Source organism: Herbaspirillum robiniae, assembly GCF_002213415.1.
GTDB classification, from domain to species: Bacteria; Pseudomonadota; Gammaproteobacteria; order Burkholderiales; family Burkholderiaceae_D; genus Herbaspirillum; species Herbaspirillum robiniae.
The window spans coordinates 1-115,343 of record NZ_NJGU01000002.1; the positions used below are offsets into that span (position 1 = coordinate 1).

Annotated in this window: 95 protein-coding genes (1 of these 95 running past the window's edge); 37 read left to right on the top strand and 58 right to left on the bottom strand. The window is 65.4% G+C overall.

From position 1 onward, the window contains the following. The coding region (locus CEJ42_RS05055) for a TOBE domain-containing protein (protein WP_129587672.1) at positions 1–267 on the top strand (267 nt) is incomplete at its 5' end. Between the two features lie 26 nt (positions 268–293). On the opposite strand, the gene CEJ42_RS05060 is transcribed toward CEJ42_RS05055, so the two are convergent. The 15 genes from CEJ42_RS05060 to CEJ42_RS05130 all read right to left on the bottom strand — a co-directional run bounded on the left by CEJ42_RS05060 (position 294) and on the right by CEJ42_RS05130 (position 16,167). Next, positions 294–521 carry a hypothetical protein gene (locus tag CEJ42_RS05060; protein WP_088750237.1) on the bottom strand — a complete coding sequence of 76 codons (228 nt, stop codon included), beginning with the start codon at positions 519–521 and terminating at the stop codon, positions 294–296. After that, a complete protein-coding gene (locus tag CEJ42_RS05065; RefSeq protein ID WP_079215730.1) occupies positions 521–751 on the bottom strand; it encodes a hypothetical protein in 231 nt (76 codons plus the stop codon). The genes CEJ42_RS05060 and CEJ42_RS05065 overlap by 1 nt, the downstream gene beginning before the upstream one ends. Positions 752–914: 163 nt before the next feature. After that, entirely contained in the window at positions 915–2,309 is a 1,395-nt protein-coding gene (locus tag CEJ42_RS05070; protein ID WP_079215731.1) for a TAXI family TRAP transporter solute-binding subunit, read from the bottom strand. Positions 2,310–2,412: 103 nt separating this feature from the next. Further along, complete coding sequence (cynS, locus tag CEJ42_RS05075; RefSeq protein WP_079215732.1) at positions 2,413–2,856, bottom strand: cyanase; 444 nt, start codon at positions 2,854–2,856, stop codon at positions 2,413–2,415. Positions 2,857–2,895: 39 nt separating this feature from the next. After that, positions 2,896–3,792, bottom strand: coding sequence for an ABC transporter ATP-binding protein (locus CEJ42_RS05080; RefSeq protein WP_088750238.1), 897 nt, complete (start codon positions 3,790–3,792; stop codon positions 2,896–2,898). Between the two features lie 13 nt (positions 3,793–3,805). Then, positions 3,806–4,657: a nitrate ABC transporter permease gene (gene ntrB / locus CEJ42_RS05085; RefSeq protein ID WP_079215734.1), complete on the bottom strand. Its 852-nt coding sequence runs from the start codon at positions 4,655–4,657 to the stop codon at positions 3,806–3,808. Next, complete coding sequence (locus CEJ42_RS05090) at positions 4,654–6,051, bottom strand: CmpA/NrtA family ABC transporter substrate-binding protein (RefSeq protein ID WP_088750239.1); 1,398 nt, start codon at positions 6,049–6,051, stop codon at positions 4,654–4,656. Before CEJ42_RS05090 ends, ntrB begins: the two co-directional genes overlap by 4 nt. A 532-nt stretch (positions 6,052–6,583) precedes the next feature. Continuing rightward, entirely contained in the window at positions 6,584–7,246 is a 663-nt protein-coding gene (locus CEJ42_RS05095; protein ID WP_079215736.1) for a response regulator, read from the bottom strand. Positions 7,247–7,288: 42 nt separating this feature from the next. Then, positions 7,289–8,479 carry a sensor histidine kinase gene (locus CEJ42_RS05100; protein WP_088750240.1) on the bottom strand — a complete coding sequence of 397 codons (1,191 nt, stop codon included), beginning with the start codon at positions 8,477–8,479 and terminating at the stop codon, positions 7,289–7,291. Positions 8,480–8,742: 263 nt separating this feature from the next. Beyond that, positions 8,743–9,504, bottom strand: a complete 762-nt coding sequence (locus tag CEJ42_RS05105) for an SDR family NAD(P)-dependent oxidoreductase (protein WP_079215738.1) — start codon at positions 9,502–9,504, stop codon at positions 8,743–8,745. 195 nt (positions 9,505–9,699) lie between these two features. Beyond that, entirely contained in the window at positions 9,700–10,419 is a 720-nt protein-coding gene (locus CEJ42_RS05110; protein WP_079215739.1) for a FadR/GntR family transcriptional regulator, read from the bottom strand. Positions 10,420–10,751: 332 nt separating this feature from the next. After that, the gene (locus CEJ42_RS05115; protein ID WP_079215740.1) at positions 10,752–12,062 is read right to left on the bottom strand and encodes an MFS transporter; all 1,311 of its coding nucleotides are present in this window, start codon (positions 12,060–12,062) and stop codon (positions 10,752–10,754) included. A 138-nt stretch (positions 12,063–12,200) separates the two neighbouring features. Continuing rightward, positions 12,201–13,619 carry a pyruvate kinase gene (pyk, locus tag CEJ42_RS05120; RefSeq protein ID WP_088750241.1) on the bottom strand — a complete coding sequence of 473 codons (1,419 nt, stop codon included), beginning with the start codon at positions 13,617–13,619 and terminating at the stop codon, positions 12,201–12,203. Further along, positions 13,603–14,952 carry a glycerate kinase type-2 family protein gene (locus CEJ42_RS05125; protein WP_088750242.1) on the bottom strand — a complete coding sequence of 450 codons (1,350 nt, stop codon included), beginning with the start codon at positions 14,950–14,952 and terminating at the stop codon, positions 13,603–13,605. The genes pyk and CEJ42_RS05125 overlap by 17 nt, the downstream gene beginning before the upstream one ends. A 123-nt stretch (positions 14,953–15,075) precedes the next feature. Then, positions 15,076–16,167: a tartrate dehydrogenase gene (locus CEJ42_RS05130; RefSeq protein WP_079215743.1), complete on the bottom strand. Its 1,092-nt coding sequence runs from the start codon at positions 16,165–16,167 to the stop codon at positions 15,076–15,078. Between the two features lie 109 nt (positions 16,168–16,276). On the opposite strand from CEJ42_RS05130, the gene CEJ42_RS05135 reads away from it, so the two are divergent. The 4 genes from CEJ42_RS05135 to oxlT all read left to right on the top strand — a co-directional run bounded on the left by CEJ42_RS05135 (position 16,277) and on the right by oxlT (position 20,875). Next, a complete protein-coding gene (locus CEJ42_RS05135) occupies positions 16,277–17,200 on the top strand; it encodes a LysR family transcriptional regulator (protein WP_088750243.1) in 924 nt (307 codons plus the stop codon). A gap of 138 nt (positions 17,201–17,338) precedes the next feature. Further along, a complete protein-coding gene (gene ampC, locus CEJ42_RS05140) occupies positions 17,339–18,508 on the top strand; it encodes a class C beta-lactamase (RefSeq protein ID WP_088750244.1) in 1,170 nt (389 codons plus the stop codon). Between the two features lie 84 nt (positions 18,509–18,592). Then, the gene (locus CEJ42_RS05145) at positions 18,593–19,363 is read left to right on the top strand and encodes a GntR family transcriptional regulator (protein WP_088750245.1); all 771 of its coding nucleotides are present in this window, start codon (positions 18,593–18,595) and stop codon (positions 19,361–19,363) included. A gap of 237 nt (positions 19,364–19,600) precedes the next feature. Beyond that, a complete protein-coding gene (gene oxlT, locus CEJ42_RS05150; RefSeq protein ID WP_079215747.1) occupies positions 19,601–20,875 on the top strand; it encodes an oxalate/formate MFS antiporter in 1,275 nt (424 codons plus the stop codon). 354 nt (positions 20,876–21,229) lie between these two features. On the opposite strand, the gene CEJ42_RS05155 is transcribed toward oxlT, so the two are convergent. Beyond that, complete coding sequence (locus CEJ42_RS05155; RefSeq protein WP_088750246.1) at positions 21,230–22,183, bottom strand: aldo/keto reductase; 954 nt, start codon at positions 22,181–22,183, stop codon at positions 21,230–21,232. A 225-nt stretch (positions 22,184–22,408) separates the two neighbouring features. On the opposite strand from CEJ42_RS05155, the gene CEJ42_RS05160 reads away from it, so the two are divergent. Beyond that, positions 22,409–24,082 carry a Na+/H+ antiporter gene (locus CEJ42_RS05160; RefSeq protein WP_079215749.1) on the top strand — a complete coding sequence of 558 codons (1,674 nt, stop codon included), beginning with the start codon at positions 22,409–22,411 and terminating at the stop codon, positions 24,080–24,082. Positions 24,083–24,172: 90 nt separating this feature from the next. Here CEJ42_RS05160 and CEJ42_RS05165 read toward each other — a convergent pair whose 3' ends face one another. The 6 genes from CEJ42_RS05165 to CEJ42_RS05190 form a co-directional block, all read right to left on the bottom strand. Beyond that, entirely contained in the window at positions 24,173–24,442 is a 270-nt protein-coding gene (locus tag CEJ42_RS05165; protein ID WP_079215750.1) for a hypothetical protein, read from the bottom strand. A gap of 233 nt (positions 24,443–24,675) precedes the next feature. After that, positions 24,676–25,467 carry a type 2 periplasmic-binding domain-containing protein gene (locus CEJ42_RS05170; RefSeq protein WP_207760388.1) on the bottom strand — a complete coding sequence of 264 codons (792 nt, stop codon included), beginning with the start codon at positions 25,465–25,467 and terminating at the stop codon, positions 24,676–24,678. 7 nt (positions 25,468–25,474) lie between these two features. Further along, positions 25,475–26,248 carry an ABC transporter permease gene (locus CEJ42_RS05175; protein WP_079215751.1) on the bottom strand — a complete coding sequence of 258 codons (774 nt, stop codon included), beginning with the start codon at positions 26,246–26,248 and terminating at the stop codon, positions 25,475–25,477. 220 nt (positions 26,249–26,468) lie between these two features. After that, positions 26,469–27,464 (bottom strand): ABC transporter substrate-binding protein, encoded by a 996-nt coding sequence (locus tag CEJ42_RS05180; protein ID WP_079215752.1) that lies wholly within the window; start codon positions 27,462–27,464, stop codon positions 26,469–26,471. Then, positions 27,461–28,234 carry an ABC transporter ATP-binding protein gene (locus tag CEJ42_RS05185; RefSeq protein ID WP_079215753.1) on the bottom strand — a complete coding sequence of 258 codons (774 nt, stop codon included), beginning with the start codon at positions 28,232–28,234 and terminating at the stop codon, positions 27,461–27,463. Before CEJ42_RS05185 ends, CEJ42_RS05180 begins: the two co-directional genes overlap by 4 nt. Positions 28,235–28,495: 261 nt before the next feature. Further along, a complete protein-coding gene (locus CEJ42_RS05190; protein ID WP_088750310.1) occupies positions 28,496–29,377 on the bottom strand; it encodes an NAD-dependent epimerase/dehydratase family protein in 882 nt (293 codons plus the stop codon). A 41-nt stretch (positions 29,378–29,418) separates the two neighbouring features. On the opposite strand from CEJ42_RS05190, the gene CEJ42_RS05195 reads away from it, so the two are divergent. The 3 genes from CEJ42_RS05195 (at position 29,419) to CEJ42_RS05205 (ending at position 32,644) form a co-directional block, all read left to right on the top strand. Then, positions 29,419–30,462 (top strand): CDP-6-deoxy-delta-3,4-glucoseen reductase, encoded by a 1,044-nt coding sequence (locus CEJ42_RS05195; protein ID WP_088750247.1) that lies wholly within the window; start codon positions 29,419–29,421, stop codon positions 30,460–30,462. A gap of 391 nt (positions 30,463–30,853) precedes the next feature. Beyond that, the gene (locus tag CEJ42_RS05200; protein ID WP_088750248.1) at positions 30,854–32,056 is read left to right on the top strand and encodes an acetylornithine transaminase; all 1,203 of its coding nucleotides are present in this window, start codon (positions 30,854–30,856) and stop codon (positions 32,054–32,056) included. Between the two features lie 3 nt (positions 32,057–32,059). Further along, a complete protein-coding gene (locus CEJ42_RS05205) occupies positions 32,060–32,644 on the top strand; it encodes a C40 family peptidase (RefSeq protein WP_079215756.1) in 585 nt (194 codons plus the stop codon). On the opposite strand, the gene CEJ42_RS05210 is transcribed toward CEJ42_RS05205, so the two are convergent. From CEJ42_RS05210 to CEJ42_RS05235, 6 genes are all read right to left on the bottom strand, one after another. After that, positions 32,641–33,027 (bottom strand): GFA family protein, encoded by a 387-nt coding sequence (locus CEJ42_RS05210; RefSeq protein WP_088750249.1) that lies wholly within the window; start codon positions 33,025–33,027, stop codon positions 32,641–32,643. The two genes, CEJ42_RS05205 and CEJ42_RS05210, sit on opposite strands and share 4 nt — an antisense overlap. Before the next feature lie 37 nt (positions 33,028–33,064). Next, complete coding sequence (locus CEJ42_RS05215) at positions 33,065–33,922, bottom strand: FadR/GntR family transcriptional regulator (protein ID WP_088750250.1); 858 nt, start codon at positions 33,920–33,922, stop codon at positions 33,065–33,067. Positions 33,923–34,082: 160 nt separating this feature from the next. Further along, a complete protein-coding gene (locus CEJ42_RS05220) occupies positions 34,083–35,144 on the bottom strand; it encodes an Ldh family oxidoreductase (RefSeq protein ID WP_088750251.1) in 1,062 nt (353 codons plus the stop codon). A 45-nt stretch (positions 35,145–35,189) separates the two neighbouring features. Then, positions 35,190–36,689 (bottom strand): tripartite tricarboxylate transporter permease, encoded by a 1,500-nt coding sequence (locus tag CEJ42_RS05225; RefSeq protein ID WP_088750252.1) that lies wholly within the window; start codon positions 36,687–36,689, stop codon positions 35,190–35,192. A gap of 10 nt (positions 36,690–36,699) precedes the next feature. Beyond that, the gene (locus CEJ42_RS05230; protein ID WP_088750253.1) at positions 36,700–37,224 is read right to left on the bottom strand and encodes a tripartite tricarboxylate transporter TctB family protein; all 525 of its coding nucleotides are present in this window, start codon (positions 37,222–37,224) and stop codon (positions 36,700–36,702) included. An 88-nt stretch (positions 37,225–37,312) separates the two neighbouring features. Further along, positions 37,313–38,296 carry a tripartite tricarboxylate transporter substrate binding protein gene (locus CEJ42_RS05235; protein ID WP_088750254.1) on the bottom strand — a complete coding sequence of 328 codons (984 nt, stop codon included), beginning with the start codon at positions 38,294–38,296 and terminating at the stop codon, positions 37,313–37,315. 629 nt (positions 38,297–38,925) lie between these two features. Here CEJ42_RS05235 and CEJ42_RS05240 point away from each other — a divergent pair. The 9 genes from CEJ42_RS05240 (at position 38,926) to CEJ42_RS05280 (ending at position 49,017) form a co-directional block, all read left to right on the top strand. After that, positions 38,926–39,111 carry a hypothetical protein gene (locus tag CEJ42_RS05240; protein ID WP_079215763.1) on the top strand — a complete coding sequence of 62 codons (186 nt, stop codon included), beginning with the start codon at positions 38,926–38,928 and terminating at the stop codon, positions 39,109–39,111. A gap of 158 nt (positions 39,112–39,269) precedes the next feature. Further along, entirely contained in the window at positions 39,270–41,000 is a 1,731-nt protein-coding gene (locus CEJ42_RS05245) for an IlvD/Edd family dehydratase (protein ID WP_079215764.1), read from the top strand. Between the two features lie 355 nt (positions 41,001–41,355). Further along, entirely contained in the window at positions 41,356–42,324 is a 969-nt protein-coding gene (locus CEJ42_RS05250; protein WP_088750255.1) for a C-terminal binding protein, read from the top strand. A 261-nt stretch (positions 42,325–42,585) separates the two neighbouring features. Next, entirely contained in the window at positions 42,586–43,671 is a 1,086-nt protein-coding gene (locus CEJ42_RS05255) for an ABC transporter ATP-binding protein (RefSeq protein ID WP_088750256.1), read from the top strand. Positions 43,672–43,909: 238 nt separating this feature from the next. Continuing rightward, on the top strand, positions 43,910–45,241 hold the full coding sequence (locus tag CEJ42_RS05260; RefSeq protein ID WP_079215767.1) for an ABC transporter substrate-binding protein: 1,332 nt from the start codon (positions 43,910–43,912) through the stop codon (positions 45,239–45,241). A gap of 188 nt (positions 45,242–45,429) precedes the next feature. Further along, positions 45,430–46,329, top strand: coding sequence for a carbohydrate ABC transporter permease (locus tag CEJ42_RS05265; protein WP_088750257.1), 900 nt, complete (start codon positions 45,430–45,432; stop codon positions 46,327–46,329). Next, positions 46,329–47,210 carry a carbohydrate ABC transporter permease gene (locus tag CEJ42_RS05270; protein ID WP_088750258.1) on the top strand — a complete coding sequence of 294 codons (882 nt, stop codon included), beginning with the start codon at positions 46,329–46,331 and terminating at the stop codon, positions 47,208–47,210. The genes CEJ42_RS05265 and CEJ42_RS05270 overlap by 1 nt, the downstream gene beginning before the upstream one ends. 217 nt (positions 47,211–47,427) lie before the next feature. Further along, the gene (locus tag CEJ42_RS05275) at positions 47,428–48,000 is read left to right on the top strand and encodes a TetR/AcrR family transcriptional regulator (RefSeq protein ID WP_088750259.1); all 573 of its coding nucleotides are present in this window, start codon (positions 47,428–47,430) and stop codon (positions 47,998–48,000) included. A gap of 138 nt (positions 48,001–48,138) precedes the next feature. Continuing rightward, positions 48,139–49,017, top strand: coding sequence for an NAD(P)H-binding protein (locus tag CEJ42_RS05280; RefSeq protein ID WP_088750260.1), 879 nt, complete (start codon positions 48,139–48,141; stop codon positions 49,015–49,017). Positions 49,018–49,127: 110 nt separating this feature from the next. On the opposite strand, the gene CEJ42_RS05285 is transcribed toward CEJ42_RS05280, so the two are convergent. The 4 genes from CEJ42_RS05285 to CEJ42_RS05300 form a co-directional block, all read right to left on the bottom strand. Then, positions 49,128–50,447, bottom strand: a complete 1,320-nt coding sequence (locus CEJ42_RS05285) for a c-type cytochrome (protein ID WP_165774388.1) — start codon at positions 50,445–50,447, stop codon at positions 49,128–49,130. 13 nt (positions 50,448–50,460) lie between these two features. Then, positions 50,461–52,242 (bottom strand): GMC family oxidoreductase, encoded by a 1,782-nt coding sequence (locus CEJ42_RS05290; protein ID WP_088750262.1) that lies wholly within the window; start codon positions 52,240–52,242, stop codon positions 50,461–50,463. Positions 52,243–52,244: 2 nt separating this feature from the next. Continuing rightward, positions 52,245–52,967, bottom strand: coding sequence for a gluconate 2-dehydrogenase subunit 3 family protein (locus CEJ42_RS05295; protein ID WP_079215774.1), 723 nt, complete (start codon positions 52,965–52,967; stop codon positions 52,245–52,247). A gap of 280 nt (positions 52,968–53,247) precedes the next feature. Beyond that, positions 53,248–54,015: a dienelactone hydrolase family protein gene (locus tag CEJ42_RS05300; RefSeq protein WP_088750263.1), complete on the bottom strand. Its 768-nt coding sequence runs from the start codon at positions 54,013–54,015 to the stop codon at positions 53,248–53,250. 298 nt (positions 54,016–54,313) lie between these two features. Here CEJ42_RS05300 and CEJ42_RS05305 point away from each other — a divergent pair, with 298 nt between their 5' ends. From CEJ42_RS05305 to CEJ42_RS05315, 3 genes are all read left to right on the top strand, one after another. Then, positions 54,314–55,465 (top strand): YjgN family protein, encoded by a 1,152-nt coding sequence (locus tag CEJ42_RS05305; protein ID WP_088750264.1) that lies wholly within the window; start codon positions 54,314–54,316, stop codon positions 55,463–55,465. 4 nt (positions 55,466–55,469) lie between these two features. Then, complete coding sequence (locus CEJ42_RS05310) at positions 55,470–56,462, top strand: M48 family metallopeptidase (protein ID WP_088750265.1); 993 nt, start codon at positions 55,470–55,472, stop codon at positions 56,460–56,462. 106 nt (positions 56,463–56,568) lie between these two features. Next, entirely contained in the window at positions 56,569–56,904 is a 336-nt protein-coding gene (locus CEJ42_RS05315; RefSeq protein ID WP_088750266.1) for a hypothetical protein, read from the top strand. Positions 56,905–56,912: 8 nt separating this feature from the next. Here the strand turns inward: CEJ42_RS05315 and CEJ42_RS05320 are convergent, their stop codons facing one another. The 4 genes from CEJ42_RS05320 to CEJ42_RS05335 all read right to left on the bottom strand — a co-directional run bounded on the left by CEJ42_RS05320 (position 56,913) and on the right by CEJ42_RS05335 (position 61,564). Next, positions 56,913–58,307, bottom strand: a complete 1,395-nt coding sequence (locus CEJ42_RS05320) for an MmgE/PrpD family protein (RefSeq protein ID WP_243397788.1) — start codon at positions 58,305–58,307, stop codon at positions 56,913–56,915. 108 nt (positions 58,308–58,415) lie between these two features. Further along, entirely contained in the window at positions 58,416–59,207 is a 792-nt protein-coding gene (locus CEJ42_RS05325) for a transporter substrate-binding domain-containing protein (protein WP_079215780.1), read from the bottom strand. A 178-nt stretch (positions 59,208–59,385) separates the two neighbouring features. Further along, positions 59,386–60,336, bottom strand: a complete 951-nt coding sequence (locus CEJ42_RS05330) for a MurR/RpiR family transcriptional regulator (RefSeq protein WP_079215781.1) — start codon at positions 60,334–60,336, stop codon at positions 59,386–59,388. Between the two features lie 307 nt (positions 60,337–60,643). Beyond that, positions 60,644–61,564, bottom strand: coding sequence for a LysR family transcriptional regulator (locus CEJ42_RS05335; RefSeq protein WP_079215782.1), 921 nt, complete (start codon positions 61,562–61,564; stop codon positions 60,644–60,646). Positions 61,565–61,729: 165 nt separating this feature from the next. Here CEJ42_RS05335 and CEJ42_RS05340 point away from each other — a divergent pair, with 165 nt between their 5' ends. Both CEJ42_RS05340 and CEJ42_RS05345 read left to right on the top strand, forming a co-directional pair. Then, complete coding sequence (locus CEJ42_RS05340) at positions 61,730–62,692, top strand: agmatinase (RefSeq protein ID WP_088750268.1); 963 nt, start codon at positions 61,730–61,732, stop codon at positions 62,690–62,692. 31 nt (positions 62,693–62,723) lie between these two features. Next, positions 62,724–63,137, top strand: a complete 414-nt coding sequence (locus CEJ42_RS05345) for a RidA family protein (RefSeq protein ID WP_079215784.1) — start codon at positions 62,724–62,726, stop codon at positions 63,135–63,137. 301 nt (positions 63,138–63,438) lie between these two features. Here the strand turns inward: CEJ42_RS05345 and CEJ42_RS24945 are convergent, their stop codons facing one another. Together CEJ42_RS24945 and CEJ42_RS05350 are read right to left on the bottom strand one after the other, a co-directional pair. After that, entirely contained in the window at positions 63,439–63,585 is a 147-nt protein-coding gene (locus CEJ42_RS24945; protein ID WP_165774389.1) for a hypothetical protein, read from the bottom strand. A gap of 199 nt (positions 63,586–63,784) precedes the next feature. After that, entirely contained in the window at positions 63,785–64,645 is an 861-nt protein-coding gene (locus tag CEJ42_RS05350) for a LysR family transcriptional regulator (RefSeq protein WP_088750269.1), read from the bottom strand. Between the two features lie 115 nt (positions 64,646–64,760). Here CEJ42_RS05350 and bla point away from each other — a divergent pair, with 115 nt between their 5' ends. Continuing rightward, positions 64,761–65,660: a class A beta-lactamase gene (gene bla / locus CEJ42_RS05355; protein ID WP_088750270.1), complete on the top strand. Its 900-nt coding sequence runs from the start codon at positions 64,761–64,763 to the stop codon at positions 65,658–65,660. 119 nt (positions 65,661–65,779) lie between these two features. Beyond that, positions 65,780–66,403 (top strand): LysE family translocator, encoded by a 624-nt coding sequence (locus tag CEJ42_RS05360; RefSeq protein ID WP_079219160.1) that lies wholly within the window; start codon positions 65,780–65,782, stop codon positions 66,401–66,403. 40 nt (positions 66,404–66,443) lie between these two features. Here CEJ42_RS05360 and CEJ42_RS05365 read toward each other — a convergent pair whose 3' ends face one another. Further along, entirely contained in the window at positions 66,444–67,190 is a 747-nt protein-coding gene (locus tag CEJ42_RS05365) for a 2-keto-4-pentenoate hydratase (protein WP_088750312.1), read from the bottom strand. 407 nt (positions 67,191–67,597) lie between these two features. On the opposite strand from CEJ42_RS05365, the gene CEJ42_RS05370 reads away from it, so the two are divergent. Beyond that, complete coding sequence (locus tag CEJ42_RS05370; RefSeq protein WP_129587673.1) at positions 67,598–68,122, top strand: hypothetical protein; 525 nt, start codon at positions 67,598–67,600, stop codon at positions 68,120–68,122. A gap of 188 nt (positions 68,123–68,310) precedes the next feature. On the opposite strand, the gene CEJ42_RS05375 is transcribed toward CEJ42_RS05370, so the two are convergent. The 15 genes from CEJ42_RS05375 to CEJ42_RS05445 form a co-directional block, all read right to left on the bottom strand. Continuing rightward, on the bottom strand, positions 68,311–68,676 hold the full coding sequence (locus CEJ42_RS05375; RefSeq protein ID WP_088750272.1) for a TolC family protein: 366 nt from the start codon (positions 68,674–68,676) through the stop codon (positions 68,311–68,313). A 154-nt stretch (positions 68,677–68,830) separates the two neighbouring features. Further along, positions 68,831–69,274: a YbaB/EbfC family DNA-binding protein gene (locus CEJ42_RS05380; protein ID WP_129587675.1), complete on the bottom strand. Its 444-nt coding sequence runs from the start codon at positions 69,272–69,274 to the stop codon at positions 68,831–68,833. Between the two features lie 63 nt (positions 69,275–69,337). Further along, positions 69,338–69,991 (bottom strand): trypsin-like peptidase domain-containing protein, encoded by a 654-nt coding sequence (locus tag CEJ42_RS05385; RefSeq protein WP_165774390.1) that lies wholly within the window; start codon positions 69,989–69,991, stop codon positions 69,338–69,340. A gap of 193 nt (positions 69,992–70,184) precedes the next feature. After that, the gene (locus CEJ42_RS05390; protein WP_088750275.1) at positions 70,185–70,736 is read right to left on the bottom strand and encodes a YbjN domain-containing protein; all 552 of its coding nucleotides are present in this window, start codon (positions 70,734–70,736) and stop codon (positions 70,185–70,187) included. A gap of 60 nt (positions 70,737–70,796) precedes the next feature. Next, positions 70,797–71,738, bottom strand: coding sequence for a peptidylprolyl isomerase (locus tag CEJ42_RS05395; protein ID WP_088750276.1), 942 nt, complete (start codon positions 71,736–71,738; stop codon positions 70,797–70,799). Between the two features lie 88 nt (positions 71,739–71,826). Continuing rightward, positions 71,827–72,549: a hypothetical protein gene (locus CEJ42_RS05400; protein WP_207760389.1), complete on the bottom strand. Its 723-nt coding sequence runs from the start codon at positions 72,547–72,549 to the stop codon at positions 71,827–71,829. Positions 72,550–72,558: 9 nt separating this feature from the next. Continuing rightward, complete coding sequence (locus CEJ42_RS05405) at positions 72,559–74,184, bottom strand: putative porin (RefSeq protein WP_243397789.1); 1,626 nt, start codon at positions 74,182–74,184, stop codon at positions 72,559–72,561. Between the two features lie 227 nt (positions 74,185–74,411). After that, complete coding sequence (locus CEJ42_RS05410) at positions 74,412–75,113, bottom strand: energy transducer TonB family protein (RefSeq protein WP_207760390.1); 702 nt, start codon at positions 75,111–75,113, stop codon at positions 74,412–74,414. A gap of 7 nt (positions 75,114–75,120) precedes the next feature. After that, on the bottom strand, positions 75,121–75,540 hold the full coding sequence (locus CEJ42_RS05415) for an ExbD/TolR family protein (protein ID WP_088750278.1): 420 nt from the start codon (positions 75,538–75,540) through the stop codon (positions 75,121–75,123). 16 nt (positions 75,541–75,556) lie between these two features. Continuing rightward, a complete protein-coding gene (locus CEJ42_RS05420; RefSeq protein WP_088750279.1) occupies positions 75,557–77,326 on the bottom strand; it encodes a DUF2341 domain-containing protein in 1,770 nt (589 codons plus the stop codon). Between the two features lie 51 nt (positions 77,327–77,377). Then, the gene (locus CEJ42_RS05425) at positions 77,378–78,970 is read right to left on the bottom strand and encodes a ShlB/FhaC/HecB family hemolysin secretion/activation protein (RefSeq protein ID WP_243397790.1); all 1,593 of its coding nucleotides are present in this window, start codon (positions 78,968–78,970) and stop codon (positions 77,378–77,380) included. 503 nt (positions 78,971–79,473) lie between these two features. Beyond that, positions 79,474–91,899 (bottom strand): filamentous haemagglutinin family protein, encoded by a 12,426-nt coding sequence (locus tag CEJ42_RS05430; protein WP_088750281.1) that lies wholly within the window; start codon positions 91,897–91,899, stop codon positions 79,474–79,476. Between the two features lie 140 nt (positions 91,900–92,039). Continuing rightward, a complete protein-coding gene (locus CEJ42_RS05435) occupies positions 92,040–93,002 on the bottom strand; it encodes a FecR family protein (RefSeq protein WP_243397791.1) in 963 nt (320 codons plus the stop codon). Continuing rightward, positions 92,995–93,576 (bottom strand): RNA polymerase sigma factor, encoded by a 582-nt coding sequence (locus CEJ42_RS05440; protein ID WP_088750283.1) that lies wholly within the window; start codon positions 93,574–93,576, stop codon positions 92,995–92,997. The genes CEJ42_RS05435 and CEJ42_RS05440 overlap by 8 nt, the downstream gene beginning before the upstream one ends. A gap of 1 nt (position 93,577) precedes the next feature. Then, positions 93,578–94,303 carry a secretin and TonB N-terminal domain-containing protein gene (locus CEJ42_RS05445; protein WP_129587676.1) on the bottom strand — a complete coding sequence of 242 codons (726 nt, stop codon included), beginning with the start codon at positions 94,301–94,303 and terminating at the stop codon, positions 93,578–93,580. 216 nt (positions 94,304–94,519) lie between these two features. Between CEJ42_RS05445 and CEJ42_RS05450 the strand changes: the two genes are divergently transcribed. The 3 genes from CEJ42_RS05450 to CEJ42_RS05460 all read left to right on the top strand — a co-directional run bounded on the left by CEJ42_RS05450 (position 94,520) and on the right by CEJ42_RS05460 (position 96,721). Then, entirely contained in the window at positions 94,520–94,921 is a 402-nt protein-coding gene (locus CEJ42_RS05450; protein ID WP_129587677.1) for a hypothetical protein, read from the top strand. 275 nt (positions 94,922–95,196) lie between these two features. Next, positions 95,197–95,676 (top strand): MerR family transcriptional regulator, encoded by a 480-nt coding sequence (locus CEJ42_RS05455; RefSeq protein WP_088750286.1) that lies wholly within the window; start codon positions 95,197–95,199, stop codon positions 95,674–95,676. 13 nt (positions 95,677–95,689) lie between these two features. Next, positions 95,690–96,721, top strand: coding sequence for an aldo/keto reductase (locus CEJ42_RS05460; protein ID WP_088750287.1), 1,032 nt, complete (start codon positions 95,690–95,692; stop codon positions 96,719–96,721). A gap of 99 nt (positions 96,722–96,820) precedes the next feature. Here the strand turns inward: CEJ42_RS05460 and lpdA are convergent, their stop codons facing one another. The 4 genes from lpdA to gshA all read right to left on the bottom strand — a co-directional run bounded on the left by lpdA (position 96,821) and on the right by gshA (position 105,338). Next, a complete protein-coding gene (lpdA, locus tag CEJ42_RS05465) occupies positions 96,821–98,611 on the bottom strand; it encodes a dihydrolipoyl dehydrogenase (RefSeq protein ID WP_088750288.1) in 1,791 nt (596 codons plus the stop codon). An 80-nt stretch (positions 98,612–98,691) separates the two neighbouring features. Further along, a complete protein-coding gene (gene aceF / locus CEJ42_RS05470; RefSeq protein WP_088750289.1) occupies positions 98,692–100,317 on the bottom strand; it encodes a dihydrolipoyllysine-residue acetyltransferase in 1,626 nt (541 codons plus the stop codon). A 198-nt stretch (positions 100,318–100,515) separates the two neighbouring features. Beyond that, the gene (gene aceE / locus CEJ42_RS05475; protein ID WP_079215793.1) at positions 100,516–103,212 is read right to left on the bottom strand and encodes a pyruvate dehydrogenase (acetyl-transferring), homodimeric type; all 2,697 of its coding nucleotides are present in this window, start codon (positions 103,210–103,212) and stop codon (positions 100,516–100,518) included. A 530-nt stretch (positions 103,213–103,742) separates the two neighbouring features. Next, the gene (gene gshA, locus CEJ42_RS05480) at positions 103,743–105,338 is read right to left on the bottom strand and encodes a glutamate--cysteine ligase (RefSeq protein ID WP_088750290.1); all 1,596 of its coding nucleotides are present in this window, start codon (positions 105,336–105,338) and stop codon (positions 103,743–103,745) included. A gap of 298 nt (positions 105,339–105,636) precedes the next feature. On the opposite strand from gshA, the gene folD reads away from it, so the two are divergent. The 8 genes from folD to CEJ42_RS05520 form a co-directional block, all read left to right on the top strand. After that, a complete protein-coding gene (folD, locus tag CEJ42_RS05485; RefSeq protein WP_079215795.1) occupies positions 105,637–106,482 on the top strand; it encodes a bifunctional methylenetetrahydrofolate dehydrogenase/methenyltetrahydrofolate cyclohydrolase FolD in 846 nt (281 codons plus the stop codon). 52 nt (positions 106,483–106,534) lie between these two features. Next, a complete protein-coding gene (locus CEJ42_RS05490) occupies positions 106,535–108,607 on the top strand; it encodes a M3 family metallopeptidase (RefSeq protein WP_088750291.1) in 2,073 nt (690 codons plus the stop codon). Between the two features lie 376 nt (positions 108,608–108,983). Beyond that, on the top strand, positions 108,984–109,403 hold the full coding sequence (locus CEJ42_RS05495) for a DNA polymerase III subunit chi (RefSeq protein WP_079215797.1): 420 nt from the start codon (positions 108,984–108,986) through the stop codon (positions 109,401–109,403). A gap of 22 nt (positions 109,404–109,425) precedes the next feature. Further along, positions 109,426–109,911, top strand: coding sequence for a hypothetical protein (locus CEJ42_RS05500; protein ID WP_088750292.1), 486 nt, complete (start codon positions 109,426–109,428; stop codon positions 109,909–109,911). Between the two features lie 194 nt (positions 109,912–110,105). Next, entirely contained in the window at positions 110,106–111,416 is a 1,311-nt protein-coding gene (locus CEJ42_RS05505) for a D-amino acid dehydrogenase (protein WP_088750293.1), read from the top strand. Between the two features lie 367 nt (positions 111,417–111,783). Then, a complete protein-coding gene (gene lpxO, locus CEJ42_RS05510; protein WP_079215800.1) occupies positions 111,784–112,683 on the top strand; it encodes a lipid A hydroxylase LpxO in 900 nt (299 codons plus the stop codon). A gap of 447 nt (positions 112,684–113,130) precedes the next feature. Then, positions 113,131–114,201 carry a GGDEF domain-containing protein gene (locus tag CEJ42_RS05515; protein WP_175354573.1) on the top strand — a complete coding sequence of 357 codons (1,071 nt, stop codon included), beginning with the start codon at positions 113,131–113,133 and terminating at the stop codon, positions 114,199–114,201. Positions 114,202–114,553: 352 nt separating this feature from the next. Continuing rightward, on the top strand, positions 114,554–115,343 hold the 5' portion of the coding sequence (locus CEJ42_RS05520; RefSeq protein WP_420840744.1) for an asparaginase. It continues 248 nt past the right edge of the window; 790 of the gene's 1,038 nt are visible here — the first part of the coding sequence; its start codon is at positions 114,554–114,556; its stop codon lies beyond the right edge, outside the window.

Genomic DNA, 115,343 nt, shown 5'->3' on the forward strand with positions numbered 1-115,343 from the left:
AACACTCAGCCGGATACCGCCGTGGATGTGCTGCTGCGCGCCGACGACGTGGTGCACGACGACGCCTCGCCATTCAAGGCCAAGGTCTTGCGCAAATCCTTTCGCGGCGCGGAGTTCCTCTACACGCTGGAGCTGGAAAACGGCCAGCAGCTTCTGTCGCTGGTGCCGTCACATCACGATCACGCCATCGGCGAGCTGATAGGCATACGGCTGGATGTGACGCATCTGGTCACCTTCCCCGCCTCGCCTGTCACGACCGGTAGCTGAGCAAGACCGCCTGGCCGACAGGTGCATCAATCGCCGCCGCGGCCGGCGACTGAGCCGGCGGGCATCTGTTCAACAGCGCAGGACTCGCCACGCGACTCGGAAACCGCACGCCCGCGCAGGGCATCCAGCACCTTGGCGCATACCTCGGGAATGCTCCGGCCGTCGTTGTGCGACATTCTTGAACCGGTGAAGGGCACGACGCCGGCCGCGCGGCCGCCCTCGTCCACCACCAGCCAGTCGAGTGCGCGACGCATCAGGCGCGGGCCTTCGACAAGACCAGCAGCCAACGGCGGAACAGCAGGATTTCAACGTGGCCCGGCTCGATGCCGGCGCTGCATTCGATCAGGGGATTGACGCGGTAGCGGCGCACGTAGGAGTCGCGGCAGATGAAGATTTCGCGGCGCCCCATGCGGATGCTCAGGGAAGACGGGCTGGAAGAAGCAACGGCGAAGCGGGCGTCGGACGCAAGATCAAAGTGTGTCATGGCAGTGATTCCTCTTCTTGTCAGTAAGAGGCTTCACTGTAGCATGAATACTGTACAAATACACAGTATTTTTCATACAGTAGTTTCGACGCGACGGCCCACTATACAACAAACCCGCCGCCGCGCGCCTTGCGAGCAGAGAAAGCCGCGCCGGCCGTGGCGCTCAGGCCACGGCGTGGTGCTCCAGGCGGGCCCGCACGAAGCCGATGTGCTCGCGCAACACATAAAACTGGTCGGCAAAGGCCAGCGGCATCTTCATGCGGTTGACCGCCGCCTCGATCTCGTCCAGCCGCTTGAGGATCTCGGCCTGGTCTTCCGGCGTCTCGCGCGAGATGCCGCGTTCCAGCGCGATCAGTTCGCCGTACATGCGGTAGATGCGCGAGCGGATGCGCCAGCCATACAGCATCGGCACCAGCCGGATGCCGGGAATGAGCAGCAGGATCACCGGCAGCAGGATCACCACCGCCCGGTCCACCAGGCTGGCCAGCCAGAACGGCAAGGTGCGGTAGAAGAAGGTCTTGCCCGACTTGTAGTAGCGCTGGGCGTCGTCGCTGACGCGGTACTCGTGCTCCAGCGGCGCGGGGAATTCACCCGCCTTCTGCATCACGTTGGCCTTGCCGTGGACCTCGTGCGCCGCCTCGATCAGCAGGTCGGACAAGGCCGGATGCAGGTCTTCGCGCGCCACCAGTTCGGCCGTCGGCGCGATCAGTTGCGTGTCGCGCGCCGGCAGGTTGCGCGCCAGGTCGAACACGCCCATGGGCATCTTCAGGATGTTCAGGTAACGGTAGCGCCGCACATAGGCGTCGGCCTGCGAGAAGTCCAGCAGCCGGATGCCAGGCGCGCGCAAGAGCTTGCCCATGGTCGCCAGCGAGACCGAATCGCCCATCAGGAAGGCGGCGTCGATCTTGCCCGACGTCAGCGCCTGCGCGGCCTCGTCGCCGCCGATGTTGAGCAGCTCGGTGCCGCCGCCCTGCTCCACGCCGTTGGCCTTCAGCAGCGTAGCCGCCAGCACGCTGGAGCCGCTGCCGTCGCCGCCGATGGCGATGCGCTTGCCCGCCAGCTCGGACAGCTGGCGCAGCGCCGGCGCCGGTCGGCCGTCCTCGCGCGGCGGCGGGCTGCGGTAGTAGACCGACACCGGCACATACGAGATGCTGCCCAGCGACACCAGCGACGACAGCGCGTCCGCATTCACCGCGCCGGCCAGTCCCCCCTGCACGAAGCCCACGTCGACCTCCTGCGAGGAATCGGCCAGGCGCTTCAGGTTGTCCAGCGAGCCGCCGGTTTCCACCAGTTTGAGCTTGATGCCGTCGCGCGCCAGGATGTCGCGGTAGCGCTCGGCCACGCGCCAGAAGTTGCTGTCCTTGGGGCCGGCGGCAATCGTGATGTCCGACGGCGGCGCCGGCCGGATCAGCCAGATCACCAGCCAGGCGCCGATCAGGATCAGCAGGATGAAAGGACCGAAACTGACGGCCAGGTCGCGCCAGGAAATGGCGACGAAGCGTGCGCGGATGCGCGTGGCCGAGGGCTTGTAGGCGGAAAGTTTTTTGTCTTTGAGCATGCGCCCTATTCTAGAGCGTGTTCCGACCTATTTCATCCCCCGCGCAGCCGCAAGGTCCTGACGAAACAAACCGGAACACGCCGCAATGAGCGGCCACCCGCCCTCAATAGGTCTTGTAAGGCAGGAACTTGCCCGACAGCATCACATTGACGCGGTCGCCGTTCGGATCGGCCTGGCGCTGGATGTCCATCTTGAAGTCGATCGCGCTCATGATGCCGTCGCCGAACTCTTCGTGGATCAGTTCCTTGATGGTGCTGCCGTAGACGCTGACGATCTCGTACCAGCGGTAGATCAGCGGGTCGGTGGGCACCGGCGTGGGCAGCGAACCCTTGTAGGGCACGATCTGCAGCCACAGCGTCTCCTCGTCGGTCAGCGCGAACAGCTCCTGGGCCGCCGCGGCCTGCTTGGCGGTCAGCGTCATCTGGCCGAGCATGGCGGCGGTCGTCCACTCCTTGCTCTGGCCGATGCGCTCGGCGATCTGGGCCCAGCTCAGTTTGTTCCTGACCTTGGCGGTGACGATCTTCTGGGTGACTTGGTTGCGGTCCATGTTGCGATCTCCTTCAATGGGATGTGATGTGGATGAAATTCAGGCTGCCGCCTGTGAAAAACCGGAATCCGGCGCACTGGCCTGCTGCGCCTCGTTGTCGAGGCCCGGCCTGACCACGCGCGTGACGGGCGCCGCGCCGCCGGCCGCCTGCGCCGCCTGGATCTGCCTGGAGCGGTGCACCAGGAAGTCGACCAGGTGGTTGCGGATGCGGTAGAACTGTGGGTCGTGGTGCATCGATTCGCGCGTGCGCGTCTTGGGCATGGTGTTGACCACCACTTCGGCGATGCTGGCGTGCGGGCCGTTGGACATCAGGAAGATCTTGTCGGCCAGCAGGATCGCCTCGTCGACGTCGTGCGTGATCATGAACACGGTCTGGCGCGTGGCGGCGCAGATCTTCAGCAGCTCGTCCTGCACCACGCCGCGCGTCAGGGCGTCGAGCGCGCCGAAGGGCTCGTCCATCAGCAGCATCTTGGGTTCGATCGAAAACGCCCGTGCGATGCCCACGCGCTGCTTCATGCCGCCCGAGAGCTCGGAGGGTTTCTTGTGCTCCGCGCCCTTCAGTCCCACCATCTCGATGAAGCGGCGCGCATGTTCCTCGGCCTTGGCGCGCGGCCACTCCGGCCAGCGCGAGCGCACCGCGAACACCACGTTGCCCAGCACCGAGAACCACGGCATCAGCGCATGGCTCTGGAACACCACCCCGCGGTCCAGGCTGGGGCCCCTGATCTCGCGCTGGTCCATGATCACCACGCCGCCGCTGGCCGCCTCCAGCCCCGCCAATACATTGAGGATGGTGGTCTTGCCGCAGCCGGAGTGGCCGATCACGCAGACGAACTCGCCGCGTTCGATGCCGAAGGAGACCTGCTCGAACACCGGCGGGCCGCCGGCCGCATAGCGTTTGGAAAGGCCTTCGACGCTCAGGAAATTCTTGTCCATGTATCTGCGCCTTTCATTCCACGTAAGTGACCATCTTTTGCAGGCGCGCGAAGACCAGGTCGAGCACCATGCCGGTGGCGCCGATGACCAGGATCGCGAAGATCACGCTGGTCAGCGACAGGTTGTTCCATTCGTTCCAGACGAAGTAGCCGATACCGGTGCCGCCCACCAGCATCTCGGCCGCCACGATCACCAGCCAGGCGATGCCCATGGAGATGCGCATGCCGGTCAGGATGGTGGGCGCGGCCGCCGGCAGGATCACCATGAAGGCGCGGCGCAAGGGCCTGACCTCCAGCGTCTTGGCCACGTTGAGCCAGTCGCGCCGCACCGAGGCCACGCCGAAGGCGGTGTTCATCAGCATCGGCCACACCGAGCAGATGAAGATCACGAACACGCCCGACACCGAGGAATCCTTGATCGTGTACAAGGCCAGCGGCATCCACGCCAGCGGCGAGATCGGCTTCAGAATCTGGATGAAGGGATTCAGGGCGCGCTGCATCAGCGGCGACATCCCCAGCAAAAACCCCAAAGGGATCGCCACCAGCGCCGCGATCGCGAACCCCAGCCCGACCCGGCCCAGCGAATAGCCGAGCTGGATGCCGATGCCCTTGTCGTTGGGACCGTTGTCGTAGAAAGGATTGGACAACTCCTTGCGGATGGTCTCGCCCATCTGCGCCAGCCCCGGGAAGCCGTCGTTCCTGGCGGCCCCGCCGCTCTTGCCCATCAGCCTGGCGTACTCGTCCTGCGCCGCATTGGCCGCGCTCTCCTTGGGCAGCGTGGCCAGGTGCCACACCATCAGCAGGCACCCCAGCAGCAGCAGCGAGATCAGCGCCGCGCGCCAGCCGGTCTGCTTGGCCGCCGTCATGCCGTCCTCTTGATGGCGAAGCTGTTGACGTAGGCCTCGGCCTTGGCCGGGTCGAATTCGCGGCCCATGATGGTGTGCTTGCGGTAGGCGCCTTCCGGCACCGGCTGGCCCAGTTCCTTCATGTATTTCTTGGCGTCGGTCAGCAGCAGCACCTTCTCGGCGATGGCCTTGTAGTCGACGTCACCCTTGATGTAACCCCAGCGCTTCATCTGCGTCAGGATCCACACGCCCATCGAATCCCAGGGCACCGGATCGAAGTCGGCGCGGCCCGGCACGTTCTTCACGTTGCCCAGGCCGTCGGCGAAGCGGCCGGTCAGCACCTGCTCCACCACCGTCTCCGGCTGGTTCAGGTAGGCCGCCGGCGAGATCACCTTGGCCACCAGCGAGCGGTTGGCCGGATCGCGCGCCATCGCGGCGGCGGTCAGCACCGAGCGGAACAGCGCGGCGAAGGTATTGGGGTTCTGCTTGACGAACTCTTCCGAGGTGCCGAAGGCGCAGCATGGATGGCCGTCCCAGATTTCCTTGGAGAGGATGTGGATGAAGCCGACCTCGTCATACACCGCGCGCTGGTTGAACGGATCGGGGCCGAGGAAGCCGTCGATGTTGCCGGCGCGCAGGTTGGCCACCATCTCCGGCGGCGGCGTGACGCGGATCTGCACGTCGCGGTCGGGATCGAGGCCGTTCTCTGCCAGGTAGTAACGCAGCAGGAAGTTGTGCATCGAATACTCGAACGGCACGGCGAACTTGAAGCCCTTCCATTGTTTGGGGTCGCGCTTGTCCTTGTGCTTGGTGTGCAGCGTGATGGCCTGGCCGTTGATGTTCTGGATCGTGGCCACGCGCATCTGCACCGCGTTGCTGCCCACGCCCATGGACATGGCAATGGGCATCGGCGAAAGGAAGTGCGAGGCGTCGTGCTCCTTGTTGATCATCTTGTCGCGGATCAGCGCCCAGCCGGCGGTCTTGTTCAACGACACGTTCAGCCCCTGCTTGCGATAGAAGCCCAGCGGATCGGCCATGATCAGCGGCGCCGCGCAGGTGATGGCGATGAAGCCGATCTTCAGGTCCTTCTTCTCCAGCGCGCCATTCTTCTCCTGCGCCATCGCCTGCAGCGCGCCCAGCGGCAGCACGCTGGCAATCGCCGCGCGCGCGGTGTTCTTGCCGACCGCGCGCAGGAAGTCGCGGCGCTCTGCCATGCGCGGGAACAGCGCGCGCATCAGCGACTCTTCCACCACATCTTCGGTCAGCGCTTCGACATCCTGCGCCCGCCTTGCGCGCGCCGCCTCCTGCTCGTCATCGTGCTGCCGCTGGCTGCCGTGGCGGCCGCAGGAGCAGCCGCTCCCGGCGCGCTCGGCGTCGTAGGTGTGAAAGATGTTCTGTTCTGGTGCTTTCGGCATGATTCCCCCGTTTGGTGAGTTTGAGGTGGCTTGCTGCGATGCCGTCAAACGTGTGCAAGGGATTTGCCAGCGAGGGAAATGGCGTCATCGTGTGACGACGCTTTGTAGTGGTTCAACTACAAAGGAAAGCAGAACCGGGGTCACGCTTGCCGCAGAGAGGCTGTCGTCCTGACGAACGTCAGGATCCAGTGGCGTTATCTGTCGCCTGAACCACCACCAACGCCACTGGATCCCGGCCTGCGCCGGGATGACGGAGAGGATGTTGCCGCTGTCCGGCGCATCATGCCGCGCGGCGTGGAACCTGCCACATAGAGGCTGTCATCCTGACGAACGTCAGGATCCAGCGGCGTCATCCGCCGCCTGAACCACCGCCAACGCCGCTGGATCCCGGCCTGCGCCGGGATGACGGAGGGGGTGTTGCCGCTGTCCGGCGCATCATGCCGCGCGGCGTGGAACCTGCCACACAGAGGCTGTCATCCTGACGAACGTCAGGATCCAGCGGCGTCATCCTCCGCCCCCCCACCGCCAGCGCTTAAACCGGCATCAGCTGATGCCGCACCGCATACATCGCAATGCCCACGTCGTTGGAGGCCCCGGTCTTTTCCAGGATGCGGCCGCGGTAGGTGCTCACCGTATTGGGGCTCAGCTCCAGCTGGTCGGCGATCTCCTTGACGCTGCGCCCGGCCGCGATCAGCTGGAACACCTGGTATTCGCGATGCGACAGGCTCTCGTGCGGCGAGCGCTCATGCGAGGACGAGCGCGCGCTCAGCTCGGAGGCCAGCGTCTCGGCCATCTGCGGGCTGACGTAGACGCCGCCGCCGGCGGCCTTGCGGATCGCCGCCACCAGTTGCTCGGTGTCGGCGCTCTTGTTCAGGTAGCCGGCCGCGCCCAGCTTGTAGCAGCGCGCCGCGTACTGCTTCTCGGGATAGGTGGACAGCATCAGCACCGGCAGGCGCGGCATCTCCTGCTTGATCTGGCGCAGCACGTCCAGGCCGTCCTGCTGCGGGATGGCGATGTCCAGCAGCACCAGGTCGATCGCCTCCACCCGCGCCTTGTGCATCACCTCCGGCCCGCTGGCGCATTCGGCGGCGACCTCGATGTCGGGCGTGTCGGCCAGGATCTGCTTCAGTCCTTCGCGCACGATGCGGTGGTCGTCGCACAGCAGGATGCGGATGGAATCGGTGGTGGCGTTCATCGTGGTCGTCTCGTCTGGCTGTTCTCTATTGTGTATCCGGCATCAGTTGCGGCTGGACAAGGGCAGGCGCAGGCACACCAGCGTGCCCGGCCCGCCCCGCGCGCCATCATCTGGTGCAAAACGCGCACCAGCGATGACCAGCGCGCCACCGAAGTGCAGCGCGCGCTCGCGCATGCCCATCACGCCATAGGACGTCGACGCCTCCAGCGCATCGCGCGCGGCGCCCACGCCGTTGTCTTCCACCTCCATGGCCAGCTCCGCCGGCGTCAGGCGCACGGCGATGCGCACCTGCGTGGCCTGTGCGTGGCGCGCCACGTTGGACAGCATTTCCTGGAAGATGCGAAAGGCCGCCGTGGCCTTGGCGCCGTCCGGCACGAAGGCCTCCGGCGCGATGTCGAACTCCACTTCGCAGGGCAACTCGGTGGCCTCGGAGAACTCCTGCACCTGCCACTCCAGCGCCGCGATCAGGCCCTGGTGGTCGAGGATGCTCGGGCGCAGGTCGGTGATGATGCGCCCGACGTTGTCCACCGCCGTCTCGATCAGGCGGTTCATCGCCTCGCACTTGCGCGCCACCGGCTCGCGGTCGTCCACGCGCTTGGCCATCCAGTTCACATCGAGCTTCAGCGCCACCAGCAGGCTGCCCAGCTCGTCGTGGATCTCGCGCGCGATGCGGGTGCGCTCATCCTCGCGCACCGAATGCGCGTGCGCCGACAACTGCCGCACTTGCCTGAGCGCCGCCGACAGCTCGCGCGTGCGCTCGGCCACGCGCAGCTCCAGCTCCGCCTTGGCGCGCTGCAACTGTTCCTCGGCCAGCCGCCGCTTGGAAATGTCGCTGAACGTGATCACCGCGCCGCGCACCTGGCCGCCGTCGACGATCTGGTAAGAGGAATATTCCACCGGAAAGGAAGTGCCGTCGGCGCGCCAGAACACCTCCTGGTCGACCCGGCACGACTCGCCCTTGCGAAAGGCCATCAGGATCGGACACGCCTCCTCCGGATAGTGCCCGCCGTGCTCGTGGCTGTGGTGCGCCAGGTCGTGCATGTTCTTGCCCAGCACCTGCTCCACCCGATAGCCCAGCATGTCGGCCCCGGCGCGATTGATGAAGGTGCAGCGGCCGTCGAGGTCGATGCCGTAGATGCCTTCGCCGGTGGAGTCGAGAAGAAGGGTGAGCTTGTCCCTCAGCAAGTCGGAATCGCTGCCTGTGCTGTGGACATCTGAAATGAGCGGCATCATGCGCCGTTTTGCAGCAAGGGGCGTGCCATCCGGCGCCACATTGTGCGAACAAGAAAAAAGCCGCCAGATGGCCAATTCCGTTCAGTCAAGCATGACAACTTGACCCGTCATCCTGACGAAAGTCAGGATCCAGCGGCTTTCGTCGCGCATAGATGGCCGCTGAACGACGCCGGGCCCTGACTTTCGTCAGGGTGACGCAGACAATGTTGGCTTCACTGAACGGCATTGCGCCAGATGGCGGCTTTTCCCGGCGAGGCCAGAATTCAAGGCATGTACTGTCCGCCATTGACCTCAATGATCTGCCCCGTCACATACCCCGACATCTGCTCCGACGCCAGGTAGAGGAAGGCCCCGCTGCATTCGTCCGGGTCGCCGATGCGGCCCATGGGGATGGTCTTGCGGAAGGCTTCCAGCTGTTCGGGGGTGGTGAAGCGTTCCTGGAACGGGGTCATGATCACGCCCGGGGCGACGGCGTTGACGCGGATCTTGTCGGCCAGCAGCTCCTTGGCCATGCCGCGTGTGATGGTACTGACGAAGCCCTTGGAGGCCGCATAGATCAGCGCGCCGGGGCCGCCGCCGTGGCGCGCCGCGACCGAGGTGACGTTGATGATGTTGCCGCCGCCCTGGCCGCGCATGACGGGGATCACCGCGCGCGTGAAGGCGACCACCGAGCGGGCGTTGATGTTGACGATGTCGTCGAACAGCTCGTCGGTGACCTTTTCCAGCGGTTCGCGCTTGACCAGGCTGCCGGCGTTGTTGATCAGCACGTCGATGCGACCGAGCTGCTCGACCGCGGAGGCGACCGCCTTGTTGATGGCGTTGCTGTCGCGCACGTCGGCGCCGATGGTGATGGCCTTGCTGCCGGTTTCGCGCACGTCGGCGGCGACCAGTTCGGCTTCTTTGGCCGAGCTGTTGTAGTGGACCACGACGTGGGCGCCGCGGGCGCCGAAGGCGCGGGCTGCGGCGGCGCCGATACCGGTGCTCGCGCCGCTGATGAAGACGACTTTTCCTGCCAGATCCAGCATGGTGTTCTCCTGTGAAGATGAAACGCTTATCGGTCGTTCATGCTCCGGCTTGCTGGTAGGCGGCCCTGCGCCCTGCCGGTATCGCTTGTTCTGATTCGGGTGTTGCGGGCATCGCGGCATCCGCCGCGAAGGTGCTGCCGCGCCGCCGTTGTGGAGAGCCGCGCGGGGCGGCAACGACGGCGCTTCGATTGCAAATCAGTCGTGCACCGACTCGTCCTTCCTGGGTGCGGCGCCGCGGTAGGCGTCGCGCACGTGGATCAGGTGGTTGCGCATGGCGTCGGAGGCCTTCTGCGGATCGCGCGCTTTGAGGGCGTCGAGGATCTCGCGGTGGTCCTGCAGGCTGCGCTCCAGCGTGGCCGGAATGCGCGAGGTGATGGTGCGGCTCTTCTTGCCCAGCATGTAGAGGCTGCCGGCGATGCTTTGCAGGAAGGGGTTGTTGCAGGCCTCGATGATGGCCTCGTGGAATTCGACGTCGGCGGCGGCGAAGGCGGCCGGGTCCGACAGCAGGCGCGCCTCGTCCTCGACGTTGGCGACCAGCCGGTTCAGCTCGGCGTCGTCGATGTGCGTGGCGGCCAGCGCGGCCACGCCGGTCTCGATGATCAGGCGCGCGTCGAACAGCGCCTCCAGCGTGCCGGCGTTGAGGTCGATGATCATCTCCAGCGGCTCCAGCAGCTCGCGCGTTTCCAGCGAACTGACGAAGGTGCCCTCGCCCTGGCGGATGCGCAGCAGGCCCAGCAGCGCCAGGCCGCGGATGGCCTCGCGCACGGCCGGACGGCCCACGCCCAGCATGGCCGCGAGCTCGCGCTCGGGCGGCAGCTGCTGGTCCGGTTTCAGCAGGCCGCTGCGGATCATGGTCAGCAAGCGCTGGGCGACTTGCTCGGAAATGGACTTCTGGACGATGGGATCAAAAGACATGCTGTCGGGATGAGTGCCTAAGGGTCGGATGAATCATTGCCATGCAGGCAACGTCTTGCTGGCCGCCGGCTGCGCCGGGAAAGGTAAGACCAATGGCTGTGGAGGATAGGTACCCGGGGCGCAAGTGTCAAGCTGCGGGAATGGCCGCCGGCGCTGCTGCGATGCGGGATAGCGCCCAAAAGACAAACGGACCCGCAGGTCCGTTTGCCAGGCTCATCCATGGCGATGCCGATGCCCGATGTCAGAACAGCAGGCGGCGATGCGCCCGCGCCACGCGAGCGGCATAGGCGCGCAGGCGCAGCAGCAGCATGCCAAGCCGCACCGGGGCCCGCTCACGCGCCATGGCTGGGCTTGGCGACGCCCGCATGCTGGCGTGTCTGGCGGCTCAGCATCAGCGTCACCACCGCCGACAGCGCCAGCGTGGCCGCCACCACATACAGTCCGGCGGTATAGCTGCCGGTGCTGTTCTTCAACCAGCCGATGGCGAACGGGCCGACGAAGCCGCCCAGGTTGCCCAGCGAGTTGATCATCGCGATGCCGGCTGCGGCCCCCGCGCCGGAGAGGAAGGTGCTGGGCATGGCCCACAGCGGCGCCTTGGCCGAGCTGATGCCCACGTTCACCACCACCAGCGACAAGACCACGAACAGCGCGGTCGTCGCATTGCCCGCCAGCAGGAAGCCCACGCAGGCCAGCACGCAGGGAATCACCACGTGCCAGGTGCGCTCGCCGCTGCGGTCGGAATGACGCGCCCACAGCACCATGGCCACCACCGCCACCACGCTGGGCACGCCGGTCAGCAGGCCGGTCTGGAACGGCGTGAAGCCGAACTCGCGGATCATCAGCGGCGCCCACAGGCCCAGCGTGTAGAGGCCGGCCGAGGTGCCGAAATAGATCAGCGCCAGCGCCAGCACGCGCAGGTCCTTCAGCGCGCTCCATGCGCTGGCGGTGTGGCCGTGGCCGCCCTTCTTGGCATCGGCCTCCGACTTCAGCCGCGCCACCAGCCATGCGCGCTCGTCGTCGGCCAGCCAGTGCGCCTGCTCGGGCTTGTCGGTCAGGAACTTCAGCACCACGAAACCGAGCACCACCGCCGGCGCGGCCTCGATGATGTAGAGCATCTGCCAGTCGGCCAGGCCGAACATCGGCGGCAGCTGCATGATCGCGCCCGACAGCGGCGAACCCAGCGCCACCGAGATGGGCGCCGCGGCCATGAACCAGGCCGCGGCCACCGCGCGCTGCTTGGCCGGGAACCACAGCGAGAGATACAGGATGATGCCGGGGAAGAAGCCGGCCTCGGCCACGCCCAGCAGGAAGCGCAGCACATAGAAGCTGTTGGGCCCGGTGGCGAAGGCAGAGATTGCCGAGATCAGGCCCCAGGTCACCATCACGCGGGCGATCCAGATGCGCGCGCCGACCTTGTGCAGGATGAGGTTGGACGGCACCTCAAACAGGAAGTAGCCGATGAAGAACAGCCCGCCGCCCAGGCCGAAGGCGGTCGGCGACAGGCCCAGGTCCTTGTTCATCGTGATGGCGGCAAAGCCCACGTTGACGCGGTCGAGGAAGCTGATGAAGTACAGCAGCATCACGAACGGAATGATGCGCCACATGAGTTTGCGGGATACGCGTGCTTCGATATCGGTGTTCATTGTCTCCTCCTTGGAGAGGTTGGGTCCGGTTGCAAAAATGCGGAGAGGCGTCTTGCCTGCCGGCGGCATGGCTGCTTGCCGGCGGCGGTTCTTTTTTTGTTCTTCCGGTACTGCGGGAATAAGGGTCGTCCAGCCTCCTCAGGCGATCTGCGCCAGTTGCAGCAGGTTGGTGGTGCCCGGCGTGCCGAAGGGCATGCCGGCGGAAATCACGATGGTCTGGCCGCTGCTGCCAAAGCCTTCTTCGCTGACGGTGCGGCAGGCCAGCGCGCCGACCTCGCCCGCATCCAGAACCTCATGGCACAGCACCGGGTGCACGCCCCAGGCCAGCGCCAGCCGGCGCGCAATGGCGCGGCTGGGCGTCATGCCCAGGATGGGCAGGCCGGGCCGCTCGCGCGCCATGCGCAGCGCGGAGTGGCCGGAGGTGGTGTAGGCCACGGTCGCGGCGGCGTCCAGCAGGCCGGCGACGTGCCGCATGGCGTAGCCGATGGCGTCGGAAAACTCCGCGCGCGGCGCCGAGTGCGAGGCGGCAATCGCATCGCGGTAATAGGGATCGTGCTCGGTGCGGCCGATGATCAGGTCCATGGTGCGCACCGCCTCCACCGGCCAGGCGCCGCTGGCCGACTCGGCCGACAGCATCACGGCGTCGGCGCCGTCGTAGATGGCGGTGGCAACGTCGGAGGCCTCGGCGCGCGTGGGCACGGGCGAGGTCACCATGGACTCCAGCATCTGGGTGGCCACGATGACCGGCTTGCCGGCGCGGCGGCAGGCGCGCACGATGCGCTTCTGCAAGGCCGGCACCTGTTCGGCCGGCAGCTCCACGCCCAAGTCGCCGCGCGCCACCATGACGGCGTCGGCCTCGGCCACGATCTCGGCCAGCAGGTGGATCGCGGCCGGCTTCTCCAGCTTGGCCACGATGGCCGCGCGGCTGCCGGCGATGGCGCGCACCTCGCGGATATCTTCCGGGCGCTGCACGAAGGACAGCGCCACCCAATCCACGCCCAGCTCCAGCCCGAAGGCCAGGTCGCGCCTGTCCTTGGCGGTCATGGCCGAGACCGGCAGCACCACGTCGGGCACATTCACGCCCTTGCGCTCGGACAGCAAGCCGCCGACCTCGACCACGGTGTCGGCGAAGTCCGGTCCGCAGCGCAGCACCTTCAGGCGGATGCGGCCATCGTCCAGCAGCAGGCAGGCGCCGGGCTGCAGCGCGGCGAAGATTTCCGGATGCGGCAGCGCCACGCGGGCGGAGGTGCCGGGCGTTGCCGCGTCCAGGTCGAGGCGAAAAGGCGCGCCCTCCTCCAGCCGCACCGGTCCGGCGACGAAGGTGGCGATGCGCAGCTTGGGACCTTGCAGGTCGAGCAGCACGCCGATGGGACGCCGGGTCTCGGCCTCGATCTCGCGGATCAACTGCAGGCGGCGGCGATGGTCCTCATGGCTGCCGTGGCTGAAGTTGAGGCGAAACACATCCACGCCGGCGGCGAACAGCGCGGCGATGGTGGCGCGTTCGCTGCTGGCGGGACCCAGCGTGGCGACGATCTTGGCGTTACGGTGTCGGCGCATGCGACGCTCCCTGTTGTTGTGATGGGTGCAAGGGCGCGCCGACGTAGACGGCGCGAAAATCATTGACGTTGGTCAGCGTCGGCCCGGTCACCACCGAGTCGCCCAGCACCTGGAAGAAGCCATGGGCGTCGTTGTTCTCCAGGCAGGTCTGCGGCGGCCGGCCGGCGTGGCGGGCGCGCTCGAGCGTGTCGGGCCGCAGCAGCGCGCCGGCGATCTCTTCCCGGCCGTCGACGCCGTCGGTGTCGCCGGCCAGCGCGTGCACGCGCGCTTGGCCGTTGAGGGCGATGCCCATCGAGAGCAGGAACTCGACATTGCGCCCGCCGCGTCCGCTGCCGCGCACGGTGACGGTGGTCTCGCCGCCCGACAGCAGCACGCAGGGCGCGGCGAAGGGCTGGCCGCCGCGCGCCACCTGGCGTGCCAGCGCGGCCATCACCTTACCGACTTCGCGCGCCTCGCCTTCGATGGCGTCCGACAGGATGTGAGCCGCCACGCCATGCTGCGCGGCAAAGGCGGCGGCGGCCTCCAGCGCCATCTGCGGCGTGGCGATGAGATGCGTCTGCACGCCCGCCAGCCGCGCATCGTCCGCCTTGGGCGACTCGGCGCTGCCGTCGGCCAGCATGGCGCGCGCCTGCGGCGGCAGCGCGATGCCATAGCGCGCGACGATGGCCAGCGCGTCGGCGCAGGTGGTGGGATCGGCGACCGTGGGGCCGGAGGCGATGTCGTGCAGGCCGTCGGCCGGCACATCCGAAATCAGCAGGTTCAGCACGCGCGCCGGATGGCAGGCCGCGGCCAGCCGCCCGCCCTTGATGGCGGAAAGATGGCGGCGCACGCAGTTCATTTCGGAAATGGACGCGCCGCTGTCGAGCAGCGCCTGGTTGATGCGCTGCTTGTCGGCCAGCGTGAGCCCGGCCATCGGCAACGGCAGCAGCGCCGAGCCGCCGCCTGAGATCAGGCACACCACCAGGTCGTCCGGCGTGAGGCCGCCGACCAGTTGCAGCATGCGTGTGGCGGCCAGGAGTCCGTTCTGGTCAGGCACCGGATGCGCGGCCTCGACGATCTCGATGCGGCGGCAAGGCACGGCATAGCCGTAGCGCGTGACCACCAGGCCCTCCAGCGGACCCGGCCAGTGCTCCTCGAAGGTGCGCGCCATCGCGGCCGAGGCCTTGCCGGCGCCGATCACGATCAGCCGGCCGCGCGGCGGCGCAGGCAGGAATTGGGGAATGCGCAAGGCCGGCTGGGCGATCGCGATGGCGGCGTCGAACATGCCTGTGAGCAGGCGATCGATGCGCTCGCGCTCGCTCACGGCGGCAGGCTGCGCGCGGTGAACAGGCATGAGGTCTCCGACGGGTCACGCCGCGCAAGGCGGCGTCCCGGTTTCTTGTTGGAACAGGCGAATGGATTCCCGCCGCAGGGCGGGAACTGCGGCGGCCGGTGGAAGGCGGCCGCCGGGTCAGGCTCAGGCGGCTTTCTGCACCTGCGCGGCCTTGGTGACGAAGGCGCAGACGGCCTCGGTCACCTGCGCGGTGGTCGCCTTGCCGCCGAGGTCGCCGGTGTGCAGAGCAGGATCGGCGGTGACGGCTTCGACCGCGCGCATGACCTGCGCGGCGGCTTCATGTTCGCCCAGGTGCTCCAGCATCATCACCACCGACCAGAAGGTGCCGACCGGGTTGGCCAGGCCTTTGCCCATGATGTCGAAGGCCGAGCCGTGGATGGGTTCGAACATCGACGGATAACGACGCTCGGGATCGATATTGCCGGTGGGCGCGATGCCCAGGCTGCCGGCCAGCGCGGCGGCCAGGTCGGACAGGATGTCGGCGTGCAGGTTGGTGGCGACGATGGTGTCCAGCGTGGCGGGACGGTTGACCATGCGCGCGGTGGCGGCGTCGACCAGCTCCTTGTCCCATTTCACGTCCGGGAACTCCTTGGCGACCTGCAGCGCGATCTCGTCCCACATCACCATCGCGTGGCGCTGGGCGTTGCTCTTGGTGATCACGGTCAACAGCTTGCGCGGACGCGACTGCGCCAGCTTGAAAGCGAAGCGCATGATGCGCTCGACGCCGGCGCGGGTCATCATCGAGACGTCGGTCGCCGCCTCGATCGGATGGCCCTGGTGCACACGGCCGCCGACGCCGGCGTATTCGCCCTCGGAGTTCTCGCGCACGATGACCCAGTTCAGGTCTTCCTGCTTGCAGCGCTTGAGCGGCGCGTCGATGCCGGGCAGGATGCGCGTCGGACGCACGTTGGCGTACTGGTCGAAGCCCTGGCAGATCTTCAGGCGCAGGCCCCACAGCGTGATGTGGTCGGGAATGTGCGGATCGCCGGCCGAGCCGAACAGGATGGCGTCCTTGCCGCGCAGCGCGTCCAGGCCGTCGGCCGGCATCATGGCGCCGGTCTTGCGGTAGTAGTCGCCGCCCCAGTCGAAGTCTTCGAACTCGAAGGCGAACTTGCTGGTGGTGGCGGCCAGCGCCTCAAGCAGCTTGCGGCCGGCTGGAACCACTTCCTTGCCGATGCCGTCGCCCGGGATGGTTGCGATGCGGTATGTCTTCATGTCTCCGGCCTTTCAAAAGATGTTTTGGTGCTGGCACTTTACCGGCGTTCTTTTGCAATAACCGGTGCTAAACTCAAAGCATCATTAACTTTAAATTAAAGATAAAGCCATGCAGGACACCGTCCTTCCCGCCGACCTGCGCTTCTTCTCGGTGCTGGCCATGGCCGGCAGCCTGTCGGCGGCGGCGCGCGAGATGGGCCTGACCACGGCGGCCGTCAGCAAGCACCTGGCGCAGATGGAAAGCCGCGCCGGCGTGCCGCTGGTGAACCGCACCACGCGGCGCATGACCTTGACGCCCGAGGGCGAGCTCTACCTCGAGCATGCGCGCCGCATCCTGGACGAGATCGATGAACTGTCGGAGCTCCTGGGCAGCTCCAAGCGGCGTCCGGAAGGCTTGCTGCGGGTCAACGCCACGCTGGGATTCGGGCGCAGCCATGTGGCGCCGGTGATCTCGAAGTTCGTGCGCGAGCATCCGCAGGTCTCGGTGCAGCTGCAGTTGTCGGTGATGCCGCCGCCGCTGACCGACGACAGCTTCGACGTCTGCATCCGCTTCGGCGAACCGCCCGACACGCGGGTGGTGGCGCGCCGCCTGGCCGCCAATTCGCGCCTGCTGTGCGCCACGCCCGGCTACCTGAAAAAACGCGGCACGCCCGTCACCCCGCACGACTTGGCCAAACACAACTGCGTGGGCATCCGCCAGGGCGACGAGGCCTACGGCGTCTGGCGGCTGTCCTCCGGCTCGGGCGCGGCGCGCAAGACCGAGACCGTGAAGATCCGCGGCAACCTCACCACCAACGACGGCGAGATCGCCGTGAAGTGGGCGCTGGATGGGCACGGCATCCTGATGCGCGCCGAATGGGACGTGCGCCCCTACCTCGAAGACGGCCGCCTGGTGCAGGTGCTGGCGGGATGGCAGACGCCCAACGCCGACATCTTCGCGGTGTATTCGCAGCGGCACCAGATGTCCAACCGCATCCGCAGCTTTGTCGACTTCATTGCGCGGGAGCTGGCCGACATCTCCCCCGACGCTTGAAGACTTCCCGGCGCCAGACCGGGCTTGCGCAGCCTGGCCGGGGCAAGAATTTCTGAGGGCTGGGTGCAGTTTTTTGCTATTGCGAAAACATTGCCAGATCACAATAATCGCCGCTCCCCCACTCCAAGGAAGCCATCGATGAAACTCCTCGCCGCCGCTCTCGCCACTGCCCTGTTCAGCCTCCAGGGCGCCGGCGCGGCCCGCGCAGCCGATCTGTCACCGGCGCCGGTACAGGTCAGGCAGGCCGCCGACCGCGCCGCCGCGCAACTGATGGACAAGTACCAGATCCCCGGCATGGCGCTGGGCATTGTCAGCGGCGGCCGGAGCTACGCGTTCCAGTACGGCGCCGCTTCGCTGGAACCGCGCAAGCCGGTGACCGCGGACACGCTCTTCGAACTGGGGTCGATCAGCAAGACCTTCACCGCCACGCTGACCGCCTACGCCGAGCTCGAAGGCCATCTCTCGCTGCAGGACAAGGTGTCGCAACACCTGCCGGCGTTGAAGGGCAGCGCCTTCGGCGAGGTCCCGCTGCTTCATCTCGGCACCCACACGCCCGGCGGCCTGCCGCTGCAGCTGCCCGACGACATCCATGACGAGGCGCAGCTGATGCGCTACCTGCAGCACTGGAAACCGTCCTGCGCCACCGGCGCCTGCCGCACCTATGCCAACCCCGGCATCGGCACGCTCGGCCTGATCACGGCCAGGAGCATGGGCGGCGACTTCACGCAGCTGATGCAGGAGCGGCTGCTGCCGGCGCTGGGCCTGCACCACACCTACCTGCGCGTGCCGCAGCAGAACATGCCCGACTACGCCATGGGCTACGACAAGAACGGCAATCCGATCCGTTTGAAAGGCGGCCTGCTGGCGCCGGAAGCCTACGGCGTGCGCTCGACCGTGGGCGACATGCTGGCGTTCATGCGCGCCAATCTCGCGCCGGAGACGCTGCCGGGCAAGATCGGCCGCGCCGTCGCCGCCACCCACACCGGCTACTTCCAGGCGGCCACCTTCACGCAGGACCTGATCTGGGAACAGTACCCCTACCCGACGCCGCTGCAGGCGCTGCTGGAGGGCAACTCCCCGCGCGTGATCGCGCAGGCCGTCCCGGCCACCGCCATCGTGCCGCCGACCGCGCCGCGCGCCGACGTCTGGATCAACAAGACCGGCTCGACCAACGGTTTCGGCGCCTACATCGCCTACATCCCGTCGCGGAAAATCGGCGTGGTGATGCTGGCCAACCGCAATTTCCCCAACGATGCGCGGGTCAGCGCCGCCTACGACATCATCAAGGCGCTGGACGACGCTCCCTGAGCGACTTTGCGCACGCGCCATGCAAACCCGCCTGGCGCGGGTTTCTCCATTGCCCCGGCGCTTGCGCTAACATGGACGCCATCCATGAAGCCAAGCGCGAAATCCCCCGCCATCGACCTGCGCCCCGCCGGCAAGCTGACCGACACGGTCTACAGCAGCCTGCGCGAGGACATCTACGCTTTTCGCCTCCTGCCGGGCGACCGCTTCGCCGAGAACGACGTGGCCGAGCGCCTGCAGGTCTCGCGCACGCCGGTACGCGAGGCGCTGATGCGGCTGCAGAGCGAAGGCCTGGTGCGCGGCTATTTCCGCAACGGCTGGGAAGTGGTGCCGATCGACCTGGCGCGCTTCGCCTCGCTCTATGAACTGCGCGAGATGATCGAGATGCACGCGATCGCCAAGCTGTGCTCGCCGCGCGTGGCCGACGCCGCGCGCAAGTCGCTGGTGAAGGAGCAGGGCCGGATCTGGCAGGTCAGGCCCGGCAAGCGCCTGGCCGACGGGCTGGAAGTGGCGGCGCTGGACGAGCGCTTCCACAGCGCGCTGGTAGGCGCGGCCGGCAACGCCGAAACCGACGCCGTCTATCGCCAGGTCACCGACCAGCTGCGCATCATGCGCCGGCTCGACTTCGCCTACGGCGACTGCATCGCCGACACCTACATCGAACACGCCGCCATCCTCGATGCGGTCGGGCAATGCGACGCCCGCGCGGCCGGCGCGCTGATCGCCCGCCACATCGAAGACAGCCACACCGTGGTCGAGCGCATCACCATCGAGCGCCTGGAGCAGGTGCGCGCCGCCGCGGTGCAGGCCGACATGGTGCAGCCGCCGGCACAGGCGCGGCGCAAACGCTTCGGCTGAGTTCCCGGCTCTGGTGCAGCCTGCACCGTCATCCCGCTTTTCCCCGCTGGCGCTGCGCCGCCACGCCCCTGCCTGATCGCGCTTTCTCCCGCCGCCGGCCAATGGCACGGAACCTGCTTTGCTTTGGGTAAATTTATGTATGCATAAATTTTGACGACCGGCCCGGCGCCGTCGTCCCAGGCGTTGCAATCCGAATCCCCAAGCGATGTCCAGCATCCAAACCAGGAGAAACGCATCATGACCACCCTCACCCAAACCGCCCCTGCCAGCGCGCAAGGCCTCTTGCGCAACCGCTGGTTCCAGCTCTTCATCGGCCTCGTCTGCATGATGGCCATTTCCAGTCCGCAGTACGTCTGGACGCTGTTTACCAAACCGTTGACCGCCAAGCTCGGCGTGCCGCTGTCGGAACTGCAGATCACCTTCTCGATGCTGATCGTGCTGCAGACCTTCTTCTCGCCCTTCCAGGGCAGCCTGATCGAGCGCTTCGGCGCGCGCCGGCTGATCGCCATCGGCACCTTCATGTCCGGCCTGTCGTGGATCCTGGCCGCGCAGGTCTCCAGCATCGGCATGTTCTACCTGGCCTACGGCCTGGTGGGCGGCCTGGGCACCGGCATCGTGTATGTCGGCGTGGTGGGCCAGATGGTGCGCTGGTTCCCCGACCGCCGCGGCTTTGCGGTGGGCATGGTGGCGGCCGGCTACGGCATGGGTGCGATCTTGACCACCTTCCCGATCTCCAGCTCGCTGGCCTCGGCCGGGCTGGAAACCACGCTGTGGCAGTTCGGCCTGGTGTTCGCGGTGATCGGCGTGATCGCCTCGCAGGCGCTGCGCTCGCCCGACGCCGCGCAGACCGCGGCCATGCCCGCGTCCGCCATCGCCGCCGGCACGCATGACCTAGCGCCGCGCCAGATGCTGCGCACGCCGCTGTTCTGGCTGATGTTCGTGATGATGACCATGATGTCGACCTCGGGCCTGATGGTGACCTCGCAGATGGCCACCTTCGCGCGCGACTTCGGCGTGGCCAACGTGATGGTGTTCGGCCTGGCGGCGCTGCCGCTGGCGCTGACCATCGACCGCCTGACCAACGGCCTGACCCGCCCCTTCTTCGGCTGGGTCTCGGACCGCTGGGGCCGCGAGAACACCATGTTCGTCGCCTTCGCGCTGGAAGGCGTGGCCATGGCGCTGTGGCTGGCCACACGCGACAACGCGGTGCTGTTCGTGCTGCTCTCGGGCGTGGTGTTCTTCGGCTGGGGCGAGATCTTCTCGCTGTTCCCCTCCACCCTGACCGACACCTTCGGCACCCGCAACGCCACCGCCAACTACGGCTGGCTGTACATCTCGCAAGGCATCGGCTCGATCTTCGGCGGCCCGCTGGCGGCGATGATGCACGAGAAGACCGGCAGCTGGCATCCGGTGTTCGGCACCGCCATCACGCTGGACATCCTGGCGGCGTGCCTGGCGCTGATGGTGCTGAAGCCCTGGCGCTCGCGCTACCTGGCGCGCGTGGCCAAGTAAGCGCGTCGACGCTGCAACGAAAAATGCCGGCATGTGCCGGCATTTTTCATTTCATCTCCATCGGTCAATCCGTGTCCCATCATCCCGCGCGGGCAGGGATCCAGCGTCTTTGGTCGTATATCGATGGCCGCTGAACGACGCTGGATCCTGACTTTCGTCAGGATGACGGAGAAGCGGGAAGAGCCAGGCGGGCTTGCAAACGTCGTCAGCGATCAAGGGAAAAACCTGCGACCGACAACGCCCGCCCCACCGCCGTCATCCCGGCGCAGGCCGGGATCCAGTGGCGTTCGCGGCGCATCAGCGAGCGCTGAACGATGCCGGCTCCCGACCTTCGTCAGGACGAGACAAGCGGCATCAGTACGCGCTGGCCTGGTCCAGCAAGGCGATATCCTCGGCCGACAAGGTCAGCTGCGTCGCCTTCACCAGCGCGTCGAGCTGCTGCAGCGAGGTCGCGCTGGCGATCGGCGCCGTCACGCTGGGTCGCGCGATCAGCCATGCCAGCGCTACCGAGGCCTGCGTGCTGTCCACGCGCTGCGCGACCGCGTCCAGCGCGGCGAGAATCTTCAGCCCGCGCTCGTTCAGGTAGCCCTTCACGCGACCGCCGCGCGCGGCGCTCTTGCCGAGGTCGGCGTCTGTGCGGTACTTGCCGCTCAAAAAACCGCTGGCCAGCGAATAGAAGCCGATCACGCCGACGCCGTGCTTGAGGCAATACGGCTCCAGTTCCTTCTCGAACGAAGCGCGCTCGATCAGGCTGTATTCCGGCTGCAGCGTCTGGTACAGCGGCAGGCCCAGCTTCTCGCCGGCTTCGCGCGCTTCGGCCAGGCGCTTTGCGTCGTAGTTGGAGGCGCCGATGATGCGCACCTTGCCTTGCTTGACCAGCGTGCCGTAGGCGTCCAGCGTCTCTTCGAAGGGCGTGGACTTGTCGTCGTCGTGCGACTGGTAGAGATCGATGTAATCGGTCTGCAGGCGGCGCAGCGAATCCTCCACCGCGCGCAGGATGTAGTCCTTCTTCAGGCCGACGCGGCCCTCGCCCATGTCCTTGCCGACTTTGGTGGCGATCACCACCTTGTCGCGCCGGCCGCCCTGGGCCAGCCACTTGCCGATGATGGTCTCGGACTCGCCGCCCTGGTTGCCGGGCACCCAGCGCGAGTAAACGTCGGCGGTGTCGATCAGGTTCAGGCCGGACTCGACGAACTTGTCGAGGATGGAAAAGGAGGTCTTCTCGTCGATGCTCCAGCCGAAGACGTTGCCACCGAAGGCCAGCGGGGCCACGGCGATGTCGGATTTGCCAAGCTTGCGTTGCTGCATGGAATGCTCCTTGTTATTGGCCCGCGCCGGGAGAAAACGAGGGAGGATGAAACGGCGATGCCCCGGACGCGGGCGATGGGCGGAAAGCGGATCGCCCATTTTATTCCTCGACTGCAATATCTGCTGGCGCCCCGCGTCTTCTATACTTGCAACTTGGCTCGCCGCCGCCGGTCACAACCGGTCGCACATCAACAAGAACACCAAGAAAGACCTCATCCCGCAACAATGGAAATCGTTTTTACCGTCCTGATCCTGCTGCTCGCCGTTGCCGTCTCCGGCGTGGTGGCGCGACTGATGCCCTTCAAGCTGCCCCTGCCGCTGTTCCAGATCGCGCTGGGCGCGGTGCTGGCGCTGCCCCTGTTCGGACTGAAGATCAGTTTCGATCCCGAGCTGTTCCTGCTGCTGTTCATCCCGCCGCTGCTGTTTACCGACGGCTGGCGCATGCCCAAGCGCGAGTTCTTCCGGCTGGCGCGGCCTATCCTGGCGCTGGCGCTCGGCCTGGTGCTGTTTACGGTGGTCGGCGTGGGCTACTTCATCCACTGGATGATCCCGGTGATCTCGCTGCCATCCGCCTTCGCGCTGGCCGCGGTGCTCTCGCCCACCGACGCGGTGGCGGTGTCGTCCATCATCGGCAAGGGCCGCCTGCCGGCCTCGATGCAGCACGTGCTGGAGGGCGAGGCGCTGATGAACGACGCCTCCGGCCTGGTGGCGTTCAAGTTCGCCATCGCCGCCGTGGTGACCGGCACCTTCTCGCTGGTGGACGCCAGCCTGTCCTTCGTGCTGATCGCATTGGGCGGCATCGCGGTGGGCCTGATCGTGGCCTGGGGCTTCGGACTGGTCCGCCGCAAGATCATCGAATGGGCCGGCGACGAGCCCGGCATCCAGGTGGTGCTGCTGATCCTGATCCCCTTCACGGCCTACATCTTCGCCGAACATTTCGGCCTGTCCGGCATCCTGGCCGCGGTCGCCGCGGGCATGCTGATGCCCTACATCGAAACCGCCGGCGGCGAATCGGCCGCCACCCGCATGCAGGGCCGCAGCATCATGACCATGATGGAGTTCATCTTCAACGGCATGTCCTTCCTGCTGCTGGGACTGCAGTTACCCGGCATCGTGAGCCTGGCGCATGTGGATGCGAAGATGGCCGGCAACGTGCCGGTCTGGCACCTGTTCGTCTACATCCTCGCCATCACGGTGGCGCTGATCGTGCTGCGCTTCGTCTGGGTCTGGATCAACCTGCGCATGCGCCGCTTCGCCTCGGCGCTGCGCGGCCAGAGCGGGCGCAACCGCAAGTTCGACCTGCGCCTGATCAGCATCACGGCGCTCTCGGGCGTGCGCGGCGCCATCACGCTGGCCGGCGTCATGTCGATCCCGCTGGTGCTGCGGGAGCACACGCCCTTCCCGGCGCGCGACCTGCTGATCTTCCTGGCCACCGGGGTGATCGTCTGCTCGCTGCTGTTCGGCAGTTTCCTGTTGCCGTGGATGCTGAAGAACCTGCAGCTGGACGCCGAAGTGAAGCGCCGCCGCGCCGAAGAAATGAATGCGCGCATGCGCCTGTCGGAGGCCGCCGTGCGCAGTATCGAAACCGTCCAGGAACGCATGGGCGCCGGTCTCGACGAGGCCGACCTGGCGCTGCTGACCGAAGTCAGCGGCAGCCTGCTGGCGACCTACCGCATGCGGATGAATGCCGAGAGCGACTCCGAGGAGACCCAGCGCGCCGCCAACCGCTTCAAGCAGTTCGAGCGCGAGCTGCGGCTGGAGGCGATCCGCGCCGAACGGCTGGAGGTGCACTACTTGCGCGCCGAGCAGCGCATCAACGACGAGACCTTCCTGATGCTGATCAACCAGATCGACATGGCCGAGACCTGGCTGCTGGGTTCGCTCAACGCCTCCGACTGAGCGCAAGAGGCGCGGTGAAAAACAAAAGCCCGCACGGCAATGCCGTGCGGGCTTTCTTGATTCTGCGGCGGGAAATGTCAGTTCAGCGGATCAGGCCAGCGAATTGACCGTGGTGCCGATGATTTCGCCGTTGGCGTTGCGCGAAACCTGCTCGCGGCGGTTGCGATCCTCGCGCGCGGTTTCGGCGCGCTTTTCATCGGCCTGGATTTCTTCCAGGCGACGCTGTTCGGCCTGCTGCGCCATGCGCGCCTCGTCTGCCTTGCGGACCGCATCCGGATCGGTGGCCAGACCCGAGGAATTGGTGTTGCCGTTCGGGTTGGGGATGACGGCACTGACGGCGGCGGCGAGATCGATGGGCATGATGTGCTCCTGCGGATATTCGGTTTGTGTCCAGGTACTTTGCAATGCTGCAGGACGCAATGTTACGCCTATTGCCGCGCTATGCCACTCGGGAAATTCATTAGGAGGCAAAAAAACCTCAGCGCGCGCAGCGCCTGTTATACGGCTGGCAAGACCGGGCCCGGCAAACGATGTCGGCACGGCAACAAAGCAGGCGGAAAGTGGCCCCAGGCGAGACGCAGCGGATCAGAAGATCAATGGCAATCCGGCACGTTCTGGTCGAGGTAGACCTCGAAGGCGACGTTGTTGACCCACTTCTTTTTCACGCCGGCCCAGTACGATTCGTTCCAGCGAGAGGCCGCCTGCCTGATCGCGGCGAGGTCGGCGGCGTCTGCGCCGCGCACTCTCAGCACCAGGTTGCGCCGCTCGGTGGGCGGCAGCTGCGCGGAAAACTTTTTCCACTCGGGCAGCTTCAGCAATTCCTTCATCATGGTGTCGTCATGCACGGCGGCGTCGCATTCGCCGATGCGCACGGCCAGCAGCGAGTCGGCCGGCGCGCGCATCACCTTTTCGACGGCGCCGTAGCGCGCGGCCAGCGTGCCGACATAGGGCGAGCCTTGCGAGACGCAAACGGTGCGCCCTTTCAGGTCGTCCCATTTCCTGATGGCGGTGTCGCTGCGCATGATGGCCATGCCGCCGGCGCTGTAGCCGGTGGCGATGACGGCGGTGTCGGCGGCGGGCGCGTCGCCTTCCGGCGCCAGCGTCAGCGCAAGGTCGGGCCGCGCATTCTTCAGTGCCTGCAGCGCGCCGCCGGGGGCGTTCTTCTGGTAGTCGGACTTGAGCTTGAGCTGCGCGGCCAGGTCGTCGGCCAGCACGGTGTCGGGGCTTTCGGGGGTGCGGAATTTCATGCCGCCCTTGTATGGCGGCGGCACGTAGTCCACCCCCACGCGCAGGCTGCCGCCTTGCCTGGCCGCATCGAGCACGCCCGCCTGCGCACCCGCGGCGAGCAGGCAGATCAACGGCAGCAGGAACAGGCGCGCGGTCATGGCGGGATCAGACGTATTGGTAGCGCAGCAGGCGGTGCTTCAGGTTTTCCAGGATCACCTGGTCGATCAGCGCGGCCAGGATGGCGATGGTCAGGATGTTGGCCATCACGCCCACCATGTCGGCGGTCTCGCCCGAGTAGGCCAGCGTGCGGCCCAGGCCCTTGCCGAAGCCGACCAGCATCTCGGCCGAGATCAGCGCGCGCCAGGCATTGCCGAAGGCCAGCTGGGCGCCGGTGATCAGCTCCGGCATCACTGCCGGCAGGTACACGCGACGCAGCATGCCCAGGCGCGATGCGCCCATCACGCGCGCGGCCGACACATGCACCTGCTGCACGCTCTCGGTGGCGTTCATCACCGACAGCGCCGCCGGGAAGAAGGCGGCGATCGCCACCACCACGATCATCGGCAGGTTGCCGAAGCCCATCAGGATCAGGAACAGCGGCACCCAGGCGATCGACGGAATCGACTGCAGGATCACGATGGCCGACTTCAGCACTTCGCGGAAGAAGAACAGCACCGCCCCGATCAGCCCGAAGCCGATGCCGAACAACAGCGCCGAACCGTAACCCAGGCCCAGGCGATACAGGCTGCCGAACAACGCCAGGCGGAAGTTGTTGGACTGCACCTCCTCGAACAGGCGCGCCACCACCGAAGGCACGCCCGGCATCAGGAAGGACGGCAGCGACCACGCCGCGATCTGCCACATCAGGAGAATGAACGCGATCGCCAGTGCCATGGCGAGCTTCTTACGGTAACCGGTAACGCGACGCTGGGAGCTCATAACGTGTGACGCTTAAAAATGACGATGGCCGGAACACCCCGGCCGATAAAAACTGAAAGATACGCAGCGAGCAAAGCGATGCTACGAAAAGTGCTTAACTTACTCTGTGCTGTAAGTGGGAAGCGTAGCGAGCAGCCCGAGGTCGTTTCGAGAAGCGCAGCCGTACGGCGGTACGGCGAGCATCACAGAAGCGAGATCGGGTTGCGCAGTAGCTTCCCGCTTACAGTTTTCGAGCGGTTTGCCAGGAGAGATCGGTGATCGAATTGACGTCAAACGGCTTGCCGTCGCGCGTCTTCAATGCGCCCTGGTCTTGCAGGATGTTGGAGATTTCCTGCATGCGGTCCTGGTCCTTCTTGCTGATCTTCGGGGTGAAGGTCTGGCTCTTGATGGCGTCGCGGATCACGTCCTCGCGCAGCACTTCGCCGTGCTTCAGGGTCTTCAGCGTCGGCTCGGCGATGAAGTAGCCGGCGATCAGCTTGGAGGCCTCGGCGGGCTTCTTCTGCAGCAGGGTGATGGCGTCGCGCTGGGCGTCCAGCGACTTCCAGACGGCGTCGCGCTTCTTCTTCAGCGTGTCGCCGGAGGTGATCACCACCATGCAGGGGAAGGGCCAGACTTCGCCGATTTCATAGATCTGCTTGACCGGCGCGATCAGCTGCGCAATGCGCGCCTGCGGCTCGAACAGGAAGGCGGCGTCGACGCGCTTGCCCACCAGCGACTGCACCGCCACCTGCGGCGACACGCCCATCACGTTGACGTCGTCCGGCTTGACGCCGGCGTCCTTCAGGACCACGCCCTTCAGGACCGTGTCGGCGGTGCTGCCTTCGGCCTGCGAGGCCAGGGTCTTGCCCTTGAGGTCGGCGACCTTGTTGATGCCGGAGTCTTCACGCGCCACCAGCGCGTGGTAGCCCAGCTGCGCGCCGCCCACCACCTTCAGGTCGGCGCCCTTGGATGCCCAGGCCACGGCGTTGGAGAAGCCGAACACGCCGCTGTCGAGCTGGCCGCCGACGATGGCCTTGACCAGGTCGGTGCCGGACTTGAACTCGATGAGTTCCACATCCAGGCCGTACTTCTTGTACAGGCCGGCTTCGTAGGCGGCCATGGCTTGCGCGTCGTCCATCACGCGCAGGTAGCCGATCTTGAATTTTTCCAGCGCCATGGCGTTGTTGGCGAAGGCCAGCGCGGCCAATGCGGGAACCAGGATGCGTGCGAGCTTCATACTCCAACCCCTTCTAATGTCTTTGAAAATTCGTCCTGCTCGGCGTGGATGCCGAGCAGGCAAAGGATTTCGCGGCGAATGGCGGCGAATTCGGACAGGTCGTGCGTCTTTTCGTGATGCACCAGATTGAATTCCTTCAATACCTTGGCCGGGCGCGGGCTGAACACGAAGATGCGGTCGGCCAGGAACAGCGCCTCGTCGACATCGTGCGTCACCAGCAGCACCGTCGGCCCCTGCTGGCGGATCAGGTCGCGCAGCGCGTCCTGCAGCGTCATGCGGGTCAGCGCGTCGAGCGCGCCGAAGGGCTCGTCCAGCAGCAGCGCCTTTGGCTGCGAGATGAAGGCGCGGGCCAGCGCGGCGCGCTGGCGCATACCGCCCGAGACCTGGTGCGGATAGTAGTTTTCGAAGCCCTTGAGCTTGACGTTTTCCAGCCAGACGCGCGCCTGTTCGGTCGCCGTCTTCTTGTCGATCTTCTGGAATTCCAGCGCCAGCGCCACGTTCTGCTCCAGCGTCAGCCACGGGTAGAGGGCGTTTTCCTGGAACATCAGGGTACGTTCCGGATGCGGGCCGCGGATCGGCTGGCCGTCGCCGGTGACCGCGCCGGCGCTGGCCTTTTCCAGGCCGGCCGCCATGTGCAGCAGGGTCGACTTGCCGCAGCCGGAGGGGCCGACCAGCGCGACCAGCTCGCCCGAGTCGATCTCGCGGGTGAATTCCTCGATCACATGCAGGTCGCCGAAGTGCTTGGCGACGTTGTTGAAAGATAGCTTCATGTCGTCGGCAGCCGCTGTTGGAGCGGCCGCTCGTTGTGGAATCGGGTGGTGGAAAAGGGGAAGGCTGGCGGTGGCCTGGGCCGGAGTGGATGCGGTCGCGGCGTGGCGCCGTCTGGTCTGCATCGCGGGCTGAAATCCCCCATTAATTTCAGTGTGGCACTGTACTGTTGCCCGCAAGGCAAGACAACTACTTTAAATTCTTATGCTTATTCGAAATCCGAATAAGGAAGCGATGGAAATTGCATAAAGACCAAAGATGCATCAAAGCAATTTTCCGTTCATCTCCGCCAGCAAGGCATGCACGTCCGGATAGCGCAGTCTCAGCCCCAGCTCCTGCTTCAGGCGCCGGTTGTCGAGCCGGCGCGACTCCGACATGAAGGACAGCAGCGCCGGCGAGACGACCCGTTCCAGCTCGGCGCGCGGCAGGCGCGGCGGCCGGGACAGCCCGAGTGCGTCGGCGGCGGCGTCGAAGTAGTCGGCCATCTTCAGCTCGGTGTCGTCCACCGCGTGGTAGATCCGGTTCGGCGCGCCCAGCCGCAAGGCCGCTGCCGCCGCGCGCGCCAAGTCGTCGGCGTGGATGTGGTTGGTGTAGACGTCGTCGGCCGCGGCCAGGGCCGGCGTGCCCTTCTTCAGGCGTTCGGCCGGCAGGCGCCCGGCGGCGTAGATGCCCGGCACGCGCAGGATGGACAGGCGCGAGCCGCTGCGCCGGGCCCAGCCCCGCAGCACGCTTTCGGCGTCCACCCGGCGCACCGCGCGGGCGTTCTGGGGATGCACCTTGCGCGTCTCGTCGAAGCGCGCGCCGCCGCAGTCGCCGTAGACGCCGGTGGTGCTGATATAAACCAGGCGCGCGCCCTCGGGTAAAATGGCGGCCAAATTGCGGGTACGGCGGTCTTTGACGCCGTCAGCCTGCGGCGGCGCCAGGTGCACGATGGTCGGCGCCAGGCGCGCCAGGCGGCCCAGGGTATGCGGGCGGTCGAGGTCGGCGACGACGGGAACGGCGCCGGCGGCGCGCAGTTCGGCGCAGCGTTGCGGGTTGCTGGTGACGGCCAGCACGCGGTAGCGCGGCAGCAGCAGCGGCAATATGCGCAGCCCGACATCGCCGCAACCCAGGATCAGTACTCGCGGCAGGCCCAGTTTTTTCACGGTGTTCAATCCTTATCAGTCCAGAACAGAAGCAGAATTGTATGAGTTTCCAAGTCACAGTCCAGCCTAGCGGTCGCCAGTTCACCTGCGATGAAGGCGAAACCATCCTCACCGCCGCCATCCGCGCGGGCGTCGGCCTGCCCTACGGCTGCAAGAACGGCGCATGCAGCTCCTGCAAGGGCAAGCTGGTCGCCGGCCAGGTTGAACACGGCCCGCACCAGGAGCGCGCGCTGTCGGCGCACGACGAGCAGCTGGGCTTCTCGCTGTTTTGCTGCGCCAAGCCGCAATCCGACGTCACCATCGAAGCGCGTGAAGTGGCCGGCGTGGGCGAATTCCCGGTGCGCAAGATGCCGGTGCGCGTGGCCGGCCTGCAAAAGGCGGCCGACGACGTCATGATCCTGTCGCTGCAACTGCCCGCCAACGAGCGCCTGCAATACAAGGCCGGCCAGTATCTCGAGTTCATGCTGCGCGACGGCAAGCGCCGCGCCTACAGCATGGCCATCGCCCCGCACAAGGATGAGCCGATGAGCCTGCACATCCGCCATCTGCCGGGCGGCCTGTTCACCGACCAGGTCTTCACCACGCTCAAGGAGCGCAACATCCTGCGCGTCGAAGGCCCGCTGGGCACCTTCTTCCTGCGCGAGGATTCCGAAAAACCCATCGTGCTGCTGGCGTCGGGCACCGGCTTCGCGCCGATCAAGGCCATCGTCGAACAGCTGGAGCACGCCGGCTCCAAGCGCGCGGTCACGCTGTACTGGGGCGGCCGCCGTCCGCAGGACCTGTACATGAACGCGCTGTGCGAAGAGTGGGCGCGCACCCTGCCCGCCTTCACCTACGTGCCGGTGGTGTCCAACGCCGCGCCGGAAGACAACTGGAGCGGGCGCACCGGCTTCGTCCACCGCGCCGTGATGGAAGACTTCCCCGACCTCTCCGGCCACCAGGTCTACGCCTGCGGCGCGCCGATCGTGGTGGAGTCGGCCCAGCGCGAGTTCAGCGCCCAGTGCAAGCTGCCGGAAGACGAGTTCTACGCCGACTCGTTCACCTCGGAAGCCGACCTCGCCGGCGCGACGCCGGCCGCCAGCTGAGGCCTGTCGCGGCCCCTGGCTGCGCGCGCGTGTCACGCCGCCGTCATCCAGCTTTGCGATGATGGCGGCAAACCCTTGCCGGGCAAGGCGGCGCGCAAAATGCAACGATCGCGAAATTCGGGCAAAATGGCGGACAATTCTTTTTGACGCTGTGCGCAAAACGTCCTAATATTGACCGCATGATCGCCAACGCCACATTTTTACGACGTCGCAGCCAACCTCCGGAAGGTTTGCTGCTGTGCGCGTGAAGTGAAACGAACCGCGAAGCCACAGGCAAACCCTGTGGCTTTTTTTTATCCGCCATTTGGGCTTGTCGTGCGTCTTCTTCCGTTCTTTCGTGACCGGTCTGCCCGCACCATCCCAATCAACCATTCCTTGCAGGAGCCTATCGATGGAATTCAAAGAGTTCGACAGCAACAAGCTGATGTACGTCACCAACCGCCCCGACCTGGTCTTCACCGAAGGCGACGGCATGTGGCTGACCGACCATAACGGCAAGCGCTATCTCGACTACCTGCAGGGCTGGGCGGTCAACGCGCTGGGCCATGCGCCGCAATGCATCGCCGACGCCCTGACCGAGCAAGGCAAGAAACTGATCAACCCGTCGCCGGCGTTCTTCAACGCGCCCTCGATCGAGCTGGCCAACCTGCTGACCGAGAATTCGGCCTTCGACCGCGTGTTCTTCGCCAACAGCGGCGCCGAAGCCAACGAAGGCGCCATCAAGCTGGCGCGCAAGTGGGGCAAGAAGAACCCGGCCACCAACGGCGACGCCCGTTTCGAGATCATCACCTTCAAGCACAGCTTCCACGGCCGCACCATCGCCACCATGTCGGCATCCGGCAAGGACGGCTGGGACACCATGTTCGCGCCGCAGGTGCCGGGCTTCCCCAAGGCCACGCTCAACGACCTGGCCAGCGTCGAGGCGCTGATCACCAAGCACACCGTGGCGGTGATGCTGGAGCCGGTGCAGGGCGAAGGCGGCGTGATCCCGGCCACCAAGGAGTTCATGCAAGGCCTGCGCCGCCTGACCAAGCAGGCCAACATCCTGCTCATCGTCGATGAAGTGCAAAGCGGCATGGGCCGTACCGGCGAACTGTTCGGCTACCAGCTCTCGGGCATCGAGCCGGACATCATGACCCTGGGCAAGGGCATCGGCGGCGGCGTGCCGCTGGCCGCGCTGCTGGCGCGCGAGGAAATCGCCTGCTTCGAAGCCGGCGAACAGGGCGGCACCTACAACGGCAACCCGCTGATGACCGCCGTGGGCGTGGCCGTGATCAAGGAACTGCTCAAGCCCGGCTTCATGGAAACCGTGCGCGAACGCGGCGCCTACCTGCGCCAGCGCTCGCTGGAAATCTCCGAGAAATACGGCTTCGAAGGCGAACGCGGCGAAGGCCTGCTGCGCGCGCTGCAGCTGGGCCGCGACATCGGTCCGCAGATCGTCGAAGCCGCGCGCAACATGGAGCCGGTGGGCCTGCTGCTGAACTCGCCGCGTCCGAACCTGCTGCGCTTCATGCCGTCGCTGAACGTGACCAAGGAAGAAATCGACCAGATGTTCGCCATGCTCGAAGAAGTGCTGGCCAAGGTCGAGAAGTAATCGATGGCGGCGCGTCGTCTTACGGAAGAAAACAGCCGGGCGGCGTTGCCGCCCTCCCTCGCCTTCTCCGTCGCGGCGCGTCGCGCCGGCGCACTGGCCGCGCTCGCTGCGGCCATGGCGCTGGCCGCGTGCAGCACCGCGCCGACCGCCCCGCCCATCGAACGCCTGCCCGGCGCTGCGCAATCGCAGGCGCCGGCGCTGCCGGCCACCGATGCCGGCAACGAGGTGGCCATCTACGCCCTTTCGCTGATCGACACCGGCTACCGCTTCGGCGGCAAGAACCCGTCGGCCGGACTGGACTGCAGCGGCATGGTCTCCTACATCTTCGGCCGCGCCGCCAATTACCGCGTCAGCGGCAGCGCCGCCGACATCGCCCGCCAGGGCCGCCAGATCGATCCCAGCCAGTTGCGCGCGGGCGACCTGGTGTTCTTCAACACCATGAACAAACCGTTCTCGCACGTGGGCATCTACCTCGGCGACGGACGCTTCGTGCATGCGCCTTCCACCAACGGCAAGGTGCACATCACGCGCATGGACAATCCCTACTTCGCCAGGCGCTTTGAAATGGCGCGCAGCTACTTCAACTAACCCAGCTTCTGCGCGTTGGCTTCCCAGTTGCGACCGTCGAAATCGACGTAGTCGATGGCAGCCGTGGCCAGGTCGAAGTCATCCAGGCAGCGCACGTTGATGGTGTAGAGCTCGGGCGCCGCGCGCGGGCGCGTGAAGACGTGGATGCCGCAGCGCGTACAGAAATGATGCCTGGCCACCATGCTGCCGAACTGGTAGGTGCCCAGGCTCCCCTCCCCCGACAGCAACCGGAAATCGCCGGGCTGCACCCGTTGATGCAGGAAACCCTTCTTGCTGCAGATGCTGCAGTTGCAGACGGTCACGCGCTCGATCGCCACGCGCGCCTCGAACGTCACCTCGCCGCAATGGCAGCTGCCGTGGTAGGTGGGAAGGACTTGGCTCATGGCGGCCTCCTCGGGCAAGAATGGAAATGAAGACGGGTCAGGCCGTCGGCTTGCGCGCGCGCGGCTTGGCTGCGCGCTTGCCGGTGCTCCCGGCGGCCCCGACGGCTCCATCGGTTGCGGCGCGCTTGCGCCGGGGCGCCGCGCCTGCGGCCCTGGCGTCGCCGGCCTCGGCCGCCTCGCGCTTTTGCTTGCTGCCGTATTGCAGGATCAGGTTGGCGCTGTAGCGCGTGAAGGAAATGTCCATGTGCCGGCGCATGGCCGCGCGCGCCTTCTCCGCGTTGCGCTCGCGCAGCGCCTGGATCACCAGCGCATGCTCGTCGATCGCTTCGTACCACACCACCTTGCTGTCGAAGTGGCTGTGCAGGCGCTTGAACAGCGGCCCCAGGCGGGCGTCGAAGAGCTGGGTCACCAGCCCCACCAGCACGCTGTTGCCGGTGGCTTCGGCCACGCGGATGTGGAACAGGCGATCGGCCTCCAGCGGGTTGATGCCGGCATCGGTGTGGGCAATCATCAATTGGAAGGCCTGGTCGATGGCGTCGAGCTGGGTGGCGCTGGCGTTCTTCGCGGCCGCATAGGCGACCTCGCCCTCGATCATCTCGCGCGCGCGGATCAGCTCCAGCGGGCCCTCTTCACTGGAAAGGTCGATCTGCCCTTCACGCGGCGCAGGCGGGCAGACGTAGATGCCCGACCCCATGCGCACCTCGATGTAGCCCTCCACTTCCAGCGCGATCAGCGCCTCGCGCAGCGACGGGCGGGACACGCCCAGCTGCACCGAGAGGTCGCGCTCGGACGGCAGGCGCGATCCCGTCGGGAATTCGCCGTCCACGATCAGCTTGCGCAGCTGGTCGCTGATCTGCCGGTAGAGCCGCTGCGGCTCAATCGCTTCTATTGGCATGGATGATCCGATCAAGTCTCCGCGCCGGCGCCGCCCGATGGGGAGGGCGCCGGCGCGCTTCGTTTTTATAGCGCCGGATTGTATCTCAGGGCTTGCTTCACCCGGCGGGTCTCCGTCCGCCGGGCGCCTGCATGCCGAATGCAGGGAACTGCCGGTCGCCTCAGCCCACTGCGGCCGGGAACGCCAGGCCGTAGGATGCGGCCGCCTCGCGCAGCATGGGCGCGATGGTCGGGTGCAATGCCACGCCCTCCTTCAACTGCTGGGCGCGGCGCTGCATGCCGCGGTCGCCCGGCATGCGCACCTGCTCGACGCCGGGGCGCGGCGGATTGTCGCGGCAGGATGCGGCGATGTGGTCCATCTGGCGCAGGAAATCGTCCTTCCCGCCGAAGGCCGACGGATCGTACAGCGTCATGAACACGGTGGCGCCCCAGCCCGACGGCGGATCGGCGCGGCCGAAACCGGACAGGCCGCCGGTCAGCGCCTCGATCAGCACCGCCAGCCCGAAGCCCTTGTGGCCGGCCGACAGGCCGCCCAGCGGCAGGATGGTGCCCGGCGGATCCTGCGCCAGCACCGCCGGATCGCGGCTGGGGTTGCCGTGACCGTCGATCAGCCATTCCTCCTCGAACTGGCGGCCGGCCTTGTGCAGACGATTGCTCATGCCGTTGGTGGTGATCGAGGCCGAGATGTCGACCAGGAAGGGCGTGCCGGACGTCGGAATGCCGGCCGCGATCGGGTTGGGCGTAAACACCGCGCGCGTGCCGCCGAACGGCGCCACGCTCTGCACCGCCGGGTCGGAGCTGGCCAGGATCATCATGAAGCCCTCCTGCGTGGCGCGCAGCAGGTAGGCGGCCAGGCAGGCGATGTGGTGGCTGTGGTGGATCGTCAGCGAGGCGCTGCCGTAGTCGCGCGCCTTGGGGATCAGCGCGTCGATGCCCTGGTGCACCAGCCACGGGCCGGGCAGGCGGCGGCCATCCCAGGCCAGCGCGGCGGCGCGCTCGGACAGGACCTCGGGCTGGCCGGCCTTGGTCATCGCGCCCTTCTCCAGCTCCTTCACATACGGCGCCAGCAGCGCCAGGCCGTGGGTGTCGTGGCCCAGCAGGTCGCCGTCGACCAGGGTGCCGGCCACGCTGGCGGCCTTGTCGGCCTCCAGGCCGGCCTTTTGCAGCAGTTCGGTGGCGAAGCGCCGCAATTCATCGGCGGAAAAACGTTCGGGTGAAGCCATGTGGAACAACCTTCCTTTCGTTGCTTGATGGAGTAAGACAAAAAACTATGCCGGCGACATCGCCTGCCGGCGGCGCAGCATCTTCAGCGCCAGCGGCAGCAGCCAGACGATGATGGTGACCACGCCCAGGGTGCCGGCGATGGGCCGCTCGAAGAAGGCCAGGAACGCGCCGTCGGCCTTGATCATCGAGGTCACGAAATGCTCTTCCAGCATCCCGCCCAGCACCACGCCCAGCACCGCCGGCGCCACCGGGAAACCGTTCTCTTCCATGAAGTAGGCCAGCATGCCGAACACCAGCATGATGCCCACGTCGGTCACGCTGTTGTTGGTGGCGTAGGAGCCGACGATGCAAAACAGCAGGATCAGCGGCATCAGGATCCCGCGCGGGATCATCAGGATGCGCTTGGCCATCTTGATGCACCAGAAGCCCAGCGGCAGCATCAGCAGGTTGGCCAGGATGAAGACGATGAAGATGGCGTACATCGACACCGGGTTCTCCACGAAGATCATCGGCCCCGGGTTGAGGTTCTTCATGTACAGCACGCCGATCACGATGGCGGTGATGGAGTCGCCCGGGATGCCGAACACCAGCGCCGGGATCCATGCGCCGGCCAGCGCCGAATTGTTGGCCGCACCCGACTCGACGATGCCTTCCGGATGGCCGGTGCCGAACTTCTCCGGCTCCTTGGAGAGCTTCTTGCTCATCGCGTACGACATCCAGGCCGCGATGTCCGCGCCGGCGCCCGGCAGCGCGCCCACCAGCGTGCCCAGCACGCTGCCGCGCCAGACCGACTTCGGGTACTTCACCGTCAGCGCCCACATGCCCTTGAACACGTTGCCCACGCGGCCGTCGGCGATCTTCATCGTGAAGTCCTTCGAGACCGCGAAGCGCAGCACTTCCGACATGGCGAACATGCCCACCATCAGCGGCACCAGCGACACCCCGCCCAGCAGGTCGGGCTGGTCGAAGGTGAAGCGCGGCACGCCGGCCGGGTTGCCCATGCCGACCGAGGCGATGAACATGCCCAGGAACAGCGAGACGAAGCCCTTCAGGGGATTGTCGGAGGCAATGAAGATGGCGCAGGTCAGCCCCAGCAGCACCAGCCAGAAGTACTCGAAGGAAGAGAACTTCAGCGCCAGCTCGGCCAGCATTGGCGCGGCCAGGATCAGCACCGCCGTGCCGAACAGCCCGCCGATGACCGAGAACACCAGGCTGGCGCCCAGCGCGATCTCGCCCTGCCCCTTCATGGTCATGGCGTAGGCTTCGTCGGTATAGGCGGCCGAGGACGGCGTGCCGGGAATGCGCAACAGGCAGCCGGGAATGTCGCCCGAGAAGATCGCCATGGCGGTGGCCGACACCATCGCGGCGATCGCCGGCACCGGCGGCATGAAGAAGGTCACCGGCACCAGCAGCGCGACGGCCATCGTCGCCGACAGGCCCGGCACCGCGCCCATGAACAGGCCGAACATGGAAGACCCGAGGATCACCGCCAGCACATAGGGATCGAACACCATCCCGAACGCAGCATAGATATTGGCAAGCATGTGCGTCTCCTCACCAGGCGATGGGGTTGAGGACGCCCCAGGGCAGGGGCACCTTGAGCAGCTTGTAGAACACGTAGTGGATGCCCAGCGCGCTCGCCACCGCCACCGGAACGGCCATCGCCACGCGCGTGCGGAAGGTGAGGAACAGCACCATCAGCAGGATGAAGGCGGTCGGCAGGAAGCCCAGCGGCTCCGACACCCAGATGTAGAACACCAGTGATGCCGGCACCAGCAGGAAGGCGAACACGGCGTGGCGGCTGCCGAACCATTCGGGCACGGTGAACCAGTGCGCGTCCTGGTCCTCGTCGCCGACGGTGGCGATGGTGGAGACGTGCGCCGCGCGCGTCTTGCGCAGGCCACGCAGGCCGCGCACCACCAGCAGCACCGCGCAGAGCATGAAGCCGCCGGCCAGCGCCTGCGGGAATACGTGGGGGCCGATGTCCTGCCCCATCGAAGGCAGCGTGGCCGAATAGCTCCAGATCGCGATCGCAAACAGCGCGACCAGCAAGCCGGAGAGAGCGTCATTGATTTTCATCGTGGGATCGTCCGTAAGAAGTTTGGCGAAGTTCTTGTGATGGCGAAACGCGGCGCGCCGGCCGGAACGAACCGGCCGGCGCCATGCGTTACCGGGCCATGCCCAATGTCTTCAGGATCGCTCCCATGTCGGCGTCGCTCTTGTCCATGAACTTGCCGAACTCGGCCGAATCGGCATACATCACGCCGAAGCCGCGCCCGCTCATGAAGTCCTTGTACTCGCGGCTCTCATAGATCTTCTTCAGGCTGGCCGACAGCTTGCCCTGGATGTCGGCCGGCAGCCCCTTGGGCGCCACGATGCCGCGCCATGCGCCGTTGGTCCAGCCGCTGCCGGTCAGGCTCTTCAAGGTCGGCACCTTGGGATACAGCGCGGCCGGCTCGTTGGACATCACCACCAGCGGCGTGGCCTTGCCGGCATCGATCAGCGAACGCGCCTCCGGCAGCGAAGCGGCCACGATATCCACTCCGCCGGCTGCCAGGTCGACCATGGCCGGGGCCGCGCCGTTGGACGGCACGAAGCGCACCGCATTGGGCGCCAGCTTCAGGTCGTTGAGCATGCCGGCCAGGCCCAGGTGCCAGATGCCGCCCTGGCCGGTGCCTGAGGCCTTGAGCTTGCCGGGATTGGCCTTGATCGCCTTCAACAGGTCGTCGAAGGATTTGTGCGGGGAGTCGTGGCTCACGGTCAGCGCCGCCGGATCGAAGTTCATCAGCGCCAACGGCGTGAAGTCGCGCGGGGTCAGCTTGGTCAGGCCCTGGTGATGCATCATCGCGATTTCCACCGTGGCGATGCCGATGGTGTAGCCGTCAGGCGCGGCGCTGGCGATGGACTGGTGGCCCACCGCGCCGTTGCCGCCGGTGCGGTTGACGACATTGACCGGCTGGCCGAGATCCTTTTCCAGCAAGGCGCCGATGATGCGCGCGGTGGCGTCGGTGCCGCCGCCGGCGCCCCAGGGCACCACCAGCGTCACCGGCCGCTCGGGCCAGGCGGCGAAAGCCGGCGATGCCGCCAGCAGGGCACACGCGGCCGATGCGGCGGCCATCGTCTTGAACAGGGTTCTGCGGGTGAAATTCATGTCTCCTCCGGTGTCAGGGGGCAGAAACGATTTGGCGTAGGACTTCCGTTTCCGCATGCTTAACCTGCAGGGAATTTCTGGATGCTGTCTCTGTTGTGTGCAGGTTCCGGTGCCTTGCTGTTTTTATGTTGTCTCGTTACTGTCGCCGAGACTTGTCTTTTGGACATTCCACGCCGGGGCGCTTTGCTGTACGATGAATCGCGCCACAGAGGTAATGTGGTCAGACCAGCGGGCCAAGAATTTCATATCCGCCTGCCAGTGTCAAGGATGAATCCTTCGCATCAAAACAATTCATGCATCACGCGGCGCAGCAATTTCCAGGCTGCCGCCGTTGCCCGCAAAGCCTTGCCCGGCCTGCCTTCTACGGCTCGCCCACATAGTTGTCGATGCTGCACCGGCACAGCCTTGAACGCGAGCAACGTATCCCTTCGAGAACGGCAATTCCAATTTGGTATTACCACTTGACCAAACTCGGAATGCTGAAATAGACTCGCTGCCAATCGAACAAGTCACGTCGCATACAGCCGCTTCAAACGCCGTCGGGGAGACGAGCGACAAGCGGCCGCAGAACGGACGGCACCAGGACCCAGCCGCGGCTTAGCCCGGCATCAGGCAACGGAGACAACACCTTGGCATACGCAGCACCGAGCGCGAACGGCAAGTCACACGGCAGCTGGACCCATGCCGCCGTGGCCGCATTGCCGTCCACCACGCGCGCGCGCCGCGCGCTGCACCGGGCCTCCTCCTTCGGGTCCCTGCTGGCCTTCCTGCTGATCGACTTTTCCCGCTATTTCTTTGACCAGGGCGACAGTTAAACGCGTCATCCTGCCCGCAGGGCAATGCGCGCACCCGGACTTGCCGCGATGCGCGCCAGGCAGCACAGAACAGCACCGTACGCGCCAAGCCGCGTCCGGCATTTTGATTTGCGCGGGCGACGCCGAAAGCGGCGCGCCCGCCATCGAGGGAATCCCACATGACTGACGATACCAAGAAACTCACCCGCCGCAGCCAAGCCTGGTTCGGCCGCCAGGACCGCGACGGCTTCATCTACCGCTCCTGGGTCAAGAACCGCGGCATCCCGCACGACCAGTTCGACGGCCGTCCGGTGATCGGCATCTGCAATACCTATTCCGAACTCACCCCCTGCAACTCGCACTTCCGCGCCCTGGCCGAACAGGTCAAGATCGGCATCTGGGAAGCCGGCGGCTTCCCGCTGGAATTCCCGGTGATGTCGCTGGGCGAGACCCTGCTGCGCCCGACCGCCATGCTCTACCGCAACCTGGCCTCGATGGACGTGGAAGAGTCGATCCGCGCCAACCCGCTGGACGGCGTGGTGCTGCTGATGGGTTGCGACAAGACCACCCCCGCCCTGCTGATGGGCGCGGCCTCGGTCGACGTGCCGACCATCGGCGTGTCCGGCGGCCCGATGCTGTCGGGCAAATACCGCGGCAAGGAAATCGGCTCGGGCACCGGCGTGTGGCAGATGTCGGAAGACGTGCGCGGCGGCAAGATGACGCAGGAAGAATTCTTCGAAGCTGAAAGCTGCATGCACCGCTCGCACGGCCACTGCATGACCATGGGCACGGCCTCCACCATGGCCAGCATGGTCGAAGCGCTGGGCGTGGGCCTGCCGCACAACGCCGCGATTCCCGCGGTGGACGCGCGCCGCAACGTGCTGGCGCGCAGCGCCGGCCGCCGCATCGTGGACATGGTCAAGGAAGACCTGGTGCTGTCCAAGATCCTGACCCGCGCCGCCTTCGAGAACGCCATCCGCGTCAACGCCGCCATCGGCGGCTCCACCAACGCGGTGATCCACCTGCTGGCCATCGCCGGGCGCATCGGCATCAAGCTCGACCTGAAGGACTGGGACGACATCGGCCAGAAGCTGCCCTGCCTGCTGGACCTGCAGCCATCGGGCAAATTCCTGATGGAAGACTTCTACTACGCCGGCGGCCTGCCGGCCGTGATCCGCCAGCTGGAAAGCGTGATCGACAAGTCCGCCCTCACCGCCAACGGCAGCACCCTGTGGGACAACTGCAAGGACGCGCCGAACTGGAACGAGGAAGTGATCCGCTCCTTCGACAAGCCGTTCAAGGAAGCCGCCGGCATCGCCATCCTGAAGGGCAACCTGGCCCCGGACGGCGCCGTGATCAAGCCCTCGGCCGCCACCCCGGCGCTGCTGAAGCACCGCGGCCGCGCGGTCGTGTTCGAGGACAGCAACGATCTGCACAAGCGCATCGACGACGAGAACCTGGACGTCGATGAAACCTGCGTGCTGGTGCTGAAGAACTGCGGCCCCAAGGGTTACCCGGGCATGGCCGAAGCGGGCAACATGCCGCTGCCGCCGAAAATCCTGCGCAAGGGCATCACCGACATGGTGCGCGTCTCCGACGCCCGCATGAGCGGCACCGCCTACGGCACCGTGGTGCTGCACGTGTCGCCGGAAGCGGCCGCCGGCGGTCCGCTGGCGCTGGTGCAGAACGGCGACTTCATCGAGCTGGACGTGGAAGCGCGCAAGCTGCACCTGGACATCAGCGACGAGGAACTGGAACGCCGCCGCGCCGAGTGGAAGAAGCCGGAGCCGCATTCGAACCGCGGCTGGGTCAAGCTCTACGTGGATCACGTGCAGCAGGCCAACCTCGGCGCCGACCTCGACTTCCTGGTCGGCAAGAGCGGCGCCTACGTGCCCAAGGACAATCACTAAGCATCAGCAGTCGCAGCAAACCGGGCGTCACGGCAGCCGACGCAAGATCGCCACCCGGCGCCCGGTCTATCAACACCCCTTTGGATAAACGGTTGGATCGGACACACCAGAAACAGAAATAGCATCAGAGTACATCCACGCCCTTGCGAACAGAGCCACAGGCCGGCGCAGCGGTGCGGAAGCATTAGTCGAAAAGGAAGCGCGTGCGCGCCATGCGGCACGGCGATGCAGGCGCTTCCCGGAAGTTCTGAAAACATGCCGATGGCAAGCCCCCCCCGGCGCAACGCGACCAGCGACATGTTTTCAGGACTTCCGGCATCAGGTGGACCGAGACAACCATCATGGAGACGAAGCAATGAAAGTACTGATCACCGATTACGATTTCCCCGACGTCAACCTCGAGCTGGAGCTCTACAAGGCTGCCGGCGTCGAAGTGGTGACGGCGCAATGCCGCACCGAAGAGGAAGTCATCGCCGCATCCGAAGGATGCCAGGGCTTGCTGGTGCAATATGCGCCGGTCAACGCCAAGGTATTCGCGGCACGCCCCGAAATCCGCATCGCCAGCCGCTACGGCGCCGGCTTCGACACCATCAATACCGAGGACGCCGCCAAGCATGGCGTGTGGGTCGGCAACTCGCCCGACTACGGCGTGGGCGAAGTGGCCACGCATGCGCTGGCCATGGCGCTGGACCTGATCCGCAACATCACCGTCTACGACCGCGCCGTGAAGGCCGGCGAGTGGCACTACACCACCGCCGGCATCATCCCGCGCGCCTCCGAGATGACCATCGGCATCATCGGCCTGGGCCGCATCGGCAAGCGCATGGCGCATATCAGCCGCAACGTGTTCAAACGCGTCATCGCCTACGACCCGCACATCATCGACGGCGATTTCCCCGCCTACGTCGAGCGTGTCGGCCGCGAAGAACTGTACCGGCAGGCCGACGTAGTCTCGCTGCATACGCCGCTCAACGACGAGACCCGCAACATGGTCGACAGCTCGCTGTTGAAACTCCTGAAGCCGCAAAGCTACCTGGTCAACTCGGCGCGCGGCGGCCTGGTCAAGATCGACGACCTGCTGGCGGCGCTCGACGGCGGGCAGCTCAAGGGCGCGGCGCTGGATGTGTTGCCGGTCGAACCGCCCGAAACGGCATCGGCTATCGTCCAGCACAAGCGTGTGCTATTGTCGCCGCACGCGGCGTTCTACTCCGACGTCGCGGCGCGCGAACTGCGTCGCAAGGCGGCCCAGAACCTGATCGACTGGGACCGCACCGGACGGCCATCCTACGTGGTCGTCGAAGGCAAAAAAGACAACAGAAAATAATTCCCTGGCAACAGGGATCGCCAACGGGCCGGCGCGCACAGGCAAGCGCACGCCGGCCGACGCAGCAACATCGCCGGCGCCTGCCGCCTGCGGTGCAAGTGTAGAGGGGACGCCCGATCCCCGCATGCCGCCGCCCCACCCCGGTACCACAGGCCGGCATCCATGAATTAAAAGAAAGAGCTTTCGGAACGTCCGCTCCCGTGCGTCTGCATGGAACCGGTTCCGCCAGCATCAACGAGGATACACACGAGGAGCAATTGCATGGCATCAGTACAGATTCGCGCAGTCAAGAAACAGTTCGGCAGCACCCAGATCATCCGCGGCGTCGACATCGACATCGCCGACGGTGAATTCACCGTGCTGGTGGGCCCGTCCGGCTGCGGCAAGTCGACCCTCCTGCGCATGCTCGCAGGACTGGAAGAGATCAGCGGCGGCGAAATCCTGATCGGCGGCACCGTGGTCAACAACGTGCAGCCCAAGGATCGCGACATCGCCATGGTGTTCCAGAACTACGCGCTGTATCCGCACATGACGGTGCGCGACAACATGGCCTTCTCGCTGACGCTGGCCAAGAAGGAGAAATCCTTCGTCGAGGAGCGCGTCAAGAAGGCCGCCGACATCCTCGGCCTGAACCAGCTGCTGGATCGTTTCCCGCGCCAGCTCTCCGGCGGCCAGCGCCAGCGCGTGGCGATGGGCCGCGCCATCGTGCGCGATCCGCAGGTGTTCCTGTTCGACGAGCCGCTGTCCAACCTCGACGCCAAGCTGCGCGTGCAGATGCGCACCGAGATCAAGGAACTGCACCAGCGCCTCAAGACCACTTCGGTCTACGTCACCCACGACCAGATCGAGGCGATGACCATGGCCGACCAGATCGTGGTCATGCGCGACGGCCTGGTGGAGCAGCGCGGCCGTCCGCTGGACCTGTATGACCATCCGGCCAACCTGTTCGTGGCCGGCTTCATCGGCTCGCCGGCGATGAACTTCATTCCGGCGACGCTGCGCAAGGGCGGCAACGGCGCCGAGGTCGAGTTCGCCGACGGCACCCGCCTGCCCGCCCCCTACGGCAGCAACCTGGAGGGCAACGACGGCCAGAAGGTCACCTACGGCGTGCGTCCGGAACACCTCTCCATCGGCGGCGCCGGCCAGGGCATCGCGACCAAGGTCATCGTGGTCGAGCCGACCGGCGCCGACACCGAAGTGTTCAGCCGCTTCGGCGACGCCAGCCTGACCTCGATCTTCCGCGAGCGCCACAACTTCGGCGCCGGCGACACCATCCACCTGGTCCCGGACCACACCCGCACGCACCTGTTCGACGCCGAATCGGGCAAGACGCTGGCGCGCGGCTGATCATCAGTTTCGTTCGCCGGACCTCGCGCCCGGCATCGTAGTCGAGAAGCAGAAGCACCATCAGCATCAGCAGCAGCAACAAGAAAAATCCGTAAAAGAGTCGCCAGCAAAGCACCGGTGGCGAGGCGCGGCAACCAAGGCAGTACGAAAGTACGACCAGGCGGCGCAACGCGGCCGGCGGTGCTTTGCTGGCGACTCTCAGCGGTCCATTCCACTTTCAACCGAAGGAGTAGGAGACATGAGCAAGCTGACAAGACGCGATTTCCTGGTAAGCAGCGCCGCCGCAGCGGCCGCATCGAGCGTGGGCATGAATGCCTTCGCTGCCGGTCCCGGAGCCGCCGGCGCCGACAGCATCAAGTACCCGATCGAATCCGGCGCCACGCTGCGCGTGCTGCGCTGGAAGCGCTTCGTCCAGGGCGACGAAGACCTGTGGAACGCCAACGTCAAGAAATTCACCGAACTGACGGGCGTGGCCGTGCGTACCGACAGCGAAGGCTGGGAAGACGTGCGTCCGAAGTCGGCCGTGGCCGCCAACGTGGGCAGCGGTCCGGACATCGTGCTGGGCTGGTTCGACGATCCGCAGCAGTATCCGACCAAGCTGGTCGACATGACCGACCTGGCCGACTCGCTGGGCAAGCGCTACGGCGGCTGGTACGACGTCTGCCGCAAGTACGGCACCAAGGACGGCAAATGGATCGCGCTGCCGCTGGGCGTGATCGGCAACGCCCTGGTCTATCGCGAAAGCCAGATCAAGGCCGCCGGCTTCGACGCCATCCCCAAGGACACCGCCGGCTTCCTGAAGCTGTGCCAGGCCCTGAAGGCCAAGAACACCCCGGTCGGCTTCGCGCTGGGCAAGGCGGTGGGCGACGCCAACAACTGGGCGCACTGGCTGCTGTGGTCGCACGGCGGCAAGCTGGTCGACAAGAGCGGTAAAGTGGCCATCAACTCGCCCGAGACCAAGGCCGCGCTGGAATACGCCAAGCAGCTGTACGCCACCTTCGTGCCCGGCACCCTGTCGTGGCAGGATCCGTCCAACAACAAGGCCTACCTGGACGGCCAGATCAGCATGACCGCCAACGGCATCTCGGTGTACTACGCGGCCAAGAACTCGACCGAAGCCAAGATGCAGGAAATCGGCAAGGATACCCAGCACGCGCACTTCCCGATCGGCCCCGCCGGCAAGCCGACCGAGCTGATGCAGATCACCCAGATGATGGTGTTCAAGCACACCAAGTTCCCCAACGCGGCCAAGGCCTTCGTGCAGTTCATGTTCGAGCCGGACCAGTACAACCCATGGATGAAGGCGTCCATCGGCTACGTCAGCCAGCCGCTGAAGGCCTACGAGAAAAACCCGATCTGGACCGAAGATCCCAAGGCCACCGTGTACCGCGACTCGGCCTCGATCATGCTGGACCACGGCCACGAAGGCCCGCTCGGCCAGGCGTCTGCGGCTTGCATGGCCGACTATGTGGTGGTGGACATGGTGGCCGAAGCGGCCAGCGGCTCCAAGACCATCCAGCAGGCGATCGACCGCGCATCCGACCGCGCCAAGCGCTTCTACAAGGCTTGATGCACGACTGATGCCGTGATTCCGGCGCGGGCTGCACTGCAGTTCGCGCCGGCGATGAGCCGCCGGGTTCCCTCCGGGCGAATGGGCAGGTTGTCAGGGCCTGCCGGCCTCACCCGGTTCATCGCACATCGAGAGACAACAGCATCCGCCGCGCGGCTTGCCGGGCGGCGACTCAACCGAGGCGAATTATGCTATCCCGTTTCATGAATAACCGTAACGTACTGGGCATGCTGTTCATGGCGCCGGCCGTGATCCTGCTGGTGGTGTTCCTGACCTACCCGCTGGGACTGGGCGTGTGGCTGGGCTTCACCGACACCAAGATCGGCGGCGAAGGCAGCTTCATCGGCCTGGACAACTACACCTACCTGTTCGGCGACTCGCTCGCGCAGCTGTCGTTGTTCAACACCATCTTCTACACCGTCAGCGCCAGCATCCTGAAGTTTGGCCTCGGCTTGTGGCTCGCCATTCTGCTGAACAAGAACGTGCCGATGAAGACCTTCTTCCGCGCCATCGTGCTGCTGCCCTGGATCGTTCCCACCGCACTGTCGGCGCTGGCGTTCTGGTGGCTGTATGACGCGCAGTTCTCGGTCATCAGCTGGGCGCTGACCAAGATGGGCCTGATCGACCATTACATCGACTTCCTCGGCGACCCGTGGAACGCGCGCTGGTCCACCGTCTTCGCCAACGTCTGGCGCGGCATCCCGTTCGTGGCGATCTCGCTGCTGGCCGGCCTGCAGACCATCTCGCCTTCGCTGTATGAAGCGGCGGCCATCGACGGCGCCACACCGTGGCAGCAGTTCCGCCACGTCACGCTGCCGCTCCTGACCCCGATCATCGCGGTGGTGATGACCTTCTCGGTGCTGTTCACCTTCACCGACTTCCAGCTGATCTACGTGCTGACCCGCGGCGGACCGTTGAACGCCACCCACCTGATGGCCACACTGTCGTTCCAGCGCGCCATTCCCGGCGGCGCACTCGGCGAAGGCGCGGCGCTGGCAACCTACATGATTCCCTTCCTGCTGGCAGCGATCATGTTCTCGTACTTCGGCCTGCAACGTCGCGGCTGGCAACAAGGAGGTGACAAATAATGGCCAAGAAACAAGACGACCAGCAGGAAACCCAGGGCATGGATTTCTTGCAGTCCACCCCGCGCCGCTGGGTCACGATCTATATCCCGCTGCTGATCTTTCTGTTCGTGCTGCTGTTCCCGTTCTACTGGATGGTGATCACCGCGTTCAAACCCGACGGCGAGCTGCTCTCACAGACCGGCAATCCGTTCTGGGTGATCGCGCCGACACTGGCTCACTTCAAGAAGCTGCTCTTTGAAACCCAGTACCCGGCCTGGCTGCTCAACACCGTGATCGTGTCGGTGGTCTCCACCTTCGCCTCGCTGGCGGCCAGCGTGTTCGCCGCCTATGCGATCGAACGCCTGCGCTTCCAGGGCTCCAAGCAGGTCGGCCTGGGCATCTTCCTGGCCTACCTGATCCCGCCCTCGATCCTGTTCATCCCGCTGGCGGCGATCGTGTTCAAGCTGGGCCTGTTCGACACGCGCTGGGCGCTGATCCTGACCTACCCGACCTTCCTGATCCCGTTCTGCACCTGGCTCTTGATGGGTTACTTCCGCTCGATCCCGTATGAGCTGGAAGAGTGCGCGCTGATCGACGGCGCCACGCGCTGGGAGATCCTGGTCAAGATCATCCTGCCGCTGGCGGTGCCGGGCCTGATCTCGGCCGGCATCTTCGCCTTCACGCTGTCGTGGAACGAGTTCATCTACGCGCTGACCTTCATCTCCTCCTCGGAAGTGAAGACGGTGCCGGTGGGCATCGTCACCGAGCTGGTCGACGGCGACGTCTACCACTGGGGCGCGCTCATGGCGGGCGCCCTGCTGGGCTCGCTGCCGGTGGCGGTGGTGTATTCGTTCTTTGTGGAGTATTACGTGTCGGGCATGACGGGGGCGGTGAAGGAGTAGTCCCTGGCAACAGTTGTCATCCCCGCATCAAACAAGGCCCGCGCAAGCGGGCCTTGTCGTTTCCGGCGTTGCGTTGCCTTATCCGCCTTCACTCCCCTCTCCCTCAGATCGGTCAAATGCCCCGCCGTTGCTGGTGGGCGACGCCGCTTTTCATCCTTGATTTTATTTAGATGATGACTATAATCTAAATAACTCGCACAACAAGGGTGGCACAGCCATGAGAAAGTCCAAGGAAGAAACGGCCGAAACGCGCCGCCACATCATCGACACGGCGGCCAAAGAGTTCCGCCTCAACGGCATCCAGGCGACCGGCCTGGCGGCGCTGATGTCCAAGGCCGGCCTGACGCACGGCGGCTTCTACCGGCACTTCGAATCCAAGGAGCAGCTGGTGGCCGAGGCCTGCGCGGCCGGCATGACGCACATTGTCGACGTGTTCGAGAACACCGCCAGGCGCTGTTCCGACGAAGGCGGCTACCAGGCCATGGTCGAACGCTACGTCTCCACCGCCCACCGCGACAACGCCTCCGGCGGCTGCCCGCTGGCCGGGCTGGGCAGCGAGCTGGCGCGCGCCGATTCCGATACGCGCGCGGCCGCCTCACGCGGCTTCAATGAACTGGTCAACGTCATGACCGCCCACATCCGCGCGGAGTCCGACGCCCAGGCGCGCTCGCGCGCCGTCTTCGCGCTGGCGGCGATGATCGGCGCGGTGACGGTGTCGCGCATCATCGAGGATGAGCAGGCGTCCACCGCCGTGCTCGACGATGTGAAGCGGCACCTCGACGCCATGTAGCCCCGCCCCTTTTTCCTTTGCCTTGCTCCACACCGACGCCGCCCGGCCCCGCCGGGCGGCGCAGGAGAAGTGTTGTCCTTTTTTTCGCGCCCGAGGCGCAATTGATCCATCCTCATCCAACCCTGAAGGAGTCGCATCATGCAGCAACGCAAATATCTGGTCACCGCCGCCGCCGGCAAGACGGGCGTGCATACCGTCAAGAACCTGCTGGCCGCCGGCCATGCGGTACGCGCCCTGGTGCATCGCGAAGACCAGCGCAGCAAGGCCCTGCAGGAGGCCGGCGCGGAAGTGGTGGTGGGCGACCTGCTCAGCCACGACGACGCCATCCGCGCCGCCGCAGGCACCAGCGCCGCCTACCTGTGCTATCCGGTGCGCCCCGGCTTCATCCAGGCCACCGCCTACTTCGCCGACGCCGCCAGGCGCGCCGGCCTAGAAGCCGTGGTGAACATGTCGCAGATCTCGGCGCGCGAAGATTCCAAAAGCCACGCCGCGCGCGACCACTGGATCGCCGAGCGCGTATTGGACTGGTCCGGCGTGCCGACCGTGCACCTGCGCCCGACCTTCTTCGCCGAATGGCTGATCTTCCCCTGGGTGCGCAACACCGTGGTGCAGGACGGCAGAATCACCCTGCCCTACGGCGAGGGACGCCATGCCGCGATCTCCGCGCAGGACCAGGCGCGCTTCATCGCCGCCGTGATGGCCGCGCCCGCAGGACATGTCGGCAAGACCTATACCCTGACCGGCCCGGTTGAAATGAACCACTACGACATCGCATTGAAGATGAGCGAGGTGCTGGGTCGCAAGATCACCTATGCGCCCTCCACCATCGCCCAGTACCGCGAGCACCTGGCGCAATTCGACCTGCCGGAATTCCTGGTGCAGCACTTCTGCGAAATCGCCGTCGACTACCAGAACGGCATCTTCTCCGGCGCCAATGACCTCATCGGCCAGGTCACCGGCCAGCCCGCGCAGACGGTGGAGGACTATGTGCGGCAGCATCGCCAGGTGTTCGCCTAAAGCCTGGCTCGACGCGGTACGGCCATAAAAAATGCGGCCATCCCCGCGAAGGGATGGCCGCATCATCGGCCTGCGTGGCCGGCGCCCAAGCGCCGGCTCAAGCTGCCGTCTTACTTCTTGGCCACCGTACCGCTGTCGGCGCCTACGGTCTTCTTGGGCAACTCCTTGCGCACCTTGGCCACATCGCTGGCCGAGACGGCGCCGGCGTTGTTGCCCCAGCTGCTGCGGATGAAGGTGACGATTTCAGCCACTTCCTGGTCCGTCAGGCGATCGTGGAAGGCCGGCATCGCGAACTGCGTCGGGCCCTTCTGGGTCCACGGCATTTCCGCGCCTTCCAGCACGATCTTGATCAGCGACACCGGATTGTCGGCGTTCACCGTCGCGCTCTGGGACAGCTGCGGGAAGGTTTCCGTCCAACCCTTGCCGCTGCTGCGGTGGCAGGCGGCGCAGTTGTTCAGGAAGCCCATCGCACCCGGGCTCTGGTCGGAACCCTTGCGCAGCGCCTGGTGCGTCTTGTCGTCGTAGGCCAGCGGTGCCACGCCATCCTTCACCGGCTTGAGCGACTTGAGGTACTTGGCGATGGCCGACAGATCCTCGTCGGTCATGTGCTGGGTGCTGTTGGCCACCACATCAGCCATGCCGCCGAACGCCGCGGAGTGGCTGTTGCGGCCGGTCTTGAGGAAGGCCACGATGTCGCCTTCGCTCCAGCTGCCCAGACCGTCACGCGCGTCGCCGCGCAGGTTGTTGGCGAGGAAGCCGTCGATCACGCCGCCCGAGAGGAACTGCGTGCTGTCGTCGGTCAGCGCCTTCTCCTGCATGCCCACGCCGCGCGGGGTGTGGCAGGCGCCGCAGTGACCCAGGCCTTCGACCAGGTACTGGCCGCGGATCAGCGGGCTGTTGTCGTCAGCACCGTCGACCGCGACGTTGGGCGCGAACACCTTGCGCCAGATCGACAGCGGCCAGCGCATGGACAGCGGCCAGACGATGTCGACACCCTTGTTGGGCGTCGGCTCGGCCTTCACGCCGTTCATGAAGTAGGCGTACAGCGCCTTGACGTCGGCCGGCTTGACCTTGGCATAGGACGGATACGGCATGGCCGGGTACAGCGACGCGCCATCCTTGCGGATGCCATGACGCAGGGCCTTGTCGAAGTCGTCTTCGCTGTAGTTGCCGATGCCGTTGTCCTTGTCCGGCGTGATGTTGGACGAGTACACCATGCCGATCGGCGTGGCGATGGGCAGGCCGCCGGCGAAATCCTTGCCGCCCTTGGCCGTGTGGCAAGCCACGCAGTCGCCGGCCTTGGCCAGGTATTCGCCGCGCTTGACCAGCTGCTGGTCGGCCGGCGCGTTCTGGGCCCAGGCCGTGGACGTCGCGAAAGCGGACAGCGACATGACTGCCGCGACAGCGGCGATGAAATGTTTCTTGATCATGGTCGTTATCCTCTTATGCCTGAACCAGCGGGCCGGGGTTTTTCAGATACTGCTCGCGGATCGCCTTGGCGGAGTGATACGCCAGCGCCGTGACCAGGCCGGTCGGGTTGTAGCCCATGTTCTGCGGGAACGCCGAAGCGCCGTAGACGAACACGTTGGGCACGTCCCAGCTTTGCAGGTACTTGTTGACCACGCTGTTCTTGGGCGTAGTGCCCATGATCGCGCCGCCGGTCAGGTGGGTCGACTGGTACACGCGGGTATCCCACGAGGAGCCGGCCTTGCGCACCGCCTTGACCACCTTCTCCGGGTTCATCGCCTGGCCGACCTTTTCCATCTGGCTGCCGACGTAGCTCAGCATCTTCTCTTCGTTTTCCTTCCAGTTCAGCGTCATGCGCAGCAGCGGCTGGCCGTTGGCGTCCTTGTAGGTCGGATCGAGCGAGAGATAGCAATCGCGGTAGGACATCACGGAACCGGACATGCCGATGGTCAGGGTGCGCTGGTAAGCGTCCTGCACACTGCCCTTCCACTCCGAGCCCCAGTTGGGCACCTTCTCGCCCGGCAGGGTGCCGGCTTGCTTGATGGGACGGCCGCCGTAACGCACGTGGCGCACGGAAGCACCGCCGATGAAGCCCAGCGGACCGTGGTCGAACTGGTCGGCGTTCAGGTCATCCATGCCCACGCCGCCGGCGCCGGTGCCGATGAACGGGTTGAACTGGGTGCCCTTGGGCATGACCACGTTGATGCCGCCGTTGTACTGGTAGGCGAAGTTCATGCCCACCACGCCTTCGCCGGTGACCGGGTCGTACGGCTTGCCGATGCCCGACAGCAGCAGCAGGCGCACGTTGTGCGTCTGGAATGCGGTCAGCAGCACCAGGTCGGCCGGTTGCTCGACTTCGCGGCCTTGCGCGTCGATGTAGGTGACGCCGGTGGCGCGCTTGCCCGATGCATCCAGGTTGACCTTGATGACTTGCGCCTTGGTGCGCACTTCGAAGTTCTTGCGCTTGAGCAGCACCGGCAGGATGGTGGTCTGCGGCGACGCCTTGGAGTACATGTAGCAGCCGTAGTTTTCGCAGAAGCCGCAGTAGTTGCAGGGGCCGATGCGCACGCCGTAGGGGTTGGTGAACGGTTCGGAAGCGTTGGCCGCCGGCGCCGGATACGGGTGGTAGCCGACGTCGCGCATGGCCTTCTCGACCAGCGAGGCGCTGTATTGGTAGGTCAGCGGCTTGGTCGGGAATTCGTCGCTGCGCGCGCCTTCCAGCGGGTTGCCGCCGGGGACGATCTTGCCCTTCAGGTTACCGGCCTTGCCGGACACCGCCATCACCTTTTCGGAGAAGTCGTAGAACGGTTCCAGTTCCTCGTAGGTGACGCCGTGATCCTGGATGGTCATGCCTTCGGGGATGAACTTCTTGCCGTACTTCTGCTCATGGTGGGTACGCATGTTCAGTTCTTCGGGCAGGTTGCGGTACATCATGCCGTTCCAGTGGAAGCCGGCGCCGCCGACGCCGTCGCCCAGCAGGAAGGAGCCGTGCTGGCGGTAAGGCACCGCCGTGTCGCTCATGGTGTGACGGATGGTCACGGTTTCACGCGAGAGATCCTGGAACAGCGCGCCGCGCACCGAATACTTCAGCTCGTCGACCGCCTTCGGGTACGGCGTATCGGTATTGGTGTCGCGCATGTCGCCGCGTTCCAGCGCCAGCACGTTCAGACCGGCTTCGGTCAGTTCCATCCCCATGATGGCGCCGGTCCAGCCCAGGCCCACCATCACCACATCTACTTTGTCTTTTTTGATAGCCATGATCAGCCCTTCTCTCCCAGAATCGACACAGGGCCGTATGGATATTTCACGTTGTACTGGTCAACCCAGTCCAGGTAGTCGGCGCGCGCGCCGGGGAAGCCGACCATCTTCCAGCCGCCCATCTTCTGGTTGCCGCCGTACATCGGATCGGCGAAGTAGCCTTCCTTGGTATTGCCCAGCATGAAGTTGAAGAAGGTCTTGGCCGGCACGGTCTCGAACTGCACCTTGCCGCCTTCCATCATGTGCAGCACTTCCAGCTGCTTGGCCTTGTCCAGCTCGGCGAACACCTTGCCCATGTTCTTGGTGCACCAGTCGTTGCAGGCGGCGATGCCCTGGCGATAGATGTCGCGCGGCACCAGCGAGAGCTGGTAGCCCAGTTCGGGGGCGCTGTCCGGGTGGAAGGGGCCTTGCATGTACCACAGCTTGCCCGCGCCGTATGGGGTTTCCATCTGGCGGTCGATGAATTCGGGCACGCCGGTTTCCAGGGCGCCGGCGCCGTACTGATCGGAGGGAATGAGATGGTCGACGGCGGCGTTGATGAACGCCCATTCGGCCGCGTTGAAGTAGGTCGGGGTGTAAGCGCGCGGCTTGCCCGGTTCGGAATTGTCGGCGATCGCCGGCTGGCTGACTGCGACTGCGGTGGCTCCGCCTAGCGTGCTGGCTGCTGGGACGATGGCCAATACCTGACGCAGGAAACGCCGCCTCGGCTCTTTATCTTGGGACATGACTATCCTTTGGACTGTGGTGGATTGAGGAGAGAACTGACGGGCGATAGGACAGCGCCGGCCGCAGGGATGAGTTCATCCCGGCTGCCGCCGATGACGGTTGCCTCTTGTAATTCCCGCCGTCCGGCTCCTGGCGCCGAACGGAAGAAAATGCTTTGACTCTGGTGAAGACGACTTGCAAAAAGCTGTGCACGTTGGCTTGCTGGTTTCATCATCGAAAACAACTGGCTGGGAAACACGCCGCCGGCATTCCCGTGGGGAAGGCCGGCGGCTTGAAGCTTTAAGCGAACAGTTCGCCGAAGAAGTTCTTCAGGGCCACCGACGCGCGCTGCGCGGTCTGGCGATGGTAGAAGAAGCCCGGATTGTTGGCGTCCGGATCGGTGAAGGAGTGCCCGGCCTGGCCGTAGTTGAGCAGCTGCCAGTCGATGTTGGCCGCGCTGGCCTCGTCGATGAAGGCATTGACCATCTCGCGCGGCACCGACGGATCCTGCACCCCGTGCAGCACCAGCACCGCGCCCTTGAACTGGCTGGCGCCGGGGTTGGGCGTATCGAGCGCGCCGTGCAGCGACACCGTGCCGCGCACGTCGGCGCCGGAACGCGCCAACTCCAGCGCGGCGGTGCCGCCGAAGCAGAAGCCGCAGGCGCCGAACTTGCCGGCCGCAATCGCAATCTTCGGCTGCTGGCGGAAGGCGTCCAGCGCCGCGTTCATGCGGCGGCGCAGTTCCGGGCGATCCTTCTTCAGCGCGATGATCACGGCCAGCGCATCGTCGGCGTTGGTCGGACGCACGGTCTTGCCGTAGACGTCGGCCACGAAGATGGCGTGATCCGGTCCCACCGTGGCGGCGGCGATTTCCAGCGCCTGCTGGCGGATGCCGAAGTAGTTGGGGACAGCCAGCACGCCCGAGACGGGAGGCTTGGCCTTGTTGAACAGCAGGACGTTCTCGTACTCGACGCCATCGATCGTGTGGACGATCGTCTCGATGGCGAGGTCAGCCGCTGCAATACCGAGTTTGTCGGCGATTGCCGCTGCATTCCAGGTGTGGGACATGTTGGCTCCTTTGGTTGGCGGGCTCCGGACATACCGGTGCGCAGGAAACTTTTTTGTTGGCGCGAAAGCGCACAATCAATGCAATCCGACTGTGCTTAGCCCGCTATGTTCGCACAAACCTTGCAGCTCTGCAGGAGGTCATACCAGTTGGCGCAAGGAAAATGCGAGGGCCGTCCATGCATCCTCCCTACAAGCCACAGCCCGCATGGCGCATGCTTGACTTTTTACTGCGAGCAATAGATTCTTGCGCTCACCCGCACGGCAGCCTTGCTTTCACAACAAATTCAACAGGGGTTCCATGAGCGACATCCACGACCTGAACGGCCAGCCAGACGCCACGCCAGACCATGCATCCACGGCATCTCCCGGCTTCGGCGGCCACGACGGCGCGCCTGTCGCTGCTGCATCCATCCCCGCCGCGCCGCCCGAACGTTTCACCTTCAGCGGGCGCGGCTCCGAATACTTCCGCATCTGGATCGTGAACCTGCTGCTGTCCATCATCACTGTAGGCATTTATTCGGCCTGGGCCAAGGTGCGCCGGCTGCGTTATTTCTACGACAACACTACCGTAGCCGGCAACAGCTTCGACTACCACGGCAACCCGGTGGCCATCCTCAAGGGCCGCGTCGCCGCCGTGGTGCTGCTGTTCATCTACCACACCGCCTTCAGCATCGGTCCCACCCTGGGCCTGCTGGCGCTGGTGGTCATGGGCCTGGCGGTGCCCTGGCTGATCTGGCGCAGCCTGCAGTTCAAGCTGTACAACTCCAGCTATCGCGGCATCCGCTTCGGTTTTCGCGGCAGCGCCGGCGGCGCCTATCTCGCCTACCTGGTCGGCCCGGTGCTGTCGGCCTTCACGCTGCAGCTGCTGTGGCCCTTCGTGCACCAGCGCATCAAGCGCTTCCAGCACAATGAGTCGCGCTTCGGCACCACGCACTTCTCTTTTCACGCATCGCCGGGCGGGTTCTACAAGGCCTACCTGATCGGCATCGGTATCTGGCTGGCCGGCTTCATCGCCATCCTGCTGGCCTTCGGCAGCACAGTCGCCGCGATGGTTTCGCTGGGCAGCGGCGGCACCGACGACGGCGGCGGCTTGCCGATGTTCCTGGTGCTGCTGTCGGTCTACGCCTGGTCCTTCCTGGCGCTGCCGCTGTTCCTGACCCTGATGCAGAACCTGATCTGGAACAACACCCGGCTGGGCGAACACCGCTTCTCCAGCGACATGCGCTGGAGCCGGATGATGTTCATCATGTTCACCAACGTGATCGGCATCATCTGCACGCTGGGCCTGTATACACCCTTCGCCCAGGTGCGCGCGATGCGCTACCGGATCGAGGCCATGAGCCTGCACCCGGCCGGCAGCCTGGACGATTTTCTCGCCTCCGCCGAAGCGGCGGGATCGGCCGCCGGCGAAGGCATGACCGACCTGCTCGACTTCGACCTGTCGCTGTGATCCGATGCAGGTAGCGGCATTCTATTTCGACGGCAGGACCTCGCGGCGCTACGCGGTGACGCTGGAAGTGGCCGAGGGCGTGGCGCACGTGCGCGGCGAGGTCGAGCGCAGCGCGCCGATCTCGCAGCTGCGCGTGTCCGAACGTTTCAACCGCGCCGCGCGCAAGGTGACCTTCCCCGACGGCGCCTATCTGGAGATCGTCGACCGCGCAGGCTTTGCCGAACTGCTGGCCGCGACGCGCCACCGGGATTCTCTGGTGGTGCGCATCCAGCAGAACTGGCGCGCCACGCTGGCCGCCGCGGCGGCGCTGGTGCTGGTGGTGGTGCTGGGTTATCTGTATGTGCTGCCGGCGGTCGCCGGCGTGATCGCCGACGCGCTGCCGGTGGAGGTCGACCGCAAGGTGGGCATGGGCACGCTGGATTTCCTCGACAGTCATGTGATGGCGCCGACGACACTGCCGGCCGCGCGGCGCGACGCCATTACCGCGCGCTTTGGCAGCATGGCCGCGCCGCTGCCGGACGCGCCTGACTACGAGATCCTGTTCCGCAAAAGCAGGATAGGCCCCAACGCCTTCGCCCTGCCCTCCGGCCAGATCGTGGTCACCGACGAGATCGTGCAGCTGCTCGACGACGACGATGCGCTGATGGGCGTGCTGGCGCACGAGCTGGGCCACGTGCATCGCCGCCACCTGATGCGCCGCCTGATCCAGAGCACCGCGATGGGCGCGGTGGCCACCGTGCTGTTCGGCGATGTCTCGGCGGTGCTGGCCAACATCCCGACGCTGCTGCTGGACCTGAAGTATTCGCGCGACATCGAAACCGAAGCCGACGACTACGCCATCGCCATGTTCAAGGCCAACGGCATGCCGCGCCAGAAGCTGGCCTACGTGTTCGAGAAGCTCGACAGGAAGGGACATGAAGGCGGCGGCATGCCTCCGTATCTGTCCAGCCATCCGGCCGGCGAGGAGCGCATCCGGCATATCCTTTCCGCGCCCTGAAACGCGCGTCGCCTACGGACGAGCTGGGCAGACTGCGGCTAGGAATTTCCCCGATTTTGCGGGCGCGCATTGATCGTTAGAGTGGCGGGATCAAAGGAGTCCACGCATGAACAAACCGATCAGACTGGCCGTCGCCTCGGCCCTGCTGCTGAGCCAATGGGCCTGGGTGCAGCAGGTGCTGGCGGCCAAGACCGCCAACCTCAGCATCTCTGCCGTCGTCACCGGCAATTGCCGCATCCTGGCCCCGGAGGGCAGGAACGGATACCGCGTCCAATGCAGCGGCGGCGCGCAACATCCCCTGGTGCAAACCTCTTCCGGCAACGACGCCGATGCCGCGCCGGCGAACAACGCGCCGCGCCTGCGCGCGGTCAGCGGCAACGGCGGCAGCAATGGCAGCAGCAACTCGTCCTTGCCAACCCCGGTGACGACGCTGGTGTATTAAAGCCGTCCTCAGGCGGCCAACAGCCCTCGCACCGAACCGAAAGTCTCCAGCGCACGCAAGCGCGCCAGCCAATGCCGCGCCGGCGCAGATGCGGCATCGCCGCTCAGGCCGGCGAAGCCCAGGCAGTCCTTGAACTTGGCGTCCAGCTCACCGGCATCCAGCGGATAACGCGCCGCGCCGCGCGCGAAATCCCTGAAACCCTGCAGCATCCGGCCATCGGCCAGGGCAATGCTGACCTCCGCGCCTTCGGGCGCTGCGGCCCGGTACGCAGGATCGTCCCAGACCGCGCCGTGGACCATGCTGACCCTTTCCATCAGGCGGCGCAGGCGCTCATCGGCCAGCGTCTGCGCCGACAGGTGCTCCAGCCGCAGCGTGCCGTACAACAGCGACGCGGCAATCGCGAACGGCATGCTGAACTGCGCCTGCTGCGCGGTGCCCGGGTCGTCATGCACCAGGTTGGCGATCACGATGGGCGGCACGTTGCAGGTGATGGCGACGATGTCGTAGAGCCGGATCGCATGCTCCTGCACCAGCGCCATCGCCGCATCCACCGCCGCATGCGATGACAGGCAGACCGGTATGCGCTTGACGTCCACGCCCGGCGATTGCAGTCGCCAGTCGCAGCCCAGCGTATCGAAGGCCTGGCCGTCAAAGCGCCCGCCGTTGAAGAGCCGGGCAAAACCGTTGCGATGCTCGAAGGCGTCGGCCGGGCCGCTGGCTCCGCCCTGCGCCATCAACGCGGCCGTCATCCCGGCCTCGGCGGCACGGCCGGCGAGGAAGGCTTTCGCATCCGTGCCGAAGCAGGCCTTGATGCCGGCGGCGCCCGCGGCGGCCAGTCCCAGTGCTGCCGCCGTCTGCTTCACGTCCAGCCCCAGCAATTTTGCCGTGGCGGCGCACGCGCCTACCGGCCCCAGCACGCCGGTGGTCCACCAGCCCTGGTCGTAGAGGACATTGGCGGTGGCCGCTCCCAGCGCGTATTCGCACTCGGCGCCGGCGACGAAGGCGGTGATCAGCTGCGCGCCGTCGGCGTCGGCATATTGCGCGGCGGCCAGCGCCGCCGGCGCGATCACGGCCGAACCGTGCACGAAGCCGGCATAGCAGTTGTCGTCGAAATCCAGCGCATGCGCGGCGACGCCGTTGGCGAAGGCGGCGTGGCGCGGATCGCAGCTTGCGTCGGTGCCGACGATGCCGCACGGCCCAGCCGCTGCGGACAGCGACACCAGCGCGCGCGCATGCGCGGCGACCGCGGTGGCCGACCCCGCCGCGATGACGCCGATGGTATCGATCAGGCAGTTCTGCGCGATCGCGCGGATGGGGGCGGGAATGTCGCCGGCGGCGAGCGCGACGATCCAGCGCGCCATCTTCCCGACGGCGCCGTCCTGTTGGTGGGTTGCCTGTGTCACGGATGCTCCTGTTTCCATGTCCTGCAGAATGCTAAAAGGGATCAAAGTGCTCAAAGAAAAACGGCCGGCCCCGTCGGGAACCGGCCGCCGTCACGCGCAAGCTTGCGCTCAGTCCGGCAGCTGGCCGGCCGGTGCGCCCAGCCAGGTCTGCGAGAACTTGTCGATGGTGCCGTCGGTGCGCGCTTCGCGGATAACCATGTTGATCTTGGCCAGCAGCGTCGACTCGCCCTTGGGCATGGCGACGTAGCACGGCGCGTTGGCCAGGATCACCTTCAGCTCCATGTCCAAGTTCGGGTTCATCTTCTGCAGCGCGGCCGCAACCGTGGTGCCGGTGGCGAACATCTGGGTCTGCCCGGCCAGGAAGGCCGACAGCGTCGAGTTATTGTCCTCGAAACGCTTGACCTGCGCGCCCGGCGCCATCTGTTCCAGCTCCTGGTCCTGCATCGAGCCGCGGGTCACCGAGATGGTCTTGCCCTTGAGCTCTTCGAAGGTGGTGGCCTTGACCTTCTTGGTGCCGAACACGGCGTCGAAGAACGGCGCATAGGCGATGCTGAAGTCGACCACCTTGGCGCGCTCGGCGGTCTTGCCCAGCGAGGAGATGGTGATATCGGCCTTGTTGGTCTGCAGGTAGGCGATGCGGTTGGGCGCGGTCACCGGAATCAGCTCGACCTTCACGCCCAGCTTCTTGCCGATCAGGTTGGCCATGTCGATGTCGTAGCCGCGCGGCGTCATGTCGGTGCCGACCGAGCCGTACGGCGGATAGTCGGTGGGCACGGCCACGCGGATGGACTTGCGCGCCATGATGGTGTTGTACAGGTCGTCGGCGAAGGCATTGGCCGAGGAGAGACAGGCGACTGCCGCAGTGAGGCTGATCAGTCCGAGTAGCGAGCGGCGTTTCATGGAATATCCTTTCTGGCGTAAAGCGCAGTTGAATCGGTTGAGAAGGTTCATTCGAGAATGCCGGGGCCCAGAACCTGGTCTTGCACCCCCGCTGCCTGTTGCGGCATCGTTGTTGTCAGTCGCATGTCTCGGGCATGCGCCGCTCCGGTAAATCTGTTTGCTGTGCTGCGCGCCGCCCTCAGGCGCCGCGCTTGTTTCTCTTGCCGCGCAGCGCCTGCGCTCCGGCGCGCGGCTCCAGCGCGGGCGCATCGTCGGCCTGCATGCCCCACCACTCGCCGGCGCCCCACAGCTTTTTCTCGGTGTCGGCGATCTGCGACTTGATGCTGATCTTCGAGGTGGCCGCCGTCAGCGCCACCAGGATCTCCGCCACCAGGAAGGCCGGCAGCATAGTGTCGAAGAACGAGGGGCCCTTGTTGGGCACCACGATGCTCTCGGTGGCGATGCGCGCCATGGGCGAACTGGCGCTGTCGGTGATCACCACCAGCTTCACGCCCGCCTGCTCCAGGTGGGTGGCGATCGACATGGCGCGGCGCGAGTGCGGCGTCATGCTGCAGATCAGCGCGGCGTCGCGCGACGACGGCTGGTGCATGATCTTCATGATCCCGCTCTCGCCGGCGCCGTCGACCAGCGTGACGTTGCGCGCGAAGTATTCGGATACGTGGGCGAACTGGAACGCCACCGGGAACGAACCGCGCAAACCCAGGCAAAAGACCTCGCGCGCCGACGACAGCAGCTTGGCCGCGCGCACGATGGTGGCCATGGTCTCGCCGGTGCACAGCGACTGGATCTGGGCGGTGGCGTTGTGCGCAAGGTCCATCGCCAGCGCGGCTTCGCCGATGCGCTGGTTGAGTTCCACCAGGCCCTGGGCGCGCGTGCCGAATTCGTTGCCGCGCGAACGCAGGCTGGCCTTGAAGACGTCGCGGATGGCGTCGTAGCCGTCAAAGCCCAGCGCCTTGGCAAAGCGCGTCATGGTCGACGCCGGCACCTCGGCCAGCCGCGCCTGCTCGCGCATCGACAACACCGCCACCTCGTGCGGGTTGTCCAGCACGAAGGCCGCCACCTGGCGCGCCTGGCGCGGCAGGCTGTCGAAGCGTTCCTTGATCAGGGCGGTCAGCGTTGGCTGGTTCACGATAAGTGCTCACTGGCGGGATGACCTCTCCGGTTGAGCAACATATGTGCCAATCGCGATCACAAACGGTTCAAACGAACCATTCCAGGCAATGCCGCGGGACCGCCGCAAACCCGCATGCGCAGTGCTTGGCATGCGCATGGGGTGAATTGATTTCGGTGCAAACGGTACAAAGATGGCGGCGTGCGTGTTTCATCCGCACGCGGGCGGCGGCGGCACGCGACGGCTCGCGGCCGCCCCGCTGCCCCAGCATGGTTAGGGCGCGGGCCGTCCGCGCCCCATTTTGGCGTGCGGCGAAAGCAAGCAATTACGCGGCGGCAAGCACGCCCGACGAGCGCGCATGGAGTTCCCGCAGGATGGAAAGAAAGAGATCGGAGCGATGCGTGGATGGACGGTCGGGATCGGTCACCGCGCAGATGGTGTGCTGGAAGGTCGGGCTGCCGCGCCGCGCGCGCAGGGCGTAACGCTTGCCGATCAGTTGCGCATAGTGGGTGGGCAACAGGCCGACGTAGTCGCCGCTGGCCACCAGCAACGCGATCGCCTCCAGCCCGCCGGCCTCGGGGCCGCGCATGTAGCCGGCCTTGCCGCCTTCGGCCAGCACCGCGTCCACATACGGGTGCGGTCGATAGACCAGCGGCAGTTCGCGCCCACGACCTTCTCGGCCCTCCTTGCCCTCTTTACGGATGGCGCCGTAGATGCGGTGGCTTTCCGAAAACAGCGGCAGGAAGTCGAACTCGTCGTCGCCCGGATAACGGCCGCGGATGGCGATGTCCACGCGCTGCTCGCGCAGCGCCTGGTTGAGCTCGGGAAAGGTCATCACCTCGATGCGCGGCTGCACGTTGGGCGCGCGCCGCTTCAGCATGGCGATGGCCTGCGGCAGCTTGCAGTCGGGATGGCCCAGCGCATGCTCGACCACGCCCAGCGCCAGCGGGCCGGACAGCACGCCGTGCACGGCGTCGATCTCGGGCCGGATGCGCTCCAGCGAACGCAGCGCGCCGGTGGCCAGCTTGAGCGCCACCTCGCCTTCGGGCGTGAGCCGAAAACCCGCGGGGCCGCGCTCGCACAGGCGCACGCCGAGGCGTTCCTCGACCTCGCGCACGTGGCGGCTGATGGAAGCCTTGGACATGTGCAGCAGCTTCTCGGCGGCCGCAAAACCGCCCGCCTCGGCGACATTGCAGAACACCCGCAGCGAGCGCAGGTCGCGTTCATCGAAGTCCAGCCTGATCATTGAGGGGTTTCCTTTGCCGGCCGTAAAGTCTTGGAAAATGAAACTATACCCCCAAAAGAATCATTTTTTATTCCCTGCACCGCTGGCTACAGTGCATCCAACACGGCGCACCGATCGCTCAGCGACGGCGCCGCCGCCCGGATCTCTCCACAAGGATGCCCAGCCATGGAAAAACTCACCGTCGCGCCCCGTACCGGCCACCCCACCCTGCTCTACTCCGAACTGGTCACCGACTTCACCGACCTGAAGTGCGACATCGCCGTGCTCGGCATGCCCTTCGGCGCCGCCTACACGCCGCGCCAGTACAGCAATGACCAGACCAACGCGCCGCAGGCGCTGCGCGACCTGACCGACCGCATGGTGCGTCATCCCACGCACTACGACTTCGACATCGACGGCCCGCTGCTGCAGGAGCGCGACGACATCCGCTTCATCGACTGCGGCGACGTCATGCCCGACCTGAACGATCCCGAGGCGCACAAGCGCCGCGCCGAAACTGCGGTCCGCCAGATCCTGCGCGGCGGCGGCATGCCCGTCGTGCTGGGCGGCGACCACGGCATCACCAACCCGGTGCTGCGCGGCTTCGACGAAGTCGGCCCGGTGACGCTGGTGCACATCGACGCCCACCTCGACTGGCGCGATGAAGTCAACGGCGTGCGCGACGGCCTCTCCAGCGTGATCCGCCGCGCCTCCGAATTGCCCTTCATCAAGAACATCGTGCAGATCGGCCTGCGCGCCCAGGGCAGCGGCCGTCCCGCCGACTACCGCGCGGCCAAGGAATGGGGCGCCGACCTGATCAGCGCCTACGAGCTGCACGACATCGGCATGGACGCCGTGCTGGCGCGCATCCCCGACGGCGGCAACTACTACCTGACCATCGACGCCGACGGCCTGGACTGCGCCATCATGCCGGCCGTCGACGGCCCGGCGCCCGGCGGCGTGACCTTCCTGCAGGCGCGCAAGCTGATCCACGGCCTGGTCAAGAAGGGCCGCGTGGTGGGCATGGACATCGTGGAAATCCAGCCGGCCAAGGACAACGCCAGCAAGATCAGCTGCGTGACCGCCGGCCGCCTGATCGTGAACCTCATCGGCGCGACGATTCGCGCCGGCTATTTCGACAAGAAGTAAGACCTCCTTCACTCACCCATCGGGACTAGACATGGCACACACACGCATCCGCAAGTTCAATACCAAGGCAACCTATCCGGAGCAGAAGATCGACAACGACCTCTGCCAGGCCGTTGTCGCGCGCGGCACCATGGTGTTCCTGCGCGGCCAGATCGGCCAGGACCTGGACACCTCCGAAAGCGTCTGCATCGGCGACGTGCGCGGCCAGACCGAGCAGGCGATGAAGAACATCGACATGCTGCTCAAGGAAGCCGGCAGCAAGCTGGAGCACATCTGCAAGGTCACCATCTACATCTCCGACCCGCGCTTCCGCGAAGACGTCTACCTGGTGGTGGGCAAGTGGCTCAAGGGCGTGTTCCCGGTCTCCACCGGCATCGTGGTCACGGCCTTCGCCCGCCCCGAATACCTGGTCGAAGTCGACGCCACCGCGGTCATTCCCGACTGAGCCCGCATCGTCCGGCTGAGTCGCCGTAACTTCTCTGGTAAGTAGCAGTACTTTGGGCCGCATCTCCGATGCGGCCTTTTTTTATGCCCGGTGCGGGCGGCTCGGCGCCGTTATCAAGGTGCAGGGAACAATGCGCGATGTGCAGTGCAATGTGCACGCGCATGCCGACGCTCCGGGCATGCCGGATCCACGAGCGCTTGAAGGGAGTTTTCAGGAAGGCGAAACGCGGGTTTCGCGGAAGGGATGAATCTGCTGCATCGCGGCAGCGGCAGGCGCGGGGCCTGCCGCCGGGCGCGGAATATCACTGTCGGCGGTTGTCGGCATCCATCGTGAGGCCGGAATACAGGCTGCAGCATTGCGGCTGGCCGCGATGCGAACCCGTGGTCAGGTCTCCCGAATCGTTCAGGTAATCGAGCAGCTTGCGATAGAGCTTTGCGATGTATTTCATGACACACCCCCGTTTCTTTGCATTGGGTTGGTACAGGTACCGCCTGGCATTCTCCGGAGCCGCGCGATGGCGATGCTCCTTTGAAATTGTTTATAACATTTATTCTATGCCCGGCCCGGGCGGCCGTCTATCAGGAAAATTCCTAAACGCGCCGGGCTGTTGCCCTTGCGCCTCATGCACATCAGGCGCGCCCGACGCGTCAGGCGCCGGCATGCAGCAACAGCCATTGCCGGAAGACCTGCATGGCGGTGGTCTCCTGCCTCGATTTCAGCCGTGTCAGCCAGTAGGCGCCGGCTTCGATATGCGCTTCGAAAGGACAGACCAGGCGTCCCTGCCGCAGTTCCCGCTCGAACATCAGCACCGGCAGCAGCGCCACGCCGGCCTGCTGCGCCGCGGCTTCGGCCATGGTCAGCGAGGAGTCGAAGACGAAGCCGCGAATCGGCGGACAAGGCGCGCCGGCGGCGGCGAACCACTCGTTCCATTCGTCGCTGCGGTAGGAGCGCAGCAGCGTCTCCGAGGCCAGGTCGGCCGGGCGTCGCAGGCGCGCGGCGATCTCCGGCGCGCACATCGGCGACAGCGGCGCGCTGAACAGACGTTCAGCATCCGTGCCGTGCCATGCACCGTCGCCAAAGCGGATCGCGTAATCCAGCCCCTCGCCGGCAAGATCCACGCGATTATTGTTGGTCAACAGGCGCAGGTCGACGAAGGGATAGGTCTGCTGGAATTCGCGCAGGCGCGGCATCAGCCAGCCCACCGCGAAGGTGCCGACCACGCCCAGGGTCAGCACCTCGCGCTTGCGGCCGTTCTCGAACTGCGCCAGCACGGTGCCGATGCGGCCAAAGGACTCCGCCACCACCGGCAGCAGCGCCAGCCCCTCGTCGGTCAGCGCCAGTCCGCGCGGCAGGCGCCGGAACAGTGCCGCGCCCAGCCGCTCTTCCAGGTTCTTGACCTGCATGCTGACCGCGGTCTGGGTCACGTTCAGTTCATCGGCGGCGCGGGTGAAGGAGAGATGCCGGGCCGAGACTTCAAAGGCGCGCAGGGCGTTCAGGGGCAGATACATGAGGAGCTCCTGTCATCAGATTTTCTTGGGTCTTGCGCCAATTATCGTGAATTGCGAGCCGATGCGCCACTGCCTATCATCTGGGCTTTCACACCGAGACCTCAGAGGAGAAACCATGCTTGGCAGACGAAATTTCCTGGCGCTGGCGGGCCTGGCGGCGGGCGCGACGATGACCGGCGCCTGGGCGGCGGGCGGCAAAACCACTAGTAAATCTTTTGGATCCAAGGCTTTTGTCAACAAGATGGCCAGGCTGGAGGCCGACGCCGGCGCGCGCCTGGGCGTGTCCATCGTCAACACCGGCAGCGGCCAGGCCTGGGGCTACCGCGCCGACGAGCGCTTCCCCATGTGCAGCACCTTCAAGTTCCTGGCGGCCGCCGCCGTGCTCAAACGCGTCGACCGCGGCGAGGAGCGGCTGGAGCGCCGCATCGTCTACGGCAAGGAAATCCTCCAGGAATACTCGCCCACGACCGCCAAACACGTCGGCGGCGACGGCATGTCGATCTCGCAGCTGTGCGAGGCGGCCATGACGCTGTCCGACAACACCGCCGCCAACCTGATGCTGGACACCATGGGCGGCCCGGCCGGCCTGACCGCCTTCATCCGCACGCTGGGCGACGGCGAAACCCGGCTGGACCGCAACGAGCCGACCCTGAACGAATCCATCCCGGGCGACCCGCGCGACACCACGACCCCGGCCGCGATGACGGCCGACCTGCGCCGCATCGTGCTGGGCGATGCGCTCAACCCGGCCTCGCGCATGCTGATCACCGACTGGCTGGTGCGCAACAAGACCGGCGACAAGCGCGTGCGCGCCGGCCTGCCGGCGTCCTGGAAGGTCGGCGACAAAACCGGCACCGGCGACCAGGGCAGCACCAACACGGTCGGCGTGATCTGGCCGCCCACGGGCGCGCCGCTGCTGTTCGCGGTCTACCTCACCGAAACCCGGGCCTCCGACACCGTGCGCAACGGCGTGCACGCGGCAGTGGGCAAGCTGATCGCCCAGGAGATCGCCTGACGCTCCGTGACATAATGCGCGGCAAAGCTGCGGCCTTCCTGCCGCACTTCCCGTACATTCGCACCGGAGTCGCTGCATCCATCCGTGCAGCATGAGGAGACGTCATGAGCATCCACAGCATCAGCCTGGCCACGCTGGCCCTGTTTTCGATGGTGGCGCTGGCGACCATCGCCACGCCCGGCCCGACCGTGCTGCTGGCGTTTTCCAACGGCGCGCGCCTGGGCGTGAAGCGCGCCCTGCCCGGCATGTTCGGCGCGGTGGCGTCGGACTGCGTGCTGGTGGCCTCGGTCGCGGTCGGCCTGGGCGCGCTGCTGGCAGCGTCCGAATTCTGGTTCTCGGTGGTGAAATGGGCCGGCGCCGCTTACCTGGCCTGGATCGGCCTGCGCATGCTGCGCTCGGGCGGGATGGATTTGTCGGTCGATGCCGGCGAACCCAGAAGCGGATCGCGGCGCGTGTTCATGAAGTCCTTCCTGGTGGCGGTGACCAACCCGAAGGGGTATCTGTTCTGCTCGGCGCTGCTGCCGCAGTTCATCGACAGCGCGATGCCGCAGGCGCCGCAGTACCTCGCGCTGGGCGCGGTTTTCTGCGCCATCGATTTCGCCATCATGTTCGCCTATGCGCTCATCGGCGCGCGCGCCGTGAGCCTGCTGCGCCGGCGTGCCCTGCTGTGGATGGACCGCACCTGCGGCGCCATCCTGCTGGCGCTGGCCGGCTCGCTGGCGCTGTATCGCCGCGGCAACTGAGCGCCGCGGTCTTCGCGTCACAGGCTTAGCTTCGCCGGCCTCAGCCCGCGAAATTCAGCGACACCGCCCCCACGCCTTCCAGCGTCGCCTCCACCAGCGTACCGGCGCGCGCGTTGTGCAGCCCGGTACACGAACCGGTAGTGACGATCTGCCCCTTCTTCAACGGCATGCCGCGCACGGCGCAATGCCGCGCCAGCCAGGCCAGCGTGCTCCACAGGTCGGCCGGATTGCCGCCGGTGGTGCGCGCCGCCTGCACGCCGTCGATGGTCAGCGTGGCGACGACCGCGCCCAGCTCGGGCGTCGTGGCCGGCATGGCGACGGCGGGCCCGACCACCAATGCGCCGTGGCTTTGCAGGTCGGCCATGGAGGCCCAGGGGTTTTCGCAGGGCAGCTTGCCCAGGCGGGTTTCCACCACTTCGATGGCCGGCATCATGGCGTCGAATACCTGGATCAATTCTTCCCGCGCGGGCAAGGCCTTGCCCGGGTCGAAGTCGCGCCCCACCCGCAGCGCCAGTTCCACCTCCAGCCCGCGCAGGCGCCATTGCCGCCCGGCCAGCTTCACGCCGGACTGGAACACGCAGGATGCCGGCAGCGGCGAACAGGCCGGCTCGGAACCGTCGCCCCGGCTGCCCACCTTCCAGCCGCCCACCGGCCCCAGCCGGAGGAGCTGCGCGTCCTGCACCGCATAGGCGGTGGCCGCGTCGCCCACCGCCAGGCGGCGCCAGTCGAGCACGACGCCGCTGTTGCGGGCGTCCAGCAGAAGTTGGGTGGCAGCGTGGATGTTCATGTTGGTCTTCTCCGGCGACATCGATAGGCAGCGCGCATTGTACGCGTACGGCAGGCGCAAGGCAGCGTATCAAACTGACAACGCGAACGTGCTCCGCCTCCAGGACTGCCTGCCTTGCCGTCCTCAACGCCTCAGCAGTCGCTTCTCCTCGTCGGTCAACCGGGCTTGTTGCAGATCCGAGATGGATTCCTGCCCCAGCACCTGGACCGGGCTGTTGTTATGGGCGCCGCTGCCCCATTGACGGGCTTGGCCGAAGCGCCGTCGTTGCCAAATCCCAGCACCCGCAGCCTGCATCTATCTGCACCGCGAGTGGAATTTTGTTGCGGTCTTTGACGCCCGCAAACGTCTAAGTCATAAGAGCAGTGAGAATCGCTGCCGCGCATTTCCGCAAACGCAGAAGCAATCCCATGAAGACATTGACCCCATCTCGCCCTCCAGCCGCCAGGCCCGATTCGGGTCGCCCGCTGCTGACGTGGCGCAAGTCGTGGTGGACGTGGTCGCCCTTTGTCTGGTGCGCGGCCAATCTCAGCGCGCCGACCTTGTGGTGCCTGGGCCTGATGCTCTATGCCGATGCGCGCTGCGACCGGCCGTTCTTCTGGTGGTCTCTGCCGCTGGCGGTAGGCCTGGCCAACGCCGGCGCCGTAGCGCATCTCAAGGCGCGCCATGCGGCCGGCGACTGCTTTACCCGCCGTGCCGCCGGCCGCGCGTATCTCGGCATGGCGGTGCCGGTCAATATGCTGCTGGCCCTGCTGCTGGCCTGGCGCTCCGGGATACTGAGCGATATCGCGCCGCCGATTGCCGCAACGCCGGCATCGGCAACCGCCCTCGTACTTGTCGTGGCGCTGCTGTTTGCATTGGCTTCCCATGCGCTGACTTCACTGGTACTGCCCTGGTTGACGCTGGCAAGCGCCGCAAACCTCCGTTCCCGGTGAGACGGGTCCGTGTCAGCTTGACTGCGGGCTGACGCGCCTGGAGCGCATGCCCGCCTCCTCCCTCGTGCATCGTCGCCCGGTCCATGGTTTCCTCATTCAATGCGGTCGGCTGCGTTACTCCATCAATGCGCGACGTTAACGTCGGCAATGTGACCCGTGCCTGCGGTATGTCGACGCGACAAGGCATGTCACGGCGAGCCTTCATCGTCCGCAAGAGACGGTTCGGCAACGCTCGCGATCAGCTCCAGGATCTCCGGCAGCGCCAACTGGCCGGTGCTGGCCTGCAACCTGGAACGCGCCGCGCGCCATTGCGCCACCGCACGGGCGCGACGATGCTGGGCCGAGATCACGCCGGATTGGGATTGCAGCAGTTCTCCGAAGCGGGCGTCTCCTGCCTTCATCCGCGTGTGGGTATGCGCCAGCGCTTCCCGGGCGGCGGCCAGCGCCTGCGCGGAGGCCGTCAGTTCCTTCAGTGTTGCGGAAGTATCCTCATGCGCCTTGAGCACATTGGCGAGCGCTTGTCGGCTCATCTTCTCGTTCTCCGTCGTCGTCATCTGTGCCGCCGGCGCCCGTCGGCGGCGCCAGCTCATCGAACGCATCGCTTCCGGCCACGCTCCAGCCTGCAGGCCCTGTTGCGCGACCCTGGTCCGGCACCGTCATGGTTATTGGCGAACTCCCATGCGGCATCGTCACGCGCAATTGCTGTGCTTACCTGGCAGCCGTCGAGTCCGGAAAGTCCAGCGACAGCTGCAGCATGATCGGCTGGCGCATGTCGGGTGGCGGCGGCTCCGGCAGCGGCCGCGACATCAGCAGCTTGCGGACTTTGGCGTCGGCGCCGGCGTCGCCCACCGTGGGAACATCCAGCCGTTCGACCAGGCCGCGCGGGCCGACCCATACGCGCGCCACCATGGGTTGCAGCGGTGGTTGGCCATCCTTGAGAACGCGATCCTGCAGCCAGGTATGCAGCTGCACCACGTTCTCGTCCTGCGGGTCGCTGAGCCATTCGGCGAATTGGTTGCCGACCATCTCGGCATAGCTGATCCAGTGCTGCGGCACCGGCGCGGCCGGCGGGGCAGCCTCGGAGGGCAATCCCGTAGCAAGGCCGACACCGGCCAGCAGACCCAGCACCCATTTCACCACGCGATTCTTCACGAATTTATTCTCCATACCACAATACAGATTGTGTGCAGTCTGCAGCGCCGGCGGACAGACTCTTCAGCCGCAGACGATGCCCACGGCAAGGGTCGAGGCGCGCGAAGCCGGTGACTGCAAGCTGCTGAGTTGCGCCTGCCGGCTCTGCGCGAACGGGATTCCGGCCTGCGACAAGAACCGGGCGATCTCGCTGCCGGGCACGGCGCGAACCAGCGTGGCCATGCCGGCGCGGCTTTGCGCATGCGACACGCTCAGTTCACCGCCGACGCCGCCGCTGCCCGCGGCAACGCGTTCCACGACGATGCCCAGCAACAGGCCACCGCCATCAAGCACGGCGCTGCCGCTGGTGCCCGGTTTGGCGCCCGACACCATCTGCAGCGAGCCAGGCTGGCCGGGAACCGTAAGTGCGTTGCCCAAGAGGCGCGCCCGGTCGGGCAGATGCTGCAATTCGGCGTAGGCCTCGCTGAACACGGCAATGCTGTGTTCGGCCGGCGCCGGCAATTCGCTGAACGTAGCGGCCAGCAAAGGCTTGAGCGTCGTGCGCAGCACGGCGACGTCATCCTCGTTGCTGACGGCTGCGATCTCGGCTGTGGCCACTTTGCCGTGCTTCACAACGAAAATCTGCTTGCATTCGCTGACCGCATGGCGGGCGGTCAACACATCGCCGTGCATGTTGATGAACACGCCGCTGGCTTGCACCACCGGCGCCATGACCATCGGCGACGCCGCTACCGCGGCTGGCGCCAGCGGCCACATTGTCGCCAGCAAATGCGACGTCGCTATCGCCGCGCGTAAACAGCTCCCCAGCCGGTTCCGCATGCTTCGCCCCCCTCCGTTGCGCCCGCGCCCCACGGCGCGCGGCCCCACCGGAACTATAACGCGCCGGCGAGGCGACGGGCCGACCCAGGGTTCAGGCCACGGGCGCTTCCTGCGCGAGGCCTTGCTGCTGTTGCCGCTCCTGTTCGCCAGCCGGGACGGAGCCCTGGTCGACGGCATTCTTGGCAGCGTCGAAATTACGCAAGTACAAGAACAGCTGGCCCATCATCTGCGTCCACAATTGCATGGTCATGGCCAGATGGTTCGGGGTGACGCCGCCGGCCACGATCACGTCCATTTCCAGCGAAATCATATCGCCATGCTGCACCAGGCGAGCGAAGCGCTTGGCACGGTGCCATTCGGCGATCAGGCCCTCGGGCAAGGCGCCTTCCTGCACGCGCAGCGGGCAGCTGAGCGTGAAGTCGATGTACTTGCCGGCTTCGCTGGAGGCGTTGCCCCACAGCACCTGGAAGCCCACGCCGTGGCTGGCGCTGTGCACCATCGGCAAACCGTTCTGTTCCAGCATGGTGACGGCACAGCCCACCGCCTTGATGGCATCGGCGATCTGATCCGGCGTGACGGTGAAGATCAATTCAGGGGCGGCAACGGCGTTGCTGTCGGCGGCTTTTTCGGTAGTCTTGCTCATGTCGTTTCCTTGTAAATGATGATTCGGTATCTCAACTGAGATGCAGTCGGATCATGCGGTTCAGTTGGCTTTTTGCAGGGCCGCGTCCAGTGCTGCGGTGTCGATGTTGACGCGTTCGGCCGGCGCCAGCTTGGAGAGATAGTCTTGCAGCAGCTGTTGCTGGCGCTGTTGGCGCAGCGCCAGCTTCAGGCGCGGGGTCATCTCTTCGAGGGTGGCGGTGCGCGCCGGTTGCTGATCGAGCAGCTTGATGACATGGAAACCGGCAGCCGCTTGCACCGGTTCGCTGACCTGGCCGACCTTCAGTTTGCTGACGGTGTCGCGCACTTCCGGCAGCATGCCTGCCAGCGGCAAGGTACCGACTTCGCCGCCTTGTTCGGCACTGGCCTTGTCCTGCGATTCAGCCTTGGCAATGGCGGCAAAGTCGCCGGCGCGCGCCTGCAGCGCCAGCTTTTTCGCTTTTTCGGCGACCTTCTTAGCGTCAGCCGCGTCATTCGGTTTCACCGGCAGGTAAATCTGCGCCATGCGATAGGTGGCTGGCAGATTGAAGCCGGCCTTGGCTTGCTCGTAGGCGGCTGCCACGTCAGCAGCGGCCGGATAGTCTGCCGGCACCTGCGTCACCGACTCCAGGTAGGCGGTGGTGACGATGCGGGCGGTGACATCCTTGACGGCAGCTTCCACTCGCGCCTTGATTTCAGGACGATCTGCCCAACCCTTGCTGCGCGCTTCCTGCAGGACTGCTTCGCTGGTCACGCGTTGGCGCAGCCAGTTTTCCACGCCCTGGCGGTTGCTCTTGGTGGCGGCACGATCGGCCGGCGGCATCAGGTCCAGCATCTTCTGCACATCGGAATCCGGAACGCTGACAGAACCCAGACTCGCCACCACCTTGTCAGCCGCCAGCGCCGGGGCTGCGAAGGCGCCCATCAGCGTTGCCAGCAGCAGGCCGCCGGCAACGCCGCGCGTACGAATGGAGGAAATTTTTGCGGAAGAATATGCTCGTTTCATGGTGTGATCCCGTCAACAGAAAAAAGAAAAATCCGCGCATCCGTAGATGCGCGGCGGTAACGCTTGAATCCGGCCCGGCATGCTGCCCCTATTGTTTTTGCACAGCAGGCTGGGATTGCTGGGCGCCGGAGGCAGCCGCAGGAGGAGCCGGCTGTGCCACTGCGCGCAGGTCGAACTTGCCCTCATACAGTTTGTCGCCGTACTCCTGGGCGATCTGCTCATACTTGACGCGACTCTGCGCGGCGAACGGCTGGCGCGCGGACATGATGGTGCCCATGTCCATGTTTTCGTAGGCCTGCAGGATTTCCTGGCCCACGGAGTACAGCTTGACGTTTTTCTCCGTGCACATTGCGACCGCCTGCTGGTGCTGCTTCTCCTCGCCGGCCAGTCGCTGACGCTCGTTCTCGGATGCACGGGCGATCTTCAACAGGCCGTCATAGGCGCTGCGATACTGCCCCGCTTGCTCATTGGCCTTGGCCAGCGCCTGCTGCTGCGCGACCACTCCCTGCTGACGCGTGCTGCGCTCGGAAGCTAGTTGTGATTTGAGCGCGGCCAACTCCTTGCGCAGTTCGTCGGCTTCCGCGGCCGGCGCCTCCGCCTTTGCGCCAGCCGGCCGAACGCCCTGCCCGCTGGCCTTCAATGCGGCCAGTTCGTTTTGCGCCTCTTGCAGTTGCGTGGTGGTGGCGCGCAGCTGCGCGCGCAGCCGCTCCTCCATGCTTTGCCCCTGCTGTGCGTGTGCCTGGCCGGCCGCAATCAACAGCAGAGCGGCCAGCAGGCATACGCCTTTGTTGATGATCGGATCACGTTTCATCATGCATCCTCAGAAACGGGTGTTGAGTTCAAGCTGCAGCGTGTCGATCGACACCGGCGGACCATACACGGAACGGGTCGCGAACCAGCGGCCGCCCACATAAGTGTTCTTGTCGACCATGTAGTTGGCGCCCAGGTAGTAGCCGCGCGCGTTGGTCCCGCCCTGATGGAAGGTCGAGTCGTTGTAGCCGTCCGGCAAGGCGTCCGGTTCGATGCGCTTGTAGCCGGCCAGCACGTTCCAGTCGCCGCGCACGCTCATGTCCGGACGACCGAAGGTAGCCTGCAGCATGTAGGCGTTGGCGCCGCTCTGGAATTCGGTGACGGTGGTGCCGCCGCTGCCGTTGAAGTTGTTGACGATATTGCCGTTGGCGCGACGGAACATTTCCGCCTGGTCGTAGGCCAGGTTGCGGATGTAGTTGCCGTCCAGGCGCAGACCATAACCGCCTGCAACGCGGGTGTCCCAACGCGCGTTGATATCAAGCAGCTGGAACTTGGAAGCCAGGCCGACGTACTGCGGCATCGGGGTGCTGGCCGGTCCCGATGGGTCAAGCGCGATGTTGCGCAAGAGCATCAGGGTATTGCCCTTCTGCATGAAGGCCGGACGGCTCCAGTCGGTATCGCAGCCATCCGCGCCGGCGTAGAGTTGGCAGGAGCTGGAGACACGGCCTTCGATGTTCTTGAAGTCGTAGTAGGCCAGCGCGCCGCGCAGCTTGTTCTCCGGATTGAGCTTCCAGTCGGCGCCGACCTGTGCGCCCAACAGCCACTTGGTCTGGCTGGACATTTTGCTCTGGCTGCGGCTGGGGTTGTTGTCCGAGGAATACTCCAGCGGAATAATGCCCAGCGTGCCGAACAGCGAGATATCGGTATTGGCCAGCGGCTTGGAGAATTTCGCTGCCACGCCGTCCAGATTCAGATCGCTGGAGAACAGCATGTCGGTGCTGTAGAACGGATTGCCCATGCGCCCGCCGGTGACGCTCACCATGTCATTGAAGCGATAGGTGATCCAGGCCTGGTCGAGCCAGATGTTTTTCTTGCTCATGCCGCCGCCCAGGGTCTGGGTCGTGGAAACCGGGCTGTCGTCGCTGCCGGTGGCCAGGCGGACGCCGGCCTGCACGGACTCGGACACATCGGCGATCACCCCCAGGCGGGCGCGCACGCGCATCTGGTTGGCGCGATCCTGCTGGGCGTTGAGCAGCGGCGGCAACTGTATGGGATTGCTGTTCTTGTTGATGTCATATGCGCTGCCGGCGTTCAGGCTGCGCCAGTCGATCAGGGAATCCGTATTGCGGCCGGAATAGAAGCGCGACTCTCCGCGCACGCGCATATCGCCTTCGATGCGGATACGTTTGGTCCACTCCGGCGTTTCGTTGGGCGCAGCCCAGCCTTCGGACTTGGCCTGGGCCATGATCTCTCCCTTCACCTCATCGCGAATCTGGTCGCGAACGCTGGCCGAAATATACGGCACGCGCACGTCGCCAGGTTCGAGCTTGGGGCCGGCGGCCGGTGCGGCGGCCGCCACCTGGCGCGCCTGCTGCGCTGCCGCCATGGCTTCGGTCTGGGCCTGCGCCAGCAGCGCCTCGCCCACGTCCTTCTTCAGGGCGCCGGTTTCGATCAGGCCGCGAATCAGCTTGACCATCGCAGAATCGCCAGTCGCCGCGCTCTGCGCATGCACGGCCCCGGTTGCGCACAGCATCGCAGCGGCCAGCGCCAGCATCGGAAGGCGCGCAGCGCCGCACGGGCGGCCTGGCGCCGCGTTGAGATCATTGCCGCGCACGGCAAGATGATGGGTGGGGAATTTCATCGCTTCTTTCAAATAGTGAAGTGAGTTGAATCGTGGTGTGCCTACAATGGCCTGCTGGGGCATCATGGCCGGCGTCCCTTGATGGAAATGCGGGCGGGCGAATGCCAGGATGGCGGCGGCGCTTCGTCTGAACGGTAATCGCGCGCCATGGCCAGTACCGCTTCATCGGTCTGGGTGTTGCCTGTGCCCTGCACCAGCTGCACGCGCGTCACCTTGCCGCTGTTGTCGAGCCAGATGTCCAGGCGAATATCCTCAAACACCAGGCGACGGGTACGCTCGTCGCGGGCGAAGGCCTGCTGCAAGGCATTCGAGAAGTAACGCGCGTAAGAACCCGAACCCAGGCCGCCACCGCCACCGGTCATGCCGCCGCCGCGTCCGGCGCCGATACCGAAGGCATCCGTGCCGGCCTGCGCCGCGCTGTCCATGGTGACCGGGTCGCCCATGTCCTTGTTCGGGCTGGGCGTGCTGTCGTCCTTGGGCGCTTCGGCCGGAGTGGGCTCCGGCTCATGCACTTCCGGCTTGACCTTGTCGGGCGTCGGCTCCGGCAACTTTTCCGGTTCCGGCGGCGGTGGTGGCGGTGGCGGCGGGACCATCAGCATCGGCGGCCCGGCGACTTCGCGCCTGGTCGCCGCCGTGCCGCTCAGCAGGTGCCATACCGTGGCCACCAGCACCGCCAGTACGGCCAGACCGATCACCGGCGCGATCCAGCGACGTCCGCGGATGTCCGCGCGCGGCCTGCCCTGCACTGGGGGGAGATCGCTCATTTTCAAACTAGCCCCCTGCGTTCGGCTTGCCGGTGACCAGGCCGATCTGGTTGAGCTCGATCTTGCGCAACAGATCAAGCACTTCGATCACCTTGGCGTACTGCACCGACGCATCGCCGCGCACGATCACCGGGAAATCCGGTGTCAGCGCCTTCTCGGTGCGCAGGCGCTCTTCGAGTTCGCTCAGGCTCACCGGGTAGGCGTCAAGAAACACCTGGCCGCCGTTATCGATGGTGATCGCCTTGGTCTTGGGCTTTTCCAGCGCCACTGCGGCGCTGGCCTTGGGCAGGTCGACCTTCAGGCCTGGAATGCTGGCGTTGCTGGTGAGGATGAAGATCACCAGCACCACCAGCAACACGTCCACGAAGGGCGTGATATTGATGCCGCTGCTGCGCTTCTTGACGCCGAAGCGTGAGTGGTTCGCCATGATTGCTCTCCCCCGATCAGGCGCGTTGCAGCGCGGCGTGCACCTGGCGGCCTTCGCCTTGCTCTTCGGCCAGGCGCGTGGCGAACTCGTCGACAAACACGGCCATGTCGGCGGCGATGGCGTCGGAACGGGAGGCCAGCCAGTTATAACCAAACAGCGCAGGAATCGCGACGCCCAGGCCAGCTGCCGTACACAGCAGCGCAGCCGCCATGCCCGGCGCCACCGAGTTGATGTCCACCGCGCCGGCCATGGCCGCCACCACGAACACCAGCATGATGCCGATCACGGTGCCGAACAGGCCGACGTAAGGCGCCCCTTCGATGGTGGTCGACAGCCACACCATGCGTTTGGCCATGCTTTCGTTCTCGCGCACCATCACGCCGTCCATGGCGGCGCGGATGGCACCGATGGTGGAGTCGGAGACGGCGTTGAGATCGTAGCCACGCTCGTGGCGGCGGCGCATTTCATCCACCGCTACCGAATACAGACGCCACAGCGAGGACTGCGCCCGCACCTCTTCCGGCACGCGGTTGTTGCGAGCCAGCACGTCCAGCGAGGCGCCGGCGGTTTCGCGGAAATAATCCATGAAGGCTTCGTTGGCGCGGGAAGTCATGCCAAAGCTGCGTCCCTTGCCGATCATGATTGCCCACGAGCCGGCCATCATCAGGCCCAGCAGGCACACCACCACCCATGCATCCACCGGCATGGCGGCAAGAATGAAACCGAAGTGGCTCTTGCCGGCCTGCTTTTCATCGGCGCCGTAGCTCACCAGGCGGGACTGGCCGCCTTGCGACACGGCGTCGGCCAGGATCGACGCATCGCTGCGCGCTACCTTGGACAGGCGAACTTCATCCATCGCGCCGGCGAATGGCGCCAGCTTGCCACCGCTGACATCGGCGCCGATGCCGGCTGCCACGTTGAACGCCGGCAAAGCCGCCGCCAGCGAGACCGACGGCCGGCCATTGACGTACAACGCCAGGTTCTGGGCATCGGCCTTCACCGTGATATGCGACCACTGGCCGACTTGGATCGGCTGCCCCGGATTGCTGCGAGCGCCATTGACCTCGACGAAGGGCACGCCGTTGTCGATGCCGATGACCAATGCGCTGGCGCCATTGCGACGGGCATAAACGACCTGGTTGGCGCCGAGTTGGTCCGGACGCACCCACGCCGAGAACGTGAAGCTGCCACCGGCGGCCAGCGCCAGCGACGGCGAGGCCGGCAACATCAGCGCTTCGCCCGAGAAGCGCGCGCCCTTGCCGATCACGGTGCCGTCCACGCTGACCACGGCGCTTTGGCCGTTGTTGCCGAACGCCGTGCTGTCGCGCGGCGCGACGTTGGCCTCATTGAAGTGATAGACCAGCGTGTAGTCCGGATCGAAAGTGCGCTGGCCATTGGAGGCCGGAGGCGCCTTGGGATTGCCGTAGTACATCCATACCTGCTGCGGGGCGCCGGCCGGCAAGGCCGGCATGTCGACCCAGATCAGGGCGATGCCCAGCAAGGGATCGAACTGTTCGATCTGGTAGTTCAATACCGTCTTGTCATCGCTGGCGATGAAGCGCAGGTCGTTGCCGCTTTCGTTGACGCCTTCAAAGCTGAAGTTGCCGGTATGCAGGCGCAGCAGCACCGTCACGCGGCCGGCGTCGGCGCCGAGCGCCGCGCCTTGCGGTCCGGCATCGAGCGTGAGCGGCTTGCGATATGCCCAATCGGGCTGCCACCAGGCGTGGGCAAGGTTGGGAAGGATTGCGCCGGCCAGGGCCAGCAGCACAAACAGGATGCGTCTCATAGCAAGGTTCTCCACAAGCTAGTTCTGAATTGATTGAATTGGAAAGAAGGCTCAGTAGTTGGCGTTCACGCTGAAGTTCAGGCGCCAGTCATGCGCCTCGGTGCGTGCCACTTTCTTGAGCGGATAAGCCAGGTCGAGCTTGCCGCTGACGCGTTGCATCAACGTGAAATTGGTGCCGATGCCCACCGAGGCCAGGTTGAAGCTGTCGTTCTGTTCCGGCAGCGGATCGCGCAGGCGCAGGTAGCCGCCATCCGTGAAGGCATAGACGCGCCAGTTTTCGACCCATGGATTGAGCAGGGCCAGGGGACGCGAGCGCAATTCCAGCGAACCGACCAGACCGTAGTCGCCGGTGGCCTCCGCCGACAGATAACCGCGCACCGAGCTGGCGCCGCCGGCGGCCATCTGCTCGGTGGAAATCAGCGCCGAGTCCGTCATCTGCGCGGACAGGCGCACGCCGAGTTGCTCATTGCCGGGCAAGGTGTAGGAGCCGTTGAGGTCCCCCTTGAACAGCGTGAAGCTGGGCGAAGACTTGTAACGCTTGTAGTCGAACTGGGTGTCGTTGCTGCCATAGCCGAAGAACCTGCTGGTGCCCGACACCATCGACAGGTTTAGGCCGTACTGGCTCTTCTCTCCCTGGCGAAAGCCGCTATAGGCCAGCGTGATCGGCGCGTAGCGCAGCGGCACGTCATCGCCGGTGGCGCCCAGGCGCAGGCCTTCCTTGTTGTCCTTGAAGTCGATCCCGCCCGAAAACGAGTGGTACCACTCGCCCGTGGTCGGCACCGTATATACCGCCTTGACGCCGACCGAATGCCCCTTGCCCAGCACGCTGGTGCCGCCGACGGTAGAGACGTTGCTGTTGGAAACGTAGCCGGAGGCTTCGATGCTCCAGTTGGTGCCGCGCAGCGGCGCCGAGTAGGAGGCCGACCACACACGGGTTTCGTTGAAATCCTGCGGCGTCCCGAAGAAGCTCAGCGACAGGCTATGCCCCAGTTGCCACAGGTTGTCGTAGCCGATACTGGCGGAGGCGCGCAGATGATGGGTATCTGCACTGTAGTCGTTGTTGAGCCCAACGCTGCCGCGCCACGGGCTGCTGTCGTCCACCTTCAGGTCGACGTCCATGGTGCCGGGCACCGCGCCCTGCTTGACCAGCGGCATCACCTGGCGCTTCCCGCCGCGATTAAGTGCCGTCAGCTCGGCCTGGGCCTGGGTGAAATCGGGCACATCGCCTTCCTTGAGCGCGGGCACCTGATTGCGGATTTCGGCTGGCGAATTGTACTGAGCGCCGACCACGCGCACGCGGCCGACCTTGGTCTCGCTCACTTGCAGAAAAACGATGCCTTCGTTGACCTGCTGCTCGGGCAGGTCGACATAGACCGACTGATAGCCTTTGGCGTTATATGCCGCCAGCAGCGCATCGCGGGCATTCTCGATGTCCTTGAGCGTGCGCTTGGGACCGAGAAACGGCGTCACGGCCTTCTCAATAGTGCGCGCATCGAGCACCGTATTGCCGCGCACGATGTATTCGCTGATATCGACCTGGCGCGTATCAGCCTGCGCCGCAGCCGGCACGGACTCCGGAGCTTGCTGCGCCAGCACGCCGCCGTGCCAGCCGATGCCGGCCGCGCCCAGCAGGGCCAGGCACATCCGGCTCAGTCGTCCGGTGTCCCCTTTGCTACTTCTGTTTCTTACACTGCGTGCGGTTTCTTTTGCGATTTCGTTGGCATTGCGCATATCTGAAAATCCCACCCCTTTTTTGGCATTCTGTGCGGTGCGCCGGCGTGGCCCGGTCGCATCGCTGATCGCCGTCTCAAATCCGGCATTTAGAAGCAAGACGATTGGCGGCCGCACGATCCGCCAAATGTCATCAAACTTTCATAATTCTTTTATCGGGAGACCGAGGCCCTGCCCTCCCCTGGTTTCCCGTTCTCTCGCAAGAGCCTGCCGTCCGTCCGGACGAGCTATGAATACCTAGACGGCGCACGCTTGTCGGGACTGCGGTTTGTCATCAAACTTTCATAAAAAGCCACTCCTGAAACAACAATCCCTGCGAAAAGGAGGCTATGCCTCCTCTTCGCAGGGAAAACGGGGCACCCGCACGCCCCTGCTGCCGGCCCGCGATCGGCCGGCAGCATCAATGCATCAAGGCCTCAGCGCGTCAGCGCCCGGCGCTCGGCGGGCGACAGCGCCTGCATCTGCGACGCGCCAAGCTCCCCCGCGCCAAGCACCTGCACAACGCCGTCAGGCTTGTAGCCGGACGTGGTGATATTGGCCGGCGCCTGCGCGCCCTGGTCGCCAAAGCCCAGCACCCGCACCGTAAACACCGACGGCAAGTTCTGCCTTGCCGCAGCGCGATCGCGCGCCATGGCATCCTGCGCGGCCACCGCCGCCGAGCTGGAGGCAGCGCTGGCATTGGTCAATGCGCCCACGTTCACCGCCGCCACTGCTGGTAGTCCGGAAGACTTGCCTTGCACCTGGATGTTGGCCGCGTTCATCACTTGCAACGCCGACACGTTGACGTTGCCGGAGACACGGATGCCCGCTTCGCCGGCGTCGATGGTGCCCAATGGCGCGATCAGGTCAACGTCGCCGGGCGCGGCCTCGGGAATCGGCGCCAACGTTGCGATGCCCGCTCCCGAACTGGGTGTCGCCGGCGCCAGCGTCACATTGCCCCACTGGTCGTATACGCGCTTGGGCGGGGTATAGATTTGCGTGGTCTTGGAACCGCGACCGGCGTTGATATCGCCCTGCTCGGTCCAGGCGAAGATATCGCCGCCGAAGGTGGTCATGATGCGGGACAGGCCAAGCAACAGGCTGCGCTCGCTGAACAGCTGGATGTCGCCCTGCCCCTGGGTGATCAGGCCGGCTGTCGATGCCGGAACCGGCCCTTGTACGCCCACCACGATCTGGCCGCCGGGCGCCAGCATCTGGATGTCGCCGCCGAAGTTGGTATGCACCCCGGCATCACCGAAGAGGGTGATGTCGCCGCGCCGGCTGATGACCGCGCCGTCGGCGGCGTTGTCCGGGAACAGCGTGGCAATCATGTTGCGCCCCCGCAGGTAGGACGCGAAGCGTTGGCTGTCAGGATTGGTATATTCGCGGCCGCCTTCGCGCAATTCGCTGTAATAGACGCCGCGCAGGAAAGCGCGCTGCTGTTCGGGTGCGAGGCTCTTGAAGTAAGCCACGGCATCCGCCCCCTTGCCCGTATAGCCCAGGCGCGCCAACAACCATGCTTCCAGCTCGGCGTTGTAGGTCTTGACTACCTTGCCCGGCTGGCTGGCCAGCGCCAAGGACTTGTCGGCCTGGTTGGCCGGGTTCAGGTACAAGTCGGTGATGGCGCCAAAGTTCACGCCGTTGGCCATGCCGGCCATGACGGCGATATCGGCGCCCGGCCGCGTATCGCCCGGCACAATGCCGCCCAGGCTTACCAGGCTGGCCTTGTTTTCCTGGCGCACGTCGCGTCCGGCATTGACTTCCAGCGTGCCGGGACCGGCCACCTTGAGGTCGGCGTAGATGATGTCGCCGCCGGCTTGCACCAGCGAGATGTCATCAACGTTGTTGTGCACGAACAGGCCCTGGGCATTGACGATGTCGCCGCCGGCCAGGATCCGCGCCGGCAGCGCCGCGCGATACCAGGTCAGCACCCTGCGTCCGCTCTGGGTGGGGTTGAAGGTCTGCACCACGCCGGTCGTCAGGCCCACAATATCGCCTGAACTGGCGTAGAACAGCGCCGCGGCATGATCACCGGCGTGCCTCGGGCTACCGGTAGCAGTATCCGGGCCGAACGCGAACAGCGGGAATGGATCCGTCTGCATCGTATTGACCGGATCGGAAGAATTACTCGAGGCCGTCCCCTCCGCGCTCATGTTGGTCACGCCGACGCTGGCGCCGACGAAGGCAGGTCGGCGGGGGCTGGGCAGAGCGACGTCGGCATTGGACATGCTGATGGCGTAATTGCCGCCATAGATCCCGGTTCCCGCCAGCATTTCCAGCCTGCCCTGCTCGGAGGGGGCCAGCAACAACTGGCCGATGGTGTCGTTGCTGCGAGCGCTGCCGGCAACGCTGTAGCCGTAGTAGATGCTGCCGCTGGCGGCGGTCGCCCTCAGGATCGACGGATAGACCGCCACCAGGTCTGCATGGTTGGAGTTGCCGGCCAACGAGCTGGCGCGGCCATTGACGGCCTGCATCCCCGGCACCAGGTTGCCGCCGGCCGTCAACAGGTTGATGGCCGTCGCCTGCGTCCACAAGGAAAAACCGCTCTTGCCGCCGCCTTCGTACTGGACGCCGTCGAGGGAGAACGGCGTCGAGTTCTGGATGAAGGCGCGTCCAGCATCACCGGCGTCGGCGATCACCAGGTCGCGTCGCGTGTTCACGTTCACGGCGGAGTCTCCCGGCATCAGGGTGATGCCGTTTGCCGCATAGGCAAGGGTACTGACGAATGGATTGACGGCCCTGACTTCGCCCGCATCCATATTGATGCCAGGCAAGAAGGCCGCCAACGTACGGTAGACTTCACGGACATCTCCGATGCTGCCCGCCTCCACCAGGCTGGCGCCGCGCAAGTTGATGACCGCGCCTGCCAGGTCCGGGTTCTGGATACTGTTGCCGCCCACCCCGTTTTGCAGGGCCGCTGCGTTGGGATTGACGTTGCCGGCCACGCGCATATGCAAATCGCCGCCCCCGGTCAAGATCATGGTGCCCGCGCTGGTGACGCGTCCGGTAGCGCCCACGGCGGTCACCAGCGCATCGCTGCGCGCCACGGTGTCATTGCCGCGTCCATTGATGACGCCGGCATCGCCGCCCGCGCTCAGGTTCAGATTGCCCCCGCCCAGGGTGCCCAGGCCGGTGAAACCGGCGACATAGGGCTTGCCGTTTGGATCGGCGGGGTCAGCCGTCCACACGTAGTTGCCGAAGTTGATCCACCACGCGCTGGGGACGGCATCGGCGCCGCCGATGGAACCGCTGCCCTGGCGCCAGAGCCAGTTGCCCACGCCGGCGCTGGCCCACTGCTTGCGCTGGCTTGCCATGGCTTCGCCCCAGACGTCGCCGGTGATATCGCGCCCGGCGCTCACGCTCAGGTTGCCGCCCAGCTCCGGATACCAGGCCTGGTAAGTTGCCAGTGCGGCGCTCAGCCCCGGGTCAGACAAACCGGGAACGCTGCCACCGCTGGTGCCGCGCGCCAGCTGGAAGGCGTCGGCGCCGGCGCCGTTGAGTACCGGCGCGGACTGCGTGCCTGCGGTGTAAACCCCGAACGGCGTACGCATGTTGATGTCGCGCGCGGCGTTGATGCCGATGTCCCCGGTACCAGTCCGCAACACCGAGAACAGCGGCGAGTAGATGCCGGTGGTGATGACGTCCCGTACCGGACTGATGACGACGATGCAGTAGTTCGGCGCCCAGTCGCAGTAGCCGGCTTCCCACATGAACGGCTCGACCGGTTTGCCCGCATAGGAAGAATCGGCAAAGAGATCGTTGGCCCCATCCAGGGTCCACGTGGCGCTGATACGCTTCGGATCGATGGCGCAATTGATGGTGTTGCGGGCGCAGTCGAGTCTGTTGGACCAGGTGTCGTCGATCAGCGTACCCGGAACCATGCCGTAGGTATTTCCCGCGGACCAGACATATCCGCTGCCGCCAGGCAATACGTCGGTACGCTTCACGAAGTGCGCGTCGGCCAGCACCACCGAGCCCTCGGCGCCCGGCGTCGTGGCGCGGCGATCGCTCGCCCCCAGGTCGGCGCCGGCGGTGAACTGCATGCTCCAACTGGTGCTGCCGCGCGGCAGCATCGGCGCCACGGCCCAGTTGCGACCCTGGATGCCGTTGTCGTCCGGGCGCAGGTCGACCGGTGCGTCGTTGATCAACTGGATTTTCGTCAACCCCGGAATGACAGCGCCGCGCTGGAGCGCTGCGGTCGCGGCCATCACCATTTCGGTGGGCAGCGCCACGCCCTTGGGCCAGGTCATGGCCGCGACGTCGATATTGTTGCGCAGGCGCGTTCCGGCATCGAGTTTCATCCCCGGCGTCAGCGAAATCGCGGTCGCGGGAATGGTGCCCTTGGCCACCGCCAGGCTGTTGTCGGCGTTGTAGACATTGGCCGACACCACCACGCCGGCCGCCAGTTCATAGTTGCCGGCCAACACGACACGCGCCGGCAATACGGTGCCTGACGGCAAGGTCATCGCATTGACGTCGATGGCGTAGTTGAGGGTCGCGCCGCTGGGGAACACGGTGCCGACATCAAGCGTGACCAGGCCATCCCGTGGCACGATGATGTCACCGCCGAAGGTGCTGCTGCGTGCGGTATTGCCGGAATTGATTTCAGTGAGATACCAGCCGTGTTCGTCGGGCGTCGTCGGCGGCGGCGCAAAGCCGTCGTTGATGCTGCCATAGATGTTCAGGTTGCCCTTGGCGCGCAACACCAGCACCCCGGATTCGCCGAAACCGCGCATGGCGTTCACGCTCGGATCAGACTGTGGTCCATAGCGATAGTTGGAGAGATCGATGTCGCCCAGTACTGTCAGGTCACCCGACGGATTGAGCGCCGCGTTGCTGACGATCTCCACACCCGGACGCAGGTGATAGTTGCCCAGGCCCGCGAGGCGCGTGCGCAGGCCGGCATTGGCCAGCGCGGCGTTGATGTAAGTGCGGCTGTGGCCATCGATCGTGTCCAGATAGGCCTGGGTTACGAGTTGGGAGGTGCGGCCATTGGCATCTGCCGGTGCAGCTGCGGCGTCATCATAGGTGCGGAACGCATTGACCGCGATGAACCGGGCGCCGCTGATGGCAGGTGTTCCGGCCACATTGACCGCGACATCGTCGGCGCCGACCCGGGCAGCGTTCAGGCTCAGGCTGCCGCGCGCAATACCGTCATAGTTGGCGGCGGCGGCGCCGTTGCGCAAGTCGATGCCCGCGCCGGCGGCCACATTCAGGCTGCCGCTGACCGACGTCAGGTCAATCACGGCGCGGTTGGCCGCGTCGATGACCGCGCCATAACTGTCCACGCGCAGGCCGCTGCCGTGAGCGTCGAGAATACCGTTGAGATTCAGGTTGTCGCGCGCGGCCAGGCGAATGCTGCCGACCTGGAACCCGCTGGCATCGATGCGGCCGTTGACGTTGAGGCTACCGCCGTCGACCGCCACTTCCACGGTACGCGCCTTGAGTTCGTCGCCGATGGTGAGATCGCCCTGCTTGATCTGGAAACGACGCGCGCCGAACACGCCGCCATCGGACAGCCTGGCGTTCAGCCCCGCGAAGTCCACCACTGTTTGCGCCCGCGCGGTGAACTCCGCCGCATCGAACGGAACCAGCGTACCGCCGGCGTCATATTGCCCGGAGGACGAGCCTTTCAATGCGCCAAGCAGCTGGATCGCGCCGGCTCCGGCGCCCAGTGCTACGGCCTCGATCGTGCCGCCGGCGTTGTTGACGGCCGAGACGTCAATGATTGAGCCGCCGGCCTGCACAATATTGCCGGCGGTGCTGCGCAAGGCGAGGTCGCCGCCCTGGCTGTAGCGTGTCTGCTCGAAGAAGCCGATGGCGCGGCCGGCCAGGTCGATCCTGGCGGCGTCGCCCAGCGTGATGTTGTTCTCAGCGCTGACGGTGAAGCGGCCCGTGGGCAAAGCCACCTTGGTGTCGATCGTGACATTGCGACCGGCAAGTTGCCACTCTGCGCCCAATGCATTGCTGGTGGCGCTGGTGGCTGGCCCTTGCGCGAGGATATCGCCGCCCGCTTTCACGCGCATGACGGCGCCGGCGTCGGCGGTAATCAGCGGCGTGTTGAAGGCAAGATTGCCGCCGCTGTAGGCATAACCGGTCGCGGCGTCGTAGGCCCCCTGATACTGGTACACCGAGAGCGAACCGCTGTTGTTGGCCACCACCCGGTCGGCTGCATTGAAAGCAACGTTGGAGAAGCCGAGGATCTGGCGATTGGAGGCAACGTTGGACAAAGGCTGCGTGTTGGTCGCGTAACCCAGCACAATGCGGTCCGCGTTCAATGCCAGCGCGCCGTCGCCCAGCCTGTCAGCCATGGCCGCGCCTGCCGCGGGTTGGGAGGCGTTGGAAGTCGGTCCTACGCTGCTGGTGGTCGGCACCGTGCCGGTCCAGACGATCTCTTTCGCGTTGATACTTGCCCGTTCGCCCGTGGCCCCGTAGCCATAGATGGCCGGCGCGCTGAAAGCCAGGCGCTGCAGCGATGCCGCGCCGGTGCTGTCGCTGCCGGTGTCGAAGCTGAAGTTCCCGTAGAGGTTGACGGAATCGCGCACATTGAAGAACAGGTTTTCAACCGCCGGCACGGCGGCGCTGCGTTCGCCACCCAGCAAGCGGTTCAGCACCGCCTGGTTCATCGACAGTCCGGCGGGCAAGGCATTGCTGGCGCGGGCGCTGTCCAGCGCGGCGGCATCGCCCATGTTCAGCGAGGATACGGCCAGCACCACATTGCGTGCGCCGAGACGGGCATTGTCTTGCACCGCGACGCCGCCGCTGGTGGCCAGCGCGATCGTGCCTTCGCCGGCCAGGCGGGTCGCGCCGACGCAGGGCGCCAGCGTGCACGTCCCAATGTCGATATTGGCGCTGTTGCCGCCGCTGGGTAACAGATTGACCCAGCCGTTGGACACGCCCAGCACGCCCCCGGAAACCGAACGGAAGATGACGCCGGAACTGGAGTCATAGGCGACCGCTCCGCGCCCGATGGTATCGATCGATGCGCCTTGTTCGACCACGATATCGCCGGTGGCCAGCAAGAACACCTCCGGCGCGCGCAAAACGGCGCCGTCACGCAGGGCCACATGTCCCGCCAGGGGCGTGAATGACGCGAAGTTATCGCCGTGCGACAACGACAACTGGCCGCCGATCACCATACGCGAAGCGCCGATGGCATTGAGGTCGTCCGCATACACGGCGTTATTGGGCGCGCCTGAGGCCATGCCCGCAGGTCCCAGAATCTGGAGATTGCCGCCGGTGACAAACAGGGAGCCGCCGAAGGCGTCGCTGCCGCCGCGTTCGAATCGTGTGCTGCCCTCGAACCGGAACAGCGGTTGGCCTGCCTGCGGAGCAGCGCGCCCCACGTCCAGCACCAGGTCATGCGCGTCGGCGGCAAGCTGGCCGCGCACGCCGCCACGACGCGCGGCATCGGCGCGGACGAAGGCGTCGTAGCCGGTTTCGTTGTAGCTGGAAAGCTGGCGCACCGTCGCGCCCGGCGTCACCACGATCTGGTTGGGCAGCGATGCGCGCACGGAGGTATTGACCACGCCGAGGTAACCCGCGCCGACATACGAACCGGTACCGGTGGCAATCGACGTCGTGCCGGGCTGGGCCTGCTTGCCGATTTCGACACGGTAGGCGCCGGGCAGCATGGCGAAAGTCGAGGGCAGCAACGTGTAGGTGCCGGCCTTGAGCTCACCCACATCTTGCTGCAAAGTGATCTGCTGCCCTGCCAAGGGAGCGCCGGCGCCTGGGTCGGCGCTTACGGGCGCATATTGCATGGTGCTCGACGGCACGATGGCATAGACGGCATTGCCGCTGGCGCTGATGCTATTGGTGGGATTGCCGCTGACCAGGGGCGTGCGCAGGATGTCGACTGAACCGCCGCGCCCGGTGACGAACCCGGCGCCGGTCAGCGTGCCGCCGCCGGACAGGTCGATCAGGGCGCCCGCCTCGCCGATGACGCTGTTGGCGGAAAAGATGACCTTGCTGGTGCCCAGCGACTTGAACTGCACCGCCTCCCCATTGAGCTTGTAGGTCAGGCCGTCGGTGGTGCCGCCGTAAGGCAAAAGCAGTCCGGCAGCGCTGACGGAGGAGATGCTGCCAGGCAGCAGTTGTACCTGGCCGGTGAGCGTCGAGTTGAAATCCTGCTTGTTTATGCCCAGCATCAGCTGTCCCAGCGGAGCGCGAACGATGCCGCCTTGCAGCACGCGGTTGCCGCCCAGGCCCAGTGCGCCGAAAACCGATGCCGGGGTGGCTGGCTCGATGTCCGCGTAGCGCCGGATGGCGAGCACGTCGCCGGCATCGTAGCCGGCCACGATCTGCGCGGCGGCTCCGCTGACCGGATAAACCTGTGCCGCAGTTATTGTCAGGTTCCCGGTGGACGCCAGTTCCGTGGTGGTCAAACCGGGCAGGCCCATCGCCGACCTGCCGCCCAGCAGCCGCAGGTCGCCCTTGCTGGTCACCGTGACATCGGCAAAGCCGCGGCGGTCCACCACGACGGCCGGGCCGCTCTCCTGCCGCAAATCGCCGTGCGCGCCGCCAAATCCGACCCGGTCGCGCACGTCCACGATGTCTCCTGTCACCTCCAGGCTGGCCGTGCTGTTGCGCTGAGAAGCGCCGCTGCGCCAGTTGACCGAGGCCATGAAGTCGTTCGTCAGCCCGCGCGGCGCCGTCGTGCTGCCCGACAGGGCGACATAGGACGAGGCCAGCTTTACCTGGCTGTTGGCGGCCGCCGATTCAGCCAGGTTGAAAGTGGCCGCCGTCACGCGCAGGCTTTGGCTGGTGTGCAGGTCGACATTGCCCTCGAAGCTGAGCAAGCCGTTAGCCAGCAGGGATACATTGTCGAAGCCGCCCGCCTCTATCTGGTTGACGCCAAGGCGAGCCACGCCGGCCTGCAGCGACGGCACCGTCTGCGCCAGTTGCGCCCCGGCGGCCAGCCCGCTGCCTGTGTTGTTTTGGGTGAGGAAGAATTCGCGCTGATTGAACGCGCCCGGCGCGAATGGTCCCACCGACAGCACCGGCGATTCCAGGGCTATGCTGAGCGTGCCGCCGGCCGCACCGATGCCACCCGAACGGGCGGTCATGGCGCCGTCGAGGTAAAGGCTGTGCATCGACTTGAGCGCGATGTTGCCGCCATTGGAGGCGACGTCTACGGTCTGCGTACCCAAGCCGGTCCGGTAATCGAAGCTGGCCGCGGCGCCGGAGGCATCGAGCAGCGCGCCGGGGCGAACCACGATGGCGATATAAGGTGCGCGCGTGGTGCCGGTTTTGTCCCAGTCGTTGACGCCCCCGATGGCGATACTGCCCCCGTTGCCGACTGCGCCATAGCGACGGCCATCGGCGGCGGTGAAGCTGACTGCGCGCGCGGCCGCATCCAGCACGGCGCTTTCGCCGATCCAGATGGCGTGCCTGCGGTCCACGCCGGTAGCGTCGCGGTTGGGCTGCGTAAGATCATCGGCCAGGTCGATCGAGATGTTGCCGCCCCAGGCGTTCAGTCGTCCCTGGACCTCGATGTTGCCCGAAGCACCGCCCACAAGGCTGATCGAACGTCCCGGGTCAACCGTCACCACGGCATTGTTGCCGATGCGGATATCCTCGCCTTGCAGCAGGCGCTGCGAACGCAGGATCAGGTCGGCGCCACCGCGCTGGGTGAAGGTCTGCCTGGCTTCATCATTGATGTACAGAGACGGCGTCCACATGCCCAGGATAGGCGAGCCCTGCGTGATGCCCTCAACGCGCAGCACCGGCATGGCGACCTCCAGGCGGGTGCCGTCTGCGACAGCCAAGCCTCCGTGGGCATTGATGTCATAGAGCGAGAATCCACTCTGGAAACGCCCCACGTCCAGGTTCAGCAGATCGCTGGCCTGTGCGCCATCGCCGGTGTTGCTGATCACGATGCGCCCGCCGGTTTCCAGCTTGAGCGTACCGCCGCCACCCACACCGAATCCGCGCAGGGCCCCGGCCAGATGAAGCTTGCCGCCGCTGCCTGCCACGGTCATTGCATCCGCCGCCAGGCTGATGCTGCCGCCCTTGCCGGCCACCGCCTTGCCCTGCGCGTTGACCGTTGCGCCGCCGGAGACGTCGATGCTGCTGCCGGACTGCAGCGTGACATCGCGTGTACTCTCAAGCTTCGCGCTGCCGCCGCCGACGAAGGCAGTGGTATTGGCTCCTGCAGCGTCGCCCGGTTGCTGACCGCGCAAATCGATGGCGACGCCTTCGCGTATGACAATGCCTGAGGAGGCCATGCCCGGCAGAACCGCAGGCCTCTGGAGCGGGTCGGACGGGCTGAATACGTCGCTGATGAACAGGCTGCCGCTGCGGATCCGAATATCGGCGCCGAGCGTGACGCCTGGCGCGGTCATGGTCACGCTGCCGCCGTCGGCCAGCCGTATTGCACTCTCCACGGAGATCGATCCGCGCGTGCCCAGGTCCAGTCCGCCCAGCTGCTGCGCGTTGAGCCAGTTCGCGTCCAGCCATACGGTGCCGTTGCGAACGGCATCGAGCGCATCCCCAAGCGCAAGGCTGGAAGCGATCGTGTCGAACTCGCCAATGCGCACATTGGTGTTGAACAGGTTCGCGCGACCGAACGCATTGTATTGGCCCAGGGCAAGCGTGCCGGCGCGAGCGGCAGCCAGTTGCGACTGCTTGTAGCCGTCGTTGAGTGCAGCGGCGCGCGCCTTGCTTTGAGCCGGGCCATTGTAGACGCTGGCGTCGATGGCCCCCTCGATGACGGCGGTACCGGTGTTGAGCACAAGCGCGCCGGCGTCGCGTCCGATGGTATAGCCATCCTGCAGCATGCGCTGCGGCGCGATCAACGGGTTGTAGTAGTACTCGGTCGTCTTGTCGCCCCAGCGCGTGTGGGCTACTTCAAAACCTCTGTAGACGCCACCATAAGACATGTTCGGCGTGGCCTGATCGGCGCTATACAAGCGTCCGTCGCTCCCCTTGAGCCAGGTCATGTTGAGCATGCCGGTCTGCACGTTCAGCGATCCGCCCGCGATATTGATGGACGAGCCGGACTGCGTAATGACTTCGCGGCCGCCGAGTATGACGGTGCCGCCCTGCGCCGCCCATTCTCCGATGCCGTGCGCCTGGTTGGCCAGGTATCCGCTGAGCTCCAGCAACCCGCCGCCGCTATACCAACGATCGGACTCATAGCCGCCGGTGCCGGCAGCAACGTAAATCAGTTTGCGGCTGTCAATCCATACATCGCTGTTGATCAGCTTTCCGGCATCACGTACCAGCGGTGCGTCGCGCAGTTCATTGCCCTGCACGTTGACCTTGAGGTTATTGGAATCCATTGCCAGCCGTACCCCAACGGCTCCCGCCACATCAAGGCTGGCCCCGCTGCCGACCAGACTGCGTCCGCTTGCGGCGACCGCGATCTGCCCGCCGGTGGAGAGCGTCATCGATCCATTCTGGAATTCGACCTGACCGCCGCTGACGATTTCGATGCGTGACTGGTCGCGGCGATCAGAGAGCTTTGCCAGGTTGTCGAACGATCCGCTGGCCACCTGCTGACGCAGGATATCCTGCGCCGCCGATTCGGCGATCAATGCATCTCGCTGGCTGTTGAGCGCGGTGGATTTGCCGTCGTCGTCGATGACAATGCCCGTCACGGCGTTGGCGCCCAGTGTGACCTTGCCTGCGGCATCGCTGATCGCGTTGAGAAGGTGAATGGTGCCGCGCGCGGCGGCGGTGGTACTGCTCACGGCCACGCCGTTCTGCCTGACGTCACGACCGGCCAGCGTAATGTCGCCCTGGGCGGCGCTGATCAAACCATCGTTGACCACCGTACCCGCCGTACTGCCCGGGTTGATCCGCGGCGCAACCTCATTTCCGCGCGTAGTCGAAAATGTGTTGGCGTCGGAAGCCAGGCCCTTGCGAATGATGAAGCTGTCGCCGGCGGCCAGTTGCGCCTGGCCCCTGGGCGTGATGATGCTGCCGGCGTTGTTGACCTCCGAACCCAGCAACAACACGTAGCCGCCGCCGCTGGTGACTGAAGTCGATTGCGCCGCCGACAGTTGAGCGCCGGCTTCCACGATCAGCTTGCCATTGGCATCGGTAAAGCTCGGTGTCGACGCGTCGCTGCCGTAGATCCCATAGCGCGTGAATTGACTGTCGCTGATGTTGGCGGCCGCCACCACCAGGTTGCGCACGTCGACCTGGCTGGAGCCGGTGAAGATCACCCCATTGCGGTTGGCGATCATCACCGTGCCCGGCGCATTGATCTGGCCCTGAATCTGGCTGGGGCGCGCCAGCGGGTCGTTGACCCGGTTCAGTACCGCCCAGCCGGCTTGCTGGGCGAAATTGAGGATGGTGTTTTTGCCGACGTTGAAGGTTTCCCAGTTCAGGATGGCCTTGTCGGCCGTCTGCTGGATAGCGACGGTTGTTTTGCCGTTGGCGCTGCTTTGCGTAGCGGCATTGGCATTGATCCAACCGCGGGTGAGCGAGTTGGTATCGACCTGCAGCCCGCCTTCGGTCAGGCCGTCGGGTACGCTGCCGCCGTTGGCCAACGCCGCCTGGCGCGCCGCCTCTTGCGCGGCTTGCTGGGCGGCGATGCCGCGCGCCAGCAGGGAAAGATTATTGATCGAGCGTTGCAGCTGCGCATTGGCTTGCTGCTGTTGCTGGCTCGGATTGATCAGGGTGGCGGCGCGTACGCCGTTGGGCAGGTAGCCGGTGGCGGCCGCGCTGCTTTGCGCGGCGCCCTTGCTGGCGAACCAGGAGGCGCTGAAAGGCTGCTGGGCGTGCACTTGCTGCGAGGCGCCTGCCGCCAGCAGCAGCGCAAGCGCCTGCGCCAGCGGTTTCCGGCGTCCCCTGCCCGGCGCCCAATCGGATGCCTTGTGTTTGTTGTACTGGCCTGCCTGGTTTGACTGCATGGCGACATTCCCTTTAGTTTGCTTGACCGATGCCGCGCCCGGCGAGGGACACGACTTACCGGTGGCTATGACGCGGGAAGGAAATGTCGACTGCACTTCGTCATCAAAATGTCATAAACGACGCATCGCCCGAGTCCCGCTCAAGCCATGCCGAACAGCACGATGCCGCCCGGCAGGCGCGTCACGCTGGCGCCGTAGACATCGCGGATCAGGGCCACCACGTCGTCGAGGCGGTCGAGGGAAATACTGGCTTGCACGCGCGTTTGCGCCAGGGCTTCGTTGCCCAGGATGAGTCTGCCGGTCCGATAGCGATTCACCTCGGCGACGACTTCACCCAGCGGCACCTGGTGAAATACCAGCAAACGCCGGCGCCAGGCCATGACGGCCGTGGCGTCGACCGGTTGCGCGGCGCTGATGCCGCGCTCACCGTAGACCAGTTGCTGCCCGCTTTCCAGCGTGGCATCGCGACCGGCGCGCGCGACTGTGATTCGTCCACGCAGGCAGGTGACGCAGACCGTGCCGTCGGTGTGGCGTACGTTGAACGAGGCGCCCTGCCCGGCCACCTCTCCTCCGCCCGCGCGGACGATGACGCGCTGCGACGCGGCGGCGGCAATCTGGGCTTCGCCTTGCAGCAACTCGACGGCTGCCTCCCGGCCGGCGCCCGGCGCCGGAACATTTACCCGGGTCTGGGTATTGAGCTGCAATTGGACGCCGTCGGCCAAGGCAAGCGTGCGCTGCTCGCCGGTGGCGGTGTGATAGTCGGCGGCCAATTCGCCCACCGAGGGCCACCAGCCCAGTGGCGGGCGCCACGCCAGGTACGCCACCGACGCCGCGACCGCGCCGCCGAGGAATGCACGCCGACCGGTCGACGCCAACGGCCTGCGGCTTGCACGACGGCGCGCGTCGCCCTGCATCAGTTGGCGTGCCGCGGGACTCATCTGCTGCCAGACGCCGCGTGCCTGCGTGAAAGCGTTGGCATGTTCACGGCTTTGCGCGCACCACGCCCTGAAAGCGCGCGCATCGTCGGCCGTGGCCCCGCCCGAATCCAGGCGCACCACCCAGGCTTGCGCTTCGCGCTGCAAGAGTTCGGCGGCGTTACTCATGGTCTTGCTCCTGCTCATGTGCTTTGCCTGCATCTGATCGGCCGGCGCCCGGGCCATAACGCTGCACGAATTCGCGCCCCAGACGATGACAGCAATGTTCGAGGCCGGCGCGCAGCTCTTTCTCGACGGTGCGCGGCGAAACGTTGAAACGCCGCGCGATCTCGGCGTGCGGCATCTCCTCTACCCGCGCGGCGATGACGATGGAACGACGGCGCCACGGCAACTCGGCCAGCGCATTTTCCAGCGCATTGATCTGGCTGCGGCCGTCAACCGTGCGGGCGGGATCGGCCAGCTCGTCGGCGAGATCATAGAGCTCGTCGATTTCGGCGGCGCCGAGGATGCGCGCATTGCCGCGACGCTGATCTTCCGCAACATTGAGGGCGATGCGAAACAGGTAGGCCGAGGGATATTTGATGGCGCCCTCGGGGTTCATCTTCTCTACGCGCAGGTAGGTTTCATGCAAGGCGTCGCCCGCCAGGTCGTCGGATCCCAGGCGCAAGCGCAAGTGCTTCCTGAATTGCTCATAACGCGTGACGAACAGGGACTGCAGGACATTTTTCAACGTCTCGGTCATATCACCGTACCTCGCCGGTGAAATAGAGACAGTCTGCGTCCGGCGCTGGACGCGGCGTCAGCAGTATGGTCAAGGGCTGCGCCTGACCAGCGGGAGGCGCGCCGACCTCAAGGCCGCGCAGGCTGGCCAGGACCTGCCGGTCACGCGCGGGAACGCCACTGGACTGCAACAGACGGACATCGCTGATACGGCCGGCGCTTTCCAGCCAGAGCTGCAGCCCCAGTCGGTATCGTCCGAAAGCTTCCGGCTGTGCGAGGCACAGTGCGCGGGTAATGGCGCGCTGCAGTTTGAAAGAAAAATCCTGACTGATGGCGGAAGGCGTGCGGGAACGCGCCTCGTCGCCGGTGGCGCCGGCCATCGGCGACGGATCTTCGGAAGCAGCGCCGACCGAAAGCGTGAAGGCCTTTTCGCCGATGAAACGGGCGCTCAATCCCGTGCCCTGAAGCAAATTCTGCAACGCCTGGCGCGGCGCCAGATTGCCCGTGACGCCGGCGCTGCGACGCCCGACGAGCAACTCTCCGCCGATCAGCACGGAATACCCGGTGGTCTCGCTGAACAAGGCCAGCGCGGACTCCAGATTCTGCGGCAGAATTTCGAACTGCATCAGTTGAGCATCCCCTGTGTTTTCAGCAGCTGCGACCCTGCCCGCCGCCAGCAGGCATGCCAGGACGTACAGCGACAGCGCGAACGCGCCACCGGCCAAAGGAGGTCGCAGGGCAAGGCTCATCGTTGGATTGAAGTCAGCTGCGGATAGCCGACCTTGTTGACTCCGGGTTGGTCCCGGATTGTTCGATTGAGAAGCCGGAATCTTAGTCGGGGAAAATGACTGTCTCGTGACATATGCAAATTCTTGTAAGTCTTTGGCAAGAAATACATGTCATCGAGTTGATATATCGTGATGTCAGACTATAACTAAACAACGTACATATTGATTAAATCATTTATGGCTATCCCAAATACGCTCGGCCGCCTGCCTGCTTGCCTGTTCAGCGGACTTGGCATCGTGCTGCCGCTCGTGCTGATCAACCCGGCGTGCGCGCAAGGCGGCGCCGACCCCGCAGACGGAGGCGCCAGCCAGGCCTCCCCGGAATCCGCCCTTGCATCTGCCTGTGTGGACGTCGAGGTCAACGGCGTGCGCTCCCGCTCCTACGATTGCCTGACCGAGAAACTGAAGCCGAAGGCGGCGCTGCAGGCAGCCCGCACCGGCGGCCTGAACTCGGAACAGATCGTCAACCAGCCTTCGAACCAACTGGGCCTGTTCAACCGTGCGGCCATGGCCAATCGCATGGGCAATACCTTCGGCACCTCGGTATATCCGCAGCGCCCGCCTGCCGGCAGCCCCTGACCACGAAAAAGCGTCTGGGCACTCATGAAGGGGCGTGGTTTGCGTCCCCTGGTGCAGTGTGTGCAGCATCATTCCCCTGCCGTGCTGACTCTCCACGGCGACAACGCGGATGTCATGGCGTAGACAGTCAGCGCGCATCGTACGCGTACGGCAGGCGCAAGGCAGCATGCCAGCTTGACAACATCGACGCGCCGCCAGCACGCATGCGCCGACTTGCCGATAATGGACGCACGGCGCTTGACTTCGAGCGCGCTCCAACTTCTAGACTGCCTGCCATGACGACCTCCATGACCATTGCCCAGGCTGCCGCGGCCACCGGCCTGTCGGTGCATACGCTGCGCTACTACGAACGGATCGGCCTGCTCGATCCGGTCGAACGGCGCGACAACAGCCACCGGCGCTACACGCTGGAAGACCTGAACTGGATCGGCTTCCTGCTGAAGCTGAAGTCCACCGGCCTGCCGGTGCGGGCCATGCTGCGCTACGCCGAGCTGCGCCGCCTGGGCAACAGCATGGAGAGCGTCACGGAACGGAAGGCGATCCTGCTGGATCACACGCTTTCCGTACAACAAACGCTGGCAGAGCTGCAAAGCAACCTGGCCGCGCTGCATCACAAGATCGCCCTCTACGGCGAGATGGAGAAGCAAGCCATGGCGCAATCCGCGCCCGCGCCGCGCAAGCGCGGCCGCAAGACGGCGTTGTCCGATCCGCGAACCGATGCAGCAGCAACCGCGCAGCCCGCCGGCGCCAACTGAAAAAGGACGCCAAATGACTGAAAAGATCACCGCCCACCTGCAACCCGATTCCGCCGTCAGCACCCGCCGCCTGGGCGCCAACGGCCCGCTGGTTTCCGCCATCGGCCTGGGCTGCATGGGCATGAGCGACTTCTACGCCAACCGCGACGACGCCGAATCGCTGGCGACCATCGATCGTGCCCTGGAGCTGGGCATCAACCTGCTGGATACGGCCGACATGTACGGCCCGTTCACCAATGAAGAGCTGGTCGGCCGCGCCATCAAGGGCCGCCGCGACAGGTTCTTCATTGCCACCAAGTTCGGCTTCAAGCGCGATCCCAACGATCCGGCTATCCGCGGCGTGGACGGCAGCCCGGCCTATATCCGCCAGGCCATCGAAGGCAGCCTGAAACGCCTGGGCGTGGAAACGATCGACCTCTACTACCAGCACCGCATCGATCCCAACACGCCCATCGAGGCCAGCATGGGCGTGCTGGCCGATCTGGTGAAGGAAGGCAAGATCCGCTACATCGGGCTGTCCGAAGCATCCTCGGCCACCATCGAACGCGCCCATCGCGTGCATCCGGTCACCGCGCTGCAAAGCGAATACTCGCTGTGGACGCGCGATCCGGAAGGCGACGCGCTGGCCACCTGCCGCAAGCTGGGCATCGGCTTCGTCGCCTACAGTCCGCTGGGCCGGGGCTTCCTGACCGGCGCCATCACCCGGTTCGAGGATCTGGCCGAAGACGACTTCCGCCGCACCAACCCGCGCTTCCAGGGCGAGAATTTCGCCAAGAACCTGCAGCTGGTGGACAAGGTCAGGCAGCTGGCGCAAGGCTACGGCTGCACGCCCAGCCAGCTCGCGCTGGCCTGGGTGATGGCGCAGGATCCGCACATCGTGCCGATTCCCGGCACCAAGCGCCGCAAGTACCTGGAAGAAAACGCCGGCGCCTTCGGCGTGAAGCTGAGCCCGCAGCATTTGCAGGAGCTGAATGCGCTGTTCCCGGTGGGCGCGGCGGTGGGTGAGCGTTATACCGAGGCCAGCATGAAGATGCTCAACGGCTGATCGGCGTTTGCTGCGCATCCTGGGCGCCCGCACCGCGCAAAGATGCAGGCGCAAAAAAAGCCCGGACAAGTCCGGGCTTTTTCACGTCCAGCGCAACGCTTACTTCTTGCGCTGCGGCGGCAGGTCGGTGCAATGGCCTTCGGCCACTTCCGCCGCCATGCCGAGCGATTCGCCCAGCGTCGGGTGCGGGTGGATGGTCTTGCCGATGTCGACCGCGTCGGCGCCCATCTCGATGGCCAGCGCCACTTCGCCGATCATGTCGCCGGCATGGGTGCCGACGATGCCGCCGCCGATGATGCGGTGGGTTTCGGCGTCGAACAGCAGCTTGGTGAAGCCTTCCGAACGACCGTTGGCCACGGCGCGACCGGACGCGGCCCACGGGAAGTGGCCCTTCTCGATCTTGATGCCCTTTGCCTTGGCTTCGTCTTCGGTGATGCCGACCCATGCCACTTCCGGATCGGTGTAGGCCACCGACGGAATCACGCTGGCGTCGAAGAAGCTCTTCTCGCCGGCGATCGCCTCGGCGGCGACGTGGCCTTCATGCACGGCCTTGTGCGCCAGCATCGGCTGGCCCACCAGGTCGCCGATGGCGAAGATGTGCGGCACGTTGGTGCGCATCTGCTTGTCGACCGGGATGAAACCGCGGTCGCCCACGATCACGCCGGCCTTGTCGGCCGAGACCTTCTTGCCGTTCGGGCTGCGGCCCACGGCCACCAGCACCAGGTCGTACAGTTGCGGCTCGGGTGCGGTGGCGCCGGCTTCGGCGGCCTCGAAGGTGACCTTGATGCCTTCGGCCAGCGCTTCCACGGCAACGGTCTTGGTCTTGACCATGACGTTGTCGAAGCGCTTTTCATTGAACTTCTGCCAGACCTTGACCATGTCGCGGTCGGCGCCCTGCATCAGGCCGTCCATCATCTCGACCACGTCGATGCGCGCGCCCAGCGTGGAGTAGACGGTGGCCATTTCCAGGCCGATGATGCCGCCGCCGATGACCAGCATGCGCTTGGGCACCTGGCGCAGTTCCAGCGCGCCGGTGGAGTCGACGATGCGCGGATCCTGCGGCACGAACGGCAGGTTCACCACCGACGAACCGGCGGCGATGATCGCGTGCTTGAACTGCACGACCTTCTTGCTGCCGTCGCCGGCGGTCACTTCGATATGGTTGGGGCCGGCGAACTGGCCGTTGCCGTTCACCACCTGCACCTTGCGCGCCTTGGCCATGCCGGCCAGGCCGCCGGTCATGGTGCCGATGACCTTGTCCTTGTAGCCGCGCAGCTTGTCGATGTCGATCTCCGGCTTGCCGAAGGTGACGCCGTGCGAGGCCATCGCGGCGGTCTCGTCGATCACGGCAGCCACGTGCAGCAGCGCCTTGGACGGGATGCAGCCCACGTTCAGGCAGACGCCGCCCAGGGTGGCTTCCTGCTCGACGATGACGGTGTTCAGGCCGAGGTCGGCGGCGCGGAACGCAGCCGAGTAGCCGCCGGGGCCACCGCCCAGCACCATGACGTCGCACTGCACGTCTGCGCTGCCGCCGAAGCTGGCGGCGGCCGGGGCGCTGGCGGGGGCTGCAGGTGCAGCAGCGGCGGGAGCGGCGGGAGCCGACGCTGCTGCCGGCGCGGGCGCAGCCGCAGGTTCGGCGGCGGCAGCTTCACCCGCTGCTTCCACCATCAGCAGTACCGAACCCTCGGCGACCTTGTCGCCGACCTTGACCTTGATTTCCTTGACCACGCCCGCCGACGACGACGGAATTTCCATGCTGGCCTTGTCGGATTCGACGGTGATCAGCGACTGGTCGACCTTGATCGTGTCGCCGACCTTGACCATCACTTCGATCACTTCCACTTCCTTGAAGTCGCCGATATCGGGGACTTTGACTTCGCTAAGACTCATTGTCTTGACTCCGTTATGTTCTGTAGTTCGCCGCGCCGCCCGGCATCAGCCGAAGCGGCGCATCGCCGTTGCGTGACTGCTTACAGCAGCGACTTGCGCAGGTCGCCCAGCACCTCGGCGAGATACGCCGAGAAGCGCGCGCCCATGGCGCCGTCGACCACGCGGTGGTCGTAGGACAGCGAAGTCGGCAGCATCAGGCGCGGCACGAATTGCTTGCCGTCCCACACCGGCTTGGTGATCGACTTGGACAGGCCCAAGATCGCCACTTCCGGCGCGTTGATGATGGGCGTGAAGGCGGTGCCGCCGATGCCGCCCAGCGACGAGATGGTGAAGGTCGCACCTTGCATGTCGGCCGGCTTCAGCTTGCCGTCACGGGCCTGCGCCGACAGCTCGCCCATTTCGGTGGCGATCTGGCTGATGGTCTTCTGGTCGGCGTTCTTGATGACCGGAACCACCAGGCCGTTGGGCGTATCGGCGGCGAAGCCGATGTTGTAGAACTGCTTGAGGATCAGGTTCTCGCCCTTGGCGTCCAGCGAGGAATTGAAGGCCGGGAATTTCTTCAGCGCCGAGACGCTGGCCTTGATCACGAACGCCAGCATGGTCAGCTTGACCGGCGACTTGGCCTTGGCATAAGCGGCGTTGGAAGCGACGCGGAATTCTTCCAGCTCGGTGACGTCGGCTTCGTCGAATTGCGTGACGTGCGGGATCATCACCCAGTTGCGGTGCAGGTTGGGACCGCTGATCTTCTTGATGCGCGACAGCGGCTGCAGCTCGGTCGTACCGAACTTGGAGAAGTCCAGCGACGGCCACGGCAGCAGGTCCATGCCGGCGCCCGAGCCGTTCTTGCCCGGGGCGGCGGCGACCGAGGTCGAACCGGCCATCACGCCCTTGACGAAGTTCTGCACGTCGATCTGCAGGATGCGGCCCTTGGGGCCGGTGGCCGGCACGCGCGACAGGTCCACGCCCAGTTCGCGCGCGAACTTGCGCACGGACGGCGAAGCGTGGGCCTTGCCGCCGGTGCTGGTGGCCGAGGCGGTGGCGATGGCCGGAGCAGCTTCGGCAGCCGGGGCAGCGGCGGGCGCTGCAGCAGGTGCAGGCGCTGCAGCGGCAGGCGCAGGTGCGGCGGCCGGAGCGGCGGCGGCAGGTGCGCCGCCGGTCGATTCGATGGTGGCGATGATGCTGCCCTTGGCCACCTTGTCGCCCAGCTTGACCTTGAGTTCCTTGATCACGCCGGCGTGGCTGGACGGAATCTCCATGCTGGCCTTGTCGGACTCGACGGTCAACAGCGATTGCTCGGCCTTGACGGTGTCGCCGACCTTGACCATGACTTCGATGACTTCGACTTCCTTGAAGTCGCCGATGTCGGGCACTTCGATCTCGACGGTGCCGCCGGCGGCAGCCGGAGCTGCAGCAGGTGCCGCGGGTGCCGCAGCGGCGGCTTGTGCCGGTGCAGGTGCGGCGGCAGCGCCGTCCGCTTCGACGATCACCAGCAGCGAACCTTCGGCGATCTTGTCGCCGACCTTGACCTTGATTTCCTTGACCACACCCGCCGACGACGACGGGATTTCCATGCTGGCCTTGTCGGATTCGACGGTGATCAGCGACTGGTCGACCTTGATCGTGTCGCCGACCTTGACCATCACCTCAATGACTTCGACTTCCTTGAAATCGCCGATGTCGGGGACTTTTACTTCGACTTGACTCATCTGTTGCGCTCCGTTGTTCTGTTCCCTGGCCTGGGGCTGGGAGGGGTATTCGCAGAGGGGAAGGTACTGCCGCGTGGCCATTGCATATTAAGCCATGTACTGACGCTGCGGCCGCCCTTCCCTGAATTTGGCTGACGCTCTACACGACACATCCCCGCGATCAGGAAGCTGAGGCGGGGATGGTCGGGTCGGCGTGACTTACAGGGTCACCGGGTTCGGCTTGTTCGGATCGATGCCGTACTTGGCGATGGCGTTGGCCACGACGTCAGGCGAGATCTTGCCCTCGTCGGCCAGCGACTTCAGCGCGGCCACGGTCACGAAGTAGCGGTTCACCTCGAAGAACTCGCGCAGCTTGGCGCGGGTATCCGAACGGCCGTAGCCGTCGGTGCCCAGCACCTTGTACGAACGGCCCTTCGGCACGAAGGCGCGGACCTGCTCGGCGTAGGTGCGCATGTAGTCGGTGGAGACCACGATCGGACCGTCGGTGCCTTCCAGCGATTGCTCGAAGTAGCTCTTCTTGGCGGTGTCGGCCGGGTGCAGCATGTTCCAGCGTTCCACGTCCTGGCCGTCGCGGGCCAGCAGGGTGAACGACGGAGCGGACCAGACGTCGGCGTCGACCTTCCAGTCGTCGCGCAGCAGGTCTGCGGCGGCGATGACTTCGCGCAGGATGGTGCCCGAACCCAGCAGCTGCACGCGCAGCTTGTTTTCCTTGCCGGCCGGGTTCAGCAGGTACAGGCCCTTCAGGATGCCCTCTTCCTGGCCGGCCTTGATGCCCGGGTGCGCGTAGTTCTCGTTCATCACGGTGATGTAGTAGAACACGTCTTCCTGGTTGGCCACCATGCGGCGCAGGCCGTCATGGATGATCACGGCGACTTCGTGGGCGAAGGTCGGGTCGTAAGGGATGCAGTTCGGGATCGCCGAGGCGAACACGTGGCTGTGACCGTCTTCGTGCTGCAGGCCTTCACCGTTCAACGTGGTGCGGCCGGCGGTGCCGCCGATCAGGAAGCCGCGCGCGCGCATGTCGCCTGCCGCCCATGCCAGGTCGCCGATACGCTGCAGACCGAACATCGAGTAGTAGGTGTAGAACGGGATCATCACACGGTTGTTGGTCGAGTACGAGGTCGCCGCAGCGATCCACGAGCTCATGCCGCCCGCTTCGTTGATGCCTTCCTGCAGGATCTGGCCGGCCTTGTCTTCGCGGTAGTACATCACCTGGTCCTTGTCGACCGGTTCGTACAGCTGGCCGACCTGGCTGAAGATGCCGATCTGGCGGAACAGGCCTTCCATACCGAAGGTACGGGACTCGTCGACCATGATGGGCACCACGCGCGGGCCCAGGCTCTGGTCGCGCAGCAGCGCGGTCAGCACGCGGGAGTAGGCGGCGGTGGTGGAGATTTCACGACCTTCGGCGGTCGGCTCCAGCATGGCCTGGAAGGCGGACAGCTCGGGCACGGCCAGCTTCTCGTCGGCTTGCGGACGGCGCTGCGGCAGGTAGCCGCCCAGGGCCTTGCGGCGCTCGTGCAGGTATTGCATTTCCGGGCTGTCTTCGGACGGCTTGAAGAACGGGATGTTCGGCAGGTCGGCGTCCGAGATCGGCAGCTGGAAGCGGTCGCGCATGGCCTTGATGGCCTCGTCGTCCAGCTTCTTGGTGTTGTGCGCGGTGTTGCGCGCTTCGCCGGCCTTGCCGAAGCCGTAGCCCTTGATGGACTTGGCCAGGATCACGGTCGGCTGGTCCTTGGATTCCTGCGCCATCTTGAAGGCGGCGTAGATCTTGTGCGGGTCGTGGCCGCCGCGGGTCAGGCGCCAGATGTCGTCGTCGGACATCTTGCTGACCATCTCCAGCAGCGCCGGATGCTTGCCGAAGAAGTGCTTGCGCACGTAGGCGCCGTCCTTGGCCTTGTAGTTCTGGTACTCGCCGTCGACGGTTTCCATCATGACCTTCTGCAGGATGCCGTCCTTGTCCTTGGCCAGCAGCTCGTCCCAGCCGCTGCCCCAGATGACCTTGACCACGTTCCAGCCGGCGCCGCGGAAGTCGGATTCCAGTTCCTGGATGATCTTGCCGTTGCCGCGCACCGGGCCGTCCAGGCGCTGCAGGTTGCAGTTCACCACGATGACCAGGTTGTTCAGCTTTTCACGGCCGGCCATGCCGATGGCGCCCATCGATTCCGGCTCGTCCATCTCGCCGTCGCCGCAGAAGGCCCAGACCTTGCGGTTCTCGGTCTTGGCGATGCCGCGGGCGTGCAGGTACTTCAGGAAGCGCGCCTGGTAGATCGCCATCAAGGGGCCCAGGCCCATCGAGACGGTCGGGAACTGCCAGAATTCCGGCATCAGCTTCGGGTGCGGATACGAAGACAGGCCCTTGCCGTCGGCTTCGCGACGGAAATGGATCAGCTGGTCTTCGGTCAGACGGCCTTCCAGGAAGGCGCGCGCGTAAATGCCTGGCGAGGAGTGGCCCTGGATGTACAGCAGGTCGCCGCCGTGGTCTTCGGTCGGGGCGTGCCAGAAGTGGTTGAAGCCGATGCCCAGCATGTTGGCCAGCGAGGCGAACGAGGACAGGTGGCCACCGAGGTCGCCGTCGACGCGGTTGGCCTTGACCACCATGGCCATGGCGTTCCAGCGCATCCAGGAGCGCAGGCGCTCTTCATATTCCAGGTTGCCCGGGCAGTGTTCGCCTTGGTCGGCGGGGATCGTGTTGACGTAGGCGGTGTTGCTCGAGAACGGGATGTGGGCGCCGCGACGGCGGGCCAGGTCGACCATGCGCTCCATCAGGTAGTGGGCGCGGTCCGGACCTTCCTTTTCGATCACGGCTTCGAGGGCGTCGAGCCACTCTTGGGTTTCCATCACATCGGGATCGTTGGCGGCCTGCGCCAGGACTTGGTCGATTTGGGCTGACATGTCATGTCTCCTGGTTGTTGAGAGATCCGGCTGCTCTGTTGGAGCGCCCGGGTCGATCGGGGTCATTCATTACATTCGGTACGAACAGCCGCCGGCGTGATGCGCGAAAAAACCGTACGAACAGCACTAATGTACGGTCTTCCTGCCGTGTGGACGACGCATTTTATCAGGGAATTTTTGATTTTCAAATTACGATAAATGATTTCGTATTGTGAAAATTTGCTGCAAAGCGGCATGAATAGGGGCTCTCCGGCGACCGTATTTTTACTGTCTCTGCGCAGGAATCGCTGTTTTTGCCTTGTTTGCAATGCCGCAAATCGGCCTTCCGAAGGCGCTTTGACGCGGCCGCGAACGGGTCGCCGAAGGCATCCGGACGGCAAGAAAACATAATAAAACAGCAATATTTTGAGGCCAGACAGGCCAGGCGACGCGCCCGCCCGGCCTCATAAAGCCTATATGCGGAACGTTATAGAAGAGCAATGAAACAGGGCCGCGAACGCGGCCCCGGGGAAATCCGGCCGAGGCCGGCCTCAGACGCTGATATTGCCCAGCGTGCTGGCGCGGTAGGCAGCGACGAAGGTGTCGAAGTCGCCTTCCTGGGTGCGTTCGATGTCGCGCTGGGCGTCCAGCGACGCCTGGGCGATGGCGACGAAGTCGGCCGCCTTGGCCGCCGGCAGCGGATGCGCGATCAGCTCGTCGGCCTGGCGCGCGCTGCTGGCCAGGGTCCAGCCCGGGAAGGAATTGCCGGCCGCGCGGATTTCGCGCAGCACGCGCGCCGAAGGCGTGGCGTCGGCGTCGGCCAGCTTGGCGCGCTGGGCGGCCATGCTGTCGCGATGCTGGCTGGACCCCGCCTGGCGGTCCAGCAACTCGGCCACCGGCGCCATGCGGTCCAGCAGCTGCTCGCCCCACTCCTTCAGGCCGATCGCCTGGCCCTTGAACTGCAGCTGCAGCCCGGGGCGGCGGCCTTCCTTGACGGTGGCCATGAAGTTGGCGCGGTTCTCGACATTCTCTTCGTCCGAGGTCAGGCAGCTTTCTTCCAGCGCCAGGAAATGCAGGAACACGTCGAGGAAGCGCGCCGCCTGCAGGTTGATGCCCAGCGGGTCGAACGGGTCGATGTCCATGCAGCGCACTTCCACGTACTGCACGCCGCGCGCCGACAGCGCCTGCACCGGGCGCTCGCCGCTATTGATGACGCGCTTGGGACGGATCGAAGAGTAGAACTCGTTTTCGATCTGCAGGATATTGGTATTGATCTGCACCCATTCGCCGTCGCGCTTGGTGCCGATCGCCTCGTAGGGCGGATACGGCTGGCTGACCGCATGCGACAGACTGCGGATATAGGCCGGCAGGTTGTTATAGATAGGCGTGATGCTGGCCTGGGCGTTGTTCTGGTAGCCCAGGTCGCTCATGCGCAGGCTGGTGCCGTAGGGCAGGTAGAGCGTGTCGTCGGACAGCGTCTCCAGCTGGTGCGCGCGGCCTCGCAGGAAATTGGTCGCCACCGCCGGCGAGGCGCCGAACAGGTACATCAGGAGCCAGCTGTAGCGGCGGAAATTGCGGATCAGCGCAATATAGCGCTCGGACTGGTAGTCGCGGCGCGAGACCGAGGCGTCGACGCGGTCGTCGGATTCGCGCAGCACATCCCACAGGCCTTCGTTGAGCGAGAAGTTGTAGTGGATACCGGCGATGCATTGCATGGTGCGACCGTAGCGCAGCGCCAGGCCGCGGCGGTAGACGTGCTTGAGCATGCCGATGTGCGAGCTGCCGTACCAGCCGATGGGGATCTCGTCTTCGGGCGGCAGCACGCAGGGCATCGAGGAATTCCACAGGATCTCGCCGTCCAGCTTGGCATAGGCGAAGCGGTGGATGTCGTCCAGGCGCTTGAGGGCGTCGGCGATGTCGTGCGAGGCCGGAGTGATGAACTCCAGCAGCGACTCCGAATAATCGGTGGTGATCAGGTCGTTGGTCAGCGCTGAACCGAGCGCCGGCGGATGCGGCTTGTGCGACAGCACGCCCTGGCGGTCGACACGCAGCGTCTCGCGTTCCACGCCGCGCAGCCCCTGGCCGAGCAGCGCGATGTGTTGCGGGCTGGCAAGCTGTTGCAGGCGTCGGGTCAGCAGATCGGTCATGCGGGAATCCTCGTCAAATCAGGTCGGTGGCGCTTTGGTTGCGGGAGCATAACCGAAATTGAAATTTCCCGTCGTGCGCACATCAAAATGCCCGCATTGTGGATGTTTGGCGAGAAAATTGCCTAAAAGGAAACAGTTCTTCCGCCGGCGGGCGGCCATCGTCCATGCGCCTCGCTCGCTTTATAATCACGGGTTGCGGCACAACATGACCTGTTGCGCCCCTGATTGTTGATGTTTTCCATTCGGCCCGGCCCCGCCGGGTGCTTTTGCCACCGCCCTGCCCTTATATATACCTGCCATGCCAGCTCAACTGATCGACGGAAACCTGCTCTCCCAACAACTGCGCGCCGATGTCGCCAAACGCGCCGCCGCCCTGACCGCCCAGGGCAAACAGCCCGGCCTGGCAGTGATCCTGGTCGGCGACAGCCCGGCCTCCCAGGTGTATGTGCGCAACAAGGTCAAGGCCTGCGAAGACAACGGCCTGCACTCGGTGCTGGAAAAGTACGACGCCTCGATGACCGAGGCCGAACTGCTGGCCCGCATCGACGCCCTGAACCACGACCCGAAGATCAACGGCATCCTGGTGCAGTTGCCGCTGCCGGCCCACATCGACGCCCACAAGGTGATCGAAGCCATCGCCGCCGAAAAGGACGTGGACGGTTTCCACGTCAGCAACGCCGGCCTGCTGATGACCGGCCAGCCGCTGTTCCGCCCCTGCACGCCCTACGGCGTGATGAAGATGCTGGAGTCGATCAACTACCCGGTGCGCGGCGCCAATGCCGTGGTGGTGGGCGCCTCCAACATCGTCGGCAAGCCGCAGGCGATGCTGCTCTTGCAAGCGGGCGCAACCGTCACCATCTGTAATTCCAAGACCCGCGATCTCGGCGCGCACACCCGCAACGCCGACATCCTGGTCGTGGCCACCGGCAAACGCAACATCGTGACTGCCGACATGGTCAAACCCGGCGCCGTGGTACTGGACGTCGGCATGAACCGCGACGACAACGGCAAGCTGTGCGGCGACGTCGACTTCGCCAACGTGAAGGAAGTCGCCGGCTACATCACCCCGGTGCCGGGCGGCGTCGGCCCGATGACCATCACCATGCTGCTGGTGAACACCATCGAAGCCGCCGAACGCACCTAATGTAATCGCGCCCCACGCCAAGGCGGGGGCGCATTGAATGAATCGAGAGCCCATGACCACCGACATCGCCGCCAATCCCCTGCTCGACTTTTCGGGCTATGCCCAGTTCGACGCCATCAAGCCGGAACACGTCACCCCGGCGCTGGACAAGCTGCTGGCCGACGCCGGCCGCCTGGTCACCGAGCTGGAGGCGCCGATGGCCGAGGTCAGCTGGGACAACTTCGTCGAACCACTGGAGTCGGCCACCGAGAAGCTGGGCCGCGCCTGGAGCGTGGTCGGCCACCTGAATTCGGTGATGGACACGCCCGAACTGCGCGCCACCTACAACGAGAACCAGCCGCGCCTGGTGGAATTCTGGACTGGCCTGGGCCAGAACCTGGCGCTGTTCGAGAAGTACAAGGCGCTGCAGGCCAGCCCGGCCTTCGCGCAGCTCTCGGCCGCGCGCCGCAAGGTGGTGGACAATGCGGTGCGCGACTTCCGCCTGTCCGGCGCCGAACTGCCGGAAGACAAGAAGGAACGCTTCGCCGAGATCCAGGAAAAGCAGGCGGCGCTGACCACCCGTTTCTCCGAGAACGTGCTGGACGCCACCAACGACTTCGGCCTGTTCGTCGAGGATGAGGCCGAACTGGCCGGCCTGCCGGACGACGTCAAGCAGGCCGCGCGTGCCGCCGCCGAGAAGGACGGCAAGCCGGGCTTCAAGTTTACGCTGCACTTCCCCTCCTATTTCCCGGTGCTGCAATACGCCGACAACCGCGCGCTGCGCGAAAAGATCTATCGCGCCAACGCCACCAAGGCCTCGGAACTGGGCGCCAAGCCGGAATGGGACAACAGCGCCAACATCGACGACATCCTGACGCTGCGCAAGGAAGAGGCGCAGCTGCTGGGCTACGCCAATTTCGCCGAGGTCTCGCTGGTGCCGAAGATGGCGCAGTCGCCGGCCGAAGTGATCGCCTTCCTGGAAGACCTGGGCCGCCGCGCCCGCCCCTTCGGCGAAAAGGACTACGACGAGCTCAAGGCATTCGCCCGCGAAAAGCTGGGCCTGGACAAGCTGGAAGCCTGGGACAGCACCTACGCCTCTGAAAAGCTGCGCGAACAGCGCTACGCCTTCTCGGAACAGGAAGTGAAGCAGTACTTCCCCGAACCCCGGGTGGTGAACGGCCTGTTCCAGGTCGCGCAACAACTGTTCGGCGTGTCCATCAAGCCTGATACCGCGCCGGTGTGGCACAAGGACGTGAAGTTCTTCCGCATCGAACGCGACGGCCAGCTGGTCGGCCAGTTTTATTTCGACCTCTACGCCCGCAGCGGCAAGCGCGGCGGCGCCTGGATGGACGACGCCCGCGCGCGCCGCCTGACCGCCTCCGGCGTGCAGACCCCGATCGCCTACCTGGTGTGCAACTTCACCGAGCCGGCGGTGGTGGACGGCGCGGCCAAGCCGGCGCTGTTCACCCACGACGAAGTGATCACGCTGTTCCACGAGTTCGGCCACGGCCTGCACCACATGCTGACGCAGGTGGACGAGGTCGGCGTGTCCGGCATCTCGGGCGTGGAATGGGATGCGGTCGAACTGCCCTCGCAGTTCATGGAAAACTTCTGCTGGGAATGGGACGTGCTGCAGCACCTGAGCGCGCACGCCGAGACCGGCGCGCCGCTGCCGCGCGCGCTGTACGACAAGATGATCGCCGCCAAGAACTTCCAGTCCGGCCTGCAGATGCTGCGCCAGGTGGAGTTCTCGCTGTTCGACATGCTGATTCACGACGACTACCAGGCCGGCGGCCAACAGAGCGTGCAGCAACTGCTGAACGGCCTGCGCGACCGCATCGCGGTGATCCGTCCGCCGGAGTTCAACCGCTTCCAGCACTCCTTCAGCCACATCTTCGCCGGCGGCTACGCGGCGGGCTACTACAGCTACAAGTGGGCCGAGGTGCTGTCGGCCGACGCCTACGGCGCATTCGAGGAAGCCGCCGCGGCCGGCGGCAACGTGGTGTCGATCGAAACCGGCCGCCGCTTCCAGCAGGAAATCCTGGCCGTGGGCGGCTCGCGCCCGGCGATCGAGTCGTTCAAGGCCTTCCGCGGCCGCGAACCGAGCATCGACGCGCTGCTGCGGCATAGCGGCATGGCTGCCTGAACCTGAGCTGCTGAGTTTGGCTGCCGTCCGGATGAAAGTCCGGGCGGCAGTTTTGCTTTCAGGGCTCTTGTTTGTCTCATTTTTCAGGCTGGCGCGATTCGCCCGAGGTGCGACGAACGACGCTGGATCCCGGCGTTCGCCGGGATGACGGTGGTATGTTGCGGCCGCTTGGCCGGTTGAACGGCCGGCTGGACGATCCGCCATACCGGTCAAGAGGGGAAAAATCCACTCCCCCGCCGTCGTCCTGACGAACGTCAGGACCCAGCGTCGTTCGCTGCGTCCCGCCGGCGCCAATCCGGCGCAACGAACGACGGCCTGCATCGTCCACTACGTATTGAACATGGCAGCGTCCATCGCTTGCCACTATACTTCCGCCATGACCCGAATCGACTTCCACAGCAACGTCCCGCAAAAGATCACCTACGTCTGCCGCCTGGTGCGCAAGGCGCGCGCGGCCGGCACCCAGATCGTGCTGCGCGCGCGCGACCGCGCCGAACTGCAGCAGCTGGACCAGGCGCTCTGGAGCTTTTCCGAGCAGGACTTCCTGCCGCACGTCACCGCCGGCGATCCGCTGGCCGCGCAGACGCCGATCATCCTGACCGCCAGCGACGACGTCGAACTGCCGCACCACCAGGTGCTGATCAACCTGTCCGGCGAAACCCCGGCCAACTTCGCCCGCTTCGAGCGCATGCTGGAAATCATTTCCGCCGACGACGCCGACCGCGCCGCCGGCCGCGATCGCTACCGCTTCTACAAGGAGCGCGGTTACCCGCTCAGCCACCACGTGGCCGCCTGAAACCGCCAGCGCGCAGACCGCCATGATCCAGGACGACAACAGCATTCCCCTCCTGACCGAGGTCATCCCGTCGGCGCCGCCGCAGGTGCTGCCGCCCCAGGCCGTCCCCGTGCCGCCGGCCCACCTGCCGCAGCCGGGCGGCAACGGCCCGGACTACGGCGCGGCCGCCCAGCCCGGCGCCTTTCATACCCAGCCCTCGGCCGCCAGCTACCAGGCGCCGGCGCCGTCCGCCCCGGCCCAGTTCGCGGCCGTGCCACCCGTCACGCCGGCCGCCGAGCAATATCGCCAGTGGGAACAGGAAATCCGCGAGAACGTGCTGCAAAACCTGCTCGCGCAAGCCGATACCGTCCTGCAGCAGCACCTGCAGGACCAGATGGCGGTGGCCCTGGACAATCTCTCCGATATCCTGACGCAGCGCGTCAAGGAAAGCCTGCGCACGGCGCTCGCGGAAACCGTCACGCGCGCGGTCGCCGAGGAGATGGCACGCTTCTCGTCTTCAAAAAACTAAACATGAAGCCATTTTTCTTTTCTTTTTGAATAAAAAATGGCTCATCGCTTCATCTTCTAGAAAAATCCCGGCCAGTATTGAACACATCGGCAATCCGGGTTTTCTTACAATGCATGCATTCGTCCGCTGCAAGCGGATCCAATTCCAATCGCAGCATGCCAGTGGGCAAGTTCAGCACAAACCGGGAGAGTGAGATGAAAGTGATCGTATTGGGCGCAGGCATTATCGGAACCGCTTCCGCCTGGTTCCTGAAAAAGCAGGGCTACGACGTCACCGTCATCGAGCGCCAGCCCGGCGCGGCGCAGGAAACCAGCTTCGCCAACGGCTGCCAGATCTCGGTGTCGCACGCCGAACCCTGGGCCAATCCCTCCGCCCCGATGAAGGTGCTGAAGTGGCTGGGCAAGGAAGATGCGCCGCTGCTGTACCGCTTCCGTCCCGAGTGGCTGCAGTGGAAGTGGGCCGTCAGCTTCCTGCGCGAATGCACCGCCGCCCGCACCGACGAGAACATCCGCAACATCGTCGCCCTGTGCGAATACAGCCGCCAGACCCTGCAGGCGGTGCGCGCCGAGACCGGCATCGACTACGACCACCTGACCCGCGGCATCCTGCACTTCTACACCGAAGAAAAGGAATTCCAGGAATCCCTGCCGGCCGCCAAGCTGATGCGCGACCTGGGCTGCCCGCGCGAATCGATCGGCGCGGATGAAGTCGTGCGCATCGAACCGGCGCTGGCGTCGATCCGCGACAAGATCGTCGGCGGCGACTTCACCGCCACCGACGAATCCGGCGACGTCTACAAGCTCACCACGGGCCTGGCCAGGAAGAGCGAGGAAGCCGGCGTCGAATTCCGCTACTCCACCACCATCACCCGCCTGATCACCGAAGGCGCCGGCAGCTCGGCGCGCGTGACCGGCGTGGAAATCATCAACCCGGACGGCCGCCACGAGGTGCTCACCGCAGACAGCTTCGTGGTCGCCATGGGCAGCTTCTCGCAGCAACTGGTCAAGCCGCTGGGCATCGACCTGCTGCTCTATCCAGGCAAGGGCTACTCGGCCACCTACAAGGTCATCAACCCGGACGCCGCGCCCACCGTTTCGCTGACCGACGACGGCTACAAGCTGGTGGTCTCGCGCCTGGGCGACCGCCTGCGCGTGGCCGGCACCTGCGAGCTCAACGGCTACACCCGCGAGCTCAACACCACCCGCTGCGAAGCCATCACCCGCCGCACCCGCGAACTGTTCCCGGACGGCTGCGACTACGACAACCCGATCTACTGGACCGGCCTGCGCCCGCTGACGCCGTCCAACGTGCCCTATGTCGGCAAGACCAAGGTGTCCAACCTGTTCCTGAACACCGGCCACGGCACCCTGGGCTGGACCATGGGCTGCGGCTCGGGCCGCGCGATTGCCGAGATCGTCGCCGGCCGCGTGCCCGAGATCGACTTCGCCTTCACCGGCCTGCCGCGCTGGAACCGCGCGCGTTCCGTGGTGCAACAGGCGGCCTGAGGCGGCCCTCCCCCTTTTTTGTTTCATCCTTCACCGTTGTTGTTGTCCCTCGCGGACCGGGTTTTCCCGGTCCGTTTTTTTATGTCCGCTTGATCTCGCGCAGACGGCCCATGCCGCAGCCGACGCCCTTACGTTTGCTGACAATGGCATGGTGTAGAATCCTTCGCTTGCCCTGCGCCGCCCAGCTGCGCAGCCTCGGGGATGCCAACGCGACAAGTGCGCGGACAAGCACAGCTCATCCGCATGCAACTGCAGCCTTCCTGCCGCGATTGTCATTGATTTTCACCGATTCGACCCAATATGGCGGTTATCCGCCGCGCCGCCGCCCTGTCGGGCAGGCGCCCAGCAACATCAAGAGGACCATGCAATGAAGTGGGCTATCGTCTTTATCTATCTGTTTTCCATCCTGTTCATCCATTTCCGCGGACGCGTGCGCCTGCCCTTTTTGCGCCAGTTCTTCGACCATTCGTCGATCATGTCGCCGATCAACCTGTTCATGTACGCCTTCTCGCGCGTGCCGGCGGTGCCCTACCCGGCCGTGAAGGAATTCAAGGAACTGGCCCTGATCGACGAAAACTGGGAAACCATCCGCGACGAAGCCGTGGCGCTGCGCGAGATGGCCAAGATCAAGGCCGCCGAAAAGAATGACGACGCCGGCTTCAACTCCTTCTTCAAGGCCGGCTGGAAGCGCTTCTACCTGAAGTGGTACAACGCCAGCCATCCCTCGGCCGAGAAGTTCTGCCCCAAGACCGTCGAGATCCTGCAGCGCATTCCCAGCGTGAAGGCAGCCATGTTCGCCGAGCTGGCGCCGGGCGGCACGCTCAACCCGCACCGCGATCCCTTCGCCGGTTCGCTGCGCTACCACCTGGGCCTGGTCACGCCCAACGACGACCGCTGCTTCATCGAAGTCGACGGCCAGCGCTACAGCTGGCGCGATGGCCAGAGCGTGGTGTTCGACGAGACCTTCATCCACTGGGCGCAGAACGGCTCCGAGACGAACCGTATCATCCTGTTCTGCGACGTCGAGCGCCCGCTGCGCTATCGCTGGGCCGAAGCCATCAACGGCTTCCTGGGCCGCACCATGATGACCGCCGCCGCCTCGCCCAACGAAACCGGCGACCAGACCGGCCGCGTCAACAAGCTGTTCCGCTTCGTCTGGCTGGCCGGGCAGTATCGCCGCCGTTTCAAGAACTGGAACAAGACCGTCTACAAGGCCACCAAATTCGGCCTCATCATCGCGGTCGCGCTGCTGATCATCTACGCGTGATACGCATCGTTCTGCAAACGATATAAATAAAAAAATCGCCGGCATGTCCGGCGATTTTTTTCATCTGCAATGACGGGGGCGCGTTCGTTTTTTCGCTCACTTCGCTGCGCTGCAAAAGAACGTATTCTCACAAATACTCACCCCCAAAATCCAGAACAGGCGCGGCTTTGCAGGCTGTCCTTATGCGTTTCAGGAATGAAGGGAAGTCAAAAAACTATCAAATGCGCACGTAAGTGAAAATCAATGTGGGGCAAAATTTCCGACTGGAAATGGATTGAACTTTTTCGAATTTAATTTGCAGAAACTGCTTCGTCCTAACATGTGCGTGCGTGTAAAATCATCTCGCTTCCTTGCTTGATTCATGGCGTGATTCTTGCATAGTGCTGATACATTGCGTGAATGGCGAAGCACTAACCGAGTACCGACCATACATAGAACAATGGGCTCATGCAGGACATCGATAACGAGATGAAGAAACCGCTGCTCAAGCATCTGGTGGAGATTACCGCGCACCGGGAACACTCCCGCCTTGCGCTCTCCGTCATCTCGGCCTTGTACCAGCTGACCAATGTCCAGGAAATCCGCATGCTGGAGATATTCACCATGCGCGACGAGCATTACGTCCAGGAAAAAATGCTGATCCGGGACGGCGACATCCACACCATCGACGAACATACCAGCGACGATCCCAAGGAACCGCTCGCGAGCTATCCGGCGATGATGGCGTGCATCCGCAATCACCTCAACGAATACCTCGAGACCACCGACGACGGCGCCCACATCCTGTGGCTGCCGGTGTGGCTGCACGGCAAGATGAACTCCTGCGTCGAGATCCGCAGCGACAAACCCTTCGAGCCGCAGATGATGGACGTGATCCACGGCATCTTCCACGTCTACTGCAATTACCAGAGCCTGCTCGACTACAGCGAGCGCGACGCGCTCACTGGCCTGTTCAACCGCAAGACCTTCGACGAACAGTTCACCAAGTACGCCTTCGCCATCGCGCCGCATGAGGCGCATTCGCTGGAGAAGAACGACCGTCGCCACGACGACGCCGCCGTCGAGGCCAAGGGCCACTGGCTGGCCGTGGTGGACATCGACCACTTCAAGCAGGTCAACGACCGCTATGGCCACCTGTATGGCGACGAAGTGCTGATCCTGGTGGCCAACATCCTGCGCGCCTCCTTCCGCAGCCACGACCGCATCTTCCGTTTCGGCGGCGAGGAGTTCGTGATCCTGCTGCGCTCGACCACGCTCTCGGACGCCCGCAAGATCTTCGACCGCTTCCGCCAGAACGTGCAGGAGTACGACTTCCCGCAGGTCGGCAAGGTCACCGTCAGCTTGGGCTTCGTCGGCATCTCGCGCGAGACGCCGGTGGTCATCCTCGGCCACGCCGACCAGGCCCTGTACCACGCCAAGAAAAGCGGCCGCAACCGCATCTGCTTCTACGAAGAGCTGGTCGATTCGGGCGTGCTGCGCTCGGGCATCACCACCAACGACACCGTCGAATTCTTCTGATCGCACCGGCCGCATGGCCTGTGCAACCGAGCCGCCGCGTGCGGCTTTTTCTTTTTTTCGCTCGCCATTTTCATCGCGGCATCTCACCCGCCCCTCTTCCCTGCACGACATTTTTCGCGTGCCGGCTCGCATCTTGCGGCTCATGCATGGGATGCATTTCTCCATGTTTTAAAAGCATGAGACATCGCCACAGCGCTTTCGTATGATCGCCCTCATTCGACGCCATCGGCGCGAATGCGCCGCTTCGACGGACCAACAAGACAACCAGAGCAAGCCTCGAAGCGGAACCACACACCGTCACCAGGAGACTCAAGAAATGCAGCAGGCACAATTCAAAAAAATCGGCGCTGTCATGATCCTGTCCGCCGCCTTTGCCGCCTTCGGCGCGCATGCGCAGGACAAGAAACCCAACGTGGTCGTCATCGGCACCGGCGGCACCATCGCCGGCGCGGGCGCATCCAGCGTCAACACCGCCGCCTACCAGTCGGCCGTGGTGCCGGTCGACAAGATCATCGCGGCCGTGCCGGAGATTTCCAAGATCGCCAACGTGCGCGGCGAGCAGATCTTCCAGATCGGCAGCGAGAGCTTCAACGACGAACGCCTGCTCAAGCTGGGCAAGCGCGTCTCCGAACTGCTCAAGCAGAGCGACGTCGACGGCATCGTGATCACCCACGGCACCGACACCATCGAAGAGACCGCGTATTTCCTGAACCTGGTGCTCAAGAGCGAGAAGCCGGTGGTGGTGGTCGGCTCGATGCGCCCGGGCACGGCGCTGGGCGCCGACGGCGCGCTGAACCTGTATGACGCGGTGCTGGTCGCCGGCAGCAAGGACGCCGCCGGCAAAGGCACGCTGGTGGTGATGAACGACGAGATCCATTCCGGCCGCGACGTCACCAAGAGCAACTCCTTCAAGGTCGAGACCTTCCGCTCGCCCTACGGCCCGCTGGGTTACGTGGTCGAGAACAAGCTGATGTTCTACCGCTTGCCGGCGCGTCCGCACACCACCCAGACCGAGTTCGACATCGACAAGATCAACAGCCTGCCGCGCGTGGACATCGCCTACAACTACGGCAACGTCAGCCGCGCCGCCTATGACGCGTTCGTCAACGCCGGCGCAAAGGCCATCATCCACGACGGCACCG

Excerpts from the sequence above, each read along its gene's own strand:
- CEJ42_RS05060 (WP_088750237.1), bottom strand. The coding sequence starts at position 521 with ATGCGTCGCGCACTCGACTGGCTGGTGGTGGACGAGGGCGGCCGCGCG.
- CEJ42_RS05065 (WP_079215730.1), bottom strand. The coding sequence starts at position 751 with ATGACACACTTTGATCTTGCGTCCGACGCCCGCTTCGCCGTTGCTTCT.
- CEJ42_RS05070 (WP_079215731.1), bottom strand. The coding sequence starts at position 2,309 with ATGCTCAAAGACAAAAAACTTTCCGCCTACAAGCCCTCGGCCACGCGC.
- cynS (WP_079215732.1), bottom strand. The coding sequence starts at position 2,856 with ATGGACCGCAACCAAGTCACCCAGAAGATCGTCACCGCCAAGGTCAGG.
- CEJ42_RS05080 (WP_088750238.1), bottom strand. The coding sequence starts at position 3,792 with ATGGACAAGAATTTCCTGAGCGTCGAAGGCCTTTCCAAACGCTATGCG.
- ntrB (WP_079215734.1), bottom strand. The coding sequence starts at position 4,657 with ATGACGGCGGCCAAGCAGACCGGCTGGCGCGCGGCGCTGATCTCGCTG.
- CEJ42_RS05090 (WP_088750239.1), bottom strand. The coding sequence starts at position 6,051 with ATGCCGAAAGCACCAGAACAGAACATCTTTCACACCTACGACGCCGAG.
- CEJ42_RS05095 (WP_079215736.1), bottom strand. The coding sequence starts at position 7,246 with ATGAACGCCACCACCGATTCCATCCGCATCCTGCTGTGCGACGACCAC.
- CEJ42_RS05100 (WP_088750240.1), bottom strand. The coding sequence starts at position 8,479 with ATGATGCCGCTCATTTCAGATGTCCACAGCACAGGCAGCGATTCCGAC.
- CEJ42_RS05105 (WP_079215738.1), bottom strand. The coding sequence starts at position 9,504 with ATGCTGGATCTGGCAGGAAAAGTCGTCTTCATCAGCGGCGCGAGCACC.
- CEJ42_RS05110 (WP_079215739.1), bottom strand. The coding sequence starts at position 10,419 with ATGTCTTTTGATCCCATCGTCCAGAAGTCCATTTCCGAGCAAGTCGCC.
- CEJ42_RS05115 (WP_079215740.1), bottom strand. The coding sequence starts at position 12,062 with ATGAACACCGATATCGAAGCACGCGTATCCCGCAAACTCATGTGGCGC.
- pyk (WP_088750241.1), bottom strand. The coding sequence starts at position 13,619 with ATGCGCCGACACCGTAACGCCAAGATCGTCGCCACGCTGGGTCCCGCC.
- CEJ42_RS05125 (WP_088750242.1), bottom strand. The coding sequence starts at position 14,952 with ATGCCTGTTCACCGCGCGCAGCCTGCCGCCGTGAGCGAGCGCGAGCGC.
- CEJ42_RS05130 (WP_079215743.1), bottom strand. The coding sequence starts at position 16,167 with ATGAAGACATACCGCATCGCAACCATCCCGGGCGACGGCATCGGCAAG.
- CEJ42_RS05135 (WP_088750243.1), top strand. The coding sequence starts at position 16,277 with ATGCAGGACACCGTCCTTCCCGCCGACCTGCGCTTCTTCTCGGTGCTG.
- ampC (WP_088750244.1), top strand. The coding sequence starts at position 17,339 with ATGAAACTCCTCGCCGCCGCTCTCGCCACTGCCCTGTTCAGCCTCCAG.
- CEJ42_RS05145 (WP_088750245.1), top strand. The coding sequence starts at position 18,593 with ATGAAGCCAAGCGCGAAATCCCCCGCCATCGACCTGCGCCCCGCCGGC.
- oxlT (WP_079215747.1), top strand. The coding sequence starts at position 19,601 with ATGACCACCCTCACCCAAACCGCCCCTGCCAGCGCGCAAGGCCTCTTG.
- CEJ42_RS05155 (WP_088750246.1), bottom strand. The coding sequence starts at position 22,183 with ATGCAGCAACGCAAGCTTGGCAAATCCGACATCGCCGTGGCCCCGCTG.
- CEJ42_RS05160 (WP_079215749.1), top strand. The coding sequence starts at position 22,409 with ATGGAAATCGTTTTTACCGTCCTGATCCTGCTGCTCGCCGTTGCCGTC.
- CEJ42_RS05165 (WP_079215750.1), bottom strand. The coding sequence starts at position 24,442 with ATGCCCATCGATCTCGCCGCCGCCGTCAGTGCCGTCATCCCCAACCCG.
- CEJ42_RS05170 (WP_207760388.1), bottom strand. The coding sequence starts at position 25,467 with ATGACCGCGCGCCTGTTCCTGCTGCCGTTGATCTGCCTGCTCGCCGCG.
- CEJ42_RS05175 (WP_079215751.1), bottom strand. The coding sequence starts at position 26,248 with ATGAGCTCCCAGCGTCGCGTTACCGGTTACCGTAAGAAGCTCGCCATG.
- CEJ42_RS05180 (WP_079215752.1), bottom strand. The coding sequence starts at position 27,464 with ATGAAGCTCGCACGCATCCTGGTTCCCGCATTGGCCGCGCTGGCCTTC.
- CEJ42_RS05185 (WP_079215753.1), bottom strand. The coding sequence starts at position 28,234 with ATGAAGCTATCTTTCAACAACGTCGCCAAGCACTTCGGCGACCTGCAT.
- CEJ42_RS05195 (WP_088750247.1), top strand. The coding sequence starts at position 29,419 with ATGAGTTTCCAAGTCACAGTCCAGCCTAGCGGTCGCCAGTTCACCTGC.
- CEJ42_RS05200 (WP_088750248.1), top strand. The coding sequence starts at position 30,854 with ATGGAATTCAAAGAGTTCGACAGCAACAAGCTGATGTACGTCACCAAC.
- CEJ42_RS05205 (WP_079215756.1), top strand. The coding sequence starts at position 32,060 with ATGGCGGCGCGTCGTCTTACGGAAGAAAACAGCCGGGCGGCGTTGCCG.
- CEJ42_RS05210 (WP_088750249.1), bottom strand. The coding sequence starts at position 33,027 with ATGAGCCAAGTCCTTCCCACCTACCACGGCAGCTGCCATTGCGGCGAG.
- CEJ42_RS05215 (WP_088750250.1), bottom strand. The coding sequence starts at position 33,922 with ATGCCAATAGAAGCGATTGAGCCGCAGCGGCTCTACCGGCAGATCAGC.
- CEJ42_RS05220 (WP_088750251.1), bottom strand. The coding sequence starts at position 35,144 with ATGGCTTCACCCGAACGTTTTTCCGCCGATGAATTGCGGCGCTTCGCC.
- CEJ42_RS05225 (WP_088750252.1), bottom strand. The coding sequence starts at position 36,689 with ATGCTTGCCAATATCTATGCTGCGTTCGGGATGGTGTTCGATCCCTAT.
- CEJ42_RS05230 (WP_088750253.1), bottom strand. The coding sequence starts at position 37,224 with ATGAAAATCAATGACGCTCTCTCCGGCTTGCTGGTCGCGCTGTTTGCG.
- CEJ42_RS05235 (WP_088750254.1), bottom strand. The coding sequence starts at position 38,296 with ATGAATTTCACCCGCAGAACCCTGTTCAAGACGATGGCCGCCGCATCG.
- CEJ42_RS05245 (WP_079215764.1), top strand. The coding sequence starts at position 39,270 with ATGACTGACGATACCAAGAAACTCACCCGCCGCAGCCAAGCCTGGTTC.
- CEJ42_RS05250 (WP_088750255.1), top strand. The coding sequence starts at position 41,356 with ATGAAAGTACTGATCACCGATTACGATTTCCCCGACGTCAACCTCGAG.
- CEJ42_RS05255 (WP_088750256.1), top strand. The coding sequence starts at position 42,586 with ATGGCATCAGTACAGATTCGCGCAGTCAAGAAACAGTTCGGCAGCACC.
- CEJ42_RS05260 (WP_079215767.1), top strand. The coding sequence starts at position 43,910 with ATGAGCAAGCTGACAAGACGCGATTTCCTGGTAAGCAGCGCCGCCGCA.
- CEJ42_RS05265 (WP_088750257.1), top strand. The coding sequence starts at position 45,430 with ATGCTATCCCGTTTCATGAATAACCGTAACGTACTGGGCATGCTGTTC.
- CEJ42_RS05270 (WP_088750258.1), top strand. The coding sequence starts at position 46,329 with ATGGCCAAGAAACAAGACGACCAGCAGGAAACCCAGGGCATGGATTTC.
- CEJ42_RS05275 (WP_088750259.1), top strand. The coding sequence starts at position 47,428 with ATGAGAAAGTCCAAGGAAGAAACGGCCGAAACGCGCCGCCACATCATC.
- CEJ42_RS05280 (WP_088750260.1), top strand. The coding sequence starts at position 48,139 with ATGCAGCAACGCAAATATCTGGTCACCGCCGCCGCCGGCAAGACGGGC.
- CEJ42_RS05285 (WP_165774388.1), bottom strand. The coding sequence starts at position 50,447 with ATGATCAAGAAACATTTCATCGCCGCTGTCGCGGCAGTCATGTCGCTG.
- CEJ42_RS05290 (WP_088750262.1), bottom strand. The coding sequence starts at position 52,242 with ATGGCTATCAAAAAAGACAAAGTAGATGTGGTGATGGTGGGCCTGGGC.
- CEJ42_RS05295 (WP_079215774.1), bottom strand. The coding sequence starts at position 52,967 with ATGTCCCAAGATAAAGAGCCGAGGCGGCGTTTCCTGCGTCAGGTATTG.
- CEJ42_RS05300 (WP_088750263.1), bottom strand. The coding sequence starts at position 54,015 with ATGTCCCACACCTGGAATGCAGCGGCAATCGCCGACAAACTCGGTATT.
- CEJ42_RS05305 (WP_088750264.1), top strand. The coding sequence starts at position 54,314 with ATGAGCGACATCCACGACCTGAACGGCCAGCCAGACGCCACGCCAGAC.
- CEJ42_RS05310 (WP_088750265.1), top strand. The coding sequence starts at position 55,470 with ATGCAGGTAGCGGCATTCTATTTCGACGGCAGGACCTCGCGGCGCTAC.
- CEJ42_RS05315 (WP_088750266.1), top strand. The coding sequence starts at position 56,569 with ATGAACAAACCGATCAGACTGGCCGTCGCCTCGGCCCTGCTGCTGAGC.
- CEJ42_RS05325 (WP_079215780.1), bottom strand. The coding sequence starts at position 59,207 with ATGAAACGCCGCTCGCTACTCGGACTGATCAGCCTCACTGCGGCAGTC.
- CEJ42_RS05335 (WP_079215782.1), bottom strand. The coding sequence starts at position 61,564 with ATGATCAGGCTGGACTTCGATGAACGCGACCTGCGCTCGCTGCGGGTG.
- CEJ42_RS05340 (WP_088750268.1), top strand. The coding sequence starts at position 61,730 with ATGGAAAAACTCACCGTCGCGCCCCGTACCGGCCACCCCACCCTGCTC.
- CEJ42_RS05345 (WP_079215784.1), top strand. The coding sequence starts at position 62,724 with ATGGCACACACACGCATCCGCAAGTTCAATACCAAGGCAACCTATCCG.
- CEJ42_RS24945 (WP_165774389.1), bottom strand. The coding sequence starts at position 63,585 with ATGAAATACATCGCAAAGCTCTATCGCAAGCTGCTCGATTACCTGAAC.
- CEJ42_RS05350 (WP_088750269.1), bottom strand. The coding sequence starts at position 64,645 with ATGTATCTGCCCCTGAACGCCCTGCGCGCCTTTGAAGTCTCGGCCCGG.
- bla (WP_088750270.1), top strand. The coding sequence starts at position 64,761 with ATGCTTGGCAGACGAAATTTCCTGGCGCTGGCGGGCCTGGCGGCGGGC.
- CEJ42_RS05365 (WP_088750312.1), bottom strand. The coding sequence starts at position 67,190 with ATGAACATCCACGCTGCCACCCAACTTCTGCTGGACGCCCGCAACAGC.
- CEJ42_RS05370 (WP_129587673.1), top strand. The coding sequence starts at position 67,598 with ATGAAGACATTGACCCCATCTCGCCCTCCAGCCGCCAGGCCCGATTCG.
- CEJ42_RS05375 (WP_088750272.1), bottom strand. The coding sequence starts at position 68,676 with ATGACGACGACGGAGAACGAGAAGATGAGCCGACAAGCGCTCGCCAAT.
- CEJ42_RS05385 (WP_165774390.1), bottom strand. The coding sequence starts at position 69,991 with ATGGTCATGGCGCCGGTGGTGCAAGCCAGCGGCGTGTTCATCAACATG.
- CEJ42_RS05390 (WP_088750275.1), bottom strand. The coding sequence starts at position 70,736 with ATGAGCAAGACTACCGAAAAAGCCGCCGACAGCAACGCCGTTGCCGCC.
- CEJ42_RS05395 (WP_088750276.1), bottom strand. The coding sequence starts at position 71,738 with ATGAAACGAGCATATTCTTCCGCAAAAATTTCCTCCATTCGTACGCGC.
- CEJ42_RS05400 (WP_207760389.1), bottom strand. The coding sequence starts at position 72,549 with ATGAAACGTGATCCGATCATCAACAAAGGCGTATGCCTGCTGGCCGCT.
- CEJ42_RS05405 (WP_243397789.1), bottom strand. The coding sequence starts at position 74,184 with ATGGTCAAGCTGATTCGCGGCCTGATCGAAACCGGCGCCCTGAAGAAG.
- CEJ42_RS05410 (WP_207760390.1), bottom strand. The coding sequence starts at position 75,113 with ATGAGCGATCTCCCCCCAGTGCAGGGCAGGCCGCGCGCGGACATCCGC.
- CEJ42_RS05415 (WP_088750278.1), bottom strand. The coding sequence starts at position 75,540 with ATGGCGAACCACTCACGCTTCGGCGTCAAGAAGCGCAGCAGCGGCATC.
- CEJ42_RS05420 (WP_088750279.1), bottom strand. The coding sequence starts at position 77,326 with ATGAGACGCATCCTGTTTGTGCTGCTGGCCCTGGCCGGCGCAATCCTT.
- CEJ42_RS05425 (WP_243397790.1), bottom strand. The coding sequence starts at position 78,970 with ATGTGCCTGGCCCTGCTGGGCGCGGCCGGCATCGGCTGGCACGGCGGC.
- CEJ42_RS05430 (WP_088750281.1), bottom strand. The coding sequence starts at position 91,899 with ATGCAGTCAAACCAGGCAGGCCAGTACAACAAACACAAGGCATCCGAT.
- CEJ42_RS05435 (WP_243397791.1), bottom strand. The coding sequence starts at position 93,002 with ATGAGTAACGCCGCCGAACTCTTGCAGCGCGAAGCGCAAGCCTGGGTG.
- CEJ42_RS05440 (WP_088750283.1), bottom strand. The coding sequence starts at position 93,576 with ATGACCGAGACGTTGAAAAATGTCCTGCAGTCCCTGTTCGTCACGCGT.
- CEJ42_RS05445 (WP_129587676.1), bottom strand. The coding sequence starts at position 94,303 with ATGAGCCTTGCCCTGCGACCTCCTTTGGCCGGTGGCGCGTTCGCGCTG.
- CEJ42_RS05450 (WP_129587677.1), top strand. The coding sequence starts at position 94,520 with ATGGCTATCCCAAATACGCTCGGCCGCCTGCCTGCTTGCCTGTTCAGC.
- CEJ42_RS05455 (WP_088750286.1), top strand. The coding sequence starts at position 95,197 with ATGACGACCTCCATGACCATTGCCCAGGCTGCCGCGGCCACCGGCCTG.
- CEJ42_RS05460 (WP_088750287.1), top strand. The coding sequence starts at position 95,690 with ATGACTGAAAAGATCACCGCCCACCTGCAACCCGATTCCGCCGTCAGC.
- lpdA (WP_088750288.1), bottom strand. The coding sequence starts at position 98,611 with ATGAGTCTTAGCGAAGTCAAAGTCCCCGATATCGGCGACTTCAAGGAA.
- aceF (WP_088750289.1), bottom strand. The coding sequence starts at position 100,317 with ATGAGTCAAGTCGAAGTAAAAGTCCCCGACATCGGCGATTTCAAGGAA.
- aceE (WP_079215793.1), bottom strand. The coding sequence starts at position 103,212 with ATGTCAGCCCAAATCGACCAAGTCCTGGCGCAGGCCGCCAACGATCCC.
- gshA (WP_088750290.1), bottom strand. The coding sequence starts at position 105,338 with ATGACCGATCTGCTGACCCGACGCCTGCAACAGCTTGCCAGCCCGCAA.
- folD (WP_079215795.1), top strand. The coding sequence starts at position 105,637 with ATGCCAGCTCAACTGATCGACGGAAACCTGCTCTCCCAACAACTGCGC.
- CEJ42_RS05490 (WP_088750291.1), top strand. The coding sequence starts at position 106,535 with ATGACCACCGACATCGCCGCCAATCCCCTGCTCGACTTTTCGGGCTAT.
- CEJ42_RS05495 (WP_079215797.1), top strand. The coding sequence starts at position 108,984 with ATGACCCGAATCGACTTCCACAGCAACGTCCCGCAAAAGATCACCTAC.
- CEJ42_RS05500 (WP_088750292.1), top strand. The coding sequence starts at position 109,426 with ATGATCCAGGACGACAACAGCATTCCCCTCCTGACCGAGGTCATCCCG.
- CEJ42_RS05505 (WP_088750293.1), top strand. The coding sequence starts at position 110,106 with ATGAAAGTGATCGTATTGGGCGCAGGCATTATCGGAACCGCTTCCGCC.
- lpxO (WP_079215800.1), top strand. The coding sequence starts at position 111,784 with ATGAAGTGGGCTATCGTCTTTATCTATCTGTTTTCCATCCTGTTCATC.
- CEJ42_RS05515 (WP_175354573.1), top strand. The coding sequence starts at position 113,131 with ATGCAGGACATCGATAACGAGATGAAGAAACCGCTGCTCAAGCATCTG.